A 115,343-nucleotide genomic window follows, 5' to 3' on the forward strand; every position below is an offset into this window, starting at 1 on the left:
CGAGCCGCCCGCGATCCACTCGTTGGAGGTCGAGGCCCAGTCCGCCCACCACTGGCCGTAGGGGGCGATCTCGGTGGGGTTGGCGTTGGTCAGCTGGGCCTCGGACTTGCCGTAGTCGTTGTAGGCCGGGACGAACATGATGTTGCGGTACCAGCCGCCGCCGTTGCCCGCGTGCACGCAGTGGCCGGCCGTCCACACCAGGTTGGACTTGCCCGGGTGGTTCGCGTCCTTGACCACCGTGCCCGAGCAGACGGCCGCGCCGTCCGGGGTGTCGAAGAAGATCTTGCCGACCGGCGCCGCGTTCTGGTGGTACGGCGTCTTCTCGGCCGCCGCCTCGACGGGGAGCGGGTCCGGGTCGGTGACGCCCGCGTCGGCCGCCGCGTCCTTCGTCGAGTACGTCTTGTTGGCCTCCTTGGCGGACTTCATCCGCTCCGGCTTCCAGAGGCCCTCGATGACCGGGTTGACGAAGTCCTTGGCCTCTCTGAGCCACTTGTCCTTGTCCCAGTTCTGCCAGCCGCCGTCCTTCCACTTGTCGACGTCGATGCCGTGCTCCTTGAGCTTGCCGGCGAGGTCGGCAGGGATCTCGATCTTGTCCTTGCCGCTGTCGGCAGCCTGGGACGTGGCGGCGTCCGGCTTGTCGCTCGCAGTGTCCGAGCCTTCGCAGGCGGTCGCGGTCAGCGCCAGAGCGGCGACGAGACCGGTGGCGGCGAGAGCGGTTCGACGCCGGCGACTCGTCGTCGCAGACGTACGTGTGGAACGCATGGTGCGGTAACCCCCGTTGGAGCGATCTGTGTATCAGCGATCTGTGTATCAAGGTGCGCGGGTGTCATGTGCGTGTCATGACCGGGGGTCTGTGCGAACCCCCGTCCCGCGACACCCCACTATGCCCGTCGAGTTGAGGGCGAACGGCGACGGGACGGTGAAGGTTTCCGTGAGCCCGTGAGCCCGTGAGCCCGGGGGTTCACGGGCTCGTGAGCCGGTGAGCTCGTGGGCTCGCCGAACCGCCCGTCCCGTCGCCGCCGTTCATCACTGACCGGCGAACTTCTCGCTGACCGAGTCGTACACGCCCTTGGCCACCTCACCCAGCCGCGGTCCGGCCAGCCAGCCCGCGGTCACCGGGCCGATCGAGGTGTTGGACACCAGCGCAGGCTTGCCGTCCGAACCGGTGGCGACCCAGCCGCCACCGGACGAACCGCCGGTCATGGTGCAGCCGATGCGGTACATCGTCGGATCGCTCGCGTTGAGCGACAGCCGCCCCGGCTTGTCCTCGCACTGGTACATCGTCTCGCCGTCGAACGGTGCCGCCGCCGGGTACCCGGTCGCCGTCATGCTCTGGATCTTCGTCGCCGCGGGGGCCTTGAAGTCCACCGGCAGCGCCGAACCGACCGTCTCCTCCAGGGACTTGCCGGTGCCGCCCTCCTCCGGCGTCACATGAATCACCGCGAAGTCGTACGAGGCGCCGTCGCCGCCCGTCGTACCGCCCTGCTCGATCCATTGGTCCGAGGTCTGCGCCCAGTCACCCCACCAGACACCGTACGGAGCGACCTCCTCCCGTGTCGCGTCCTTCAACTCGGCGGTCGCCAGGCCCTTGTCGTTGTACGACGGCACGAACGCGATGTTGCGGTACCAGCCGCCGCTCTTACCCGCGTGGACACAGTGGCCGGCCGTCCACACCATGTTGGACTTGCCGGGGTTGGCTGGGTCCTGCACGACCGTCGCCGAGCAGACCATCTGTCCTTCGGGGGAGTCGAAGAACACCTTGCCCGCCTCGGGAACGCTGTCGTGGTACGTAGGCGCCACAGCCTTCGCGTCCACCGGCGCCGGCTCCGGGTCGGTCACTCCCTGGTCACCGTCGAGGTCGCTGTCGTCGACCTCCTTCTCCGGATCCTCGGCCTCCCGCATCCGGTCCGGGTCCCACAGCCCCTCGATGATCGGGTTGATGTAATCCTCGGCCTCGTGCAGCCAGTCGTCCTTGCTCCAGTCCTTCCAGGCGCCGTCCTTCCACTTGTCGACATCGATCCCGTGCTCCTTGAGCCGGTCCTTGATGTCGTCCGGGATCGTGATCTTCCCGTCGCCCGACGTGGCGGACGAGGCCGCCGCACCGCCGGCCTCGGGGGCGCCCGACTCACAGGCGGTGGCGGTGAGCGCGAGCGCCGAGGCGAGGGCGACGGCGGCCAGCACGGGGGAGGTTCTGCGGCGCGCCCCCCTTCCCCGGTTGACGGTGGACAACGGCCGTATGGATCGCATGATCTGACTCCCCCTGAGGTGGAACGAACTCGGCGCTGTGGCCGTGACCCCCACATCGACACCCCGGCGGCTCTGGCCTGTCCGGTGCCGATCTCCTGTGCGCGCACGGCTTCCTGGAACGGCAACAAACACTATGCGCTCGCTGTGGGGGAGCGCCGACGGAACGGCAACGGTTTCGCTACGGGCTTGCTGGCCTGGTAATTCGCCCAGGGGCGGGCTGGTTTGACGCCCCTGTCGCCGCTTGACGTGTATGCCGTGCCTGGTGATGCACCGGCTGTCGGCGGTGCATCGGTGTCCGGGTATCGGCGGTGCGTCGGTAGCCGGGTGCCAGCGGTGTGTCTGTGGCGGGCCGTGAACTTGGCGCCGACGTCGGTGCCGTTGGCCGGTGGCAGGCCCCAGGCCCCAGGCGCTTGGAGCGGACGTGGGCTTCGTCGCCCGCCCACATCGTGTCCCTCGGCCTCGGCGGGCGCTCGGTGAGGAACGGTTCCGCTCGCCGGGTATCCGTCGTGCCGCCCACCAGCCGTTCCGGGTGAGGGCCCCGCCGCCGACTGTTCCTTCGTCGCAAGGATCTTGAGGCAACCCGTAACCGGGTGAACCCTCCGGGGTTGGTAGCGGTGGGGGGCCTGCTGTCCGAATGCGGTCCCCTGTGCTCGTGGTGTGACATCGCCCGCCCGTGGCACGGGACGACAGCGGGAGGACAGGGAGTCGTGGCCGAGTCTTCGCACGGCGGGTACGCGTCCGATGCGATCCTGCGGCGCCAGTCCGCACGCGAGCCGGCGGCGCGCACCTACCCGCGTGCCCTGCCGATCGTGCCCGTGCGGGCTCGCGGACTGACCATCGAGGGCGCGGACGGCCGCCGCTACCTGGACTGCCTCTCCGGCGGGGGCACCCTGGCCCTGGGACACAACCACCCGGTGGTACTGGAGGCGATCCGCAAGGTCCTCGACTCGGGCGCGCCCTTGCACGCCCTCGACCTCGCGACACCCGTCGAGGACGCCTTCGTCACCGAGCTCTTCCACACCCTGCCGCCCGGTCTCGCCGACCATGCGCGCGTTCGGTTCTGCGGACCGGCCGGGACGGACGCGGTGCAGGCCGCCTGCGACCTGGTGCGGGCGTCGACCGGAAGCACCGGGATCCTCGCCTTCACCGGCGCGTCCCACGGCATGACCAACGCGGCACTCGACACCCCGGGGGGCGTCGCTGACGTACGTGTCACCCGCCTGCCCTATCCACAGGATCACCGCTGCCCGTTCGGCACCGGCGGAGCGCACGGCGCCGAACTCGCCGCCCGCTGGAGTGAATCGCTGCTCGACGCCCCCCGGTCCGGCATCCCCGACCCCGCCGGGATGATCGTCGAACCCGTCCAGTCCGACGGCGGTGTGCTTCCTGCGCCGGACGCCTGGCTGCGACGCATGCGGCACATCACGGCGGCCCGCTCCATCCCCCTCATCGCCGACGAGGTCGAGACGGGCGTCGGCCGCACCGGCACCTTCTGGGCGGTGCAGCACAGCGGCATCACTCCCGACGTGATGGTCCTCTCCAAGGCCATCGGCGGCAGCCTGCCGTTGTCTGTCCTGGTCCACCGCGACGACCTGGACGCCGGGGAACCCGGCACCCACACCGACACCGACACCTTCCGCGGCAACCAACTCGCCATGGCCGCAGGCACCGCAACCCTCGCCCACGTCCGCGAGAACGCTCTCGCCGAGCGCGCGTCCCTGCTTGGGGCTCGGATGCTTGCCCAACTCGGCGAACTGCGACGGCAGTTCTCGTGCGTGGGGGATGTGCGGGGGCGGGGGTTGATGTTGGGCGTGGAGCTGGTGGATGCGTTGGGGGGAAGTAGGGGTGGGGGAGGGGATGGGAGCGGGGGTGCCGGGGTCGACGGTGCTTGGTGCGGGGGTGTCGATGTCGACGGTGCTTGGTGTGGGAGTGCCGAGGGTGGTCGTGCTTGGGGCAGGGGTGTCGAGGTTGGCCGGGCCGGGGCCGGGGGTGGTCACCGGGGCGGGGGCGTCGAGGTTGGCAGGCCCCCGTGCCGGGATCAGCACGTTGGTGGTGCCCGGTGCGGGGGTGCGGAGGGCATGGCTGGCGGACCTCTTCCTGCCGCTCCCGAACTCGCCGCTGCTGTCCAGCGCGAGTGCCTGCGCCGTGGCCTCATCGTCGAACTCTGTGGCCGCCACGCGAGCGTAGTCCGCCTCCTTCCGTCCCTGACGATCACCGACGAGCAGGTGGACGCGGTGCTCGACCGCCTTTTCGACGCGGTGGAGGCCGTGGCTTGCGGCCAGATACATCGGCCGTGCCATGCGGACCAGCGGGGCCACGCGGAAAAGCGGGGCCACGCGGAAAAGCCCGCTCATACACGCCATCGCCACGACGATCACGCGGCATGCGCCGGCTAGCCCGCGAAAGCGAGACCAGCCACGGCCGAACAACCCCTCGAACACCGGGACTTGGGCCAACCCCGACCCTCTGCTCCTCAACGACATAACACCTCCACTCGAACCACTCATCACCTGAGGGGCCACAGACGCGACCCACTCCCACACCGCCGCACAACATCTCGCCCCCGCATCGATTCAGCACTCCCTCACGAGGAACACAGCCTTGAACACCACGCCCGCACCCGACAGCCCGGTCCACACCCCCATGCGAGGCATCCCCACCACGGAGGCTCCCGGGCGGCCCCGGACCGGACGGACGGCCACCGCGGCACCCCGTCCGCAGGAATGGGTTCCGGAGCAGGGGCGGGGTGCCGAGGGAGGACGGCACTCGGCGGAGGGGCGAGGCTTGGGGGAGGTAACGGCCCCAAGTCGGGAAGGAAGTGCGGCAAGCCCAGATCAGGAACGGGTTCCCAGGCAGGGCAGTACCCCCGCGCCCAGGACCCGGCCGAACACCGCCTGGCTGCGCGGCACCTTCACCGACCTCCTGGACCATCCCGACCCGCACACCGCGGCCCAGTCAGCCGCCGTGGAGAACCTGCTGCGCTGCTGGGTACGCGAAGCCGACGTCCCCACTCCCGCCGACGACACCCTCCACATCCCCCTGCCCGCCAGCGGTACCGCTCTGCTCGCCCCCGTCCACTACTGGTCCCCGACGGGCTGCCATCGCTTCGGCCCGCCTCGCCTCGCCGGTGCCCCCGAACAGTCGCCGCCCGTCGACGCCGTCACGCTCGCGGCACTGTTCACCAGGGAGAGCTTGGAGGAGAGCCCCGCCACACCGGCCGACGGCACCGACCTCGTCGCGCGCGTAGCCGACTCCGTCCGCCGAATCGCCACCTTCATCAGCGAGCGCAGGAAGCATCCTTCCGACGAGCCAGACCTCTTCCTCGCCGCCGAACAGGCTCTGGTCCTCGGCCATCCCCTGCACCCGACACCGAAAGGCCGTGAGGGGCTCTCCGAGGTCGAAGCGCGGTTGTACTCACCCGAGTTGCGCGGTTCCTTCCCTCTCCACTGGATCGCTGTCGCTCCTTCCGTACTCGCCACCGACTCGGCCTGGACCGAGCGAGGACGCCCGATCCCCGCCGCACAGCTCACGGCGCGCCTCGCCGAGTCCGGACTTGGCCTGCCCTTCCCCGACGGTCATGCGCTGCTGCCGCTGCACCCCTGGCAGGCTCGAGAGGTTCGGCATCACCCCGCGGCGGCGGCCCTGTTCGACGCGGGATTGCTCCGGGACCTCGGAGCACATGGCTCTCCATGGCATCCCACCTCCTCTGTACGTACCGTTCACCGCTCCGGCGCCCCTGCCATGCTCAAGCTGTCCCTGGGCCTGCGCATCACCAACTCCCGCCGTGAAAATCTCCGTAAGGAACTCCATCGGGGCGTCGAGGTCCACCGCCTTCTGCGCAGCGGGCTCGCCGAACAGTGGCAGGCCGCTCATCCCGGTTTCGACATCGTCCGCGACCCGGCCTGGCTCGCCGTAGATGGGCCGGACGGCAGCCCCGTGCCGGGACTGGACGTGATGATCCGGCACAATCCGTTCCGCCCCACCGACGACGTCTCCTGCATCGCGGGGCTCGTCTCACCCCGGCCCTGTGTGCGGGAGAGCACCGATACCTGCACCGATACACGCACAGACACTGGCACCGACACCTGCATCGACGCCTGCACCGCCAAGGGACCTGCCGCAGGCGGCGGCAAAGCCGACCGGTCGGCGGTCATGGGGTCCCGTCTCGCCGATGTCGTCACGCGGCTCGCCGGCCGAACCGGGCGGCCGCTGGGGGCTGTCGCCGCGGAGTGGTTCCTGCGCTACCTGGAGCAGGTCGTCCGGCCGGTGTTGTGGTTCGACGCGGAGGCGGGCATCGCACTGGAGGCGCATCAGCAGAACACGCTGCTTCTCCTGGACGGTGAGGGCTGGCCCGTGGGCGGCCGCTATCGGGACAACCAGGGCTACTACTTCCGTGAGTCCCGGCGTGCGGAACTCGATGCCCGGCTGCCCGGTATCGGGAAGCACAGCGACACGTTCGTCTCGGACGAGGTCACCGACGAGCGCTTCGCGTACTACCTCGGGATCAACAACGTTCTCGGTCTCATCGGGGCGTTCGGCTCGCAGGGCCTGGCCGACGAACGGTTGCTGCTTGCGGCCTTCCGCCGCTTCCTCGGCGGCATCGCTTCGGGGCCCGCCCGGCTGCGCACTTCACTCCCCGCCCGTCTGCTCGACTCACCGGTCCTGCGCTGCAAAGCCAACCTCCTGACCCGACTGCACGGTCTCGATGAACTCGCCGGCCCGGTCGACACCCAGTCCGTCTACGTCACCATCGCCAACCCCCTGCATCTGTGATCACCGCCAAGCCGCCACACCTGCGATCACCGGCGTGTCCCAGCACATGCCGCCACCGCCATGTCCCTGCGCCTGGCATCGCTGCCCCTCCTTCACTCGTGATCACCGTCAACTCCCTTCATTCCTGAGGAACATGCCCCTATCCGTCTCCTGAGAGGAGCGTCGCCGTGCCTCACACCGACGCGAGCACCGACGCCGGAACCACTCCCACCACCGATGCCGGCATCTGTACCAACCCCGGCCCCAGCCGCAACCCCGGCCCTGGCCTCAGCCCCGACGCAGACCGTGGCCCGTGCCTGGGCACGGACAGCGAGGACACCCTCGAATTGCGCCTGCCCGACGAGTTCCTCGCACTCATCGCGAACGAAGCCTCCGACAGCAGTGGGGAACAAGGCGACGGCTCAGCTGAGGGACGCGCTGCCACAGCCACCCGGCCCGACGACGACCTCCTCGACCGTGTCGCCGACTGGGGGCCGGTGACCACGCCTGTGGGCATGTTCCACCTGGTTCCCGTACACGCCGAGCGAGATCTTCCGCTCGTCAGCAGCTGGATGAACGACCCCACCGTCGCGAAGTTCTGGGAGCTGTCCGGTCCCCGGAAGCTGACCGGAGACCACGTTCAGGCCCAACTCTCGGGAGACGGCCGCAGCATCCCTTGTCTCGGTGTGCTGGACGGCACGCCGATGAGCTACTGGGAGATCTATCGGGCCGACCTAGACCCGGTGGCCCGCCACTATCCAGCCCGGCCTCATGACACCGGTATCCACCTCCTCATCGGTTCAGTCGTGGACCGCGGGCGAGGTCTGGGCAGTACCCTGCTCAGGGCCGTCGCCGACCTCGCTCTGGACCAGCGGCCCGCCTGCGCTCGTGTCATCGCGGAACCCGACATCCGCAACACCCCCTCCGTCTCCGCTTTCCTCAGCGCCGGTTTCCGGTTCTCCGCCGAGGTCGACCTGCCCGGCAAGCGGGCCGCCCTCATGATCAGAGACCGGTCCCTGCGTGACGTGCTGTAACGCCACGTCTCGGCCCAGTCACTTTTGGTACACCGCTCGCGCCGTCCCGGTTCCCACTCGCGCCCCACCTTTTTCTGTCCTGCGCGACACACCGCGTCGTCGCTCGCGCAGGACCGAGGTGCCGCGAGCACGGTGTGGGTCGCCGAGCCGTACAGGCGTCGACCAATACAGCGGCGGCGTGACGGCGTACGCGGTCACGGGCGGCAGGCCCCGCGGCGCCCGAGCAAGGGGCCATCGCATACACCTGACTGATCCCGGCCGTAATTGACCGATCCGAGCCGTGGTCGGTTGCCGTCTCGCGCAATCGGACGAAATCCGTCTGCAAGCGACCCGCGATCGACCGATAACAGCACAGCCTCGGCCTCAAGCGAACCCATCCGATCTCCACTCCGACCGCCCACGGTCCCGATCCTGTCCCTCTCCTCCCCCTGGACCTCTCGGTTGTCAGTGGTGGGCCGTAGGGTTGTCGCGCTATGACAAAGCCCTCACTCCCCGAACTCCTGCATGCTGCCGTCACTGCCGTCGGCGGCACGGAGCGCCCCGGTCAGGTGACCATGGCCGAAGCCGTCGCGGAGGCAGTCGACGACGGCTCTCATCTGCTGGTCCAGGCCGGCACCGGCACCGGAAAGTCGCTCGGCTATCTCGTGCCTGCGCTGGCGCACGGGGAGAGAGTCGTCGTAGCCACCGCCACCTTGGCCCTGCAGCGCCAGCTGGTGGAGCGGGACCTGCCGCGCACGGTCGATGCCCTGCACCCCCTGCTCCGCCGCCGCCCGGAATTCGCGATGCTCAAGGGCAGATCGAACTATCTGTGTCTGCACCGGCTCCATGAAGGCGTTCCGCAGGACGAGGAGGAGGGGCTCTTCGACCAGTTCGAGGCGGCCGCGCCCACCAGCAAGCTGGGCCAGGACCTGATGCGCCTGCGTGACTGGTCGGACGAGACCGAGACCGGCGACCGCGACGACCTCACCCCCGGCGTCTCCGACCGGGCCTGGGCGCAGGTGTCCGTCTCGTCGCGCGAGTGCCTGGGAGCGACGAAATGTGCGTACGGCGCCGAGTGCTTCGCCGAGATGGCCCGTGAGCGCGCCAAGCTCGCCGAGGTCGTCGTCACCAACCACGCGTTGCTCGCCATCGACGCCATCGAGGGCGCCCCGGTCCTTCCGCAGCACGAGGTGCTGATCGTCGACGAGGCGCATGAGCTGGTCTCCCGGGTCACCGGGGTCGCCACCGGCGAGCTCACCCCGGGGCAGGTCAACCGTGCGGTGCGGCGCGCGGCGAAGCTCGTCAACGAGAAGGCCGCCGACCAGCTCCAGACTGCCGCCGAGGGCTTCGAGCGGCTCATGGAACTCGCCCTGCCGGGCCGTCTGGAGGAGATCCCCGAAGATCTCGGCTATGCCCTCATGGCACTGCGCGACGCCGCTCGCACCGTCATCTCCGCGATCGGCGCAACCCGCGACAAGTCCGTCCAGGACGAGGACGCCGTCCGCAAGCAGGCCCTGGCCTCCGTGGAGACCGTGCACGACGTGGCGGAGCGGATCACGAACGGCTCGGAGTACGACGTCGTCTGGTACGAGCGCCACGACCGCTTCGGTGCCTCCCTGCGTGTCGCTCCCATGAACGTGTCGGGCCTGCTCAGGGAGAAGCTCTTCGCGGACCGTTCCGTCGTTCTGACCTCGGCGACCCTGAAGCTCGGCGGTGACTTCAACGGCGTCGGAGCCTCCCTCGGACTGGCCCCCGAGGGCATCGAGGGAGACGACCTCCCGCAGTGGAAGGGCGTCGACGTCGGCTCGCCCTTCGACTATCCGAAGCAGGGCATCCTGTACGTCGCCAAGCATCTCTCGCGCCCCGCGCGCGACGGCGACCGCGCGGACATGCTCGACGAGCTGACGGAACTGATCCAGGCGGCAGGCGGCCGCACTCTGGGCCTCTTCTCCTCAATGCGGGGAGCCCAGCTCGCCGCCGAGGAATTGCGTTCGCGTATCCCCGAGTTCCCGATCCTCCTCCAGGGCGAGGAGACCCTCGGCGAACTGATCAAGAACTTCGCCGCCGACCCGAAGACCTGCCTCTTCGGCACCCTGTCGCTGTGGCAGGGCGTCGACGTCCCCGGTCCCAGCTGCCAGTTGGTCGTCATGGACAAGATCCCCTTCCCGCGCCCCGACGACCCGCTCATGAGTGCCCGGCAGAAGGCGGTGGAGGACGCCGGCGGCAACGGCTTCATGGCGGTCGCCGCCACACACGCCGCGCTGCTGATGGCACAGGGCGCCGGCCGCCTCGTCCGGGCATCCGGCGACCGCGGTGTGGTCGCGGTACTGGATCAGCGGCTCGCCACGGCGCGGTACGGCAGCTACCTCAAGGCGTCACTGCCCGACTTCTGGTACACGACGGACCGTAACCAGGTCCGGAAGTCGCTGGCCGCGATCGATGCGGTGGCGAAGCAGGCGGAGGCCGAGTGATCGGGAGGGTTGGTCTGGCGCGCCGCCGCGCCAGACCAACCCTCCCGATCCAGAACAACCCGCTGTCGGGGTCCTGTGCCGCACACGACCCCGGACAGCACAGGGCCCCGGAACCGGCGCAGGGGTCCCGGGGCCCGGTCAGTGGGCGGACCCCGATGTGGTCCGCCCGCCGCAGCCGTCACACGCGGCGTAGCACCGCCACCACCTTGCCGAGGATGGTCGCGTCGTCTCCGGGGATCGGCTCGTACGCGGCGTTGTGCGGGAGCAGCCAGACATGGCCGTCCTCGCGCTTGAAGCGCTTGACGGTGGCCTCGCCGTCGAGCATGGCGGCGACGATGTCGCCGTTCTCGGCGACCGGCTGGCGGCGGACCGTGACCCAGTCGCCGTCGCAGATCGCGGCCTCGATCATCGAGTCGCCGACGACCTTCAGGACGAACAGCTCACCGTCACCGACGAGCTGGCGAGGCAGAGGGAAGACGTCCTCGACGGACTCCTCCGCGAGGATCGGGCCACCGGCGGCGATGCGGCCGACGAGCGGGACGTACGACGCGGCGGGCTTGCCGGCGGTGTCCGTGGGCTGCACGGAGGCCGCCTGGTCGGAGCCGCGCACCTCGTACGCGCGCGGGCGGTGCGGATCGCGGCGCAGGAAGCCCTTGCGCTCCAGTGCCATGAGCTGGTGTGCGACGGAGGAGGTGCTGGAGAGGCCGACCGCCTGTCCGATCTCCCGCATGGACGGCGGGTAGCCGCGCCGCTGCACGGAGTCCCTGATGACCTCGATCACCCGGCGCTGCCTGTCGGTGAGTCCCGAGCTGTCGGCTCGGATGCCTGGAGGTCGGCCCGGTAGGGAGCGCTTGTGTCCCTCGGGATTCACGGCTTCGTTCATCGCATGCACCGGCTCGAGTCGGCCCTGGGAGCGGTCCTGGGCAGTGATGGTGGCACTGTCTGCGGTGGTGGTCACGTCGGCCCCTCTCGATGGTCTCCCTGCTGGACAACGGTAGTTGCTTTCGAAAGGTTGCGCCAAACACACGTTCGAGTGAAAAATCGCGGACTGCCTGACGCGATCATGTGTCTGGGTGTATGGCTGACGTGGCGTCCGACGGACAAAAGAGCCTATTGCTGTACTCTTCACCGCCGGATGGCGACCTCGCGGGTTGTCGCCCCAGTCTGCCATCCGACCCCCGGCTGACAGGGGCCAGGCCCTCATCTGCGCGGGAGCCCCACGCGCCCTCCGTGTGGCGCCCACGGTATCTCCGCATGCGTGGCAGCGGTACGCCCGTGCACGACCGCTCCGGGCGTGGCGGCGTGGTCGTGCGGCACATGCCAATACAGGCGCGACACGCGCGTACGGCGTGTTTAGGGTGACGATCCCTACATCTAGTGCTTGGATTGCTACAGCAGCCCAGAAGTTGTGGTCCCCCGGGTCTTCACGCCCTCTGCGATCGCCTATGCTTGGGGCTGCTTCGAGGGGCTCATGAGGCCCGGCGAGGCTATTGATGCTGCTGTGAGGAGGGTTGGGAGTTCATGCACTGCCCCTTCTGCAGGCACCCCGACAGCCGCGTCGTCGACAGTCGTACGACGGACGACGGCACGTCGATCCGCAGGCGCCGTCAGTGTCCGGACTGCTCCCGTCGTTTCACGACCGTGGAGACGTGTTCGCTGATGGTGGTCAAGCGGTCCGGAGTCACCGAGCCTTTCAGTCGTACCAAGGTCATCAACGGCGTGCGCAAGGCATGCCAGGGACGGCCTGTCACCGAGGACGCGCTCGCCCAGCTCGGCCAACGGGTCGAGGAGGCGGTGCGGGCCACCGGAAGCGCCGAGCTGACCACCCATGACGTGGGGCTGGCCATACTCGGCCCGTTGCAGGAGCTCGACCTGGTCGCCTATCTGCGATTCGCCTCCGTCTACCGGGCGTTCGACTCGCTCGAGGACTTCGAGGCCGCCATCGCGGAGCTCAGGCAACCGGCGGAACGCCCCGCCGCGGACGACGATGACCGCGAAAGTGCTGTTGCGGGGAGCCAGGAAGACGATCGCGGGTCGGGAGAGGCCGTACCGGTCCCCGAGCCCGCACGCGCCGCCGACTGATCGGCGGGCCGGAGCCGGGCGGAGACCCCGGGACCGGCCGGACGGCGGCGATCGAAGACCTGTTGCGGGCGATAGCGAGTGGGTGCCCGCAACACCAGACAGAACACCGTGCCACGGGAACATCGGGGCACTTCAGGGCGTTTTAGCCCGTACAGGGAGGCGGCATGACAGAGACGGCGAGCGGTCCGGCACGGAGTTCCCGCGCCAAGGGCACCAAGGCGACCAAGGGACTGCGTATCGAGCGCATCCACACCACCCCCGGCGTGCACCCGTACGACGAGGTCCAGTGGGAGCGTCGTGACGTCGTCATGACCAACTGGCGCGACGGCTCTGTGAACTTCGAGCAGCGCGGCGTCGAGTTCCCCGACTTCTGGTCGGTGAACGCGGTCAACATCGTCACCAGCAAGTACTTCCGCGGTGCCGTCGGCACCCCGCAGCGCGAGACCGGCCTCAAGCAGCTGATCGACCGCATCGTGAAGACGTACCGGAAGGCCGGCGAGGACTACAAGTACTTCGCCTCGCCCGCCGACGCCGAGATCTTCGAGCACGAGCTGGCGTACGCGCTCCTGCACCAGATCTTCAGCTTCAACAGCCCTGTGTGGTTCAACGTCGGTACGCCCCAGCCGCAGCAGGTGTCCGCGTGCTTCATCCTGGCCGTCGACGACTCCATGGAGTCGATCCTCGACTGGTACAAGGAAGAGGGCATGATCTTCAAGGGCGGCTCCGGCGCCGGCCTGAACCTCTCCCGGATCCGCTCCTCCAAGGAGCTGCTGTCCTCCGGCGGCAACGCCTCGGGGCCGGTCTCCTTCATGCGCGGTGCCGACGCCTCCGCAGGAACGATCAAGTCCGGTGGCGCCACGCGGCGTGCCGCGAAGATGGTCATCCTCGACGTCGACCACCCCGACATCGAGGACTTCATCGAGACCAAGGTGAAGGAAGAGGAGAAGATCCGCGCCCTGCGTGACGCGGGCTTCGACATGGACCTGGGCGGCGACGACATCACGTCCGTCCAGTACCAGAACGCCAACAACTCGGTCCGTGTGAACGACACGTTCATGAAGGCCGTCGAGACGGGCGGCAAGTTCGGCCTGACGTCCCGCATGACCGGCGAGGTCATCGAAGAGGTCGACGCCAAGACGCTCTTCCGCAAGATGGCCGAGGCGGCCTGGGCGTGTGCCGACCCGGGCATCCAGTACGACGACACCATCAACCACTGGCACACCTGCCCGGAGTCCGGCCGTATCAACGGCTCGAACCCCTGCAGCGAGTACATGCACCTGGACAACACGTCCTGCAACCTCGCCTCGCTGAACCTGATGAAGTTCCTCAAGGACGACGGCAAGGGCCACCAGTCCTTCGACGTCGAGCGCTTCGCGAAGGTCGTCGAGCTCGTCATCACCGCGATGGACATCTCCATCTGCTTCGCGGACTTCCCGACGCAGAAGATCGGTGAGAACACGCGCGCGTTCCGCCAGCTCGGCATCGGCTACGCCAACCTCGGCGCCCTGCTGATGGCGACCGGCCACGCCTACGACTCGGACGGCGGCCGCGCCCTCGCCGGTTCCATCACCTCCCTGATGACCGGCACGTCGTACAAGCGTTCCGCTGAACTCGCCGCGGTAGTCGGCCCGTACGACGGCTACGCCCGCAACGCGCAGCCGCACCTGCGGGTCATGAAGCAGCACGCCGACGAGAACACCAAGGCCGTCCGCATGGACGACCTGGACACGCCGATCTGGGCCGCCGCCACGGAGGCCTGGCAGGACGTGCTGCGTCTCGGTGAGAAGAACGGTTTCCGTAACTCCCAGGCGTCCGTCATCGCCCCGACCGGCACCATCGGTCTCGCGATGTCCTGCGACACCACCGGCCTTGAGCCCGACCTCGCCCTGGTCAAGTTCAAGAAGCTGGTCGGCGGCGGCTCGATGCAGATCGTCAACGGCACCGTCCCGCAGGCCCTGCGCCGCCTGGGCTACCAGGAGGAGCAGATCGAGGCGATCGTCGCCCACATCGCCGAGCACGGCAATGTCGTCGACGCCCCCGGCCTCAAGCACGAGCACTACGAGGTCTTCGACTGCGCCATGGGCGAGCGTTCCATCTCCGCGATGGGCCACGTCCGCATGATGGCCGCCATCCAGCCCTGGATCTCCGGCGCGCTCTCCAAGACGGTCAACATGCCGGAGTCGGCGACCGTCGAGGAGGTCGAGGAGATCTACTTCGAGGCCTGGAAGATGGGCGTCAAGGCGCTCGCCATCTACCGCGACAACTGCAAGGTCGGCCAGCCCCTCTCCGCCAAGACCAAGGAGAAGGAGAAGGCCGAGGTCACCGCCAAGGCCGAGGCGACCATCCGCGAGACGGTCGAGAAGGTCGTCGAGTACCGCCCGGTCCGCAAGCGCCTCCCCAAGGGCCGTCCCGGCATCACGACCTCCTTCACGGTCGGCGGCGCCGAGGGCTACATGACCGCCAACTCCTACCCGGACGACGGTCTCGGCGAGGTCTTCCTGAAGATGTCGAAGCAGGGCTCGACCCTCGCGGGCATGATGGACGCCTTCTCCATCGCGGTCTCCGTGGGCCTTCAGTACGGCGTGCCGCTGGAGACGTACGTCTCCAAGTTCACCAACATGCGCTTCGAGCCGGCCGGTATGACGGACGACCCGGACGTGCGGATGGCGCAGTCGATCGTCGACTACATCTTCCGCCGCCTGGCGCTCGACTTCCTGCCCTTCGAGACGCGCTCCGCGCTCGGCATCCACTCCGCCGAGGAGCGTCAGCGCCACCTGGAGACCGGTTCGTACGAGCAGTCCATCGACGATGACGAGGTCGACGTCGAGGGCCTGGCCCAGTCGGCGCCGCGCGCCCAGGAGCTGAAGGCCGTCGCCACCCCGAAGGCCGAGGTCGAGGCGGCCAAGCCCGCCCCGAAGCAGGCCCACACCAGCGCCGAGCTGGTGGAGATGCAGCTGGGCATCCAGGCCGACGCCCCGCTCTGCTTCTCCTGCGGTACGAAGATGCAGCGGGCCGGTTCCTGCTACATCTGCGAGGGCTGCGGCTCGACGAGCGGTTGCAGCTGAACGTGAGCGCCGTCGAGGCGTGAACTGACAGTGGGGAGCCGGCGGCATGCCGGCTCCCCACTGTGCTGTCAGGAGGAACGTCGGCGAGGGCCGTGAGCGGTCAGGGCTTGTGGACCTTGCCCATGGCCGCCGTGAACGTCGACGGGTCGCCCTCGAAGCCGTGCGTGCCCGGATGGAACTCCCACGTCCCGGAGCCGTCCCGCACGAACTCCGCGACCGTCGCCGCCGTGGCACCGAGGATCTCGCCGAAGTTCTCCTCGGCCAGGACGGTGTATCCCTCGCGGATCCGCAGCCCGGGGTTGACCACACCGACGAACGTCCGCTCCTCGGAACGCTGCTGGATGACGGCGCCGACGACCACGCGCGCGTAGCGGCTGTCGAGCCGGTCGAGCTCCAGCGTCATGACCTCGTCCCAGCCGAAGCCCTTGCCGTCCTTGCTGTCCCGATTGAGCGTGATGGTGCCGTCGGGGGAGCGGCTGTCGAAGTGCACCACATAGGCGGGATCACCATACGGATCCGCCTGCAGATAGGTCGCGGCCACGATGTCCAGATCGGTGGGCGCGCTGCCCACCGGGCTCGGGTCCCACTTCAGCGAGACCTCGACCTTGCGGATCCCCTTGTTGAGGGCGTTCACCAGGATTCCCCTTCCCCGTGTTCCACGGTCCGAACTGCCAAGCAGTCAGAGCCGGTTGTCCATCCTGCCACGCGCGCGTGGCGCTCGCGGGAGAGATCTCCGTCGGAGCGTGACCGGCGCCACGCTGGGTGGCCTTACGATGGCGCGGTGCTGGTCAAGTGGATTCGCTGCACCGTGGTGGACCGCCGCGGGTTCGAGCGGGGGCAGCGGAAATGGGCGGGGCTTCTGGGGGAGCCGGGGTTTCGGGGACAGGGCGGAGGCTGGAGCCGGGGACGGCCCGGAGTGGCGCACATCTTCTCTTTCTGGGAGAGCCGTTCCTTCTACGACTCCTTCATGGCCCGCTCCCACGACCGGCTGGCCTCCTCCCAGTCCGGCACGTTCAAGGACGCGCAGGTCAAGCTGTTCGACTACCGCTTCGACGTGAAGACCGGCTTCGAACCGCGCTTCACGGACACCGACCTGGTGCGGGTCGCCCACTGCCGTGTCCACGAGGAGCGTGCCGAGCACTTCACGCTGATGCAGGAGAAGGTCTGGAACCCCGCGATGGCGGGCTCACCCGGCATGATCCGCGGCCTGTTCGGCGAGGCCCCGGGCCACGAGTTCCTGGTGCTGTCGATGTGGCAGTCCGCCGCCGAACACGGCAAGTACCGCACGGAGCGCATCGAGCGGCTCGCCCTGCGGGCCCAGACAGAAGCGGACGTGGCCTCACTGACGGGCGACATCGTGGAGCTGGAACCGAGCTGGACCGTTTGAAATCCGGACTCGCTGGCCGTGGGGACGCCCCTCATCAGCTGCTTCCGACCCGTGATTCGTGTGTCTGGCGAGGCCCATGGTGCAGGAAATGTGTGACCTACGCCGTATGGAGGCCGTACGGGTGCTCGATGGGCCGTCACCCGATCTAGGGTTTTGGCATGGCACGACCACGGCGCATCGTCCTTGTCCGGCACGGCGAGTCAACGGGCAATGTTGATGACACCGTGTATGAACGCGAGCCCGACCACGCACTGGCGCTGACGGAGCGTGGCTGGCAGCAGGCGAAGGAGACCGGCAAACGGCTGCGCGAGATCTTCGGCCGCGAGCGGATCAGCGTGTACGTCTCCCCCTACCGCCGCACCCACGAGACCTTCCGCGCCTTCCACCTCGACCCTGAGCTGGTACGCGTGCGCGAGGAGCCCCGGCTGCGCGAGCAGGACTGGGGGAACTGGCAGGACCGCGACGATGTACGCCTGCAGAAGGCCTACCGCGACGCGTACGGCCACTTCTTCTACCGGTTCGCCCAGGGCGAGTCCGGAGCCGATGTGTACGACCGGGTCGGCGGCTTCCTGGAGAGCCTGTTCCGCAGCTTCGAGGCGCCCGACCACCCGCCGAACGTCCTGCTGGTGACCCACGGCCTCGCCATGCGCCTGTTCTGCATGCGCTGGTTCCACTGGTCCGTCGCGGAATTCGAGTCGCTGTCGAACCCCGGGAACGCGGAGATGCGGATGCTCGTTCTCGGGGACGACGGAAAGTACGCCCTGGACAGGCCTTTCGAGCAATGGCGTGACCCGGAGCCGTACGGGATCACCGGATAGAGTGGCAGAGCGATGACCGCTGACTCCTCACCCGACGGGCGCCTCGACCGCGCCCTGTCCAGCCTGCGCGGACTCGCGGTGGGGGACGCGCTGGGCTCACAGTTCTTCGTACCGGTGAACTACCCGCTGCTGAAGCGCCGCGAGCTGCCGTCCGAACCCTGGCAGTGGACGGACGACACCGAGATGGCCTGTTCCGTGGTGGCCGTCCTGGCCGCCCACCACCGGATCGACCAGGACGCACTGGCCCACTCCTTCGCCCACCACCACGACTTCGACCGCGGATACGGCCCTGCCGTCAACCGCTTGCTGCGCCTGGTCCGCGAGGGCGGCGACTGGCGTGAGCTCGCCGCCGCGCTCTTCAACGGGCAGGGGTCCTGGGGCAACGGCGCCGCGATGCGGATCGCGCCTCTGGGGGCCTGGTACGCGGACGACCCGGAGCAGGCGATCCACCAGGCAGAGATCTCGGCCTACCCGACGCACCAGCACCGCGAGGCCGTGGTGGGTGCCATGGCGGTTGCCGCTGCCGCCTCGCTGGCCGCCGCCCCCGGCGGTCCGCCCAGTCCCGAGGCGCTCCTCGACGGCGTCATCGCCCTCGTCCCGAAGAGTGCGGTCGGAGCCGGCCTGCGCCGTGCCCGGGACATGCTCGACTACGCCGACGCGAGCACCGTCGCCGCCGTACTGGGCTGTGGACGGCGTACTACGGCCCACGACACGGTCCCCTTCGCCCTCTGGTCCGCCGCCCGGTCCCTAGGGGACTACGAAGAGGCGTTCTGGTCGACGGCCCAGGTAGGCGGCGACGTGGACACCACCTGCGCCATCGTGGGCGGAGTGATCTCCTCCGGGAAGGCCGGGACGCCGCCCGCCGAGTGGGTGGAACGGACCGAGGCCTTTCCGGAGTGGCTTACGTTCTCCGCCTGAGAACTCCCCTCTGCACCGCCCGCCGGAAACTCTCTGTGCATGTCGGGAACTCTGCGTGACCGTGTGCTCGTTGTCGTGACATTCGCCGTGTGACTCATGAGGGCACATACGCAGATGGCGACGCAGGCAGATGGCGTACGCGGGGCGCAGGGAGTGGCAGGGGGTGGTCATGCGGTTCATGTCGATGCTGGTGGTCCTGCTGGCCGCGGCGGCCACTGCGGCCGTAGCGGCCGGAGTGCGGATGGCCGGGCCGTCGTCCTCGCCGTCGGCCCCCAGGACAAGGTCCGGCCATCCGCGGCCCAGCACAGGGCCGTGTGCCTCAGCCGATGCCGGGGCCCGCCGTGCCCGCGAGCGCCTCCAGGTCGCTCTTGCGGACCCGGATGACGAACCAGGCGGTTGCCAGGGCGAGTACGGCCATCGAGGCCGCGGCGACGAAGCCCGTCGAGATGCCCTGAGTGAGCACCTCGTGCCCCCACGGCGCGGGCAGCTCATGGGTCTTGGCGAACTCCGCCTTCTGCTCCGGCGTGGCGTCGGCCATGAACTGCGGCAGCTGCTTCTCCGCCTCGTCCTTGCTGGCCGAGCCGAACACCGTCGTCAGAATGGACAGACCGAGCGACCCACCCACCTGCTGCGTGGCGTTGAGCAGCCCGGATGCCGCACCCGCCTCGTGCTGGGCGACTCCGGAGACGGCGGTGATCGTCAGCGTGACGAAGTTCAGGCCCATGCCGAAGCCGAAGACCAGCATCGGACCGAGCACGCCGCCGGCGTACGAGCTGTCGGAACTGATGAGGGTCTGCCAGAACAGCCCGATCACCGAGAGGGCCGAGCCGATGATCATGAACGGCTTGGGGCCGAACACGGGCAGGAACCGTTGGGACAGGCCTGCGCCGAGGGCGATGACGACCGTCACCGGAAGGAAGGCGAGGCCTGCCTCGATCGGCGTGTACCCGAGCACGTTCTGCACGAAGAGCACGATGTAGAAGAACATGCCGAACATCGCCGCGGCCAGGCTCAGCATGATCACGTACGTGCCCGAGCGGTTGCGGTCGGCGAACATCCGCAGCGGAGTGATCGGCTCCTTCGCCCGGGTCTCGATGAACGCGAAGGCCAGCAGGAGGACGACCGCGGCTCCGAAGGACCCGATGGCCAGACTGTCCCGCCAGCCCTCGTCGGCCGCGCGGATGAAGCCGTAGACGAGGGATGCCATGCCCGCCGTCGAGGTCAGCGCGCCGGCGATGTCGAAGCGGCCGGTGTGTCGTTCGGACTCGCTGATGTACAACGGGGTCAGGACGGCGATCAAAATACCGATCGGCACATTGACGAACAGCACCCAGCGCCAGTCGAGCCACTCGGTGAGCATGCCGCCCGCGAGCAGCCCGATCGCGCCACCGCCCGCGGAGACCGCGGCGAAGACTCCGAAGGCCCGGTTCCGTTCCGGGCCTTCGGGGAACGTGGTGGTGATGAGGGCGAGCGAGGTGGGCGACGCGATCGCGCCTCCCACGCCCTGCAGAACGCGCGCGGCCAGCAACTGCCAGGGCTCCTGAGCGAGTCCGCCGAGCAGCGAGGCGAAGGTGAAGAGCAGGATGCCGGCGGTGAAGACCCGCCGCCGGCCAAGGATGTCCCCGGCCCGGCCGCCCAGGAGCAGCAGCCCGCCGAAAGTCAGGGTGTACGCGCTGACGACCCAGGTGAGGTCGGTGGTGCTGAATTTGAGAGCGTCTTGAATGTGCGGGAGCGCGATGTTCACAATCGTCGCGTCGAGTACCACCATGAGTTGGCAGGCCGCGATGACGGTGAGCGCGATGCCGGGGTGTCCCTCCCGGCGGGCCGCACCTGGCTTCTGATCCTTGATCAATTGAGAGGTTGTCACTATGGGTCCCCCATAAGTGCGTTAGTGAACGCTCGCGTTCACTGTCGCGTCAACCGTAGTGAGTCCCGCATAGTGAACGCAAGCGTTCACTTAAGTTCGTTGTGTGTGGCGTATCCCCCCTTCGTCGCCGCGCACTGTCCCTCTGTCCCCGGAATCCCCGCTTCCCTTGCTCGTTGGAGAGACTCAGATGGTTACCTCGCGCTGGACGGCCGCCCCCGCTCAGGCGGCCTCCTACCGTCGGCGCGGCGCCGTGCTCGAACGCGCGATCCTCGACGCCGCGCTGGAACAACTGAGCACGGTCGGCTGGAACGGCCTCACGATGGAGGGTGTCGCCGCTGGTGCCCAGACCGGCAAGGCCGCGGTCTATCGCCGTTGGCCGTCCAAGGAGGATCTCGTCGCGGACGCCTTGCAGTCCGGACTGCCGACCATCGAGACGGCACCCGATCTGGGCAGCGTGCGCGAGGATCTCCTGGAGCTGTGCCGGCAGGCGCGCGAGGCGATGTTCTCGCGCCCCGGGTTCGCGCTCCGGGCAGTGATTCACGAATGCGATCCCCTGCAGGCGGAGCGCTTCCATAGCGTGATCTTCGACGGTGTCGTCGAGCCGATGATCAGGTTGCTCCGTGAGGTCATCACCCGTGGGATCGAGCGGAAGGAGGTGCGCGCCGACGCAGCGAACGGCTATGTCTTCGACGCCATCCCGGCGATGATGATGTACCGGTCCAAGATGCGCGGGAGCGAATGGGGGGATCGGGATCTCGAGGAGATGATCGACCAGTTGATGGTTCCGCTGCTGCGGACGGGCACCTGCTGAACCCGGGGCATGCCGGTCGGGATGCGGCTCGGTGAACCAGGGTGTCGCCGGGTGATCCAGGCGGCGTAGGCTAAGGGCGCCATGCCGTACGAACCACCCACCCACACCGTCGAGCGCTCACTGCGCGCCACGACCGGGGCGAAGATCATTGCCGGTGTCGACGAGGTGGGGCGCGGCGCCTGGGCCGGCCCCGTCACCGTCTGCGCGGCCGTCACCGGACTGCGTCGACCCCCCGAAGGCCTCACCGACTCCAAGCTGCTCACCGTCAAACGGCGTGTGGTGCTGGACGAGGAACTCCGGAAGTGGGTGACGTCGTACGCCCTGGGGCATGCCTCTCCGGAGGAGATCGACGAGCTGGGCATGACGGCTGCCCTGCGGCTGGCGGCGGTCCGCGCCCTGGAGACCCTGCCGGTGCGTCCCGACGCAGTGATCCTCGACGGTAAACACGACTATCTCGGGGTTCCCTGGAAGGTCCGTACGGTGATCAAGGGTGACCAGTCGTGCATCGCGGTCGCGGCGGCTTCGGTGATCGCCAAGGTTCACCGCGACAAAATGATGGCCGAACTGGGTATCGACCATGCAGACTTCGGTTTTGCGGACAATGCCGGGTATCCGTCGCCCGTGCACAAGGCCGCGCTGGAGGGGCGGGGACCCACCCCGTACCACCGGATGTCGTGGGCGTATCTTGATGCGCTGCCCCAGTGGCGGCACCTCAAGAAGGTCCGCGCCTGGGCGGACGGACGCGTACCGGAGATCGAGGGCCAGCTCGGATTCGATTTCTGACCGTTCCGCTCGCACTCATGTGCCACCCGCCGACGCGAGCCGCACCAACGTTTGATAAAAGTCAGCCATGCCTCTCATTCCCGAGGAGCCTCAGATTCACGAGAGTGCCCAGGGTCCCCGCGCCACTTCGGCCAGTGGCCGTACCGCGCCGACCCCCCGTCCCGTACCCGGCCCCCGGCCTGCGGCGCATCCGCGTCCCGGTCGTCCCGGCCCCGTCCGGCCCACGCCTCCGGTGCAGCGCGCGCCGCATGACGTGGCCCCCAAGCCAGGACCGTCGGGTCCGGCCGCCCACACCGCCGCCGCTCCGGCTCCGGCATCCCCGCAGATCCAGCTGATCCCGGCCTCCGCCGAAGGCGCGCTCGACGCCGCCGAGGAAGCCGTGGACCTGCTGCTGGAGTCGGGACGTGCCCCCGGCGAGGTGCTGGTGATCACCACCGGAGAACAGCACCCGTGGGCCGCCCACGAACTGTCCTTCGGCGAAGCCTCCTACTGGGCTCAGCACGACGCCGGTGACGACGTCTTCTACACCGACGCCGCCGCCGTGAGCCGTGCCGCCGCACGACCCGTGGTCGTCGTCGCGGTCAACGGCGGCCCGGCTTCCGCTGCCGCCACCGCGCTGCCCCTGGCCCACGGCCGGGCCGGTGCCCTGCTGATCGTCTGCGGTGACCCGCAGCAGATCAACTCGGTGCTGGGCACGGGCGTCTGAGCCCGTTCCGGCACGTCCGGGGGGACGCGGGGGTGACGAAGGTGCCGCTGTGGCGGCACCTGCACGGTGGGGGGTTTGCCGTGTGCGGACGACCGGGGGTCGACCCGTACGCGCCTGCCCTCACCTCGGCGCGCTCCACCACGGTGGGGAGGTCCGCCGCGGGCGCGCCGCCGGTCCGGACGGTGAGGGCCGCGCGATGAGCGGGCCTTGAGCCCTCTCGTCCGCGCCCGTCTCACCCCGTACCCCTGTGCCGCACGAAGCGGTCGTGCCGTGGGTCGGAGAGATCCGCGCGCCCTCTGGGCCGGACCGCTGCGCCGGTTCGGGTGCGGAGTGCTGGCCCGGCATTTGAATCGGATGGATTTCAGCCGGGCTCTGCCCCGAAGGATTCGTCAGCGGGCCGCCGCGCGCCGCAGGACCTCCGAGGCGGCACCGCCGGTCCGCGGCAGCGGGGGCGGTGCCTCCGACAGGCCGAAGGGCTCCGGCGACGAGTCGGTGTTGGGGCGACGCCCGCCCCGGCCCTCGCCGAGCACCTGCCAGCCGTCACGTGTCAGCGTGATGTACGCGCCGCAGCGCAGCCCGTGCAGCGTGCAGGCGTCCCGCAGGCCCCACATCCACGCGCCGTCCTCCTCCGTCCAGCGCGCGTCGCCGTCACGGCAGTAGAGCAGCACGGCGGTGCGCACCGGGGTACGGCGGCGCAGGTCGTGCGGGATGACCCGGCGCAGCTGGGAGAGCAACGCATTGCGGAACATCCAGCCGTCGGCCGGGGCCGGGCGGCGGCTGAACGACGCGCTCGCGCGCACCCGTTCGTCCGGATCGAGCACGGCCACAATCGCGGCCCCCGGCTTCGGGCGGTGCCGGGAGTGCAGTCCGCTGACGACCTCACGGGGGTTGCGCAGCAGGGGGATTCCGGCTGCGGCCCACTCGGCGGGTTCCAGCATGCGGGTCAGCGGGTTGGTGGATGCGGCGGACAGGTCGGCAGAAGTCGACGTGGATGCCGCGGAGGACGGAGCGAATCCGAAGGTCACGGTCCTCCCTTCGGCTACGCGCCCACACTGCGGGCGGGGTCGGATTCGGGGGAGCGCGCACCGCAGCAGAGCCCTACCGGACCACGGAGAAGCCGTGCGGGGAGCGGAGCTCAATTCTTCCTGTCGAACTTGGTTGCGGCAACGAGCAATTGGGGCCACCGACCGATATCTGATGGTGTGTGGTTTATATCCTTACCCGTTGAAGCACCTTGTGACGCCTGGGGCGTCCACGCATGTCAGGGAGGGACGCGCGACCGAAGTGCGGGGCGTACCGAGGCGGCGGAATGGTGCCCGAGGCGGTGCCCCGGCACCACGACTCGCTGTCACTAACCCTGTACGGCCAGCACCAGCGGCAACACCCCCTGGGCACCGGCTCGTCGGAGCATCCGGGCTGTCACCGCGAGGGTCCATCCCGTCTCGGTGAAGTCGTCCACGAGCAGGACGGGGCCCCCGGCCTCGGCCAGAGCGGAGGAGAGGGCGGGCGGCACGACGAGGGCTCCGTCGAGTGCCTTGAGGCGCTGGGCGCTGTTGCTCCGGGAGAGCGGAGGCGCCTCGCCCGTGTACTCCACCGAGCCCAGCAGTGGCAGCCGGCCGACCTGAGCGATGTGCGCACCGAGGGACTCGATCAGCCGGGGCCGGGTGCGCGAGGGGACGGTGACGACACCGACGGGCCGCGCCTGGGCGTCCGCCGTCCCAGCGGCCCAGCCGCCAGGGCCCCTGGCCCAGTCGGCCAGTACGCCGACGACAGCCTTGGCCACGTCGTCCGGCACCGGACCGTCCGGGGCGTGGGGGGCGAACATCGGCCGCAGCCGGTTTCCCCAGCCGATGTCGGACAGGCGACCCAACGCCCGGCCCGGCGCGGCCTGTTCACCGGCCGGAATACGGCCCTTCAGCTCGACTCCGATCGCCGGCAGCCCGGTCGGCCACATACGGCGTGGTTCCACCTCGACGCCCGCCCGGCCCAGGTCGACGCGTGCGGCATCCACGGCCGCCGTAGACGTGTCCGCGGCGAAACGCGCGCCCGCACAGTTGTCGCAGCGGCCGCAGGGCTTGGCGCCCTCGTCGTCCAACTGGCGCTGCAGGAACTCCATCCGGCAGCCCGTCGTCGACGCGTACTCGCGCATCGCCTGCTGCTCGGCCTTGCGCTGCCGGGCCACCCAGTCGTACCGCCCGGCGTCGTACGTCCATGGTTCACCGGTCGCGATCCAGCCGCCCTTCACCCGCCGGACCGCCCCGTCCACGTCGAGCACCTTGAGCATGGTCTCCAGCCGGGAGCGGCGCAGTTCCACCAGCGGTTCCAGCGCGGGCAGCGACACGGGCCGGTCGGCGCGCGCGAGGACGTCGAGCGTGCGGCGTACGAGTTCCTCCGGGGGAAAGGCGAGCGAGGCGAAGTACTCCCAGATCGCCTCGTCCTCCTTGCCCGGCAGAAGGAGCACCTCTGCGTGCTCGACGCCGCGCCCGGCACGTCCCACCTGCTGGTAGTAGGCGATCGGGGAGGAGGGCGAGCCCAGGTGCACCACGAATCCGAGGTCGGGCTTGTCGAACCCCATGCCCAGGGCCGAAGTGGCGACCAGCGCCTTGACCCGGTTGGCCAGCAGGTCGTCCTCGGCCTGCTGGCGGTCGGCGTTCTCCGTCTTGCCCGTGTACGAGGCGACGGTGTGGCCCCGCTGGCGGAGGAAGGCCGTCACCTCCTCGGCAGCGGCGACGGTCAGCGTGTAGATGATGCCGGAGCCCGGCAATCGGTCGAGGTGGTCGGCCAGCCAGGCCATCCGGTGTGCGGCGTCCGGCAGCGGCAGCACGGCCAGGCTCAGGCTCTCCCGGTCCAACGGGCCGCGCAGGACCAGGGCGTCCGAGGTGCCGCCGGTACCCAGCTGCTCGGCCACGTCGGCGGTCACGCGCGCGTTGGCGGTGGCGGTCGTCGCGAGCACCGGGACCCGCGGCGGGAGGTCGGCGAGCATGGTGCGCAGCCGTCGGTAGTCCGGGCGGAAGTCATGGCCCCAGTCGGAGATGCAGTGGGCCTCGTCCACCACGAGGAGCCCGGTCGCGGCGGCCAGCTTGGGCAGCACCTGGTCGCGGAAGTCCGGGTTGTTGAGCCGCTCGGGGCTGACCAGCAGGACGTCGACCTCGCCGGCCGCGATCTCGGCCTGCACCGTGTCCCACTCCTCCGTGTTGGAGGAGTTGATGGTCCGGGCGTGGATGCCGGCCCGGGCCGCCGCGTCCACCTGGTTACGCATCAGCGCGAGCAGCGGAGAGACGATCACGGTGGGTCCGCTGCCTCGGGCACGTAGTAGCGAGGTCGCCACGAAGTACACCGCGGACTTGCCCCAGCCGGTGCGCTGGACGACAAGGGCCCGCCGTCTGTCGGCCACCAGCGCCTCGATCGCCCGCCACTGGTCCTCGCGCAGCCGGGCAGTGCCCGTGGCGTCCCCGACGAGACGGGCGAGGACGGCGTCGGCGTCCGCCCGGAGATCCGCGTTGCTCGTGTGCTCCATGCGTCCATACAACAGGACGGCACTGACAATCCGGGCCCGGCGGGCTCGGGACGGGTGCGGCGGGCCGGGGCAGGGGGCCTGGGGTGGCAGGCCCGGGACAGGGGTGGCGCGAGGGGGTGCGGCGGTTCCGGCAGCTGGTGCGAGCGGGTGCCGCGCCCTGGATTGACGTGTACCCGGCCGGAGTTATCCACAGGGGCAAGCGGAACTTCGCGATCCGCGAGATCGTCTGCGCATGACGAACCACAGCGAAACGACTGGATCTCCCGAAAACGGTGAAACTGCGGGAATCGACCCCCGGGAATGCCGCGGCGCGCAGGGTGCTGAGGCGGGACGGCCGGACAACCTCGACTGCACCGCGTACGACGGTCACAGTGAGCACCAGGTGACCCTGCGCACCCCGGCCGAACTGGCCGACGCCCTGCCGTATCTGCTCGGCTACCGCCCCGAGGACAGCATCGTCCTGGTCGCCCTCCACGACAGGGACGGGCGCGGCCGGTTCGGGGGCCGGGCCCGGCTCGGCATTCCTGCGAGCTGCGACGACTGGCCTGCCGTGGCACGGCAGTTGGCCCACGGACTGGTCACGGGCAGCGAGCGCAGAGGAGTTCGCCCCGAGCGGATGGTCGCCTACCTGTGCCAGGAGCCCGGGAAGGCCGAGTCGGGCAGGCAGGTCATGGAACGCCTCCGACCGCTGGCCCAGAAGCTGCGCGTCGAGTGCGGTCTCCTCGACGTACCGGTGATCGAGGCGCTGTGCATCTCGGACGGCCGCTTCTGGTCGTATTGCTGCGGAAGCAAGGAGTGCTGCCCGCCCGAGGGCGCGTCGATGGGCCTGCCCGGCACCTCCGTGCTGGCGGCCGCCGCCACCTACGCCGGTCTCCAGGTGCGCGGCACCCTGCGGGAGTTGCGGGGCAGGCTGCTGCCCTGGGAGAACGCCTCGGCCCTGGCTCAGGAGATCGCCCTGGACACGGGCAGCATGGCGATCGTCCCGAGGATCCTCGATGAGGCGAGCCGCGCCGGCGTGGCCGAGGAGACGCTGGAGCTGGCGCGGCAGATCATGCGGCGCTTCGCCCAGGCGCCGTCCGTGTCCGGCACACTCACCGCCGATCTCCGCGACGACCAGTTGCTCGACCACGACGAAGCCGCGGCCCTCATCCTCGGTCTGCAGGACCGCACGACCCGTGATCGCGCCGCCGAGTGGATGGAAGGCGACGAGGCGGGTCCCGCCCTACGGCTCTGGCGGGCCCTGGCGCGGCGCTGCGTCGGGCCGTACGGGGAGCACGCCGCAGCGCCTCTCACCCTCGTCGGCTGGGTGGCCTGGTCCACCGGCGACGAACTGGAGGCCAGGGAGGCCCTGGCCATGGCACTGGGTGCGGATCCCGGCTACCTCTTCGCGCGCCTGTTGCACCAGGCCTGCAACGAGGGTCTGGACCCGGAGTCGATCCGCCGCTGTCTGCGTGCCGAACGCGTCGACAGGGCACAGCCCGAGCCGGTCGGCACCGCCGAAGGGGCGCCACAGAGCGACGAGCCCGTGCCCTGCCCCGCACCGGCCACGGGGAGCCGGCGCCAAGCGCGATCAGTTGGATCCGGTGCCGGTGGTGCGAGGGCGGAGGGGCACGGGACGAGTGGCTCGCGGCCGCGGACATCGGCAGCGGGGAACAGGCGTCCCGGCGCCACCGCGCGTGCGAGCCGTACCCGCAAGGGGGCTGCACGTAGCCGGGCGGGCGAGGCCGAGGGGGATGCGTGACGAGCGGTTGGTTCGGTGCCGTTCTCCACGCGCCGCAGAGGCGGTGTCCAAGGTCCCTCGGCTGTCCGGGCCCTGCCCGCCATTCGGTCGGCTCGGCCCGTCACGGGCGTGACCCCGAGGAGCCCTGCTCCGTTCACCTGAGTGGCGGAACGCCTGGACGGGGCGCGCCGCCGCATCGCCCCATCGTTCAGGACCCCGCTACGCAGACGCCGAACACGCCCGAGGCGCACCGAGCGCAGAGGAAGCCACCCATGTATCAGCCGACTCCGCCCTCCTCCTCCGCCGACGACACCCGCTCCGCGGCAAGCGGGCCCGCACCGCGTGCCGGCCTGCCGGAGAGCCCGAGCGAAAGCGTTGCGTTCCTCGGCAGGGGGCGGCGTCCGTCCGCACTGTCGGAGGAGAGCGCACGGTCCGAAGGGGTGCCGACAGGGCAAGCAGTTCGCCCCGGCTCGGCACCGGACCAGGGTTCGCCCCTGGCGCGGGTGGTGGATCCGGCCGGTCGCCCCGGGGCGTTGGACTCCGGTCCGGCCTCGCCCGGAGCGGTAGGTCCGGCCGGCCGTCGTGGGGCGTTGGACTCCGGTCTGCCTTCGCCCGAAGCGGTGGGTCCGGCTGGTCGTCCTGGTGGCGTGCCGGGCTCCGGTACGCCGCTTGAGCAGGTGGTGGATGTACCTGTCCGTACCGGTTCGGCTCCGGGCTCAGGAGTGTGGGCGCCGGATTCAGGCGGTCGTTCAGGCTCGGCCCTGGGATCAGGAACGACCTCCATGCAGGCCCCGGACTCAGCTGGACGCTCGGGCATGACCCCGGACTCCGGAGCAGCTTCCACGTGGGCCCCGGATCCGACCGCCCGCTCCGGGCGGTCACCGGAGCAGGCCCCCCGCTCGGCCCGGCCGACAGGACAAACCCGCCGCTCGGGCCCGCCGACAGGCGAGGGACTCTCGCCGCCGTTTCCCACGGGCCCTGCCCCGGCGACGTCCCGGCCCGCGGCTCAGGCAGGCCGCTCTTCGGTATCCCCGTCTCATGGTGCCCCGCCACCCCCGTCTCCCCGCGCCTCCGAACTGCCGCCCTCCCACACGGCCCTGATCTGCGTCGCCCTTCCGGGCCTCGCCATCTCCACGGAGCAGGGGCAGTTGACCGGCCAGGGGCTGGAGGGGTTCTACCGAGCCGGCCGGCGGGTGTTGTCCCGCTGCCAGGTCCGGGTGGCCGGTCGTGAACCGCTCGGGGTACAGGCACGCATGATGGCGGCCGACAGCGCCCGCTTCGTGGGAACCCTCCGCACCTCCGCACACACGGGTCCGGACCCGGACGTCGTGGTCGAGCGGATCCGTCATGCGGACGGTACCGAGCGGATCACGCTGCACAGCGCGGCCCTGCGCCCGCTGAGACTGCCGGTCGAGGTGGCCCTGGGCACCGACCTGGCCGACCTGGGCGCGATCGCGGGCGGTGCCCCAGGACCCGAACTCACCGCGAGCGTCCATGACTCGGGGCTGCGCTGGTCCTCCGCCGTCGGCAAGTCGTCGGTCACTGCCGATCCGCCGCCCACCGACGCGCTGGCCTCGGCCGGTCTGCTGCGCTGGGAGTTCGCCCTGCCGCCAGGAGGCAGCGCGAGCCTGGAGCTGCGGATCCGCCCGGACGGCGCGGGGCCCGTCCGGGGCGTGGGCCGGGCGGCAACGAGCCCTTTCGCTCCCGCACGGGCGGCGGGCGACGATCCGAGGGTCGAGAAGCTGCTGCGGGCGAGCATCGACGACCTTCAGGCCCTGCTGCTGCGCGACCCCGCGCACCCGACCGACACACACCTGGCCGCCGGTGCCCCCTGGCGGTGCGGCCTGGCCCCGGCCGAGGCGCTCGTCGCGGCCCGGATGACCCTGCCTCTCGGCACCCGGCTCGCCGCAGGCACCCTGCGCACCCTGGCCCGCACCCAACTCCCCGGCCCGGGACCGCAGTCCGGCATGATTCCCGGTCCCAGACGCGACGCGGGCCCACACCTCCCGCCGAGTTGCACGGGTACGGAAGCCACTTTGCTCTTCCCGGTGCTGCTCGCGGAAGCCCGTCGCTGGGGACTTCCCGATCCGGAGACGCAGGAACTGCTGCCGGTGGCCGAGCGCTGTCTGACCTGGCTGCGGACGGCCGTGGGCGATGCCGCCTATCTCTGCGACCCGCAGCCCGGTGGCCCGGTCCGGAGCGAGACCCAGGCCCATGCCCATCGCGCCGCGCTGCTCGGCGCCGATCTGCTCGACACGTGCGGCAGACCGGGCGGGGCCGGGCTGCGGCATTGGGCGCAGGAGACCCGGACCGCGTTTCGGGAGGACTTCTGGATCGACGATCCGGGCGGCGGCCGGCCCGCCGCTGCCCGCGCTCCCGACGGCCGTCCCGTCCCGCACCTGGGAGCGGCCGCCGTCCACCTCCTCGACACGGGTCTGCTGGGCGGCGGCGAGCGGGCCTGCGGGCTGCTCGACAAAGTGCAGACCGAACAGCTCGCCCGGCTGCTGGGCGGCCCCGCCATGGACTCGGGCTGGGGTCTGCGCGGGCTGGGTGCGAAGGAGACCGGCTACAACCCGTTCGGTCACCGTGGGGGAGCCGTGCGCACCCAGGAAACGGCGATCGCCGTAGCCGGCCTGGCCGCCGCCGGCTATGAGAAGGAGGCGGCTTCGCTGCTGCGCGGCGCGCTGGCGGCGGCCGAGGCCTTCGGCCACCGCCTGCCCGAGATGTACGCGGGGGAGCAGCGCACGGACGGGAGCGCTCCCCTCCCGCATCCGGCAGCGTGCAGACCCGCCGCCACAGCTGCGGCGGCGGGCGTGCTGTTGCTGACCACGCTCGCGGGAATCCGCCCCGACGCCCCGGCCGGCACCGTCACCCTGCGCCCCGTGCGCAGCGCACCCCTCGGCGAGATCGTCCTGACTGGATTACGGGTCGCGGGCGCCCCGTTCTCCGTACGGGTCGGGCGGCTGGGCCTCGCCATGGCCGAGGAGGCGGCCGACGGGCTGCAACTGGGAGTGTGACCTCGCATGACGAGCCACCGCACGACGGCGGGAGCAGACCGTGGGACCCGTACCGGACCGAAGTGGATCAGCCATCGATGCGGCCGACGAAGGGAGTGTTTATCGTCAGGCAGACGACTATGATCGCCGCATGCCCTACGACCCGTCAGCCTTTCCGCCCTTCGCCGTCACCGTGGACCTGGTCGTGCTGACCGTGCGCCGCCATGCCCTGTGCGCGCTGGCGGTGCGCAGGGGCGAACCGCCGTTTCAGGGACGCTGGGCGCTCCCCGGCGGTTTCGTGAGGGCCGACGAGGACCTGTCCCAGGCCGCAGCCCGCGAACTGGCCGAGGAGACCGGGCTGCGTGCCCATGAACCGGCCGTCCCTGCCCAGGACAACGGCGCCCACCTGGAGCAGCTCGCGACGTACGGCGACCCCAAGCGAGACCCCCGGATGCGGGTGGTCAGCGTCGCGCATCTCGCGCTCGCCCCCGACCTGCCCGCACCCCGGGCGGGCGGCGACGCCAGCAACGCGCGCTGGGCGCCGGTCGAGGAGCTGTTGCAGCAGGGCGGCTACGGCCGCGACGGCGAACCCGTGGCACCTCTCGCCTTCGACCACGCCCAGATCCTGGCCGACGGAGTGGAGCGGGCCCGGTCCAAGATCGAGTACTCGTCGCTGGCCACGGCGTTCTGCCCCACCGAGTTCACCGTCGGTGAGCTGCGCCGTGTCTACGAAGCCGTGTGGGGTGTCGCGCTGGACCCGCGCAACTTCCACCGCAAGGTGACGGGTACGCCGGGCTTCCTCGTCCCCACCGGCGGTACGACCACTCGCCAGGGCGGGCGCCCGGCCCAGCTCTTCCGGGCCGGCGGCGCGACACTCCTCAACCCGCCGATGCTGCGCCCCGAAGTGTGACGATCACTCAACGTCCCTTGCCGCGACAAGAGATGTGGCAGCGGGCCTGGGCCAGGGCGGACCCGGCGGGGAGCAGTCCGCGAACAGTGGTGCGGTCGAAGTCGACTGCCTTCTGCGGAGCGGGCCTTGCGGTTCCGGAAAAAATGGACATAGCGCGCTATCTTGCTTTGGGTGATCCAGGCCTTCGGACTGACCAGCAACTCCCGCAAGGAGCATCCGCCCGCCGTCGACGACGTCTCCTTCGAGGCACGCGCAGGCCGTGTCACCGCGCTGCTCGGGGCGCCGGGAGCGGGCAAGACGACGGCGCTCAGACTCATGCTCGAACTCCAACAGGGCCGTGGAGTCACCTACTTCAGAGGCCGCCCGCTCCATCGGATCGCCCATCCGTCGCGCGAGGTCGGCGTGCTCCTCGGCGATGTGCCGGGACACCCGGCCCGTACCGTCCGCGGCCATCTGCGCATGCTGTGCGCCGCCGCGGGTGTTCCGGTGCGGCGCGCCGACGAAGTGCTCGAGGTCGTCGGCCTCGTCAGCCTCCGCGACGAACGCCTCGGCACGCTCTCGCGCGGCATGGACCGGCGGCTCGGCCTGGCCTGCGCCCTGCTGTCCGACCCGCACACGCTCCTCCTCGACGACCCGGCCGACGGACTCTCCCCCCGCGAGGGCCGCTGGCTGTACGGCATGCTGCGTGCCCACGCGGGGCAGGGCGGCACGGTCCTGATCACCACGGCCGACCCCAAGGAGGCCGCCCGAACCGCCGACCGGGTCGTCACGCTGGAGCAGGGCAGACTCGTCGCCGACCAAGAGGCCGCCGACTTCTCCCGTACCCGGCTACGCCCCCGCGTCGCCGTCCGCACCCCGCACGCCACCCGCCTCGCGGCCCTGCTCACCAAGGAGGCCCGCACAGCGCACCGCTCCGTCGAGGTCGTACGAGAGGGCGGCAACCGCCTCTCCGTGTACGGCAGCACCTGCGCCGACGTCGGCGAGACCGCCTTCCGGCACGGCATTCTCGTACACCAACTCGCGGACGAGATCGGGGACATGGGACCCGGTACGGGAGCGGACGCGCCGGACGAGCCCGGTGCCGTCGACGGGCCGCTCGGGCCGAGTGCGGTCCAGGCGCCGGATGCCGCCCCGCAGGAACCAGCCGCGGCAGGCGCGTCCCGGGCCCTGGACGTCGTATCGCGGAACTCGGATGACGAGCCGGGGCGGAACACCGTCCAGGACGATCGCCCCGGGGCGCATGCGGCCGGGGAGCCGGGACCTTCCCTGACCAGAGACGGTCACGTCGGTGTCATCGCGGAGACGGCCGGCGAGCCAAGTCTGCGCGAGGCGCAGGACGAAATGCCCGCCGCCGGTTCGGGCGACACCGAACGGGTGTCCGAGTCCGCCGTCCGCCGTCATGACGCCCCGATCGCCGAGGACCTCACCACGCGGCTTCCCGCTCGAAGCCGGGGCCCCGCCGGGGTCGCCACGCTCGACGCCCTCGTCGAGCTCCCGCCTCCCATCTCCGTCCGCCCCGCTCCCAGCCCGCTCCGTCCGCTGCGGTACGAGCTGCGCCGCGCCGCCGGGGTCGGTACGGGGTTCCTGACCGGGGCCGTCGTACTCGTCGCCTCCGCCCTGACCGCCGTACTGCTCGCCCGCGTGGGTCACACCCCGCAGCACCGGCTGCTCGCCGCCTGGCCGCAGGAGCTGCCGCTGCCACCCGCGGCGCTCGGTGCGGGACTGCTCGGGGCGCTGGCCTTCGGTGAGGAGTTCCGCCACCCCGCCCTGGCGGCGGACCGCGGAACAGTGCCCCGCCGGCTCGGGCTGCTCGCGGCCAAACTCGTCGTCTCCGGAGCCACCGCGCTGCTGCTGGCGTTCCTCACGGTGGGCTGCGACGCCGAGGCGCTCTATCTCCTCTACGGACGGGAGCTCGCGCAAGTTCCCAACGACTGGCTCCCGATGAGTGCGAGTTGGATCGCGCTCGTCGTCGGGTGCGCGTGGGCGGGAGTGCTGGCCGCCGGTGTCTTCCGGTCCACCACGGCCGGGCTGGCGGCGGTGGTCGCCGTACCCGTGCTCGTCGTACCCCTCGTACAAAAGGTCTTGGAGGGACCGGCTGTGCGGACGGCGGCCGGTTTTCAGCTGCGGCTGCGCGAGGTGTTCCTGCTGCAGTGGCCCTTCGGTGGAGAGCGCTATCTGTCCGGTGCGGTGCGCATGATCGCTCAACCCGTGGGTGGCGCGCTGACGTTGTCGTTGATGGCCCTGCTCTGCGCGTATCTGCTCACGACCCTGCGAAGCAGGGTCCGATGACGACCGTCCGCGCCCTTACGGTCTCTCTCTGTGCGCAACTCCCTCCGGAAAGCCCATTTCTTTCCGATAAGGCGTCAATTGCGACGGGGTGAGCGATCACCCTTTCGTGTGCTTTTCACCAAAGACCTCAAGGGAGTTGGAGACAGCGCCGACAAAGGATCCGTGAGTACCCTTGCGCACACCATGATGACCGCCGCCCGCTCCGCAGACTCCGGCCTCGCCGGCCCGGGCGAACTCGACCGCTACCCCTACGCGGAGGCGCCCGTCGCCGACCGTGTCGGGGCCCCCGCCTGGGACGCCGCGGACCCCGAGCTGGGCCGCGTGGGCCGGCGCACCGCCGGCAGCCGTGGACGCGGACTGCACGGCCAACTCGTCCAGCAGCTGGGACAGATGATCGTCTCGGGCGACCTGGGTGCCGACCGCCCGCTGGTTCCCGAGGAGATCGGCCAGCGTTTCGAGGTCTCCCGCACCGTCGTCCGTGAGTCGCTCCGGGTCCTGGAGGCCAAGGGTCTGGTCAGCGCCCGGCCGAACGTCGGCACGCGCGTTCGTCCCGTCAGCGACTGGAACCTTCTCGACCCGGACATCATCGAGTGGCGGGCCTTCGGGCCGCAGCGCGACGACCAGCGCCGCGAGCTGAACGAGCTGCGCTGGACGATCGAACCGCTCGCCGCGCGACTGGCCGCCGGGCATGGGCGCGACGAGGTCCAGCAGCGGCTCGCCGACATGGTCGAGATCATGGGGCATGCCATGGGACAGGGCGACGCGCTCACCTTCTCCCGCGCGGACGCCGAGTTCCACTCGCTGCTCATCCAGGTCGCCGGCAACCGCATGCTGGAGCACCTCTCGGGGATCGTGTCGGCAGCCCTCCAGGTGTCCGGAGGTCCCGTCACGGGATGTGACCGGCCGAACGAGGCCTCGCTGGTGCAGCACGGACGGATCGTCGACGCCCTCGCCGCCGGTGACGGGACGGCCGCCGAGGCGGCCATGCGGCAACTGCTCACCGTCCACCCGGAGGTGGAGCGCGTGGTGCCGGCGCCGCGCGAACACTGACCACGCACCGCGGGCGGCACGGCCGGAGGGTGCCTTCCCCTCCTGGGCATCGTCCGGTCGACGCGCCGTCCCCCGTCGGACCCCGCAGGGTCGTTCGCAATCCTGCGGGGTCCGAGGTGCGACCAGGGTGACTCGTCCCTCCCCGCGCCCGCTGCTGACCTCCTCTGTCCGCGTCTGACCGTTTTTGAACGCTTACGGGGTGTGACTCGGGCCACGCAGATTGGGCGTAACGCTCGTGGAAACAACGCGATGACCTAAGAGGTGACAGCCGCGGAGGGAATACGGACGCCATGAAAGGCGCTGTGCATCTTCCCGGCCCCCGCCCGCACCGCCGGCCCATCCACACGGCCGGTGGTCGGTTCCTGTCCATCCCGGACGGGGCCGGAAGCCGTTTTCCAACGTTCCGAGAGGTTGTTCGTGTCGGCCAGCACATCCCGTACGCTCCCGCCGGAGATCGCCGAGTCCGTCTCTGTCATGGCTCTTATTGAGCGGGGAAAGGCTGAGGGGCAGATCGCCGGCGACGATGTGCGTCGGGCCTTCGAAGCTGACCAGATTCCGGCCACTCAGTGGAAGAACGTACTGCGCAGCCTCAACCAGATCCTCGAGGAAGAGGGTGTGACGCTGATGGTCAGTGCCGCGGAGCCCAAGCGCACCCGAAAGAGCGTCGCAGCGAAGAGTCCGGCCAAGCGCACCGCCACCAAGACGGTCGCTGCGAAGACGGTGACCACCAAGAAGGCCACCGCAACCGCCACCCCGGCGGCACCCGCCGCCGAGCCTTCCGTCGAGGACGAGGCGCCCGTGAAGAAGGCCGCCGCCAAGAAGACGACGACCGCCAAGAAGGCGGTCGCGAAGAAGACCGTCGCCAAGAAGACGGCGACCAAGAAGACCGCCGGCAAGGATGACGCCGAGGTCGTCGAGGACGAGGTTCTCGAGGACATCAAGCCCGGTGAAGAGGAAGAGGAGGGCGGCGAGAGCAAGGGCTTCGTCCTCTCCGACGACGACGAGGACGACGCGCCGGCCCAGCAGGTCGCCGTCGCCGGTGCCACCGCCGACCCCGTCAAGGACTACCTCAAGCAGATCGGCAAGGTCCCGCTGCTCAACGCCGAGCAGGAGGTCGAGCTCGCCAAGCGCATCGAGGCAGGTCTGTTCGCCGAGGACAAGCTGTCCAACGCCGACAAGCTCGCCCCCAAGCTCAAGCGCGAGCTGGAGATCATCGCCGAGGACGGCCGCCGCGCGAAGAACCACCTCCTGGAGGCCAACCTCCGTCTGGTGGTCTCCCTGGCCAAGCGCTACACCGGCCGCGGCATGCTCTTCCTGGACCTCATCCAGGAGGGCAACCTCGGTCTGATCCGCGCGGTCGAGAAGTTCGACTACACCAAGGGCTACAAGTTCTCCACGTACGCCACCTGGTGGATCCGTCAGGCGATCACCCGCGCCATGGCCGACCAGGCCCGCACCATCCGTATCCCGGTGCACATGGTCGAGGTCATCAACAAGCTCGCGCGCGTGCAGCGCCAGATGCTCCAGGACCTGGGCCGTGAGCCCACCCCGGAGGAGCTGGCCAAGGAACTCGACATGACCCCCGAGAAGGTCATCGAGGTCCAGAAGTACGGCCGCGAGCCCATCTCCCTGCACACCCCGCTGGGCGAGGACGGCGACAGCGAGTTCGGTGACCTCATCGAGGACTCCGAGGCCGTCGTCCCCGCGGACGCGGTCAGCTTCACACTCCTCCAGGAGCAGCTGCACTCCGTCCTGGACACCCTGTCCGAGCGCGAGGCGGGCGTCGTCTCGATGCGCTTCGGTCTCACCGACGGTCAGCCGAAGACCCTCGACGAGATCGGCAAGGTGTACGGCGTCACGCGTGAGCGCATCCGCCAGATCGAGTCCAAGACCATGTCGAAGCTGCGCCACCCGTCACGTTCCCAGGTGCTGCGCGACTACCTCGACTAGGTCGCGGCCGTACGGCGTCGAAGGCCCGGTTCCCCACGCGGGGAGCCGGGTCTTCGTGCTGCGCGGGTGCGGGCCGCGCCGCCGTGGATCACTCTGGGTCTCCCATGGCCACCCCAGAGTGAGGAGCGTGCATGCGTCGTCCCTTTGTCCGGCCGCTGACCGGGTCGCTGGTGCTGGCGGCCGCGGCGGGAGCCATACCGTTGGTGTCCGCCGCCCCTGTGGCCGCCGACAGCGTCGTCGTCGGCGGCTTCCCCGTCGACATCTCCGAGGCCCCCTGGACCGTCGCGCTGTCCAGCCGTGACCGGTTCGGGGGTACCCGCGCGGGGCAGTTCTGCGGAGGCGTGGCTGTCGGCCCGACCACCGTGCTCACCGCGGCCCACTGTCTCGACGAGAACGTCCTGGGAGCCCCGCCGGACCGGTTGCGCGACTTCAAGGTCATCACGGGCCGTACGGACCTGCTCTCGGACCAGGGGCGGGAGATCCGTGTCCGGGACACCTGGGTGAACCCGGACTACGACAGCGAGACCAACGCCGGGGACTTCGCGCTACTCCGGCTGCACGAGCCCTTGCAGAGCAGTTCGGTCGCCACCATGGCGGCCGCCGGGGACGCCGCCTACGCGGCGGGGACGGCCGCCATGGTCTACGGGTGGGGTGACGTCACGGGCGGCGGCGACTACGCGCCCAGCCTGCGCGCGGCGCGTGTGCATGTGCTGGCCGACTCGCTCTGCGAGCAGGCCTCCCCGGGTGCCAATGGCGGCTATCGCGCCGACAGCATGCTGTGCGCCGGAGAGGAGCGGGGGGGCCGCGACGCCTGTCAGGGGGACAGCGGGGGGCCGCTGGTCGCCCAGGGGAAGCTCGTCGGGCTGGTGTCCTGGGGGAACGGTTGTGCGCTTCCGGGCTACCCCGGCGTGTACACGCGCGTGTCGGACGTCTTGCAGAAGCTCGGGTGGACCGCCCGGAGAGGAGGGTACTCGCAGGCCCCCTGAGGGGCGCTGAGGGCGCTTGCCGGCCCTGTGGGGCGGGGGAGAGGGTGGCCTGTCGGCCACGAATGCGGGCGGCCGCCCCTGTTTCCAGGGGCGGCCGCCCGTGTGCCGGCCTGTGCCGGAGCTGGCTCGTCGTGGACGCGAGGTGTCAGCGCTCTTCTTCGGTGGCGGTCGCAGGAGCGGTCGTCAGCCGCTCCGTCTCGTCCTGTATCTCAGCGGCGATCTTCTTGAGTTCCGGCTCGAACTTGCGGCCATGGTGGGCGCAGAAGAGCAGTTCACCGCCGCTGAGCAGGACGACGCGCAGGTATGCCTGGGCGCCGCAGCGGTCGCAGCGATCGGCGGCCGTCAGCGGGCTCGCGGGGGTCAGAACAGTAGTCACGTCGCCTCTTCTCTAGCTCGACGAGCTGTCGTACCAGGGTCAACATCCAACCAGCCCCAAAACGTTCCCGCTCAGGGCTTTCCCTCGAAAAAATCTTTCGAGTCCGGCTGTCTGCTGCCGGTTGGCGGCGAATGTGCCGTATTGCGTGTCTATGTGTCTTACGGGTTCGCTCTTGCTGTCAATGTCCGTCCTCCCGGCTGGGTTGCCGGTTGTTCATGAGGACGTGCCCGGAGCCTAAATGGTTCATGCCTCGAAGGGAACGTGATATGTACTTCACTCCAACGAGGGATCGAACGTGTATGCGACTCTGGACTATCGTGAGTTCCGGACGAGGGTGGCGTTACAACGGCTCTACCAGGCCTCGGTACCCTCATGGCGGCGACCGAAGCCGCGCCCTTACCCACAAGGGCCACATCTGAAATTCAGCGAGGAGCGAACCGCGTGACCGCCGAGACGTCCGTGCCGTCCACAGCGCTGCTGGCAGGAGCAGACCGGGACGGTTCCAACTACACCGCGCGGCACCTGCTCGTCCTCGAGGGGCTCGAGGCCGTGCGGAAGCGCCCGGGCATGTACATCGGGTCGACCGACAGCCGCGGTCTGATGCACTGCCTGTGGGAGATCATCGACAACTCCGTGGACGAGGCCCTCGGGGGCTACTGCGACCACATCGAGGTCATCCTCCACGACGACGGCTCGGTGGAGGTCCGGGACAACGGCCGGGGCATCCCGGTCGACGTCGAGCCCAAGACGGGCCTGTCCGGCGTCGAGGTCGTCATGACCAAGCTGCACGCCGGAGGCAAGTTCGGCGGCGGCTCGTACGCGGCCTCCGGCGGTCTGCACGGCGTGGGTGCCTCCGTGGTGAACGCCCTGTCAGCGCGGCTCGACGTCGAGGTGGACCGCGCCGGGAACACCCACGCGATCAGCTTCCGACGCGGCGTCCCCGGTGCCTTCGCCGCGGCAGGGCCCGACGCCAAGTTCGAGACGGGCGGCCTGCGCAAGACCAAGCGCATTCCCAAGACCCGTACCGGCACGCGCGTGCGCTACTGGGCCGACCGGCAGATCTTCCTCAAGGACGCCAAGCTCTCCCTGGACAACCTCCACCAGCGCGCCCGCCAGACCGCTTTCCTGGTACCCGGCCTGACCATCGTCGTCCGCGACGAGTTCGGCCTCGGCGAGGGCGGCAGCAAGGGCGAGGAGTCCTTCCGCTTCGACGGCGGCATCAGTGAGTTCTGCGAGTACCTGGCGAGCGACAAGCCGGTCTGCGACGTCCTCCGCTTCTCCGGACAGGGCACCTTCAGGGAGACGGTGCCGGTCCTGGACGCGCACGGCCAGATGACGCCCACCCAGGTCACCCGCGAGCTCGACGTCGACGTCGCCCTGCGCTGGGGTACGGGCTACGACACGACTCTGAAGTCGTTCGTGAACATCATCGCCACCCCCAAGGGCGGCACCCACGTCGCGGGCTTCGAGACGGCCGTCACCAGCACGATGAACGAAGTGCTGCGCGCCAAGAAGCTGCTGCGCGTCGCCGAGGACGACATCGTCAAGGACGACGCCCTGGAAGGCCTCACTGCGGTGGTGACCGTGCGCCTCGCCGAGCCGCAGTTCGAGGGGCAGACCAAGGAGGTCCTCGGCACCTCGGCGGCCCGTCGCATCGTGAACACCGTGATCTCCAAGGAGCTCAAGGCGTTCCTGACCTCGACCAAGAGGGACGCCGCCGCCCAGGCGCGCGTCGTCATGGAGAAGGCGGTCGCCGCCGCACGCACGCGTATCGCGGCCCGCCAGCACAAGGACGCACAGCGCCGGAAGACGGCCTTGGAGTCCTCGTCGCTGCCCGCCAAGCTCGCCGACTGCCGCAGCGACGACGTCGACCGCAGCGAGCTCTTCATCGTCGAGGGAGACTCCGCGCTCGGTACCGCGAAGCTCGCCCGGAACTCCGAGTTCCAGGCGCTGCTGCCGATCCGGGGCAAGATCCTCAACGTCCAGAAGTCGTCCGTGACCGACATGCTCAAGAACGCCGAGTGCGGCGCGATCATCCAGGTCATAGGAGCGGGGTCGGGCCGGACCTTCGACATCGACGCGGCCCGCTACGGCAAGATCATCATGATGACCGACGCCGATGTGGACGGCTCCCACATCCGGACCCTGCTGCTCACGCTGTTCCAGCGCTACATGCGGCCGATGATCGAGGCGGGCCGGGTGTACGCGGCTGTACCGCCGCTGCACCGCATCGAGCTGATCCAGCCCAAGAAGGGGCAGGACAAGTACGTCTACACGTACTCGGACCGCGAGCTGCGCGACAAGCTCATGGAGTTCCAGAGCAAGGGCATCCGCTACAAGGACTCCATCCAGCGGTACAAGGGCCTCGGTGAGATGGACGCCGACCAGCTGGCCGAGACGACCATGGACCCGCGTCACCGCACCCTGCGCCGGATCAGCCTCACCGACCTGGAGGCGGCGGAGCAGGTGTTCGACCTGCTGATGGGCAATGACGTGGCACCGCGCAAGGAGTTCATCTCCAGCTCGGCGGCGACGTTGGACCGGTCGCGCATCGACGCGTAGGCGCTGCGCTGGGCTTGGGCCGGGAGCTTCGTCCGGGTCCGCAGGGTGGGGTCGGGGAGCCAGGGCCGTGTCTGCCGGGTGGAGTCGCGGGGTTTGGGCGGGGTCTGCCGGGTGGGTTGCGCCGGCTGATCTGGGCTTGCCCGGTGGGTTGCGCGGCGTGATCTGGGCCTGGATTTGGGTCTGCCCTGTGAGGGCCGCCTGGATCCGGGGAGCGCCTGGCTCGTGGGTCGGGTCAGGTCGGGCCCGGGGAGCTGCGTCCGCGGATCCGGCCGGGCCTGAGTGCCGCTTCGGTGGATCCCGGTCGGCCTCGGCGTGCGGGTCTGGCGGATCCGGTCGGCTTGGATGGGGGGTTCGGAAAGTGAAGGGCCCGCCCGAGCCGGGGTGGGTCCGGGGCGCGCTGCCCCGGGGACAGGCAATGCTCGTCCGGTGGTCTTGTCAGGCTCGGTGCGGCTGGCGCGGCTGGCGCGGCTGGTGCGGGTGGTGCGGGTGGGCGGCGTCGGCTCAGACTGGGCTGATCCTGCTCCGGACAGATCGTCGCTCGGGCGGTGGCGCCCATCTCGGCCGAGTCGTCTCTCCACCCGTGGGTGGACATCGGGGTGTACGCGGATCCACCCAGGATCCACCCCCACTCCGATCTCCTGACCTGCGAATTTCCGTAGCTTCGAAGGCGTCGGCAGTGCTCGCTGTCGGCACCGTCCTTCTTCGCTCACGGAGGCTCCGATGTCCGGGCTGCTCGATGCGTTTCTGATCGTGGCCGTGGTCGTCCTGGTGATCGCGCGCCAGTTCCGCGCGCAGCGGATGGATACGGGACGGCGCTGGTGGGTGCTGCCCGCGGTCCTCGCCGTTGTCGCGGTGCGTGAGCCCGGCCTCGTCGACGCCCATCACCACACGGCATCGGTGCTCCTGCTCACCGCCGAGCTGCTCGTCGGTCTGGCCACCGGAGCCGCCTGGGCCTGGACCAGCCGAATATGGGTGGAGCCGGACGGAGCCGTGTGGAGCAAGAGCACCAAGGCGAGCGGGACCGTCTGGTTCATCGGCATCGGTCTGCGCGTCGCCCTCTATGCCCTCGGTGCCGCGCTGGGCGTCCACCAGGATTCGTCCGCTCTGCTTCTCGCGCTGGCGGCCACACTGCTCGTTCGCTCGGGGCTGCTCGCCTGGCGTACCCAGGCGCAGCACACGGCTCCCGTGCGGAGCGCGGCGTACGGTGACCGCGTGCCGCGGCCCGCGTGGAAGGAGCGTGTGTGACGGAGAACGGCTGGACACGCTGGCCTTCCCGGGAGGCGCTCGGGCACGAGGGGCTGTCACAGCCCCGGCGTCTGATCGCCTGGGCCGTACGGCTGATGGTGCTCGGCATGCTGTTGTGGGGCGCTTTCACGACTGGATCGGCCAGCGGCTGGAAGGCGGTCGCCGGTGTGGGTGGTGCCCTGCTTGCCGGGCTGCTCGCCTGGGCGTTCTACCGCGCTACACTCCGCCACTTGCTGTTGCCCGCACTGGCCACCCTTGTGATGCTGCAAGGCCTGGCGATCCTGGGGCAGATATCGGGCTTTCGGGTACCCGCGTTGGCGATGTGGTGCGGTTGCGGGATCGCGGCGCTGGAGCGACTGCCCATGGCCGCCGCTCTTCCTGCCGCGAGCGTGGCGTTCGGCTCCTACGGAGTCGTCAGCGACGACGCCGTGCTCACGACAGCGGTCACCGGACTCGGCCTGGCCCTGGCCGGCTACACGCTGCGCCTCGACGCCGAGGCCCGTGGCAACGCCCAGCGCCTGCTGGCCCAGGAGCGAGCAGCGCGGGCGGCCGAGGCGGAGTCGGCGGCGCTCGCGGAGCGGGCCCGCATCGCACGGGAGATCCATGACGTACTGGCCCACAGTCTCTCGGCCCAGCTGGTGCACCTGGAGGCGGCCCGGCTGCTGGTCGAACGGGGCGCCGACCGGGAGCAGATCCTCGAACGGGTCGTGGCGGCACGGGGAATGGCCCGTGACGGGCTCGCCGAGACCAGGCAGGCACTCTCGGCGCTGCGCGGCGAGCTGACTCCGCTGGAGGACTTCCTGGCCCAGCTGGTGGGGGAGGCCCCGGGTGCAGAGGTCACCATTACGGGTGAGCGAACGTACCTGTCCGCCGAGGCGTCGCAGGCCGTGCGCAGGGTGGCCCAGGAGGCCCTGACCAATGTCCGCAAGCACGCCCCGGGGGCCGAGGTGCGGCTCCGGCTGGAATACGGCGAGCATCAAGTGACCCTGGCCGTAAGGGATTCGGGGGGTTCGCCGGGCGAACTGACCGGTGCTGGGGGCGGGTACGGTCTGCTGGGCATGCGGGAGCGTGCCGAACTGCTCGGCGGTTCGCTGGAGGCCGGGCCGGACGAGGAGGGGTTCGTGGTGACGCTGAAGGTGCCCGTATGACGGAGGAGGTCTGGGGCAGAGCCGCGCGGGTGGTGGTCGCGGACGACCAGACCGTCGTCCGGGAGGGCATCGTGATGCTGCTCGGGCTGCTGCCCGGAGTCGAGGTCGTCGGCGCCGCCGGGGACGGCCACGAGGCCGTGCGGCTGGTCGCCGAACTCGCCCCGGACGTGGTGCTGATGGACCTGCGCATGCCTCGCTGCGACGGCGTGGAGGCGACCCGGCGGATCAGGACCGAACATCCCGGTACCCAGGTCGTGGTGCTCACGACGTTCGCGGACGACGAGTCGCTGTTCCCGGCGCTGCGGGCCGGTGCCCGCGGCTATCTGACCAAGGACGCGGGAGGTGACGAGATCGTACGGGCGGTGCACAGTGTGCTGTCCGGGGACGCCGGGCTGTCGCCGAGCATCCAGCGGCGGCTGTTGGAGCGGCTGTCGGAGCCCGAGCCGCGGCAGGCCGGGCCATCCGAGGCGCCGGACGGGCTCACCGGGCGGGAGACCGAGGTGCTGGTGCTGATCGCCGAAGGGCTCAGCAATCAGGAGATCGCCCGCAGACTGCATGTCTCCACCGCGACCGTGAAGACCCATATCAACAATCTGTTCGCCAAGACGGGGCTCAAGGACCGTGCGCAGGCGGTGCGTTACGCGTATACGAAGGGACTTGTGCGGCCTCCGGCGGGTTGAGTCACCTGATGGGGTGAAGCGAGAGGAGAAGAAGAGTCGGGGATCTTCCCGTTCTGTCCATCCTTGGGCATGCAGTCAAGCAACGGTCGTCCCCGCGGAGACGGGGGTGGTCCCGAAAGTGCGACCGATCACCGCGAAGGTCATGCTCCGGAGTTCACCGAGGCATCCGGAGGTGTGAGGTACGACGACCCCTGGTACGACGCGCTCGCCTCCGGCTGGGGTGAGTCGGGCGGTGCCGGTGGTGCCGTGCCGATTCCGGAGCCCGCCGCTCGGCCCGGACGGACGGAGCGGGAGGACGCGGCCGCCGATGTGTACCTCCAGGTGCAGCGCAGTGCGGCGTTCCAGGAGGTGCGCAGCCGGTACCGGAGGTTCGTCGTGCCGGCGTGCGTCGCGTTCTTCGGCTGGTACGTGGGGTACGTCGTGACCGCGACGACCGCGCCCGGGCTGATGGCGCAGCCGGTGGCGGGCGCGGTGAACGTGGCGATGCTCGCGGGGCTGGGGCAGTTCCTCACGACGTTCCTGCTGACCTGGGCGTACGCCCGGCATGCGCGACTGCGACGGGACCGGGCGGCGTTGGAGCTGCGCTGGGACACTCAGGAACTGACGCGGGGAATCCGGGGCGGTGCTTCGTGACGGGCGACCACCAGACGCTGGCGTTGCTGCTGTTCAGCGCGTTCGTCGCGGTCACGTTGGGGATCACCACGTGGGTGAGCCGCAACCGGCATGGTTCGGCGGAGGAGTTCTACGCCGGCGGGCGGCTGTTCTCTCCGATGGAGAATGGTTTTGCCATCGCGGGCGACTACATGTCGGCGGCATCGTTCCTCGGGATCTCCGGACTCATCGCGCTCTTCGGCTACGACGGGATGCTCTACTCGGTGGGCTTCCTGGTGGCGTGGCTGGTGGTGCTGTTCCTCGTCGCCGAACTGGTGCGCAACTGCGGGCGGTTCACGCTGGCGGACGTGGTGGCGGCGCGGATGAACGAGCGGCCGGTACGGATCGCGGCGGGTACCTCCTCGGTCACGGTGTCCGTGCTGTATCTGGTGGCACAGATGGTGGGCGCGGGGAGCCTGGTCGCCCTGCTGCTCGGCGGTACCGGTGAGGCGGCGCAGACCTGGACGGTCATCGGGGTCGGCGCGCTCATGGTGATCTATGTGTCGTTGGGAGGGATGCGGGCCACCACGTGGATTCAGATCGTGAAGGCGGTCATGCTCCTCGGCGGCACGATCGCGCTGACCGTGCTCGTCCTGGTCCGGTTCCACGGCGACTTCGACCAACTGCTCCTCACCGCCGCCGAGCGCAGCGGGCACGGGGAGAAGTTCCTGGCGCCCGGGCTGAAGTACGGTGGGGACTGGACCGCGCGTTTCGACTTCATCAGCCTGGGACTCGCGCTGGTCCTGGGCACGGCGGGGCTGCCGCACATTCTCTCGCGCTTCTACACCGTGCCCACCGCGCGGGCCGCGCGGCGTTCGGTGGTCTGGTCGATCGGGCTCATCGGCGGGTTCTATCTGATGACGATCGTCCTCGGGTTCGGGGCGGCCGCGATCGTCGGGCCGGATGCGGTCCGCGGATCCAACGCGGCCGGCAACACCGCCGTCCCGCTGCTCGCCCTCGACCTGGGCGGAGGCGCGGACTCCACAGGCGGAACGGTTCTGTTCGCGATCGTCGCCGCCATCGCCTTCGCCACGATCCTCGCGGTGGTCGCCGGGATCACGCTCGCCTCCTCCGCGTCGGTGGCCCATGACCTGTACGCGTCCCTGCGGCGTCGGCGGTCGAAGCCGCGCAGCGAGGTCGCCGTGGCGCGGGTCGCCGCCGTGGGTATCGGTGTGGTGGCGATCGCGCTGGGGCTGCTGGCCCGGGACCTCAATGTCGCGTTTCTGGTGGGCCTGGCCTTCGCGGTCGCCGCGTCCGCCAATCTGCCGGTGCTGCTCTACTCGCTGTTCTGGCGCGGCTTCACCACCCGAGGTGCGGTGTGGTCGGTGTACGGCGGGCTGATCCCGGCCGTGGTGCTGGTGCTGCTGTCGCCCGTGGTGTCGGGCAGCCCGGCTTCCCTGTTCCCGGGGGTGGACTTCCAGTTCTTCCCGCTGCAGAACCCCGGTCTCGTCTCGATCCCGCTGGGCTTCGTCGCGGGCTGGCTCGGGACGGTCACCTCGGCGGAGGTCGCAGACGAGGCCAAGCACGCGGAGACCGAGGTGCGGTCGCTGACGGGGGCGGGGGCGGCCTGAGCGCTCCGCCGGAAGCACGGCGAGGGGTTGTCGGTCGGGTTGCGGCGCCACCGGATCCGCTTGGGTGCGTTGACCTCACCGTCGTACGGCGTCGCCGTCGTCGTACGACGGAAAACCTTGGTTCGGCGGCTACGGCGCCACCCACGCGTACCGGTGCTCCGGGCGGCCTGTGTCGCCGTACTTGAGGGAGAGGCGGAGGCGGTCGGCCTGTTCGAGGTGGCGGAGGTAGCGCTGGGCGGTGGAGCGGCTCAGGCCGGTTTCGGCGGCGACCTCGTGAGGACACGTCCAGAAGCTGGTCAATGCATTCGTCAAGACGCTCAAGTGGATGTCCACGCACAGTGCGCACCAGATCGCCGAGAAGATGCCCGCCGACTACTCGCAGGGCAACACGATCGTCTACGCCTCGGCCATCAAGAGCACCCTGCCGATGTTCACGGACGACGGCGTGATGCCCGAGGACGGCCCGGAGACCGTCGAGGAGGTGCTCAAGGCGTTCAATCCGACCATCCAGAACGCCGAAGTCGACCTGAGCAAGACCTACACGACCGAGTTCGTGGAGAAGGTCACGGGCTGACATCACCGTGCCGACACCCCCGGCGCTGACATTCGCGGCGCCGCCATCCGTATAGAGGGAGGGCACGGTTCCCTTCCCCCGCCCCCACGGGCCGTGCCCTCAGGCGCGGGTCGCCCACACGTAACGGTGTTCAGGGCGGCCCGCGTCGCCGTACTTGAGGGTGAGGCGAGCCCTGCCCGTACGCTCCAGGAGCTTCAGATAGCGCTGGGCGGTCTGCCGGCTCACCCCCGTCCGCTCGGCGATCTCCTGGGCCGACAGCGGGCCTTCGGCGCTCATCAGGGACTGCCGTACGAGCTCCGCGGTGGTGGGGGAGTGCCCCTTGGGCAGGTCCGGCTCCGACGGAGCGGACAGGGCGCCGAAGATGCGGTCCACCTCGGACTGTTCGGCCTCCCCGCCACCGTCGAGCGTGCGGCGCAGTTCCGCGTACGCCTCCAGTTTGGCGCGCAGGCCGGCGAAGGCGAACGGCTTGACCAGGTACTGCAGCGCTCCGTGCCGCATCGCCGCCTGCACGGTCGTGATGTCCCGGGCCGCGGTCACCATGATCACGTCGGTCTGGTGGCCGCGCCGGCGCATCTCCTGGACGACCGACAGGCCTGTCTCGTCCGGCAGATAGTGGTCCATGAGGACCAGGTCGAGCCGGGGCAACAGCTCCACCTGGCGCAGCGCCTCGGCCGCGCTGTGCGCCTCGCCGGCCACATGGAAGCCCGGCACCTTCTCGACATAGGCGGCGTTGACCCGCGCGACCCGGGTGTCGTCGTCCACGACCAGGACCTCGATCATCGCGACTCCTCCTCGACGGCGTTCCCGGTGGCGTCCTCGGCGGCGGAGGGGGCGGTGAGCGCGGGCTCCAGATCAGGGCCCGCCAACGCCTCGGGGAGCACGACGGTGAACTCGGCGCCCCCGCCGGCCGCCTCGGTCACGGTCGCGCTGCCGCCCTGCCGTTCGGCCAGCCTGCGCACCAGGGAGAGCCCGATGCCGCGCTTGCCGTGCGCAGGCGGCTTCTTCGTGGACCAGCCCTCGGTGAAGACCAGTTCCCGGTGTTCCGCAGGGATCCCGGGCCCTGTGTCGCGCACCCTCAGGACGGCGGTACGACCCTCGGCGCGCAACTCGACCTCCACGCGCGCGTGCGGTTTGCCGGCCACGGCGTCCAGCGCGTTGTCCACCAGGTTGCCCACGACCGTGACGATGCCGCGTGGGTCGATCAGCCGGTCCGGCAGCCGGGTCCGGTCCGAGATCCACAGCGCGACCGCGCGCTCCGCCGCCACGGTCGCCTTGCCGACCAGCAGCGCGGCGAGCAGCGGGTCCTCGATCTTCTCGGTGACCTGCTCCGCGGTGGCGCGATGGTCACCGACCACCTCGCCGACGAACTCGACGGCGTCGTCGTACATCTCCAGTTCGAGGAACCCGAGGAGGGTGTGCATGCGGTTGGCGTGCTCGTGGTCCTGGGCACGCAGGGCGTCGATCAGTCCGCGCGTGGAGTCCAGTTCCCGGCCCAGCTGCTCCAGCTCGGTGCGGTCGCGCAGGGTGGCGACGGCGCCGCCGTCGTCGGTGGGCATGCGGTTGGCGATCAGGACGCGCTGGCCGCGGACGGTGAGCAGATCGGTGCCGGTCACCCGGCCGGCCAGCACGTCGGCGGTACGGCCCGCGCCGAGCGCCTCGTCGGGGGAGCGGCCGATGGCCTCGTCGCCGATGCCGAGGAGGCGCTGTGCCTCGTCGTTGAGGAGGCGGACACGGCCGGCGCGGTCCAGGGCGACGACGCCCTCCCTGATGCCGTGCAGCATGGCCTCGCGCTCCGCGAGCAGCGCCGAGATGTCGGAGAAGGCCAGGTCGCGGGTCTGCTTCTGGACTCGTCGGGAGATGATCCAGGCGGCCAGCGCGCCGACGGCCAGGGCGCCACCCGCATAGGCGAGCAGCCCCGGGATCGCGTGGATCAGCCGGGCCCGGACACTGTCGTACGCGATGCCGACCGAGACCGCGCCGATGATCGTGCCGTCGCTGGCGCGCAGCGGCACCTTGCCGCGGGCCGAGCGGCCCAGGGTGCCCTCGTCGATCTCCATGACCTCCTCGCCGGCCAGCGCCCGCGCGGGGTCCGTGGAGACCATCCCGCCGATCTCCTTCGGGTCGGTATGGGACCAGCGCACGCCCTTCGTGTTCATGATCACGACGTACTCGGCCTTGGTGGCCTTCCGGATCCGCTCGGCCTCCCGCTGCACCGGCCCGTCGACCGAGTAGGGCGTGTTCTGGAGGTCCTCGGCGATCTGCGGCTGCTGCGCGGTCGTCTGCGCGATCGCGAGGGCGCGGCGCATCGCCTGGTCGTCCAGCTGGTTGCTGAGGGGCGCCAGGAACAGGCCGGTCGCGAGCACCGTGACTCCCGCGGCGATCGCGAGTTGCATCAGCAGCACCTGCGAGAACACCCGCCTGGGCAGGCCGAGGCGGAGGCGTCGTGCGGGGGCAGTGCGGCTCATACCCATGACGGTACGCGGACGTGTGCCAGGCGCCGAAGGGGCGTGGCGTGGATCTCTTGATCCTGGATCTGTTGATCAATGCATGTGGTCGGCGAGCAGGATCGATCAACGGTGGAGACGCTTGTCGACCCGGTCAACCATTGAGCTCACGAGTCGACCGGACCCCGGTCAGCCCGCGAGCGCCGCAGGCCGCGCCAGCTCACGCACCGCCACCACGTCCATCCGCGCGGGCGAACCCAGCACCGACACCCCGCAGCTCTCCGCGCGGGGCGGCAGGGACGCGCCCTGGGCCACGACGACCCGCCAGCGGCGCCCGTCGACATGCGCGACGGTCACCTCCCAGCGCGGTGCCGAGCCCTCCGTGCGTACGACGCTCAGCGTGCCCGCCGCGTACTCGCCGGCCGCCCTGCGCACCGCCAGCTCCGCCGCCTGACCGGGCCGTTCCCAGGCGGAGCTGCCGCGGCAGCCGTCCACCACGATCCGCCCGTCCCGCACGCTCCGCAGGATCTCCTTGACGGCGGGGGCCCCGACCCGGCCGTACGCGTAGCCGTACGGCAGCACGAGCAGGGTCGGCGAGAAGCGATGTCCACCCAGATGGGTGACCTCCCAGATCCCCTCGGCCCCGGACGTGGCGAGTTCGGCTGCCAGAGGGCGGCCCAGGAGGGCGCAGCAGCGGTCGCGCTTGCCGTTGGTGCAGACGAGCGCCAGCGGGTCGCCCGTGTGGGGCCGCCCGTCGAGTGCCGAGTCGAAACTGCGGTGGTCGCCCGTGCCGAGCGCGGCGAAGTCGAGGTCGAGCAGTCTGCTCGGGTCGCAGATCGTGGCACTGTGCAGCCACGCGTTCCCGGGAGCGGTGTGGGACACGTACACCTGGCGTACGGCCTGTGTGCCGCAGTCGGCGTGCCGTCCGGGGCGGCGGATGAGCGCGATGCGTACGCCCGTGCCCTTCGCCGCCCGTTCCAGGGCCCGCCCCAGTGTGGGGTCCAGGTGGCTCGAAGTGAGCGCATGAGCGCCCCACGGGCCGGGCTGCTCCAGGAGCAGCCAGGTCTTCGCGGTGGCAGCGGTCCCCGAAATGGGCTCGTCGAGATCCCGGGAGACGGATGAACACGTACTCACAGAGGTGAGCCTAACCTGACTTGGCTCGAGGCGACTTCCGGCCTTGCTCGTGTCCTTCTATGGCAGAGGTTGAGGGGGTTTCGAGCCGACGTACAGACCGCTCGGTCGCATCCTCAGCGGCCGTTCCCCGTACTCCTCCAGGGTGTGGGCGATCCAGCCCGCCGTGCGGGCCACGGCGAAGATCGTCTCGCCGGCCGTGGAGGGCATCCCGCAGGAGGCGGTGAGCACGGCGAGGGCCAGGTCGACGTTGGCGTGCAGCGGGGTGTGGCGGGCGGTGGTGGCCACCACGTCGCGTGCCGCGGCGAGCGCGGGAGCGGCGTCCGGGATCTCGTCCAGGAGGCCGAACAGGGCACGCGCGCGTGGGTCCTCGCCCGGGTAGAGCCGGTGGCCGAGCCCGGGGATGCGGCGCCCGGCCCGCAGTTCGTCGGCGATCACGGGGGCCGCGTCACCGTGCTCGAGCACGTCGTGCAGCAGCCGGTGGGCGAGCCCGCTGGCCGCTCCGTGCAGCGGGCCCTCCAGCACGCCCAGGCCCGCGGAGACGGCCGCGTAGGCGTGCGCGCGGGCCGAGGCGGCGACCCGCACGGCGAGGGTGGAGGCGGCCAGGTCGTGGTCGACGAGCAGGCCCAGGGCCGTGTCCAGGACGCGCAGGGACGCCTCGTCGGGCTTGCGGCCGCTCAGCCGCGCCCACAGACGCCGGGCCAGCGAGCCCTCGTCGCGGTGGTCCTTGCGCACCGGCGGCAGGGCGGCGACGAGGGTGGGGATGAGGATGCGCGCGGTGCCCAGTACGGCGCTCTCGGACAGGTCGAAGCGCAGCGGGTCCGCGGTCGCGGCGGCGATCGCCGCGACCCGCAACCGGTCGGTGGGCGAGGTGTGTTCGGGCAGGGCGTCGACGGCGCGGCGGGCGACGGCGACGGAGGTGTCGGGGGCGGTGAACGTCGTACCGGCCCGCATCTGCCCGGTCCACAGCCACTCGGCGATCTCTTCGTAGGAGTGGCGCGCGGCGAGCTCGGTCGCGTCGACGCCCCGGAAGTAGTACCGGTCGGTGTCGATGAGCGTGATGCGGGTCCGTACGGACAGCTCGCCCCCGGAGCCCGGACTTCCGCTGCTCTCCCGTCTGTTGCGGCGGGCGAGCGCCTCCACCTCCTTGGCGTCGAAGGTGCTGCCCCGGCCGCCGGGCACACGGCGGCTGCCGAGCTGACCACGGCTCACGTAGGCGTACACGGTCTCGGGCTTCACGCCCAGAAGTTCGGCGGCCTCCTTGGTGCTCAGCCGCCGGTCCTCGTGGTGGGGGACGGGTTCGTGATCGCGCATGAGGTCACCGTATCCGCGTTGAGTGGGCATTGATTCAATCAATATTGACAGAGATTGAGTCAAGAGTGGACAGTCGAATCAAGTTCAGGGAGGAAACATGTCCGTCAACAGGGCCGCAGCCACCCTCGTCGATGTACCCCGAGGGCTCGCGGGCGTCGTCGTCACCGACACCGAGATCGGTGACGTCCGGGGGATCGAGGGCTTCTATCACTACCGCCAGTACTCGGCCGTCGAACTCGCGCAGACCCGCGGCTTCGAGGACGTCTGGCATCTCCTGGTCCACGGTGAACTGCCGGACGCAGCGCGCGCGGCCGCCTTCGCCGCCGAGACCGCCGCCCTGCGCCGGCTGCCCGACGAGGTGCGGGCGGCGCTGCCCGCCGTTGCGGCGGCGAGCGCGATCTCCGGACCGCTCGCCGGGATGCGCACGGCACTGTCGCTGCTCGGCGCGGCCAAGGGCTTCCGGCCGGTGTACGACATCGGCGCGGACGAGCGGTGCCGGGACGCGATCGCTGCGGCCGCCGCCGTACCGACTCTCCTCACCGCGCTGTACCGGCTGGGGCAGGGTCTTGAGCCGGTCGAGCCGCGCGAGGATCTCACCCACGCGGCCAACTACCTCTACATGTTGACGGGTTCGGAGCCGGATCCACGTCAGGCCCGGGCGGTCGAGCAGTACTTGATCTCAACCATTGATCACGGATTCAATGCATCAACCTTTACGGCGCGTGTCATCACCTCGACGGGTGCGGACGTCGCGGCGTGCCTCGTCGGTGCTGTCGGGGCGCTGTCAGGGCCGCTGCACGGCGGTGCGCCCAGCCGTGCGCTGGACACCCTGGATGCGATCGGCGCGCCTGACCGCATCGACCCCTGGATCCGTGAACGGGTTCTCGCCGGCGAGCGGATCATGGGGTTCGGGCATGCGATCTACCGGACCGAGGACCCGCGTTCCCGGATGCTGCGCGAGGTGGCCCAGGGCTTCGGCGGCCCGCGCGTCGAGTTCGCCGTCGAGGTCGAACGTCAAGTCGAGGCGATCCTGGCCGAGTTGAAGCCCGGCCGTGAACTCCACACCAACGTCGAGTTCTACGCGGGAGTGGTCATGGAGCTCTGCGGTCTGCCCCGCGAGATGTTCACACCGACGTTCGCGACGGGGCGGGTGGTGGGGTGGAGCGCCAACATCCTGGAGCAGGCGGAGGACTCGAAGATCATTCGGCCGGTGGCGCGGTATGTGGGGCCGGGGGCGCCGGTGGCGGTGCCCCCGGCGAACTGAACCGTCTCGTTGTGCTTTGGGAGGAGAGGACCTGACATGATGCACGGTCCCGTCAAGCCTGTTATGGAATTTTCACTCACTTGCCGGGGGATACCACGCGCATCATGTGCACCGGAGTCGATATCTTGAACCGGCCCTCTCCCGGGCGCTCCGGCGAACACCCCTGCGCGGAGAGCGCACTCTGACGCACCCCCGACGAATTACCGCGGCTCAGAGGGCACAGTCATCCCTCTGAGTCACAAGGCGGTACACCTCCGTGAAGATCGTGCGACGTGTCGGGGTCCCTCCTCGGGAGCGTGGCAGTACCACAGGGCAAACCTGCCCCGACATCTTCGAGCTCAGCAACGGCGACTTCGCCGTCATCGGGCGCGAGGCGACCGCGGAAATCGACCCCGAGCTCCCGTCGGACGCGGCACGAGCGGACTACGAGCGGATCGTCGTCATCACGCGCGAGACGCTCGTCCGCGCCAAGCGCGACATCCCCGATGTCTGACGTTTCCCTCAGCGGTGGCTGCTCCTGGGCGGTCACCGCATCCTTCGAGGTCCGGTGTCGCAGAACCGGACCCCGAGGTCATGCCGGCTCATCGGGTGGTTCGCCCACGACCCACCACTCGTCCGTGTCGGCGTCGGTCAGATCCTGGATCAGATCGTCCATCATCCGGCCAAGAATGAACTCCTCCGATGTCTCGGGCAGGCTCTTGCGATGATGGCGGGTCGCCTCCCAGTACTCGCGGAACACCTTGTTCTGGCACATCACCCGCAGATGTCCGTACAGCTCCGCCTGGGACAGGGCGCCGATCCGGTAGAAGTGCAGGTTGTTGACGTAGAGCGCGTTGGCGAAGAGGAACTGTCGCTGTTTGTCGATGGGGATCTCGGACTCGTACGTGTCCAGCACCTCGGCCAGGGCGGGATCGGCCATGGCTTTGCAGAGCAGATCGAAGGAGAGCCGGTGCTGTTCGGCCAGAGCGGCCCTCTTGCGGCGTCGTGAGCCCGGCGTGCCGACGGCGGATGTGAACCGCGCCTTCACGGCCGACATCATCCTCCGTATACCTGCACTCTGTGTGGCCATGTCAACCCCCGGATCAGGCGGCCGTTCCGCCGGTCGTCGGGTTGCGGGTCGACTGATGGGGACCGGCGAGCGGTGGGCGGCGCTTGCCGTCTCCCAGGGTGCCGAGCGGCTCTGATCGGCGGGGGAGGCGGAGAGGAGGCGCACGGAAGGAAGTGAGGGTCGCACGCACCGGCGCCTTGCCCAACGTCTGCCCCGCAAATGCTGCTAACAATCGTTCACTTCGCGGTGATTCTTCCGGCTCGTATCCTGGTCCGGCATTCAAACCTCGTACGTGCGCCGGAGCCGCGATCCGGTGCGCGCACCAGCGCGAAAGAGGTCGTACGTTGAGTCAGCCGAGCCCCGGCCATCGGCAGATCCCGGTCGTCGTCCTCGCCGGATTCCTCGGTTCCGGCAAGACCACCCTCCTCAATCACCTCCTCCACCGCAGCGGAGGCAGCCGTATCGGGGCGATCGTCAACGACTTCGGTGCCATCGAGATCGACGCGATGGCCGTCGCGGGTGCCCTCGGAGACTCCACCGTCTCGCTCGGCAACGGCTGTCTGTGCTGTGCGGTCGACGCCAGTGAGCTCGACGTGTACCTGGAGCGGCTCGCCGCGCCTTCCACCGGCATCGACGTCATCGTCATCGAGGCCAGCGGGCTCGCCGAGCCGCAGGAACTGGTGCGGATGGTGCTGGCCAGCGAGCACCCCGGGATCGTCTACGGCGGACTCGTCGAGGTCGTCGACGCCGCCGAGTTCGACGACACGCGCGCCAAGCATCCCGAGGTCGACCGGCATCTCGCCCTGGCCGACCTCGTTGTCGTCAACAAAGTCGACCGGGCCGCCGGCGGTGACCGCGTCCTCGACCTCGTCCGCTCGCTCGTCGACCGTGCCGCCGTCGTGTCCGCCGCCTACGGCCGGATCGACCCCGAGTTCCTCTTCGACTGCCGGCCCAGTGAGGAGCGCATCGGTCAACTCTCCTTCGACGACCTGCACGAACACGGCGAGGACGAGCACGGCGGCCACGGCGGCTACGGCGGCCACACGGACCATCTCCATGCCGCGTACGAGAGCCTCTCCTTCACCTCCGAAGTGCCGCTCGACCCGCGCCGGCTGATGGAGTTCCTGGACAGCCGGCCCGAGGGGCTGTACCGGATCAAGGGGTACGTCGACTTCGGGCGGCACGACGCCCGGAACCGGTACGCCGTCCATGCCGTGGGACGTTTCCTGCGCTTCTACCCCGAGCCGTGGCCCGCGGACGCCGAACGGCTCACGCAACTGGTCCTCATCGGCTCCGGCATCGACACCAAGGCGCTCGGCAAGGAGCTGGAGGTGTGCAGGGCGGATGCCACGCACACCGTCCACGAGCACGCCATGTGGGGCGTCCTGCGCTACGTCCGGGGCTCGGAGGACGAACCCGCCGAGCCCCTCGACAAGATCTAGACGACAGGATCTGGACGACGAGATCTGGACGACGAGATCTAGACCGGCCCCGCCACCACCGACACCGTCTTCGGCAGCGACACCCCCGAACCGTCACGGCGCGGGTCGATCTCCGGCAGCTCCGCCGGCGTGCCGTTCTTCTGCGCCGCAAGGGCCGGTACCGGGCCCGCCCAGGCCAGCGACAGGCAGTCCTCGCCCTTCAGGAACCGCTGGCAGCGGACGCCACCGGTGGCGCGGCCCTTGCGCGGGTACTGGTCGAACGGGGTCAGCTTGGCCGTCGTCTGGACGGAGTCGTCGAGCGTGCCGCGCGAGCCCGCCACCGTGAAGACCACCGCATCCGCCGCCGGGTCCACCGCGGTGAAGGAGATGACCTTCGCGCCGTCCGTGAGCTTGATGCCCGCCATACCGCCCGCGGGACGGCCCTGCGGACGGACCTGCGAGGCCTGGTAGCGCAGCAGTTGCGCGTCGTCCGTGATGAAGACGAGGTCCTCCTCACCGGTGCGCAGCTCGACCGCGCCGACGATCCGGTCGCCGTCCTTGAGCGTGATGACCTCCAGCTCCTCCTTGTTGGACGGGTAGTCGGGCACCACACGCTTGACGACACCCTGTTCCGTGCCGAGCGCCAGGCCCGGCGAGGACTCGTCGAGGGTGATCAGGCAGACCAGCGTCTCGCCGTCCTCCAGGGAGACGAACTCCGACACGGGCGCCCCTCCTGCGAGGTTGGGCGCCGAGACCGTGTCGGGGAGCTGCGGCAGGTCGATGACGTTGATCCGCAGCAGCCGGCCCGCCGACGTGACCGCGCCGATCTCACCGCGCGCGGTCGCCGGGACCGCCGAGACGATCACGTCGTGCTTGACGCGCTTGCCGTCCGCGTCCTGCGGGAACGGCTCGCCGTTCGCCGTACGCGCCAGCAGCCCCGTCGAGGACAGCAGCACCCGGCACGGGTCGTCCGCCACCTGCAGCGGAACGGCGGCCGTCGGGGCGACCGCGCCCGCCTCCAGCAGGACCGTACGCCGGTCGGTGCCGAACTTCTTGGCCACCGCGGCCAGTTCGGTGGAGACCAGCTTGCGCAGCTCGGTGTCCGAGTCGAGGATCCGGGTCAGCTCCTCGATCTCCGCGTTGAGCCGGTCCTTCTCGGACTCCAGCTCGATGCGGTCGTACTTGGTGAGACGGCGCAGCGGCGTGTCGAGGATGTACTGCGTCTGGATCTCGCTCAGCGAGAAGCGCTCCATGAGGCGCTGCTTGGCCTCGGCGGAGTTGTCGCTGGAGCGGATGAGGCGGATGACCTCGTCGATGTCGACGAGCGCCGTGAGCAGACCCTCCACCAGGTGCAGCCGGTCGCGGCGCTTGCCGCGGCGGAACTCGCTGCGGCGGCGCACGACCTCGAAGCGGTGGTCGAGATAGACCTCCAGGAGCTCCTTGAGGCCGAGCGTCAGCGGCTGGCCGTCCACCAGCGCGACGTTGTTGATGCCGAAGGACTCCTCCATCGGCGTCAGCTTGTAGAGCTGCTCCAGGACCGCCTCGGGCACGAAGCCGTTCTTGATCTCGATGACCAGGCGCAGGCCGTGCGCCCGGTCGGTGAGGTCCTTGACGTCGGCGATGCCCTGGATCTTCTTCGAGCCGACCAGGTCCTTGATCTTGGCGATGACCTTCTCCGGGCCGACCGTGAACGGCAGCTCGGTGATCACCAGGCCCTTGCGGCGGGCCGTCACGGTCTCCACCGACACCGTGGCGCGGATCTTGAAGGTGCCGCGGCCCGTCTCGTACGCGTCCCGGATGCCGGCCAGGCCCACGATCCGTCCGCCCGTGGGCAGGTCGGGGCCCGGGACGTACTTCATCAGGGTGTCCAGATCCGCGTTCGGGTGGCGGATCAGATGGCGGGCGGCCGCGATGACCTCGGAGAGGTTGTGCGGCGGCATGTTGGTGGCCATGCCGACCGCGATGCCCGACGCGCCGTTGACCAGCAGGTTCGGGAACGCGGCGGGCAGTGCCACCGGCTCCTGCTCCTGGCCGTCGTAGTTGGGCGCGAAGTCGACCGTGTCCTCGTCGATCGACTCGGTCATCAGGCTCGTCGCCTCGGCCTGCCGGCACTCGGTGTACCGCATGGCGGCCGGCGGGTCGTCGTTGCCGAGCGAGCCGAAGTTGCCGTGGCCGTCGACCAGCGGCACGCGCATGGAGAAGGGCTGGGCCATGCGCACCAGGGCGTCGTAGATGGACGCGTCGCCGTGCGGGTGCAGCTTGCCCATGACCTCGCCGACGACGCGGGCGCACTTCACATAGCCGCGGTCGGGGCGCAGGCCCATCTCGTTCATCTGGTAGACGATGCGGCGGTGCACGGGCTTGAGGCCGTCGCGGGCGTCCGGCAGCGCACGGGAGTAGATGACCGAGTACGCGTACTCGAGGAAGGAGCCCTGCATCTCGTCGACGACGTCGATGTCGAGGATCTTCTCCTCGTACGAGTCGTCGGGCGGCGGGGTCTTCGTGCTTCGGCGGGCCATCGCTGCCGGCTCCTCTTTTCTGGTCGCTCGCCTTCGGGTCGCGCCCCTTCGGCTCACTCTTGCTGAAGCGTGAACGAGATCTGACGCGGACCATTGTGGACCGCGGCACTGACAACGCGGACGACGACCCGACGTCAGCCGTCCCGCCGGGGGTTCACCCGTACGGCACGCGGCCCCCGCCCGCAGGCTACGGGATCTCGCTGTCGGCGTACGACCACCGGGAACTTCACCAGGCCTTCGCGCGCTTGCATACAGTGGCAGGACCGGCAGAAAAACGCGGTTCCGATCAACCGCACCGCGATCGAAGGGACGTACATGCCCATGGGTCACACGGCCACAGACCAGGCAGGCACCGGGGGCCTGACAGCAACGGAGCACCGCCTGGCCAACGGGCTGCGCGTGGTGCTCTCCGAGGACCACCTGACCCCGGTCGCGGCGGTGTGCCTCTGGTACGACGTCGGCTCGCGCCATGAGGTCAAGGGCCGTACCGGACTCGCCCACCTCTTCGAGCACCTGATGTTCCAGGGCTCCGGACAGGTCAAGGGCAACGGCCACTTCGAACTCGTCCAGGGCGCGGGCGGCTCGCTCAACGGCACCACCAGCTTCGAGCGCACCAACTACTTCGAGACCATGCCGGCCCACCAGCTGGAGCTCGCCCTCTGGCTGGAGGCCGACCGCATGGGCTCGCTGCTGGCCGCCCTCGACGACGAGTCGATGGAGAACCAGCGGGACGTCGTCAAGAACGAACGCCGCCAGCGCTACGACAACGTCCCCTACGGCACCGCGTTCGAGAAGCTGACCGCACTCGCCTACCCGGAGGGCCACCCCTACCACCACACCCCGATCGGCTCGATGGCCGACCTGGACGCGGCGACCCTGGAGGACGCGCGCGCGTTCTTCCGGACGTACTACGCGCCGAACAACGCGGTCCTGTCGGTCGTCGGCGACATCGACCCCGAGCAGACGCTCGCCTGGGTCGAGAAGTACTTCGGCTCCATCGCCTCCCACGACGGCAAGCCCGCCCCGCGCGACGGCTCGTTGCCCGACGTCATCGGCGAGCAGCTGCGCGAGGTCGTCGAGGAGGAGGTCCCCGCGCGCGCGTTGATGGCCGCCTACCGGCTTCCGCACGACGGCACGCGCGCGTGCGACGCGGTCGACCTGGCGCTCACCGTCCTCGGCGGCGGCGAGTCCTCCCGCCTCTACAACCGGCTGGTACGCCGGGACCGTACGGCCGTCGCGGCGGGCTTCGGTCTGCTGCGGCTGGCCGGGGCGCCCTCCCTGGGCTGGCTGGACGTGAAGACGTCCGGTGACGTCGAGGTGCCGGTCATCGAGGCCGCGATCGACGAGGAGCTCGCCCGGTTCGCAGCGGAGGGCCCCACGGCCGAGGAAATGGAGCGCGCCCAGGCCCAGTTGGAGCGCGAGTGGCTGGACCGGCTCGGTACCGTCGCGGGCCGCGCCGACGAACTGTGCCGCTACGCCGTCCTGTTCGGCGACCCGCAGCTCGCCCTCACCGCCGTCAACCGCGTCCTGGAGGTCACCGCCGAGGAGGTCCAGGAGGTCGCCAAGGCCCGCCTGCGCCCCGACAACCGCGCGGTGCTCGTCTACGAACCCGTCGCGGGAGACAGCGCCGAGGACGCGGATCCCCCGGAGGACCCCGAGGCCGAAGCCACCGTCGAAGCCGGCGACAAGAACGAGGAGACGGCCAAGTGACCGAGCTCGCCACGATGGAATTCCACCCCCAGCCGCAGGCCGGCGAGGCCAAGCCCTGGGCCTTCCCGGCCCCCGAGCGCGGCACCCTCGACAACGGCCTGACCGTTCTGCGCTGCCACCGCCCCGGCCAGCAGGTCGTCGCGGTCGAGGTCCTCCTGTACGCGCCCCTGGACGCCGAACCGGCCGGCCTGGACGGCGTCGCCACGATCATGGCGCGCGCCTTCTCCGAGGGCACCGACAAGCACACCGCCGAGGAGTTCGCCGCCGAGCTGGAACGGGCCGGCGCCACCCTCGACGCGCACGCCGACCACCCGGGCGTTCGCCTGAGCCTGGAGGTCCCTGCGTCCCGCCTGCCCAAGGCGCTCGGTCTGCTGGCCGACGCCCTCAGGGCGCCCGCGTTCGCGGACAGCGAGGTCGAGCGTCTTGTCACCAACCGCCTCGACGAGATCCCGCACGAGCTGGCCAACCCCTCGCGCCGGGCCGCCAAGGAGCTCTCCAGGACCCTGTTCCCGGCGGACCTGCGCATCTCCCGCCCGCGCCAGGGCACCGAGGACACCGTCCGCAACATCGACTCCGCGGCCGTACGCGCCTTCTACGAGAAGCACGTCCGCCCCGCCACCGGCACCGTCGTGGTCGTCGGCGACCTCACCGGCATCGACCTCGACGAGCTGCTCGGCGACACCCTCGGCTCCTGGACCGGCTCCCCGGCCCAGCAGCGCCCGGTGGCACCGATCACCGCCGACGACACCGGCCGCGTCGTCATCGTGGACCGCCCCGGCGCCGTCCAGACGCAGCTGCTGATCGGCCGGATCGGCGCCGACCGGCACGACCGCGTGTGGCCCGCGCAGGTGCTCGGCACGTACTGCCTCGGCGGCACCCTCACCTCCCGTCTGGACCGCGTCCTGCGCGAGGAGAAGGGCTACACCTACGGCGTCCGGGCGTTCGGCCAGGTCCTGCGCTCCACCCCCGAGGGCACCGGCGTCGCGATGCTCGCCATCAGCGGCTCCGTCGACACCCCGAACACCGGCCCCGCCCTGGACGACCTGTGGACGGTCCTGCGCACCCTCGCCGCGGAGGGGCTCACCGACGACGAGCGTGATGTCGCCGTGCAGAACCTCGTCGGCGTCGCCCCTCTGAAGTACGAGACGGCGGCGGCCGTCGCGAGCACGCTGGCCGACCAGGTCGAGCAGCACCTGCCCGACGACTACCAGGCCACGCTGTACCGGCAGCTCGCCGCGACCGGCACCGTGGAGGCCACCGCGGCGGCCGTCAACGCCTTCCCGGTGGACCGTCTGGTGACGATCCTGGTCGGCGACGCGGCGGCCATCAAGGAGCCCGTCGAGGCCCTCGGCATCGGTGAAGTGACCGTGGTGTCGGCCGAGTAGGGCACGCGCGCGTGGAGGGGCCCTGGTGACTGAAGCGTCACCAGGGCCCCTTAATGTCCGGTTAATGTCTGAATTGAAGGCTGGTTGCCTGTTTGCCCTGTGGGATGCGCTACAAACTGCCTCATCCGTTTGGGGATTGAAAGCGGCCCCGCTTAGCGTCGTCCGGGCTGTCCGTCAGGCACTGCGCCGCATCCGCGGCACCGGACAGTCATCGCCGAGTCCCCGTACGGCGCGAGCCAGGGGAGCCGGGGACCCATCCGTAGTCCCTGGGGTGAATCGGACGCCCGCGCGTGCCGCGAGGGGGTCCGTAGGAGACCTTCCTGCTCCGAACCCGTCAGCTAACCCGGTAGGCGAGAGGGAAGGAAAGGACCAGCCACTACATGGCGTTCACGCGCGCCACCGGGAAGCACCGTGCCCCGAGCCGGATGAAGCGCACCACCGCCCGTGCGGCGGGGGTCGCGGCCCTCACCACCACCGGCGTCATCGGCACCCTCGCCGCCCCGGCCCTCGCCGCGGAGCCCGCGGCCGAGCAGACCGGACTCATCCCGGTCGTCACCATGGGCGACGCGGTCGCCGCCCAGATCGACGCCCAGGCCGAGGCCCAGCAGCAGGCGGCCGTCGAGGCCGCCCAGCAGAAGGCCGAGGAGGAGGCGCGCAAGAAGGCCGCCGCCAAGGCCAAGAAGGAGCGCGAGGCCAAGGAGCGCGCCGCCCGCGCCGCCGCCGAGCGCAAGCGCCTCAACTCCTACGTCGCCCCGATCTCGGGCTCGTACATCTCCACCGGCTACAAGGCCGGCGGCGCTGTCTGGTCCTCCGGCAGCCACACCGGCGTCGACTTCCACGCGGCCAGCGGCACCTCCGTCCGCGCGGTCGGCTCCGGCACCGTCGTCGAGGCGGGCTGGGGCGGCTCGTACGGCAACAACATCGTGATCAAGATGAACGACGGCACGTACACCCAGTACGGCCACCTGTCGTCCATCGGCGTCTCGGTCGGCCAGACCGTCACCCCGGGCCAGCAGATCGGCCTGTCGGGCGCGACCGGCAACGTCACCGGCGCGCACCTGCACTTCGAGTGCCGGACGACCGCCGAGTACGGCTCGGACATCGACCCCGTCGCCTACCTGCGCTCGCATGGCGTGAACGTCTGACGACGGACCGCAAGATCTCCTGAAACCCCGGCTCATCGAGCCGGGGTTTCGCCGTTTTGGTCGCCCTGCTGTCCAAAAAATATCCATGGATTCCGGTCCGCCATCGGAAATTCGCGCTCTTTGCAATAGAGTCACTGAACACACGTCAATCGTCGACGTTTCACGGGGATTAAAGCGGAGGTCGGTCATGCGTATTCCGGCGCACTCGGTATGCACCGCGATCAGGGACGACATCGTCGCCGGTGTCTACGAGCGCGGCAGCCGCCTCACCGAGGAACTCCTCGCCCGCCGCTACGGCGTCTCCCGTGTCCCCGTCCGGGAGGCCCTGCGCACCCTGGAGGCCGAGGGCTTCGTGGTGACGCGGCGGCACGCGGGCGCGTGCGTGGCCGAACCGACCGAGCAGGAGGCCGCCGACCTGCTGGAGATGCGGATGCTCCTGGAGCCCCTCGGTGCCTCCCGGGCCGCCCAGCGGCGCACGGAGGCCCATCTAAAGGTCCTGCGCGGGCTCGTCAGACTGGGCCAGGAGCGGGCCAGGAGGGGCAACAGCGAGGATCTGCGCTCCCTGGGCAGCTGGTTCCACGAGACGCTGGCCCAGGCCTCCGGCAGCCCCGCGCTGGCCTCCATGCTGACCCAGCTGCGCCACAAGATTGCCTGGATGTACGCGGTGGACGCGCCCGCCAACCCCGTCGAGTCCTGGGCGGAGCACGGCGCGATCGTGGACGCGGTGGCGCGCGGCGACGGCGAACGCGCGCGTGCCGTCACGGCTCTCCACACGGAGCGTTCCACCATCGCGCACCGGCTCCGATTCGCCGGCGCCGGAGATCGGCCGGAGCGTGTGAGGAACTCGCAACATCCCGTAAACATGCCGAGCCTGCGGCATTAACACGGGAGCCGTATACAAAGAGAGAGTAATTCGCAGGGCATTATTTCTGCTGCCCGCGGACGGGAAAAGGAAAGGGCCCGCCCGATAAACTCGGACGAGCCCTTCAGTGGTGCCGTGATCCATCCGGATCCGGTAAATCAGACGGTCTCGGGAAGCTCCTCGAGACCCTCGGAGACCAGCTTCGCCAGTCGGTCGAGGGCGGCGTCCGCGCCCTCGGCGTCGGAGGCGAGGACGATCTCCTCGCCACCCTGGGCGCCCAGGCCCAGAACCGCCAGCATGGAGGCCGCGTTGACGGGGTTGCCGTCGGCCTTGGCGATCGTCACGGGGATACCGGAGGCCGTGGTGGCCCGGACGAAGATGGAAGCGGGGCGGGCGTGAAGACCCTCGGCCCAGCCGACGTTGACGCGGCGCTCAGCCATGTGATGCTGCCCTTCGGTGTTCAGGGTTGTCTAGACCAGTTTCCCACACGTGAAGTGTCTCCGGAGCGGTCCCTTGGTCCCGTCCGGGGTGAGTCGTCGGACCGCGGCCTCGGTCCGACTTCCGTCCTCTTGAGATGGTCGTGCGTTCTCCACAGACTGCCTCGCGCCGTTGTCGTACGCGAGCCGTAATCTGGGGCCCATGCAGACCTCGCCGGACCGGCACGAGTACCCCGCACACTGGGAAGCCGACGTGGTGCTGCGCGACGGCGGCACCGCGCGCATCCGCCCCATCACCGTTGATGACGCCGAGCGCCTGGTCAGCTTCTACGAGCAGGTGTCGGACGAGTCGAAGTACTACCGCTTCTTCGCGCCCTACCCTCGCCTGTCCGCCAAGGACGTCCACCGCTTCACGCACCACGACTTTGTGGACCGGGTGGGACTCGCCGCCACGGTCGGAGGCGAGTTCATCGCCACCGTACGCTACGACCGCATCGGCACCGACGGGATGCCCGCGTCCGCACCCGCCGACGAGGCCGAGGTCGCCTTCCTCGTCCAGGACGCCCACCAGGGCCGGGGCGTCGCCTCCGCCCTCCTCGAACACATCGGCGCCGTCGCCCGCGAGCGCGGCATCCGCCGCTTCGCCGCCGAGGTGCTGCCCGCCAACAACAAGATGATCAAGGTGTTCACGGACGCCGGATACACCCAGAAGCGCAGCTTCGAGGACGGCGTCGTACGCCTGGAGTTCGACCTCGAACCCACCGACCGTTCCCTCGCCGTGCAGTACGCGCGCGAGCAGCGCGCCGAGGCGCGGTCCGTGCAGCGGCTGCTCACCCCCGGCTCGGTCGCCGTGATCGGCGTCGGCCGCACCCCTGGCGGTGTGGGCCGCAGCATCCTCGGCAACATCCGGGACGCGGGCTTCACGGGCCGCCTGTACGCCGTGAACAGGGCCTTCCCGGACAAGGAGCTCGACGGTGTCCCCGCCTACCGCTCGGTACGGGACGTCGAAGGGCCCGTCGACCTGGCCGTCGTCACCGTCCCCGCCGAACACGTCCCCCAGGTCGTCACCGAGTGCGGCGAGCACGGCGTGCAGGGACTCGTCGTGATCTCCGCCGGGTACGCCGAGAGCGGCCCCGAAGGACGCGAGCGCCAGCGCGAACTCGTACGGCACGCGCGCGCGTACGGCATGCGGATCATCGGGCCCAACGCCTTCGGGATCATCAACACCAACCCCGGCGTACGGCTCAACGCCTCCCTGGCCAACGAGACGCCCCGCCCCGGCCGCATCGGCCTGTTCGCCCAGTCCGGCGCCATCGGCATCGCCCTGTTGTCCCGGCTGCACCGGCGCGGCGGCGGCGTCACCGGCACCACGGGCGTCTCCACCTTCGTCTCCTCCGGCAACCGCGCGGACGTCTCCGGCAACGACGTCCTGCAGTACTGGTACGACGACCCGGACACCGACGTCGTACTGATGTACCTGGAGTCGATCGGCAACCCGCGCAAGTTCACCCGCCTCGCCCGCCGCACCGCGGCCGCCAAGCCACTGGTGGTGGTCCAGAGCGCCGGCTCCGCACCCCAGGGGCATGCCGTACGGGCCACGCGGCTGCCGCACTCGACGGTCTCCGCGCTGCTCGGGCAGGCCGGCGTGATCCGCGTGAACACCATCACCGAGCTGGTCGACACAGGTCTGCTGCTCGCCCGCCAGCCCCTCCCGGGCGGCCCGCGGGTGGCGATCCTCGGGAACTCCGAGTCCCTGGGCCTGCTGACGTACGACGCGTGCCTCTCCGAAGGACTCCGGCCGCTGACCCCGCTGGACCTGACGACGGCAGCCACGCCCGCGGACTTCCACACGGCCCTCTCGCGCGCGTTGGCCGACGACACCTGCGACGCGGTCGTCGTGACCGCGATCCCCACCGTCGGAGAGGGCTCCGCGGGGGACGCCGCGCTCGCCGAGGCGCTCAGGTCGGCGGCCGAGCAGGTGCCGGGCAAGCCGGTGCTGGTGGTCCATGTCGAGCTGGGCGGCCTCGCCGAGGCACTGTCCGCCGCGACCAGCACCGCACCCCAGGCCGCGATCCCGAGCGCCTCGCACCCCTTCCGCGCCCTGGACCGCCTCGCCGCCAAGCCGGCCGAGGAGACATCCCGCAACTGCTCCCGCCTCATCCCCGCCTACCCCGCCGCCGAACGTGCCGTCCGCGCCCTCGGCGAAGCCGTGAAGTACGCCCAGTGGCGCCGCGACGCCGCCGAGCCCGGCAAGATACCCGAGTCCATCGACGCGGCCATCGACGAGAAGGGCGCCGCCGAACTGATCGACGGCCTCCTCGCGCGCGGCCAGGGCCTCACCCTCGGCGCCGAGGAGACCTGCGAGCTCCTCGCCAAGTACGGCGTCCAGGTCCACCGCTCCCTGCCCGCACCCACCCCCGACGAAGCCGCCCGGGCCGCAGGCACCCTCGGCTACCCCGTCGCCCTCAAGGCCACCGCGCCGCACCTCAGGCACCGCGCCGACCTGGGCGGCGTACGGCTCGATCTCGCCGACGAGGAACAACTGCGACGGGCCTACGCCGAGTTGGCGGAGCTGTTCGGGACGCCCGAGGAGCTGCGCCCGGTCGTGCAGCGGATGGCGCCACGCGGCGTGGACACCGTCGTACGGGCCGTCATCGACCCCGCGGCCGGTGCCGTGCTCTCCTTCGGGCTCGCCGGGGCCGCCTCACAGCTGCTCGAGGACGTCGCCCACCGGCTGATTCCGGTCACCGACCGCGAGGCGACCTCGCTGGTCCGGTCGATCCGGACGGCACCGCTCCTCTTTGGCTGGAGAGGTTCGGCGCCGGTCGACACCGCCGCGCTCGAAGAGCTGCTCCTGAGGGTGTCCCGCCTCGTCGACGACCATCCCGAGGTCGTCGCGGTGACCCTGGAACCGGTCGTCGTCGCCCCGCACGGCCTGAGCGTCCTCGGCGCTTCCGTACGCCTCGCGCCCCCGCCCGCCCGCGACGACCTCGGCCCGCGGACGCTGCCCGCGTACTGAGAACACCTCTGAGCGGTGCCTCGCAGTCAGTGGTCCCCCGTAGGATGGGGCTCATGGCCAAGACCAGTACGACGACCCAGGGGCTGCGGGCGGCGATCGAACGCAGCGGCTACTACCCGGCACTCGTGGCCGAGGCGGTGGAGGCCGCTGTGGGCGGCGACTCCATCCGGTCGTACCTGGTCCACCAGGAGACGACGTTCGACCAGAACGAGGTGCGGCGGCACGTGACCGTACTCGTCCTCACCGGCAACCGTTTCATCGTCAGCCACACCGACGAACAGGCCGCGGACAGCACCTCCCCGACGCCGTACGCCACGACGTCCACGGAGTCCGTGAAGCTCGGCCGGATCTCGTCGGTCGTGCTCAGCCGGGTGGTCGCCAATCCGGAGCAGTACCAGCCGGGCACCCTGCCCCGTGAGGTCGTCCTGACCATCGGCTGGGGCGCCGTCTCCCGTATCGACCTGGAGCCGGCCGCCTGCGGTGACCCCAACTGCGAGGCCGACCACGGCTACACGGGCAACTCGACCGCCGACGACCTCAGCCTGCGCGTCAGCGAGGCCGGCGACGGCCCGGAGACGGTCCGCCAGGCCCTCGCCTTCGCCCAGGCCCTCTCCGAGGCGACCGCGGACGTCACCCGCTGATGTCCCAGCCCACCACCTGGGACCCTCACCCCGAACCCCTGGCCGTCGACTCCGCGCCGCTGCCCGAATACGGCAGCGGCTCGCTCGCCGATCTCCTGCCGACGCTGGCCGCCGGCATGGACGTACCCGGCATGACCGCCACGATCACCGAGCTGACCCCCGCCGACCGGAACTGCGTGTTCCTGATCGACGGGCTCGGCTGGGAGCAGCTCAAGGCCCACCCGGGCGAGGCGCCCTTCCTGGCCTCCCTGCTGGCGAGCTCGCGCGGCGGCACCGGCCGCCCGCTGACCACCGGCTACCCGGCGACCACCGCGACCTCCCTCGCCTCCGTCGGCACCGGGCTGCCGCCGGGCGCGCACGGACTGCCCGGCTACACCGTGCGCAACCCCGACACCGGCGAGCTGATGAACCAGCTGCGCTGGCAGCCGTGGACGCAGCCGCACGTGTGGCAGCCGTACCCCACCGTCTTCCGACTCGCCCATGACGCGGGTGTGCACGCGGCGCAGGTGTCGTCGCCGACCTTCGAGAACACCCCGCTGACGAAGGTCGCGCTGAGCGGGGGCAGGTTCCTGGGCCGGCTGTCGGGCGAGGACCGCATGGACCTGGCCGCCGAGCAGCTGGCCGCCGGCGACCGTTCGCTGGTCTACACGTACTACGCCGAGCTCGACGGCGCCGGGCACCGCTTCGGCGTCGACTCCGACACCTGGCGCGGCCAGCTGATGCACGTGGACCGCCTGGTGCAACGCCTCGCGGAGCAACTGCCGCCGCGCAGCGCGCTCTACGTCACCGCCGACCACGGCATGATCGACGTCCCCTTCGACGAGCAGCACCGCATCGACTTCGACGAGGACTGGGAGCTGCGGGCAGGGGTGGCCCTGCTGGGCGGCGAGGGCCGGGCGCGGCACGTCTACGCGGTGCCGGGCGCCGAGAACGACGTACTGACCTGCTGGCGCGAGGTGCTCGGTGAGCAGTTCTGGGTGGCCTCGCGGGACGAGGCGATCGCGGCCGGCTGGTTCGGGCCGAGGGTCGACGAGCGGGTGTACGCGCGGCTCGGCGACGTCGTCGCGGCCGCGCGGGACGACGTCCTCATCATCGCGTCCGAGCGGGAACCGAAGGAGTCGGCGATGGTTGGCAACCACGGTTCGATGACCCCTGCGGAGCAGCTGGTTCCGCTGCTCGAAGTACGCTCCTGAAGTCCTGCCCGCCCGTGGATCCTCTCCGACCCCCGTTGCCGAAAGGTGCTCAACTCTCCATGCCCGAGCTGGTGTTCTTCTCCGGAACCATGGACTGCGGGAAGTCGACCCTGGCTCTCCAGATCGAGCACAACCGCTCCGCGCGGGGCTTGCAGGGCATGATCTTCACCCGCGACGACCGCGCCGGCGAGGGCAAGCTGTCCTCCCGCCTCGGCCTGGTCACGGACGCCGTGGAGGTCGAGGACGGCCAGGACCTCTACGCCTACCTGGTCGAGCACCTCTCCCAGGGCGGCCGTGCGGACTACGTCATCGCCGACGAGGCCCAGTTCCTCGCGCCGGAACAGATCGACCAGCTGGCTCGCGTGGTGGACGACCTGGGCCTGGACGTCTACGCCTTCGGCATCACGACGGACTTCCGCAGCAAGCTCTTCCCCGGCTCCCAGCGCCTGGTCGAACTGGCCGACAGAGTAGAGGTGTTGCAGGTCGAGGCCCTCTGCTGGTGCGGCGCCCGAGCGACCCACAACGCCCGCACGATAGGGGGCGAGATGGTGGTCGAGGGCGCACAGGTCGTGGTCGGCGACGTCAACCAGGCGGAGGCGATCGGCTACGAGGTCCTGTGCCGCCGCCACCACCGCCGCCGGATGACAGCGGCAACGGCCCGAGCGGCGACCTTGTCACCGGACGTGCTGCCGGTGCCGTAGGTCCGAGCTGCCTCCGCCGTCAGTTCGGCCCCTGCACCACCGAGAACCTCGCCCCCTCCGGGTCCGACACCGTCGCCACACGGCCGTGGGGCGTGTCGTGGGACGGTTTGAGGATGTGGCCGCCCAGGGATGCGACGTGGGTGAGGGTCTTGTCGGTGTCGGAGACCTGGAAGTAGGTCGTCCAGTGGGGGCCGCGGTCGCGGGGGAGGGCGGTGCCGACGCCGTGGATGCCGGCCACCGGGTGGCCTGCGAGGTGGAGGGTCACGTAGTCGAAGTCCTCGGAGAGGGCGGGTTCTTCCTCGTAGCCGAAGACCGTTTCGTAGAACTTGGAGACGCCGGCCGACTCGAAGGTCAGCAGTTCGTGCCAGGCGGGGGTGCCTGGGATGCCCGAGATGCCGGTGCCCCGGTGGGCGCCTGCCTGCCAGATGCCGAAGACGGCGCCGGACGGGTCCGAGCCGATGGCCAGGCGGCCCGCCTCGTCCGCGTCGAGGGGCCCCACTCCGATCGTGCCCCCGCACAGGCGGACCGTCTCCGCGGTCAGGTCGACGTCGTCCGAGGCGAGGTAGGGCGTCCAGGCAACGGGGAGATGGCGGTCGGGGGGCAGTTGGCCGATGCCGGCCACCTCCTGGCCGTCGAGCAGGGCGCGTACGTACGGGCCCAGCTGCTGCGGGCCGGGTTGGAATTCCCAACCGAACAGCTCGCCGTAGAAGTCCTGAGTCGTGGTCAGTCCGTGCACCATCAGGCTCACCCAGCAGGGCGTGCCGGGCGTGTTCCGAGTGTGCGTCTTGCCGGTCATCGTCACTCTCTCCTCGACCCCTCGCGGCGGCCGTGTCGCCACCGCGCTCCGGAACCCCGTGCCGATGCTCGCACCACCCGTGGTGCGGCGCGCTCCGGGCGCGCCGCGACTCCGTGGCCCATGTCCGCAGAATGCCCGGTGTGCGGGTTCCCGTCCGTTTCTGCGCGATTGCCGACGGGTGTCGATCGGCTGTACAGCATGTGCCCGATCCCGTACGCCTCGTGATCGGAGCTGTCCGGCGGAGCAGAGTAGCCGGACACGGGCGATGCGGCCACCCCGTGCGCAAGGATGGTGGCCATGAACCCCATCATCTCCGCATCCGAACTCGCGAGCGAACTTGCGGGTGGCAACCCGCCTGTACTGCTCGATGTCCGCTGGCAGTTGAGCGTGGCCAAGGCGGCCGGTGAGCCGCCTTTCGACGGCCGGGCCGAGTACGCGGCAGGGCACATCCCCGGCGCGGTCTTCATCGACCTGGACAGGGAACTTGCCTCCGCCGCCGGTTCGCGTGGCCGGCATCCTCTCCCCGACGTCGCGGAGTTCGGCGCGGTGATGCGGCGGGCGGGTGTGTCGTCCTCGCGACCGGTCGTCGTGTACGACGGGGGGCAGGGGTGGGCGGCCGCCCGCGCGTGGTGGTTGCTGCGCTGGACAGGTCACCCGGACGTGCGGGTCCTCGACGGCGGGTTGCCGGCGTGGGAGGGGGTGCTGCAGTCGTCCGTGCCCGGGCCCGCGCTCGCCGAGGGCGACTTCGAACCGGCGCCGGGGGCGGTGGGATTGCTCGACGCGGACTCGGCGGCTGCGCTGGCCCGGTCGGGGGTGCTGTTCGACGCGCGGGCGGGGGAGCGGTATCGGGGGGAGGTCGAGCCGATCGATCGGGTCGGGGGTCACATTCCGGGGGCCGTGTCCGCGCCCACGAACGAGAACGTGGGGGACGACGGGCGGTTCCTGCCCGCGGAGGAGTTGGGCGCGCGGTTCAAGGCGCTCGGAGTGACCGACGATTCCGAGGTCGGTGTGTACTGCGGGTCGGGTGTCTCGGGTGCGCACGAAGTGCTGGCGCTGGCGGTGGCGGGGATTCCGGCGGCTCTGTACGTCGGTTCGTGGTCGGAGTGGTCCTCGGATCCGTCTCGACCGGTGGCCGTGGGGCCGGATCCGCAGTAGCCCTGGGCGGGGCTGGGCTGGGGTGGGTCACGCGACCCGGCGCTGCCGGGGTGCCTCCCCCAGAGGGGGGACCCCCAGCGCCCATTCGTGCCGCCCCAGGCGGCACGAATGCCCGCAGGCTACGTGAGTGGGTTTGTTGGGCCAGCTGACGTTCCACCTGCGCCCGGCCCCAAACCAGAGGGCCCGCCGCCGGTAATCCGGCGCGGGCCCTCACCCACCGTACGGCCCTCTTCGTGGCCGTGCGGTCGGTTACTCCTGCTTCTTTCGGCGTGTGCCGAAGACGATCTCGTCCCAGCTCGGGACCGCTGCTCGGCGGCCCGGGCGGACGCCGTCCGCTTCGGCCTGGCGGTCGGTGGAGCCGATGAGGCGGTCGCGGTGGCTGCCGACGGAGCGGGGCATGAGGACGTCCGCGTAGGCGGAGCCGGCCGAGGCCGCCGGGGCGGGGGGTTCCTCCTCGACCGGTTCGGCGACCGGCTCCTCCGCCGGCGGCGCGGGTTCCGAGGGGCGCTCCGGGACGACGAGGTCGCCCCGGAAGCTCGGGACCGCCTCCAGCAGGCTGGTCAGCGAGTCGCGCTCGGCCGTGGCCTCCTCGGCCGACTCCGGTGCCGGCGCGGGCAGGCTCGGCCGCTCGCGGTCGAGGGAACGGTCCAGCGGACGGTCGCGCGGCAGCCGCGCGATCCGCGGGACGAACGGAAAGCTGGGCTCCGGCGCGGCGAGGTCGTCGGACTCGCCGATCAGCGAGCGCGCCTCCTCGTCGACGGCCTGGACGAGCCGCCGGGGCGGGTCGTACGTCCAGCTCGCGGAGTGCGGTTCGCCCGCGACGAGGTAGACCAGCAGGACTTCCCAGGTGCCGTCGTCGCGGCGCCACGAGTCCCACTGGACAGTGTCCTTCTCGGCGCCGCGCAGCAGCAGTCGCTCCTGGACGGCCTCGCCGAGCTGGGGACCCGCGTTCTCACCGGGCCGGCGGACGGGTGTCTTGCGGGCCCGCTCGGCCATGAACGCGCGCTCGGCGAGGACGGGGCCCTCGAAGCGGCGGACACGGTCGACGGGGATGCCGGCCATCTGCGCGACCTCTTCGGCCGACGCACCGGCGCGTATACGTGCCTGAATGTCGCGGGGGCGGAGATGACTCTCCACCTCGATCTCGATCTGGCCGAGGCGGGGACGGTCGCCGCGTACGGCGGCGCGCAGACGCTCGTCAATCGGAAGCGTGTACTCCGTGCTGTCCGCAGCCTTCAGCACCAGCCGTGTGCCGTCATTCGAGACGGCCACGACACGCAGTTCGGGCATGGGGACCTCCCGGGTGGTGCCTGCCGACGTCACGTGCGTCGCTGCTTCCGCTAGTCGAGTGTGGCCTGCCCGGGTGCAGCCTGCCACAACCTTGCCGAGTTGCCCGGCGTGTCGGGCCGGGGCCCTGGATCGCCGTTATGGCACGGTTATCTATTCGCAACGCTAAGTGACCAACTCCGTCACCCTGTGCAACTAGCCCCCTCCAGGGGGCCCTTGAGGTCATGGACGCCCAGGCGGGAGACCGGACCCAGGGCTCGCAACAGTACTCCATTTGGGCCACGTGCGTGGATTGGCGCGCCGCCCAACTTCTCGCAAGAGATGAGACTTGGCCGTCCCTCGCGCGGATTTGCGGATCTTGAACGTGGCGTACTTCACGGAATCACCAGAAACGGAACGATTGGTTTCGTTCGTACGTCCTTTTCTCGTGCAGTTGGTTGATCAAGCGCGGGAAAGGAAGGTAAGGCCCCGGAATGCGTGAAAGGCCCGATGTCAGGGAAAAGCGGATCGATCTGAACGTCCCTCAGGTGGCGGGCGCCGCACTGGCCGCGGTGGTGGCGGCCAAACTCGCCTCATACTTCGGGGTGTACGGCACGATCCTGGGCGCCGGTCTCGTCAGCGTGATCGCCACCTGCGGGGGCTCCGTCTTCCAGCACCTCTTCAGACGCACCGGGGAGCAGCTCAGGGAAGCGACGGTCACCTCCAAGACCCCTGCGCGGCAGCCGCCCCCGGCCCCGGGGGAGTTCACCGAGGGCACGGTCCATCGCGCCAAGGTCAGGAGCTGGAAACGCCCGGTGCTCGCCGCGGCTCTCGTCTTCGGGGTCACCATGGGCGGCATCACGGCGTACGAACTGGTCTCCGGCAGCAGCTTCAGCGGCGGTGACGGCACCACGGTCGGCAGCGCCGTCACCGGTCACGACTCCTCGCCGCCCTCGAACTCCGGCGACGACACCCCCACTTCGACCAGCTCGCCCATCCCGTCCACCCCGGCCGACGGCACCGACGGCACCACACCGTCGGACAGCGCCTCTTCGGACAGCGGTACGACGTCCAGCGCGACGCCGACTCCCAGTGCCTCGGACGACAGCGGCGACAGCGGCGACAGCGGTGGGACGCCGTCCGCCACGCCCGGCGAGTCGTCCGGCGCTACGAGCCCAACACCCTCCGCAAGTAGTCGTTCTGGAACAGACGCTCAGGATCGAGCCGATCCCGCAACGCCGTGAACTCGCCGAAGCGCGGGTAGACCCCGGCGAGGTACTCGGCGTCGCGCGTGTGCACCTTGCCCCAGTGCGGCCGCCCCTCGTGCGCGGTGAAGATGCGCTCGGCGGCGGTGAAGTACGCCTGGTACGGCGTGCCCTTGACCATGTGGACGGCGATGTACGCGCTGTCCCGGCCCGACGCGGTGGACAGTGTGATGTCGTCGGCCGGCGCCGTGCGCACCTCGACCGGGAAGCTGACCCTGAGGCCGGAGCGCTCGATCACGGCCTTCAACTCGCGCAGCGTCTCGGTGACGGCCTCGCGCGGGACGGCGTACTCCATCTCCACGAAGCGCACCCGGCGCGGTGATGTGAAGACCTTGTAGGGGATGTCGGTGTAGGTCCGCGCGGACAGGGCCTTGCTGGAGATCCGGGCGATGGCCGGGATGGTCGCGGGCGCCGCGCGGCCGACCCACTGGGCGACCTGGAAGACCCCGTTGGAGAGGAACTCGTCCTCGATCCAGCCCTGGAGCTGCGGCACCGGCTTCTCCGGGCCAGCGCTGCGGTTGTTGCGCTTGGTGTTGGTGCTGCCGGTGTGCGGGAACCAGTAGAACTCGAAGTGCTCGTTCTCGGCCCAGAGTTCGTCGAAGTCGGCGAGGACCTTGTCGAGGGGCATCGGCTCCTCGCGCGCGGTGAGCAGGAAGACCGGCTCCACGGCGAAGGTGATCGCGGTGACGATGCCGAGCGCGCCGAGGCCTGTCCGAGCGGCCGCGAAGACCTCGGGGTTCTCCTTCTCGGAGCAGCTGAGCACCGAGCCGTCGGCCGTGACCAGCTCCAGGCCCCTGATCTGGGCGGCGATGGAGCCCGACTCGCGGCCGGTGCCGTGGGTGCCCGTGCTGGTGGCGCCGGAGACGGTCTGCTCCATGATGTCGCCCATGTTCGCGAGCGACAGGCCCTCCCGCGCGAGCGCCATATTGAGTCTCTTGAGCGGGGTACCGGCCTCGACCGTGACCGTCATGGCATCACGATCAATGTTGCGGATACCGGTCAACAGTTGAGGGCGGATCAATACGCCGTCGGTGGCGGCAATGGACGTGAAGGAGTGCCCGGTCCCGACGGCCTTCACCCTCAGACCGTCCTCGGCCGCCTTCCGCACGGCGTCCGCGAGCTCCTCCACCGAGGCGGGAGTGACCTCCCGCGCGGGACGAGCGGAGACGTTTCCACCCCAGTTACGCCACGTGCCGTTCTTCCCGCTCGCTGTGCTGCCCAACGGTGCCTCCCCGACGCGGTGCCGGCCGCTTGAGCCGGCGGTACCCCAGGAAACCGACCGCGACCGCGACGGCCCCGGACACCGCCGGGACCCCGTACCCGGCGCGCGCCCCGGCCGCGTCGATGACCCACCCGGCCACGGAGGAGCCGAGCGCGACCCCGACCGCGAGCCCGGTACTGATCCAGGTCATCCCCTCGGTCAGCTGCGCGCGTGGTACGTGCTGCTCGATCAGGGACATCGTGGTGATCATCGTGGGAGCGATGGCCAGGCCCGCTACGAACAGCGCCACGGCCAGAAACGGCAAGTTTCCGACCAGTAGGAGGGGGATCATACTCACGGCCATCGCGCATATGCCCAGCAGCCAGCGAGGTTCGGGCGCCCCCTTGAAGTGCAGCAGCCCGAAGACCAGGCCGGCCGCACAGGAACCCGCCGCGTACAGGGCGAGCACGACGCTCGCGGCGCCCTTGTGGCCCTGCTCGTCCGCGAAGGCCACGGTGACCACGTCGACGGCCCCGAAGATGGCGCCGGTCGCCACGAAGGTGGCCACCAGGACCTGCAGCCCGGGGGAGCGCAGGGCGCTGCCGCCGTCGCCGTGCTTCTCGCGCGGGTGCGGGGCGGGCTCGGTGGCGCGCTGGGCGGTCAGCCAGAAGACACCGACCGCCAGGAAGCATGCGGCGAGCAGCGGCCCGGCCTCCGGGAACCAGGCCGTGGACAGGCCGATGGAGATGATCGGTCCGAAGATGAAGCAGATCTCGTCGACCACCGACTCGAACGAGTAGGCCGTGTGCAGCTGCGGCGTCCCCCGGTACAGCTCCGCCCACCGCGAGCGGATCATCGCGCCGATGCTCGGCACACACCCGATGCCGGCGCTGAACACGTACAGCGTCCAGTCCGGCCAGCCGTAGTGCGCCGCGAACAGCAGCCCGGCGGCCGAGAGAAGCGCGATCAGCGTCGCCGGGCGCAGTACCCGCCGCTGCCCGTACTGGTCGACCAGACGCGAGACCTGCGGACCCGCCACCGCGGCGGCCAGCGCGATGGTGGCCGACAGCGCGCCCGCCAGTCCGTACCGTCCGGTCAGCTGCGACACCATGGTCACCACGCCGATGCCCATCATCGACAGCGGCATCCGGCCGAGGAACCCCGCGGCGGAGAAGCCCTTGCTGCCGGGGGCGGCGAACAGGGCGAGATAGGGGCTCGGCACGGGGGTGGCTCCGGTCAGGAAAGGGTGGCTCGGCCGGTAAGGCGCGAATGCGGCGGATACAGCTTACGGAGTTAGGTGACCCTAATGCACCTGGCGGAGCGGTTTCGGAACTCCGTCCGTCACCCCGCCGTTTCCCGGCTGTCAGTACCGGATGACAGGATCGACCCATGCCAGACGCGCGCGATGCCACCCCCTACGACGCCCTGCTCCTGCTCTCGTTCGGCGGCCCGGAGGGCCCGGACGACGTCGTCCCGTTCCTGGAGAACGTGACGCGGGGGCGAGGCATCCCCAAGGAACGCCTGAAGGAGGTCGGCAGCCACTACTTCCTCTTCGGCGGGGTCAGCCCCATCAACGACCAGAACCGCGCCCTGCTGGACGCCCTGCGCAAGGACTTCGCCGACCACGGCCTGGACCTGCCGATCTACTGGGGCAACCGCAACTGGGCGCCGTATCTGACGGACACCCTGCGCGAGATGGTCGCCGACGGCCGGCGCCGCATCCTGGTCCTCGCCACGAGCGCGTACGCCTCGTACTCGGGCTGCCGCCAGTACCGCGAGAACCTCGCGGACTCGCTGGCCGCCCTGGAGGCCGAGGGCATCGAGCTCCCGAAGGTCGACAAGCTGCGGCACTACTTCAACCACGAGGGCTTCGTGGAGCCCATGATCGAGGGTGTGCTGCGATCCCTCGCCGACCTCCCCGAGGACGTCCGGGACGGCGCGCACATCGCGTTCTCGACCCACTCGATCCCGAACGCGTCGGCGGACACCTCCGGGCCGGTCGAGGACCACGGCGACGGCGGCGCGTACGTTGACCAGCACCTGGAGGTCTCGCGGCTGATCGCCGAGGCCGTCCGTGAGCGCACCGGCGTCGACCACCCCTGGCAGCTCGTCTACCAGTCGCGTTCCGGTGCCCCGCACATCCCGTGGCTGGAGCCGGACATCTGCGACCACCTGGAGGAGCGCCACGAGTCGGGCGTCCCCGCGGTCGTGATCGCCCCCATCGGCTTCGTCTCCGACCACATGGAGGTCCTCTACGACCTCGACACCGAGGCCAAGGCCAAGGCGGAGGAGCTGGGCCTGCCGATGCGCCGCTCGGCCACGGTGGGCGCCGACCCGCGCTTCGCCGCGGCGATCCGTGACCTGGTCCTGGAGCGCGCCTCGGTCGAGCACGGCCAGGAGGTCACCCCGTGCGCGCTGGGCGCCCTGGGCGCGAGCCACAACCTCTGCCCGGTCGGCTGCTGCCCGGCCCGCGCCCCCCGCCCGGCCGCCGCAGGCGTCGACAGCCCCTACGCGTGAGGAGCCCCGTGACCGACCCCCTGCACACCGAACTGCTGCGGCTCGCCCAGGAGGCCGCCCGCAAGGCCGGCGACCTGCTCCGGGACGGCCGCCCGGCCGACCTCGCGGTCGCCGCCACCAAGTCGAGCCCCATCGACGTCGTCACCGAGATGGACATCGCGGCGGAGAAGCTGATTACCGACCTGATCTCCGCCCACCGCCCCGACGACGGCTTCCTCGGCGAGGAGGGCGCCTCCAGCGAGGGCACGAGCGGCATCCGCTGGGTGATCGACCCGCTCGACGGCACGGTCAACTACCTGTACGGACTGCCCACTTGGGCCGTCTCCATCGCGGCCGAGCAGGACGGCGAGCGGGTGGTCGGCGTGGTCGCGGCCCCCATGCGGGGCGAGACGTACCACGCGGTGCGCGGCCAGGGTGCCTGGGCCACGGGCGCGTGGGAGGGCGAACGGAGGCTCGCCTGCCGCCCCGCGCCGCCGTTGGACCAGGCCCTGGTCTCCACGGGCTTCAACTACGTCCTGGAGGTCCGCAGCCACCAGGCCGAGGTGGTCCGCCGGCTGATCCCCGTCCTACGGGACATCCGGCGCGGCGGCTCAGCAGCCGTGGACCTGTGCGACGTGGCGGCAGGCCGCCTGGACGGCTACTACGAACGCGGCCTGAACCCCTGGGACCTGGCGGCGGGCGACCTGATCGCCCGGGAGGCGGGCGCCCTGACCGGTGGACGCCCCGGAGAACGCCCGAACGGCGATCTGGCCATCGCCGCCACCCCCGGCGTCTTCGAGGTCCTCCAGCGCCTCCTGGAGGACCTGGGCGCCTGGCACGACTGACACCGGTCCGAGCGACGGCAGTGACCGAGGCAGCGACCGTCGGCAGAACGGGCGAACCCCCGGCGCTGGATTCGCCGGGGGTTCGCTTTTCGTGCGCAGACGCTAGGCGCCGACCTCCACACCGTGCTCGGCGGCGAGGCGGCGCAGGTCGTCGAGCTCGGCCTGTTCCACCTCGACGAGGAAGTCGTCGCCCTCGTCGCGAGCCCGCGTCAGGTCGGACTCGGTCGTCCTTATGCGCTGCAGAAGTCCTGCGGTGAATGCGTCCATGCTGCGCCCCCTCGTCCTGGGTCGTGGGTCGGTGGCACGGGGGTGTGCCGATCGAAAGGGGCGATCACGCCTGAAGCAGATGCCCAGCGCTGCCCTGCTTGGCGGCGACGGCGCCGGACACCCACGCCCACTCTGCGGAAAGCGGATTGCGGTGTACCGCATGGTGCTGCGGCACATGCAGAGCGTGATCGCGGGGTGTAAAGCCGTCCTCCCCTCGCTCCCTCTTACGGAAACCTCAACCCGCCGAGAAAATCTGGCATTCCCGCGCTTCACACCTGTGCTTCACCCGGGCTCACACCTGCCCTTCAGACGGCGCCCACCCGCCTTACAGCCGACTTATGGCCGAAAAGGGCAGGATGGAGGTCAACACACTCACCGAAGCCCTGCCCGCGCGGGCCCAGAAGCGCTACGCGGGTGGACACAGGAAGGACAAGCGACGTGCGCGTACTCGTCGTCGAGGACGAGCAGCTGCTCGCCGATGCGGTGGCCACCGGACTGCGCCGGGAGGCCATGGCCGTCGACGTCGTGTACGACGGTGCGGCCGCCCTCGAGCGCATCGGCGTCAACGACTACGACGTGGTCGTCCTCGACCGCGACCTCCCCCTGGTGCACGGCGACGACGTCTGCCGCAAGATCGTCGAGCTCGGCATGCCCACCCGCGTGCTGATGCTCACCGCGTCCGGCGACGTCAGCGACCGGGTCGAGGGCCTGGAGATCGGCGCCGACGACTATCTGCCCAAACCCTTCGCGTTCAGCGAGCTCACGGCACGCGTGCGTGCCCTCGGCCGCCGCACCAGCGTGCCGCTGCCGCCCGTCCTGGAGCGCGCCGGCATCAAGCTCGACCCCAACCGCCGCGAGGTCTTCCGCGACGGCAAGGAAGTCCAGCTCGCGCCCAAGGAGTTCGCCGTCCTGGAGGTGCTGATGCGCTCCGAGGGTGCCGTCGTCTCCGCGGAGCAGCTTCTGGAGAAGGCCTGGGACGAGAACACCGACCCGTTCACCAACGTCGTCCGGGTCACCGTCATGACCCTGCGCCGCAAGCTGGGCGAACCGCCGGTCATCGTCACCGTCCCCGGCTCCGGTTACCGGATCTGATCCGCCGTGGCCGCCGCTCCCGCGCCTCCCCAGGCGCCCCCGAAGCCCACCTGGGACCCCCGGAGGGTCGAGCCGCCGTTCCCCTGGCTGCGTCCGACCATCCGGATACGGCTGACGCTGCTGTACGGCGGCATGTTCCTGATCGCCGGCATCCTGCTGCTGTCGATCATCTATCTGCTGGCGGCGCAGGCACTGAACGTGGGCAGTGAGCTGCCCTTCAAGATCACCGAAGGCAAGGTCACCAGCCAGGTCTGCGACCTGCCCACCCAGGCCACGCCGGACGTGTTCAACAACGCGATGAACAGCTGCGTCAACGAGCAGCGCCAGCACGCCCTCGACAACCTCCTCAGCCGCTCCCTCCTCGCCCTCCTCGGTCTCGCGATCATCGCCTTCGCCTTCGGCTACGCCATGGCCGGCCGGGTCCTGTCACCGCTCGGCCGGATCACCCGGACCGCCCGCGCGGTGGCCGGCTCGGACCTGTCACGGCGGATCGAGCTGGACGGACCGGACGACGAGCTGAAGGAGCTGGCCGACACCTTCGACGACATGCTGGAGCGCCTCCAGCGGGCCTTCACGGCCCAGCAGCGGTTCGTCGGCAACGCCTCGCACGAGCTGAGGACACCTCTCGCCATCAACCGCACGCTCCTGGAAGTGCACCTCTCCGACCCGGGCGCGCCCATGGAACTCCAGCAGCTCGGCAAGACACTGCTGGCCACCAACGAGCGCAGCGAGCAGCTCGTGGAGGGCCTGCTGCTGCTCGCCCGCAGCGACAACCAGATCGTCGAACGCAAGCCCGTCGACCTCGCAGAGGTCGCCGAGCAGGCCGTCGACCAGGTGCGCGCCGAGGCCGAGGCCAAGGGCGTCGAGATCCGGGGCGAGCGGCAGTCCGCGGTCGTCCAGGGCAACGGCGTCCTGCTGGAGCGGATCGCGCTGAACCTCGTCCAGAACGCCGTGCGGTACAACGTGACGGAAGAAGGCTGGGTCGAGGTCACCACCGAAATCCAGCACGGCCAGGCGCTCCTGGTCGTGTCGAACACCGGCCCGGTCGTGCCGGCGTACGAGATCGACAATCTCTTCGAGCCGTTCAAGCGGCTCAGGGGCGCCGATCGCACCGGCAGCGACAAGGGCGTCGGGCTCGGGCTGTCCATCGTCCGCTCGGTGGCCCGGGCGCACGGCGGGCACATCTACGCACAGCCGAGAGAGGGAGGAGGGCTCGTGATGCGGGTCACCCTCCCGATCTGAGATCATGTCGCCGACACAGCGGGGATGTTCGCTTTGCGCGGAATTTTCTGGGCACTCGTCGAGCTGCCCCGTGTGTGATCGATCACAACGGCGAATTTCCGGCCATCTACTGTCCGTGATCAAGGAGGCAGTCGGAAAGCCGGGAAAGTCCGGGTTTTCGAGGGGCTTGATCACGGGAAGTACACGGTGAGACGCCTTTGAAGTGCGGCATTCGGACCGTGTACGGTCCCCATCGCCATCCCAGCCGATCACTCATGAGGAGTCCGGTTGGGTGTCGATTGAGTAACAGACCTTGATGTGAGGCAAAATCTCCGCCTCGGGTCGGGCACAAGTCCGGCCTCTCACGCGTTACGTGCGCTGGAGACACCGCAGACACCCAGAGGGGGAGAGCGACATGGCAACGGATTACGACACCCCACGCAAGACCGACGACGACGTCGACTCGGACAGCCTTGAAGAGCTGAAGGCCAGGCGGAACGACAAGTCGACCTCCGCTGTGGACGTCGACGAGTTCGAGGCCGCCGAAGGCCTGGAGCTGCCCGGCGCGGACCTCTCGAACGAGGAGTTGGCCGTCCGGGTGCTGCCCAAGCAGCAGGACGAGTTCACCTGCATGAGCTGCTTCCTGGTGCACCACCGCAGCCAGCTGGCCCGGGAGAAGAACGGCCAGCCGATCTGCCGCGACTGCGACTGAGGACGGGTCGGCCGTGACTGGCTCGACCCCTCCCTGGAAGCGCCGCTCCCCCCTCCCGGGAGCGGACCAAGGGCCGTCCGACGGCCCTCACGGCGCGCGTGACGACGAGCGGGGCTCATCCGGTACAGCACCATCGGGTACGGGATCGGCCTCGCTCGAACCCGCGGGCGGCCGGGGTGACCTCCCGGCTCCCGTGGAGCACCCCGCACCCGTCGCCAGGCGGCGGGCCGCGGTGATCCGGGACAAGGTCGGAGAAGGCGTCCGCAGAGGCGGCAGCCGCGCCAGGGCAGGCCTGGCGTACCTCGCCGACCGGATCATCGACAACGCGCCCAGGATCCCCGTACGGGACCTCCAGACGCTCCGCAGGCAGTTCCCGGGCCTCGGACCCGAGGAACTCGCCGACAAGCTCGTGGCGGGCGCCGCGAACGCCACCTCGACCGTCGGGGCCGGCGTCGGCGCGGCCGCGATGCTGCCCGTACCGCCGGCGATGCCGACGGAGCTGGCCGCGGAGATCACCGGGGTCGCCGCGGTCGAGCTGAAGCTGATCGCCGAGCTCCACGAGATCTACGGCGTGCGGCCGCCGGGCACTCTCAAGGACCGCAGCACCGCGTATCTCAACTCCTGGTCGGGCGAGCGCGGCATCGACGTGACCAAGCCGTCGACGATCAACTCCGCCCTCAGCGGCCCGATGAAGAACCAGCTGCGCCAGCAGATCATGAAGCGCATGGTCCGGAACCTGCCGAACCTGATGCCGTTCATGGTCGGTGCGGCCGTGGGCGCGGTCATGAACCGCAGAGACACCAAGAAGCTCGCCGAGCGCATCCGCACCGACCTGCGGAAGATCCAGGTGTCCTGGGACGACCTCGACGGGCTCACGCCGCTGGAGACCCCGTCGCAGCCCCTGCAGATCGGGGACATCGCGAAGGAACTCGGGCACGGACACGGCAAAGACCACGGAACCCCGTAAGAGCTCCGTACCCGGTAAGGGTTCCGTGAGATTCCCGCCCCCGCGCAGGCCGCGGGGTGAAACCCCGCGCGAACGTTCTAGGCGGCGTCCCGCGCCTGCTTGATCGCCGCCGCCAGCCGCTCCGGCTCCCGCGTCGACAGATACAGGTACGGCGTCGGGTCCGCGGGGTCGGTGACCTCCACGCGCAGCGCCGTCGGGATGTAGGCGCGCAGCAGCAGGAAGGCGCGGGTGTCGGCCTTGTACGTGCGCCAGGCGCGCGCCTCCTCCGCGTCCAGTACCTCGGCGTCCCCCAACGCCGTGACCGGGATCTTCGCCTCCCCGGCGATCAGCGAGTCGCCCACCACGCGGATGCGCAGCGAGCCGTACGAGCTGGCCGCGACGGCCGCGACGGCCGTGCCGCCGGCCAGGCCGCCGAGCAGCGGCAGCGTGCCGAACGGCAGCAGGATCAGGGCGAAGGAGAGCCCGACCAGGCACGAGATGAGCCACCACGAGCGGGGGGCGGTGAGGCGTTCTTCGTAGGGGGTGGCGGAGAGCTGCATGAAGCCAAGCTTGGCACGGTGTTAGTAACCGGCCGACGCGCGGGTAAGGTCTGCGGCTGTGAGTGGTAGTTCCGCAGCTCTTCAGCCTCCCGCCGACGCCGTGCAGCCGGTACGTCATCCCGACGCGCCCGCACCCGGCGAGCTGCTCGGCGCGCACTACGGCCAGTGCTTCGGCTGCGGCGGCGAGCAGGCCCACGGGCTGCACCTGGCGGCCCGGGCCGGCGAAGGGGTCTCGGTCACCGCCGAGTTCACCGTGCGCCCCGCCCACCAGGGCGCCCCGGGCCTCGCGCACGGCGGCGTCCTCGCGACCGCCCTCGACGAGACGCTCGGCTCGCTGAACTGGCTGCTGCGCACGATCGCGGTGACCGGACGCCTGGAGACCGACTTCGTGCGCCCCGTCCCCGTGGGCACGGTGCTGTACCTGGAGGCCGAGGTCACGGCGGTCGCCGGGCGGAAGATCTACTCGACCGCCACCGGACGGATCGGCGGCCCCGAAGGGCCCGTCGCGGTCCGTGCCGAGGCGCTCTTCATCGAGGTGAAGGTCGACCACTTCATCGACAACGGCCGCCCGGAGGAGATCCGGGCCGCCATGGACGACCCGGACCAGGTCCGGCGTGCCCGTGCCTTCGAGGTGAACCCGTGAGCCGTGAACCCCTGAACGTGCTGATCCGGCGCGTCGACCCCGACGTACCGCTTCCGTCGTACGCGCACCCCGGTGACGCGGGGGCCGATCTGCGCACCACCGAGAGCCGTGAACTGAAGCCGGGCGAGCGAGCCGTGCTGCCCACGGGGGTGTCTGTGGCGCTTCCGGAGGGGTACGCGGCCTTCGTGCACCCCCGGTCCGGTCTGGCCGCGCGCTGCGGTGTCGCTCTGGTGAATGCCCCAGGGACGGTTGATGCCGGGTACCGTGGGGAGATCAAGGTGATCGTGGTGAATCTCGACCCGTATGAGCCGGTGCGGTTCGAGCGCTTCGACCGGATCGCCCAACTGGTCGTCCAGCGGGTCGAGCGGGTGAGCTTCCGGGAAGTCGCGGAGCTGCCCGACTCGGTGCGGGCCGAAGGGGGCTTCGGGTCCACCGGAGGCCATGCCTCGGTGGCCGGTACGAACAGCACAAGCGGTCAGGCCGCCGACGGCGGCCGGGCGGGTGGGAATCGATACGCTTCGGTCGTATCCGACCGGGAAGGACAGTGACGTGTTCGGACGTCGCAAGAAGAAGGATGCCGCCGAGGGCGCGGCCGGCGAGGCCGAGCAGGTCGTCGACAGTGTCGACACTGAGGCGGACGAAGACGGCACGCGCGAGCGTGTGAGGCTCGAGCCCGAGCCGCGGCCCGACGGGCCCTGGGACGACTCCGAGGTCCGCGAGCCCGGCGAGGGCCGCGTGGACCTGGGTGGCCTCTTCGTGCCCGGTGTCGACGGCATGGAGCTGCGGGTCGAGGTCGCGGGTGACGCGATCGTCGCGGCGACCGTCGTGCTGCGCGACAGCGCCGTCCAGCTCCAGGCCTTCGCCGCGCCCAAGCGCGAGGGCATCTGGGGCGAGGTGCGCGAGGAGATCGCCGGCGGCATCACCCAGCAGGGCGGCATCGTCGACGAGGTCGAGGGTCCGCTGGGCTGGGAGCTGCGTGCCCAGGTGCCGGTGCAGCTGCCGGACGGCACGGGCGGTTTCCAGGTCGTGCGGTTCGTCGGTGTGGACGGTCCGCGCTGGTTCCTGCGCGGTGTGATCTCGGGCCAGGGCGCGGTGCAGCCGCAGGCCGCCGGTCTGCTGGAGCAGATCTTCCGCGACACGGTCGTGGTCCGCGGCGAGGGCCCGATGGCGCCCCGCGACCCGATCGTCCTGAAGCTGCCGAACGACGCGCAGATGGTGCCCGAGGGCATCCAGCAGCAGGATCAGGAAGGCTCCCGCTTCTCCGGCGGCATGGGCCAGCTGCAGCGCGGCCCGGAGATCACCGAGGTCCGGTAGCAGCCAGAGCGTTCAAGGGCCGCACCCCCGTCACGGGGGTGCGGCCCTTTGCCGTCCGCCTTCTGCCGTCCACCCTTCGCCGTCCACGAACCTCGTGCGCGGACTCTTGACGACGCATTGGTCTGTACCTACCGTCTCGGCCCAACGCGTCTGTTCATAAAGGCGCTTCACGTTCACATACGAGAACGGAAGGCCCCCCACGCATGCGCAGAACCGCTCTCTTCGCGGCCGTGGCCGCCCTCGTCGCCGGTGCCCTCGCCTGGCCCGCCGACGCCGCCCCTGCCACCTTCACTCACCCCGGAGTCACCGTCTCCAAGGGGCAGTTGGACTTCACCCGCACCAAGGTCAACGCCGGCGCCCAGCCCTGGAAGGGCGCCTTCGACCAGATGCTGGCGAGCAAGTACGCCGATCTGAACCGCACCCCCAAGCCCCGCGCGGTCGTCGAGTGCGGCTCGTACTCGAACCCCAACTACGGCTGCACCGACGAACGCGAGGACGCCATAGCGGCGTACACCCAGGCGCTCGCCTGGTACATCACCCGCGACGAGCGCTACGCCAAGAAGTCGATCCAGCTGATGGACGCCTGGTCGGCCGTCATCACGGACCACACCAACAGCAACGCACCCCTGCAGACCGGCTGGGCGGGCTCCTCCTGGCCGAAGGCCGCCGAGATCATCAAGCACACGTACACCGGCGGCTGGGCGGGCTCCGGGCGCTTCGCGACCATGCTCCGCAACGTCTACCTCCCCGAGATCATCAACGGCTCCAACTCCAACGGCAATTGGGAGCTGTCGATGATGGAGGCCGCCGTCGGCATCTCCGTCTTCCTGGAGGACAAGACGTCGTACGACAAGGCCATGGCGAAGTTCCGGACCCGCACCGCCGCCTACGTGTACCTCGCCTCCGACGGCGAGCTGCCGAAGACCGTGCCCAGCCAGAACCTCGACACCCGGGACAAGGTCGTCAGGTACTGGCAGGGGCAGTCCACCTTCGTCACCGGGCTCACCCAGGAGACCTGCCGGGACCTCACGCACACCGGGTACGGCATCTCGGCGATCTCGCACGTCGCCGAGACCAGCCGGATCCAGGGGCAGGACCTCTACGGCACCGATGTGGGGGAGCGGCTGCGGCAGGCGCTCGGGTTCCAGGCCAAGTACGAGCTCGGCACGGCCGTGCCGAGCTGGCTGTGCGGCGGCGCCCTGCACCTGGGGCTCGGGCCGGTGACCGAGGTCGGGTACAACGCCCTGCACAACCGGCTCGGCATCGCCATGAGCAACACCCGGACGCTGACCGAGCGGAACCGTCCGGCGGCCGGCAACAACCTGTTCGTGGCCTGGGAGACCCTCACCCACGGGGACAACCTGAGCTGAAAACGTTGATCGACCGGGCGTCCGGTGGGGATACTGGCGCCCGGTCTTCACGGGGGAACGGGGGAGGGGCTCATGAGCCAGGTGGTCACCGAGACCATGGTGCGGGTGGAGAACGTCCACAAGTCCTTCGGGCGGGGCGCCGGAGTCGTCCACGCCCTGCGCGGGGTCTCCTTCGAGGTGCCGCGCGGTGAACTCGTCGCGCTCAAGGGGCGGTCGGGGTCGGGGAAGACCACGCTCCTCAACATCGTCGGCGGGCTCGACACCCCCGACGAGGGGCTGATCGAGGTCGGCGGGCGGGATCTCGCCGGGCTCGACGAGGAGGGGCTGCTGGCCCTGCGCCGCGATCACATCGGATTCGTCTTCCAGTCCTTCGGGCTCATCCCGATCCTCACCGCCGCCGAGAACGTCGGGGTGCCGATGCGGCTGCGCCGGGAGGACCCACGCGCGCGTGAGGAGCGCGTCGAGCTGCTGCTGTCCCTGGTGGGCCTCGCCGACCACGCCGGACAGCGGCCCACCGAGCTCTCCGGCGGCCAGCAGCAGCGGGTCGCCATCGCCCGCGCCCTCGCCAACAACCCCTCGCTCCTGATCGCCGACGAGCCGACCGGCCAGCTCGACGCGGAGACCGGGCACGGCGTGATGGAGCTGCTGCGGGCCGTCGTACGCAGCGAGAACGTCACCGCGCTGGTCGCCACGCACGACGCGACCCTGCTGGACCTGGCCGACCGGGTCCTGGAGCTGAGCGACGGGGAGATCGTCGAGGTCTGAGCCGCCTCACGGGTGCCGTCAGGGTTGCGTCAAATACCGCCCCTGCGGCCGCCCCCGGACCCATTTGTCGGAATTGCTGGTCGTAAGGTCGACGCTGCGCAGGCAGCAGAGGCCGGAAGACAATGGGAACCATGGGACGCGGCAAGCTTCGGATCTATCTCGGTGCGGCACCGGGCGTCGGCAAGACGTACGCGATGCTCTCCGAGGCACACCGGCGTGTCGAACGGGGGACCGACTGTGTGGTGGCCTTCGTGGAGTGCCACGGCCGGACGCGCACCGAGGTGATGCTGCACGGCCTGGAGCAGATCCCGCGCCGGGAGCTGGCGTACCGGGGAAGCACCTTCGAGGAGATGGACGTCGACGCCGTGCTGCGCCGCGCCCCCGCCGTCGCCCTGGTGGACGAACTCGCCCACACCAACATCCCCGGCTCCCGCAACGCCAAGCGCTGGCAGGACGTCGAGGAACTCCTGGCGGCCGGGATCGACGTCATATCGACCGTCAACATCCAGCATCTGGAGTCGCTGGGCGACGTCGTCGAGTCGATCACCGGGGTGCGACAGCGCGAGACCGTGCCCGACGAGGTCGTCAGACGGGCCGACCAGATCGAGCTGGTCGACATGTCGCCGCAGGCGCTGCGGCGGCGGATGGCGCACGGCAACATCTACCAGCCCGACAAGGTCGACGCGGCCCTCTCGAACTACTTCCGGCCCGGAAACCTCACCGCCCTGCGCGAGCTGGCGCTGCTGTGGGTGGCCGACCGGGTCGACGAGTATCTGAAGCAGTACCGCAACGAGCACCAGGTCTCGAAGATCTGGGGCTCGCGGGAGCGGATCGTGGTCGGGCTGACCGGCGGCCCGGAGGGACGGACGCTCATCCGCCGGGCCGCGCGGCTCGCGGAGAAGGGCGCGGGCGGTGAGGTGCTGGCCGTGTACATAGCCCGCAGCGACGGGCTGACCGCCGCCTCGCCCAAGGAACTCGCCGTCCAGCGCACCCTCGTCGAGGACCTCGGCGGCACCTTCCACCACGTCGTCGGCGACGACATACCCGCGGCGCTGCTCGCCTTCGCGCGCGGAGTCAACGCCACCCAGATCGTCCTCGGGTCCTCCCGCCGCAAGACCTGGCAGTACGTCTTCGGCCCCGGCGTGGGCACCACGGTCGCCCGGGACTCCGGGCCCGACCTCGACGTCCACATCGTCACCCACGACGAGGTCGCCAAGGGACGCGGACTGCCCGTCGCACGCGGCGCACGCCTCGGACGGGCCCGGATCATCTGGGGCTGGGCGGTCGGGGTGATCGGCCCGGCGATCATGGCCGTGCTGCTCAGCGCCGTCCATCTCGGCCTCGCCAACGACATGCTGCTGTTCCTGACCGTGACCGTGGCGGCCGCCCTGGTCGGCGGACTGCTGCCCGCGCTGGCCTCGGCCGCGGTCGGCTCCCTGCTGCTGAACTACTTCTACACACCACCCCTGCACCACTGGACGATCGCCGACCCCAAGAACATCGTCGCCATCGTGATCTTCGTCGGGGTCGGGATCTCGGTGGCCTCGGTGGTCGACCTCGCCGCCCGCCGCACCCACCAGGCCGCCCGGCTGCGGGCCGAGTCGGAGATCCTCTCCTTCCTCGCGGGCAACGTGCTGCGCGGCGAGACCAGCCTGGAGGAGCTGCTGGAGCGGGTCCGGGAGACCTTCGGGATGGAATCGGCGGCGCTGCTGGAGCGGCGCAGCGACGTCGAACCCTGGACGTGCGCGGGCCGGGCCGGCTTCGGGCGCCCGGTGGAGCGGCCGGAGGAAGCGGACGTGGACGTGCCCGTCGGCGACCACATGGCGCTCGCCCTGATCGGCCGGGTGCTGCCCGCCGAGGACCGCCGGGTGCTGGCCGCCTTCGCCGCCCAGGCCGCGGTCGCCCTGGACCGGCGGCGCCTCCAGGAGGAGGCCGACCAGGCGCGCGCCCTGGCCGAGGGCAACCGGATCCGGACCGCGCTGCTCGCCGCCGTCAGCCATGACCTGCGGACCCCGCTGGCCGGCATCAAGGCGTCGGTGTCCTCGCTGCGCTCCGATGACGTGGCGTGGTCCGAGGAGGACCAGGCCGAGCTCCTCGAAGGCATCGAGGAGGGCGCCGACCGGCTGGACCACCTCGTGGGCAACCTCCTCGACATGTCCCGGCTCCAGACCGGCACCGTCACGCCCCTGATCCGCGAGATCGACCTCGACGAGGTGGTGCCGATGGCGCTCGGCGGGGTGCCGGAGGACAGCGTCGAGCTGGACATCCCCGAGACGCTGCCCATGGTCGCCGTGGACGCGGGGCTCCTGGAGCGGTCCATGGCCAACCTGATCGAGAACGCCGTCAAGTACAGCCCGCCCGGCAAGGCCGTCCTGGTGTCCGCCAGCGCCATCGCCGACCGCGTCGAGGTCCGGATCGTCGACCGCGGCCCCGGCGTCCCCGACGAGGCCAAGGAACGCATCTTCGCGCCCTTCCAGCGGTACGGCGACGCCCCGCGCGGCGCCGGGGTCGGGCTCGGGCTCGCGGTCGCCCGGGGCTTCGCCGAGGCGATGGGCGGCACGCTGAACGCCGAGGACACGCCGGGCGGCGGCCTCACCATGGTCCTCACACTCCGGGCCGCGGACGCGCGTCCGGAACTCTTCTCGGAACACCTCGCAGAAGCAGAAGCAGAACCGGAAAGGCAGGTCACATGACCCGGGTGCTCGTGATCGAAGACGAGCCGCAGATCGTGCGCGCCCTCGTGATCAACCTCAAGGCCCGCAAGTACGAGGTCGACGCCGCCCATGACGGCGCCACCGCCCTCCGCCTCGCCGCGGCCCGCCACCCTGACGTGGTCGTCCTCGACCTCGGCCTGCCCGACATGGACGGCGTCGAGGTGATCCGGGGCCTGCGCGGCTGGACCCGGGTGCCGATCCTGGTGCTCTCCGCCCGGCACTCCTCCGACGAGAAGGTCGAGGCCCTCGACGCGGGCGCCGACGACTACGTCACCAAGCCCTTCGGCATGGACGAGCTGCTCGCCCGGCTGCGGGCGGCGGTCCGGCGGGCCGAGCCGGTCGGTCCCGGCGAGGACGACGTGACCACGGTGGAGACTGAGGAGTTCACCGTCGACCTCGCCGCGAAGAAGGTGAACCGGGCCGGCAAGGACGTACGCCTGACCCCCACGGAGTGGCATCTGCTGGAGGTGCTGGTGCGCAACACCGGCCGTCTGGTGAGCCAGAAGCAGCTGCTGCAGGAGGTGTGGGGCCCGTCGTACGGGACCGAGACCAACTACCTGCGGGTGTACATGGCACAGCTGCGCCGGAAGCTGGAGGCGGATCCGTCGCACCCGAAGCACTTCATCACGGAACCGGGGATGGGGTATCGATTCGAGGGCTAGTACCGCGGGTACGAAGGTGTCAGTGCTCCCCGGTACGCTTCACATATGAGTGCTGTTCCGCGTTCCGAAAAGCCGGTGGGCCGGTTCCGGCGCATGCTCGACCGGCTTTCCTCGTCCCAGGAGGACCTGGAGTCAAAGGAGCTGCGGGAGGACGCCGAGACCGCAGGCTGCATCAAGATCGGTGACTGCCATGACCGACAGGTCGTGACCGTTACTGGTACCTTGCGCACGGTCACGCTGCGCCCCCGGGCCGGTGTCCCGGCACTGGAGGCCGAGCTGTTCGACGGCTCCGCCGCACTGGACGTGGTGTGGCTCGGCAGGCGCTCCATCGTGGGGATCGAGCCTGGGCGCAAGCTGATCGCATCGGGCCGGATCTCGATGAGCCGGGGCCGCCGGGTGCTGTTCAACCCGAAATACGAACTGAGACCCCTCGGTAGGGAGTAGCCGGTGACGTCGCTCGACAAGCCGACCGAAGACACTGAGCAGCATGATTCGCGGGCGGTGACCGAGGCCGCGCTGTTCGAGGCCTTCGGGGGCCTGCGGGGCATGGTCGAAACGGTGCTGCCCGGCCTCCTCTTCGTCACGATCTACACGATCAACAAGGACCTCCACATGTCCGCGATCGCCGCGCTCGCGGTGTCGCTGCTGCTGGTCGTGGTCCGCCTCGTGATGAGGGACACCGTCAAGCACGCCTTCAGCGGTGTCTTCGGCGTCGCCTTCGGTGTCGTCTTCGCGATGATGACCGGCAACGCGAAGGACTTCTATCTGCCGGGCATGCTCTACACGCTGGGCCTCGGCCTCGCGTACATCATCACGACCCTGTGCGGAGTCCCGCTGATCGGCCTCATCCTCGGCCCGGTCTTCAAGGAGAACCTCTCCTGGCGCACCCGCAACCCGGGCCGCAAGAAGGCGTACGCCAAGGCCAGTTACGCGTGGGGCGCGATCCTGCTCGCCAAGTGCGCGATCCTCTTCCCGCTGTACTGGTGGGCCGACACCACCCAGTTCGGCTGGGTCCTGATCGCCCTGAAGATCCCGCCCTTCCTGCTGGCGGTCTGGCTGACGTGGGTCTTCCTCGCGAAGGCTCCGGCGCCCATCGACGTGTTCGCCGAGATGGAGGCCGCCGAGAAGGCGGAGGAGGAGCGCAAGGCCGCGGCTCGCTCGGCCGAGTAGCCGGTACGACGACGGAGGGCGCCCCGATCACTCGGGGCGCCCTCCGTCGTCGTACCGCCGGAGAACCTCAGCTCGACGCGTCCTCGCGGCGCACCGACAGCAGGTCCTCCAGTTGCTCCTCGCGGGCCGGAGCCGCCACGAAGAGGAGTTCGTCGCCGGCCTCCAGGGAGTCGTCCTGGGTCGGGGTCAGGACTCGGTTGCCGCGGATGATGGTCACCAGGGAGGTGTCCTGGGGCCACTCCACGTCGCCGACCTGGGTGCCGGCCAGGGCCGACTCCTCCGGGAGGGTGAGCTCGACCAGGTTCGCGTCGCCGTGGCTGAAGCGCAGCAGGCGGACCAGGTCGCCCACCGAGACAGCTTCTTCGACCAGGGCCGACATCAGGCGCGGGGTCGAGACGGCGACGTCCACGCCCCAGGACTCGTTGAACAGCCACTCGTTCTTGGGGTTGTTCACCCGGGCGACGACACGCGGGACGCCGTACTCCGTCTTGGCGAGGAGGGAGACGACCAGGTTCACCTTGTCGTCGCCCGTCGCGGCGATCACGACGTTGCAGCGCTGGAGTGCCGCCTCGTCCAGGGAGGTGATCTCGCAGGCGTCGGCCAGCAGCCACTCCGCCTGGGGGACCCGCTCGACCGAGATGGCGGTCGGGGCCTTGTCGACGAGAAGGACCTCGTGGCCGTTCTCCAGCAGTTCGCCCGCGATCGAGCGGCCGACCGCGCCGGCACCGGCAATGGCGACCCTCATCAGTGACCGCCCTCCTCTTCGGGACCCTTGGCGAAGGACGCCTCGACCTTGTCGACCTCGTCGGTGCGCATCATCACGTGCACCAGGTCGCCCTCCTGCAGCACCGTCTGCGAGCTGGGCAGGATCGCCTCGCCGAGGCGGGTCAGGAACGCCACGCGGACGCCCGTCTCCTCCTGGAGGCGGCTGACCCGCTGGCCCACCCAGGCGGCGGAGGTGTGCACCTCGGCCAGCTGGACGCCGCCGGTGGGGTCGCGCCACAGCGGCTCGGCGCCGGACGGCAGCAGACGGCGCAGCATCTGGTCGGCGGTCCAGCGGACCGTGGCGACCGTCGGGATGCCCAGGCGCTGGTAGACCTCGGCGCGCCGGGGGTCGTAGATACGGGCCGCGACGTTCTCGATGCCGAACATCTCGCGGGCGACACGCGCCGCGATGATGTTGGAGTTGTCACCGCTGGAGACGGCGGCGAAGGCGCCGGCCTCCTCGATGCCCGCCTCGCGCAGGGTGTCCTGGTCGAAGCCGACCCCGGTGACGCGCCGGCCTCCGAACCCGGAGCCCAGTCGTCGGAAGGCGGTGGGGTCCTGGTCGATCACGGCGACCGTGTGCCCCTGTTGCTCCAGGGTTTGAGCGAGAGCGGAACCCACTCGCCCGCAACCCATGATGACGATGTGCACGACCGTCCTTCCGATGTCCGATGCAAGAGTCGTGTGTCAAGAGTCGTTGACTTGGCCTTAACAGGGTCTCAGACCGTCGCCCAAGCTACACATGCGCGTCCGTCGTGGGCACCCCTGTGCGAGCCCGGACGATCAGCGGCGGCTGATGCCGCGGACGCCGGCGAGGGTCAGCACCCCGAGGCCGAGAAGTGCGGCGGCGGCGCCGATCAGCTCTGCGGTGGTGTGCATGGGGCCTCCGGGGAACGCTGACGGGCGGGGCTTGTCACATAGACATGAGAGCCGGCGCGCACGGCGAATCCGCTGCCGGGCCCCTCCCCGATTTCACTCGGGGAGCGGAACCCTTACGATCCTCTGTTGTGTCCAAACTGACCGACGTGCCCAAACGGATCCTGATCGGGCGCGCGCTGCGTAGTGACCGGCTCGGGGAAACGCTCCTGCCGAAGCGCATCGCCCTCCCCGTCTTCGCATCCGACCCGCTGTCCTCCGTGGCGTACGCACCGGGAGAGGTGCTGCTGGTCCTGTCCATCGCGGGCGTGTCGGCCTACCACTTCAGTCCCTGGATCGCCGTCGCGGTCGTCGTACTGATGTTCACGGTGGTCGCCTCCTACCGGCAGAACGTCCACGCCTATCCGAGCGGCGGCGGCGACTACGAGGTCGCCAACACCAACCTCGGCCCCAAGGCCGGCCTCACCGTGGCCAGCGCCCTCCTCGTCGACTACGTCCTCACCGTCGCCGTCTCGATCTCCTCCGGCATCGAGAACCTCGGCTCCGCGATCCCCTTCGTCATCGAGCACAAGGTGCTCTGCGCGGTCGGGGTGATCGTGCTGCTCACGCTGATGAACCTGCGCGGCGTGAAGGAGTCCGGCTCGCTGTTCGCGATCCCGACGTACGTCTTCGTCGCCGGTGTCTTCATCATGATCGCGTGGGGCGCGTTCCGCGGGCTGGTCCTCGACGACACCATGCGCGCGCCGACCGCCGGCTACGAGATCAAGGCGGAGCACCAGGGCCTGGCCGGCTTCGCCCTCGTGTTCCTGCTGCTGCGGGCCTTCTCCTCCGGCTGTGCCGCGCTCACCGGTGTCGAGGCGATCTCCAACGGCGTCCCGGCCTTCCGCAAGCCCAAGTCCAAGAACGCGGCGACCACCCTGGCGATGATGGGCCTGCTGGCCGTCACCATGTTCTGCGGCATCATCGCGCTGGCCATGGTCACCAAGGTCCGGATGGCCGAGAACCCGGCGGTCGACCTGCTGAAGGACGGTGCCGCGCTCGGCTCGGACTACGTCCAGAACCCGGTGATCTCGCAGGTCGCCGAGGCCGTCTTCGGCAAGGGCAGCTTCCTGTTCATCGTGCTGGCCGCGGCGACGGCGCTGGTGCTGTTCCTGGCGGCGAACACGGCGTACAACGGCTTCCCGCTGCTGGGGTCGATCCTCGCCCAGGACCGCTATCTGCCGAGGCAGCTGCACACGCGCGGTGACCGCCTCGCGTTCTCGAACGGCATCGTGCTGCTGGCGGGCGCGGCGGGACTGCTGGTCTGGATCTACGGCGCCGACTCGACGCGTCTCATCCAGCTCTACATCGTCGGCGTGTTCGTGTCGTTCACGCTCAGCCAGACGGGCATGGTCCGGCACTGGAACCGTCACCTCGCCACCGAGAAGGACCCGGCCAAGCGCCGTCACATGGTCCGCTCCCGCGCGATCAACACCTTCGGCGCCTTCTTCACCGGGCTCGTCCTGGTCGTCGTCCTGGTCACCAAGTTCACGCACGGCGCCTGGGTCGCCCTCCTCGGCATGGTGATCTTCTACGCGACGATGTCGGCGATCCGTAAGCACTACGACCGGGTGGCGGAGGAGATCGCGGCCCCCGAAGGCCCGAGCGACGACAGCGTGCGGCCGTCCAGGGTGCATTCGGTGGTGCTGATCTCGAAGATCCACCGTCCGACGCTGCGGGCGCTGGCGTACGCCAAGCTGATGCGCTCGGACACCCTGGAGGCGCTGAGCGTCAACGTCGACCCGGCGGAGACCAAGGCGCTGCGCGAGGAGTGGGAACGGCGGGGGATCGACGTACCGCTGAAGGTGCTCGACTCGCCGTACCGGGAGATCACCCGGCCGGTCATCGAGTACGTGAAGAGCCTGCGCAAGGAGTCGCCGCGGGACGCGGTGTCGGTGATCATCCCCGAGTACGTGGTCGGTCACTGGTACGAGCATCTGCTGCACAACCAGAGCGCGCTCCGGCTGAAGGGCCGGCTGCTGTTCACGCCGGGGGTCATGGTGACCTCGGTGCCCTACCAGCTGCAGTCGTCCGAGGCGGCCAAGAACCGGGCCCGCAAGCGGCAGGAATGGAACGCGCCGGGTGCGGTGCGGCGTGGTCCGGCCGAGGAGCGGGCGAAGGAGACGTCGACACCGACGTAGACTGGTGGGCTGTCGTCCGGCCTTCGCCGGTCGGCGGTTCCTCCCTCTTGACCGTTCCTTTTCCCCTTGACGTTGTGGAGTCACCCCGCCATGCAGGCAGAACCGAAGAAATCGCTGGTGGGGTTGGAGTTCGAGGTCGAGGTCGGACCCGTCGCCCACGGCGGTCACTGCATCGCCCGTACGTCCGACGGGCAGGTGCTGTTCGTGCGGCACGCGCTGCCCGGTGAACGGGTCGTCGCGCGGGTGACGGAGGGCGAGGAAGGGGCGCGGTTCCTGCGGGCCGACGCGGTGTCCGTGCTGTCGGCGTCCAAGGACCGGGTCGACGCGCCCTGTCCGTTCGCCGGACCCGGCCGCTGCGGCGGCTGCGACTGGCAGCACGCCAAGCCGGGCGCCCAGCGGCGTATGAAGGGCGAGGTCGTCGCCGAGCAGCTGAAGCGGCTCGCGGGGCTCACGCCCGAGGAGGCCGGCTGGGACGGCACGGTCATGCCGGCCGAGGGCGACAAGCTGCCGGCGGGACAGGTGCCCGCCTGGCGCACCCGGGTGCAGTACGCGGTCGACGCCGACGGCAACGCCGGTCTGCGCCGCCACCGCTCCCACGAGGTCGAGCCGATCGACCACTGCATGATCGCGGCGCCGGGCGTGAGCGAGCTGGGCATCGAGGAGCGGGACTGGTCGGGGATGGCGTCGGTGGAGGCCATCGCCGCGACCGGCTCCCAGGACCGGATGGTCATCCTGGAGCCCCGGCCGGGCGCCCGGCTCCCTCTCGTCGAGCTCGACAAGCCCGTGTCCGTCATGCGGGTCGACGAGAAGGACGGCGGCGTCCACCGGGTCCACGGGCGCGCGTTCGTCCGGGAGCGGGCTGACGGCCGTACCCATCGTGTCGGCAGCGGTGGCTTCTGGCAGGTCCACCCGATGGCCGCGGACACGCTGGTGAAGGCCGTCATGCAGGGGCTCCTGCCGCGCAAGGGCGAGATGGCCCTGGACCTGTACTGCGGCGTGGGGCTCTTCGCGGGCGCGCTCGCCGACCGGCTCGGCGACAAGGGCGCGGTCCTCGGCATCGAGTCCGGCAAGCGGGCGGTCGAGGACGCGCGGCACAACCTCGCCGGGTTCGAGCGGGTACGCATCGAGCAGGGCAAGGTGGAGACGGTGCTTCCGCGCACCGGGATCACCGAGGTCGACCTCATCGTCCTGGACCCGCCCCGGGCGGGAGCGGGGCGGAAGACGGTTGAGCATCTGGCGGGGCTGGGGGCGCGGCGGATCGCGTACGTGGCCTGTGATCCTGCGGCGTTGGCCCGGGATCTGGGGTACTTCCGGGAAGGGGGGTACCGGGTGCGGATGCTGAGGGTGTTCGATCTGTTTCCGATGACTCATCACGTGGAGTGCGTGGCGATTCTGGAGCCCGTTGGAAAGGGCTCTTGACCTGCGGTTTTCTGACTTCTTTCGCCGGATCCCCTGTTTTGCGGTGTAGGAACGGGTGAAGGCGGACGATGCCGCGTGACCTGGGTATTCGTTTTAGGGGGAGGGGTGCGCGGGGGTACCTGAGACGAAGCGCTCGTTACCGGCCATGAGCAGCTCGAAAGCGTCGCGAGGCGTCGGAGTCCGGATCTCGGTCATGGCCGCCGTCTACGAGCGGCACCGGCCGTCACACCACCTGAACCCGCCGGAACCCACCAGGCCGGGCCACACCGACGGCCTTGTCGCCCCCCTCAGGCGCCCGGCGAGGGCAGCCTCCGTACGGAACCGTAGTGCGCGACGGTGCCGCCCCGCCCCGTACGGCCACCGGTCCCGGGCGGCCCTCCGTTCGTCGTCCGCATCCGCGCAACGAGCCAGGCGCCGCCCGCGTTGTCGACCGAACGAGAGCGGACCGCCCGGGATCACTCGCCGTCCCACGGTCACTGTGCGGCGGTGGGCGGTCAGGCCGCGTCCGGCTGCGGGCTGTCGCTTCATCCCGGCGAGGCGCCGAAGGTTCCGGCCTCCGCCTCGGCTTCGCTCAGCTGTACGGTGCCGCGGTGCGAGACCTCCACCTTGTAGAAGCCCTTGCCGACAGGCACGTCCCCGACCGACACCTCGAACGTGCACATGCCGTCGCTCTCCAGCGTCGACTCGCCGAGCTGCCCCGTGACGACCACCGTGCCCGCCCCGTCGTAGACCGTGACCGCGGTGCCCTCGAAGATGTCGTCATAGCCGTCGCCGCCCTGGCATCCACCCAGGCCGTCGTCGATGACACCGTCAGCGAGTTCGAAGGTCCCTCGTGGTACCGATCCCGAAACCTGCCGTGAGCTGGGCATAGGGCTGACCGTTGCGGAGGTGGGCGAGGGTGAGCAGGGCCTGTCGGCCCGCGCTCAGGCGCCGCCATCGGGTGCCGAGAGCGCGTCGTTGTTCCCTCAGGCATGCGAAGCCTCTGGTGGAGACGGTTCTCTTGGTCCTCGCGGAGATCGGCGGAAAGACCACGGCCCCGGTGAACGGCGACGACCCCTCCTGGCGGGTTTCCACGCCCACACGACCATCCTGAGTGCCACGGTCACCGCGGGCATCCCCGTGGACGCGCGTCGATCTTCCCCCTGGCGCACCCGAGGTCCTGGGCACGCTGGGCCCCGACGGGTCGGTGGTGGCCACCGCCACCCCCGACCAACTGGCCGCGGAACCGTGGGTCGTGGGTGCCTCGGCTCCGGGCCCGCTCAAAGACTCCGGCGCGCCCGAGGACACCGCCGCCGCGCGGGCCTCGACCGGTCAGTCCTGGGGCCACCGCGGGGACTACGCCCCTCCCCGTAGCCACGGCCGTCCACGGAATCCTGTACGTGGGGACCAAGGCCTCGATGGGGATCTCCAACGGCTCCGAGATCACCGGAATCCCGTACACCTGCACCATCGGCCGGCATGACTCCCGCGTGAAGATCTGAGGACGCGAGGTGACGGCAGGCCCCATGGGAGCGAGCGCCAGGCGCGAGCAACCGGGCCGGAAACGCGAAACCGCTTGAGGCCGCCCGCTTGCCGCTGCCGCCTCACGACGCCGCCGGCGAGGCGCTCGGGGCAGGGGTATGCGGCATCGGCACGACGTTCTCCGAGCACACGACCACGAAGGGGACCCCGACCGCCGGCGGCCAGGGCGCGGAGCGGCCCTGCCCGGAGTTCCTCTCGTCCTCGTCCGCTCGGCTGAGCGAAGGCCGTCGCCCAGACACATCCGACATGTCCTTCCGTGCTTCGGATCCTGACGCGCCTTCCACCAACCGGCCACAAGGCCATCACGAATATTTGATGAATGTCATCGCATAATCGATCTCGGCTGAGGCCCCTCCCCAACCTCAAGCCCATTGCCGGGAGCGGCCGACCCATGTCGGGCCACAGGCGACACCCCCCAAGAGCAAGGTGAGTGACCACTCGATGGACCGGAAGACACTGCAGGCGATCAACGCGATCGAGTCCCTGAAAGGCCGTTACTTCAGAGGCTTGGACACGAAGGACTGGGACACGGTCGACTCGACCCTCGCCAAGGAGGCGGTGGTCGACACGACCGCGCTGGGCGGTGACCGGGTGATCGGCGCGGCGAACTACGTCGCCCTGCTCAAGCAGGACTCCGAGAACACCACCGTCCATCACGGACACACACCGGAGATCCAGCTCTCCTCACCGTCCCGGGCCACCGGGACGTGGGCCGTACAGGCGCTGGTGATCGGGTCGGACGGCAAGCGTGAACTGTGTGTCGGCCACGACCACGACAGCTATGTCCTGCGCGACGGACAGTGGTTGATCGCGGCCACCAGGTCGACCCGTCTGCACGAGGACAAGGCATGACCGCGCCGGGTGACGGCCCCCGCAACCGGGGCAAGCACGCGCTCACGCCCACGCGGCGAAAGTTCCTGATCGGCACCGGCGTGGCGGCTGCCCTGGGTGTGGCGTACGCGCTGCCCTCGGACATCACCTCCGGTGCCGCGGCCGCGCAGGACGGCCTGGACCCCGACACGGAGCTCGCCGCCGTTCAGGAGGTGAAGCAGCTCAAGGCGCGCTATTTCCGGTCGATCGACACCAAGAACTGGGATCTGCTCAGGGAGCAGTTGGCCGACGATGTCGTGGTCGACACCACTGGCTCGATGGGGCCGAAGATAACCGGCGCGGACAAGTTCATCCGGTTCCTCAAGATGACGATCGGGCCCGCCACGACCGCCCATCACGGGCACATGCCCGAGATCGAGGTGACCTCCCCGACGACGGCGAAGGGCGTCTGGGCGATGCAGGACCTGCTGCTCTTCCTGGACACGGTGAAGGTCAACGGATACGGGCACTACCACGAGACGTATTCGCTGGTGGACGGACGGTGGGTCATCAGCACCAGCAAACTGACCCGGGTCTACATGGACCCGCTCCTGAGTCTGGGCCTGCTCGGTCTGCCGGGCGAGGTACGGCTGTGACGCGCGGTGCGGCCTCGCTTCGAGTCGCGAGGCCGCACCTGCGCTCAGGCGGAGGCGCTGATCGCCGTAGCCGTCCGGACGAGCCGACGGCCGATGTCATCGATCTGTTCCTGGGGGCGCGCGACAAGGGGATGCACGGCGAGCAGCAGCGCCACACGTCCCCGGTGGTCGAACACCGGCGCGGCGACGGCGGCCACCGGTTGTTCCCGACGGGCGGAGATGTCGGGGAAACCGAGCGCGGTGAACTCCACCAGCAACTGGTCGAGCACCCCGCGGATGCTCGGGGGGAGCGCGATCGCGCCGCTGTCGAGCGTGTCGACCAGGCTGGCGGCACGCGCCACCGCGGGCGAGACGTAGTCCACGTCGAATCCGCGGTCGCGGGTCTGGGCGAGGATCTCCTCCAGGCGAGCGGCGATCGCCGGATCCGCGGAGGCGGCCCGCCCGATCCAGGCACGCCGTTCCTCATCGGTGTCCCAGGCCGCGAACCCCACCCCGAAGGGCGGCGCATACGGGATTCGGTCGCCCGGCCAGGGGCTCTCCCCTCCTTCGAACGCCGTGACCGCGAGGGAGTCGCCCACCTTCTCGCTCACCGAGGCGGCGTACCCGAACTCGGCGGCCAGCTCGACTGCAGCGGCCCGCGCGGCGGGCAGGAACGGCCGCGTGCCCACCGCCTCGGCCACCGGCGCCAGACCGGGGCCGAGCCGGAAGGTCTTGCCGGCCGGATCGCGGGTCACCCAACCGCGGTCGCAGAGGGTCTTCAGGATCGAATGCGTCGTGGCCTGGGTCAGGTCGAGGTCGCGAGCGATGTCGGTGTAACGGAGGCCGTCGCCGCCGCGTCTGGCCAACAACTCGATGATGTCGACCACGCGTGAGGTCGGCGCGGAGTTCGCCCCCCGCATCCCGGCTCCCTTCCCGACCGTCCTCGGGTCGATTCTGCAAAGTTCAAAGAACCTATATCGACTATTCGATGAGTGCAAGGCATGTCGCGTTCCCAGGAACGTGACGACGGCGAATCGGCCACAGGGCCGAACAGCCCCGAAATCGGTCGGCCTTTCGGCGACGGCACGATGCGAGTGCTGTCGCCGCACCAGAACATGGGACGCACATGACCACTGATGTTCCCGGCATTCCCGCGCAGGCGCAGGCGCAGTCGCAGGCGCACACGGTGAACGGGGAAGCCCTGCGAAACCGGCTGGCGGCCCTGGCGCCGGCCGCCCAGCACTCCGCGCTGCGGGACCTGCTCAAAGCCCGGATCGCCGAAGTGGCGGACCATGACGGGGACGGCCATATCGACGTCCGGGCACCCTGGCGGCGGCTGGGTGTGTACCGCGACGTGGGGCAACGGCTGATCGCCGCGCTGGCCGAGGCGACCGGACTGCGGTTGCTCCCCACCACGCTGTTCGACTACCCGACCCCGGAGGCGCTCGCCGAACACCTGCGCGGCGAACTGCTCGGCACCGGGCGGGTACGAGAGGGCGCCGGGCCCGCCGCGGCCGCCGGCACGCTCGGTGCGACGTCCGGCGCCGGGCTCGCGGGCGCCGCGGACGATCCGGTGGTCGTCGTCGGCCTCGGCTGCCGACTGCCCGGCGGTGTGGAGTCGCCGGAGGCCCTGTGGCGGTTGGTCGCGGAGGGCAAGGACGTCATCGGCGGCCTGCCGGGCGACCGCGGCTGGGACCTCGAGGGTCTGTACGACCCGGACCCGGCGCAGCACGGCACCGCGTACACCCGGTACGGCGGGTTCCTGGACGGCGTCGGCGACTTCGATCCCGGGTTCTTCGGTATCGGGCCGCGCGAGGCGCTGGCACTGGATCCCCAGCAGCGGCTGATGCTGGAGATCTCCTGGGAGGCGATGGAGCGGGCCGGGATCGACCCCCACGAGCTGCGCGGCAGCAACACCGGTGTGTTCACCGGTGTCTCCCTCCAGGACTACGGGCCTGCCTGGCACGAGGCGCCGCAGGAGGCACAGGGGCAGATGCTCACCGGCAACGCTCTGGGCGTCGGCGCCGGCCGCATCGCCTACACCTACGGGTTCGAGGGACCGGCCCTCACCATCGACACACAGTGCTCCTCCTCTCTGGTGGCCCTGCACGTGGCGGCGCAGTCGCTGCGCACCGGCGAGTGCGACCTGGCGCTGGCCGGCGGTGTCACCGTGATGTCGACGCCGGGCATGCTGCTGGAGTTCAGCCGTAAGCGCGGTCTGGCCCCGGACGGCCGCTGCAAGGCGTTCTCCGCCGACGCGGACGGCACCGGCTGGGCGGAGGGCGCCGGCATCGTCCTGCTCGAACGGCTCTCGGACGCCCGCCGGGCCGGCCGCCGGGTGCTGGCGGTGCTGCGGGCCAGCGGCATCAACCAGGACGGCGCGAGCAACGGCCTGACCGCGCCCAACGGCCCGTCCCAGCAGCGCCTGATCCAGCGGACCCTGGTCTCGGCCGGGCTGGGTCCGGCGGACGTGGACGCGGTGGAGGCACACGGCACCGGCACCGCGCTGGGCGACCCGATCGAGGCGGGCGCGCTGATCGCCACGTACGGCCGGGACCGGCCCGAGGGCCGACCGCTGTACCTGGGGTCGCTGAAGTCGAACATCGGGCACACCCAGGCGGCGGCGGGAGTGGCCGGGGTGATCAAGATGGTCATGGCGATGCACCACGAGCTGCTCCCGCGCACCCTGCACGTGAAGGAACGGTCACCGCACGTCGACTGGTCCGCCGGCGACGTGGAACTGCTCCAGGACCCGGTGCCGTGGCCGCGGGCCCGCCGCCCGCGCCGGGCGGCCGTGTCCGCGTTCGGGGTGAGCGGCACCAACGCGCACGTCATCATCGAGGAGCCTCCGGCGCCCCCGGTGACGGCCGTCGCGACACCGCTGCCGGTGGTGGTGTCGGCGCGGACCGACGCGGCGCTGCGCGAGCAGGCCGGCAGGCTCGGCGCGCACCTGACCGACCACCCGGACACAGGTCTGCTGGACGTCGGGGCGACGCTGGCGGGCCGGGCCCGCTTCGAACACCGTGCCGTCGTCCTCGCGACCGACGTCGAAGAGGCGGCAGCGGCCCTGCGGGCCACCGCCGAGGGAGCAGCCGTACCGAATGTGACGAGTGGCAGCGTGTCGCCGCGGTTCGTGGACGGGCGGCTCGCGGCGCTGTTCACCGGGCAGGGCGGCCAGCGGCCGGAGATGGGGCGGCTCCTGTTCGCCGCCCACCCGGTGTTCGCCCGGACCCTGGACGAGGTGTGCGCCCGGATGGACGGCCACCTCGAACGCCCGCTGGGACAGGTCATGTTCGCTCCCGAGGGCTCGGCCGAGGCCGCTCTGCTGAACGAGACCGCGTACACCCAGCCCGCGCTGTTCGCGTACGAGACCGCGCTGTTCCGCCTCGTCGAGTCCTGGGGCGTGGTCCCGGACCTGCTGCTCGGCCACTCCGTCGGTGAGCTGACGGCCGCGTACGTGGCGGGGGTCTGGTCCCTGGACGACGCGTGCAGGCTGGTCGCCGCGCGCGGGCGGCTGATGCAGTCCTGCCGGGCGGGCGGCGCGATGGCCGCCGTACAGGCCACCGAGGACGAGGTCCTGGCAACTCTGGCCGCGTGGGACGGAAGAGTGGTCGTGGCGACGGTCAACGGCCCGGCCGCCACCGTCGTCGCGGGCGACGCGGACGCCGTCGAAGAGGTCGCGGCGCTGTGGCGGGAGCGTGGCCGCAGGACCAAGCGCCTGACGGTCAGCCACGCCTTCCACTCCCCGCACATGGACGAGATGCTCGACGCCTTCCGAGAGGTCGCCGCGCAGGTCACCTACCGGCCCGCGATGCTGCCCGTCATCTCCAACGTCACCGGCCAGGCCGCCACCGACGAACAGCTCTGCTCGCCGGACTACTGGGTGCGGCACGTACGTGAGGCGGTCCGGTTCGCGGACGGCGTCCGCCGCCTGCACGATCTGGGCGCGACGGCCTTCCTGGAACTCGGCCCCGACGCGGTGCTGACCGCCATGGGAGCCGGCTGTCTGCCCGACGACGCCGTCACGGTCTTCGCGGCGACGGCGCGGGCCGGACGCCCCGAGGACGTGGCCCTGGCGACGGCCCTGGCCGAACTGCACGTACGCGGTGTCGACGTCGAGTGGCCCGCGTTCTACGAGGGCCGGGGCGCGCACCATGTCGACCTGCCCACGTACGCCTTCCAACGCAGGCGCTACTGGCTGGAGCCGGCCACCCGTACGGCGGCGCTCGCGCCGGAGCCCTCGGATCCGGCCGGCTGGCGGTACCGCGTTCAATGGCGGCCGTTCATGCCCGCGCCCACCGCGGCGCCGCCGTCACTGTCGGGGGTGTGGCTGCTGCTCACCCCGACGGGCGAAGCGGAGAGGGAGCTGGTCGAGCGCGTGGCGTGGACGGTCGACCGTCTCGGCGGCCGGGCGGTGACGGTACCGGTCGGGCGCAAGGACGCGGACCGCCGGCGGATGGCGGAGCTCCTGGAGAAGCAGATCGCCGACGCGGGGCATGAGCTGGGCGGCGTCCTGTCGCTGCTCGCCCTGGAGCCCACCGCGCACACCGATCACCCCGCGGTCACCGAAGGTCTCGCCGCGACCTGCGCGCTCGTCCAGGCACTGGCCGACCTGGAACTGGAGTCCCCCCTGTGGTGCGTCACGCGGTCCGCGGTCGCCACAGCCGACGACGATCCGGTAGCCGCCCCCGACCAGGCCATGGTGTGGGGGCTCGGCCGGACCCTCGCTCTGGAACGGCCGCGCGGCTGGGGCGGCCTGATCGACCTGCCCGCGGGGCCGGACGACGACGAAACGCTGCTGTGGTTCGGCGTCGCCCTCGCCTCGTCGGAGGGCGAGGATCAACTGGCCGTGCGCAGCCACGGGTTGTTCGCTCCTCGCCTGACGCGAGCCGAGGACACCGGTGCCGAAGACGCCGGCGAGTGGCGCCCGCGGGGCACCGTGCTGATCACCGGCGGCACGGGCGCGCTCGGCGCACGGACCGCCCGATGGCTGGCGGCGCACGGCGCACGGCGTCTGGTGCTGGTCAACCGCCGGGGGCTTCAGGCGCCGGGAGCGGCGCAGCTGGTCGGCGAGCTGTCCGGGCACGGCGTGCACATCTCGGTCGAGGCGTGCGACATGGCCGACCGGGACCAGGTCGTACGGCTGCTGGAGTCGATACCGCCCGGCGAGCTGACGGCCGTGGTGCACGCGGCCGGAGTCGGCGGTCGCTTCGTCCCGCTGACGGACATGGACCTCGCGGAGTTCGCCGACGGCGTGGCGGCGAAGGCCGCGGGGGCCGCCCATCTGCACGAGGCACTCGGCGACACCGAACTGGACGCGTTCGTCGTCTTCTCGTCCGTCTCCGCCACCTGGGGGAGCTCCGGACAGACCGCCTACGCCGCGGGCAACGCCTTCCTCGACGGCCTCGTCTGCCACCGCCGGGCAAGGGGCCTGGCCGCCACCTCGGTGGCCTGGGGCCCCTGGGGCGAGGCAGGCATGGGCGCCGAGGCGGAGATGCGGCAGTTCCTCGCCCGGCGCGGCCTGCCGCCCATGGATCCCGTCGAGGCCACCGAGGAGCTGGGGCGGGCGGTCGCCTCGGGGGCGACCATGCTGACCGTCGCCGATGTCGACTGGGACCGCTTCCTGCCGCCGTTCACGGCGACGCGGGCGAGCCGGTTCTTCGAGGAGATCACGCCGTCGCCCGCGTCTTCCGCGACGGGTGCGCCGGGCCGGTCGGACACGGAGGCACCACAGGCAGTCCGGATCACGGACCCCCTGCTCCTCGTGCGGACGGAGGCCGCCGCGCTCCTCGGCCACGCCTCACCGGACGAGATCGACCCGTCCCGCCGCTTCCTGGAACTCGGATTCGACTCGCTCACCTCGGTGCAGCTGCGGCAGCGGCTGATGACCGCCAGCGGGCTGCCGCTCGCCACCCCCGTGGTCTTCGAACACCCCACACCCGAACAACTCGCCCGCCATATAGAGGAGTTGGCGACAGTGCAGCACCAGGACACCGCCGCGTCCCCGTTGGACGACAACGGGCTGGGGGTGCGTGGCCTCTACCGGCGCGCCTGTGAGATCGGCAAGTTCTTCGAGGGGATCCGAGTCCTCCAGGCCGCCGCCAAACTGCGGCCCGTGTTCACCGAGGCGGCGGAGTTCGGCCGCACGTGCGAACTCGTGCGCCTAGCCTCCGGCCCCGAACAGCCCGCGCTCGTCTGTCTGCCGTCGATGGTGGCCCCCTCGGGCCCCCACAACTTCGGCCGCCTCGCGCTGCACCTGCACGGACGGCACGACGTGTACGCACTGCCGCTGCCGGGCTTCGGCGACGGGGACCCGCTGCCCGCGACGAGCGATCTCATCGTGGAGATGCACGCCGAGGCCGTGGTCCGCGAGCTGGGCGACACTCCGTACGCCCTGGCCGGCTACTCCTCCGGCGGCTGGCTGGCGCTCGCCGTCGCGGCCCGGCTCGAAGCCGACGGGCACTCTCCACGGGCGGTCGTTCTGCTCGACACCTGGTTCCCCAAGGACGACCTGTCCGCGGAGCAGGTCGAGGAGCAGCTCACGGGCGTCGCCGTCAACGACCACGCCTTCGCCCTGATGACGGAGGCCCAGGTGACCGCGCAGGGCGCCTATCTGGAACTGTTCGACGGCTGGCAGCCCCAGCCCGTGGCGGCGCCGGTCCTGCTGGCGCGGGCCGGCGAGCGGATGCCCCAACGGGAGCACGCCGAGGGCGCGGTACCGCCTCAGTGGGACGCTGCCTGGGATTTCGAGCACGACACGCTCGATGCCCTCGGCAACCACCAGACGATGATGAACGAGCACGCGGCCACCAACGCGGGAGCGCTCAGCGACTGGCTGCGCCGCCTGTGACCCACTGCGGTCCGGTGTGCGGTCCGGCTGTGGGAGTCGACGGGCCCGGGAGGCCCGTCGGCTGTACCACGGCCTCCCGCTCTCCCCACACACCTCTCGATGTCAGGAACTCCCGTGCGCGACTCGACCGCGGCCGTTGAGGCGGAGGATCAGGAATCCCCCGGTGCTCCGCCCCGCTTCCGCCTCATCTTCGCCGCTCTGATGGCCGCGATGCTGCTCGCGTCCCTCGACCAGACGATCGTCAGTACGGCCCTGCCGACCATCGTGGGCGAGTTGCACGGCGTGCGGCACATGTCGTGGGTGACCACCGCGTACATCCTGGCGGCCACCATCGCGATGCCGGTCTACGGCCGTCTCGGTGACCTCATCGGCCGCAAGGCACTGTTCCTCGGCGCTATCGGCGCGTTTCTCCTCGGCTCCGTGATCGCGGGGGCGGCTCAGGGCATGACCGCGCTGATCATCGGCAGGGGCGTGCAGGGGCTGGGCGGAGGCGGGTTGATGATCACCTCGCAGGCGATCGTCGCCGACCTCGTACCACCTCGCGAGCGTGCGAGGTACATGGCGCCGATCGGGGCGGTGTTCGGCCTCTCCTCCGTCGCCGGGCCGCTGCTCGGCGGCTGGTTCACCGACGGCATCGGCTGGCGCTGGGCCTTCTGGATCAACCTGCCGGTCGGTGTCCTGGCCCTCGCCGTCGGTGTGTTCGCCCTGCGTCTGCCGCGCAGGGCCGGCCGGGTCACCTTCGACTTGTGCGGCTTCCTGCTCATGGCGGCCGCGGTGACCTGCACGGTGCTGGTCGCGGACTGGGGCGGCACGGACTACGCCTGGTCCGACCCGCTCGTTCTCGGCCTGGCCGCCGGTGGTGTGCTGGCCTGGGCGTTCTTCTTGCTCTCCCAGCGCCGGACCGCGGGGTCCCGGCGCCGCAGGCCGGAGCCGGTCATCCCGCTGTGGCTGTTCCGCAGCCGGATCTTCGTCATCGCCACGCTGATCAGCCTGCTCGTCGTCGGTGTCGGCTTGTTCGCGATCGTCGGCTACCTGCCGACGTATCTGCAGATGGTCTACGGCGTGAGCGCCACCGAGTCCGGGCTGCTGCTCCTGCCGATGATCGTCGGCATGTTCCTCTCCGCGGGCCCGTCCGGACGGGCGATGAGCGCGACGGGGCGCTACAAGAATTTCCCGATCGCGGGCACGGTCCTCGTGGGTGTCGCCGCTCTGCATCTGTCGACCCTGGACGTCCGGACCTCGCTGGTGCTCGTCTGTTTCTATGTGTTCGGGCTGGGCGCCGGCCTCGGCCTGGTGATGCAGCCGCTGGTCCTGGCCGTGCAGAACGACTTCCCGTACACGGACGTGGGCACCGCGACCTCCGCCCACAGCTTCTTCCGCGAGATCGGTGCCACTCTCGGCATCGCGGCCGTCGGCGCGATGTTCACCCACCGCCTCACGGAACGGCTCGGTGCTGCCGCCGAGGGGGCGGTCGGCGACACCCAGTCCCTCACCCCGGCCCTCGTCCGCGCGCTGCCCGAGAAGGTCCGGGACACCGTGGTCCTCGCCTATCAGGACGCCCTGACACCGGTGTTCCGCTACCTGGTCCCGGTGTTCGCGCTCAGCCTCGTACTCGCCTTCCTCCTCCCGGAGAGGAAGCTCGCGACGGAGAACCAAGCCGAATCCGGCGGAACGCCCGGCCGGCACCGGTCCGGCCGACCGGAGGCGACCCCGACCCGGCGCTGAGCTCCTCGCTCGACCCACTTCGGCAAGCCGTTCATCGGCAGGCAAACGGCTCCCGACCTCACAGGCCGGCTTCCTCCAGCAGTCCGGCGTACGCGCGGTGGAGGCCGGCCACGGACGCCTCGTCCGCGAGGTCGTAGTCCTCGCCCTCTCTCGCGTCGCCGCTGACGAGCCGGCTCATCGTGACCTCGGTCCGGTCGACGGACACGGGACGGTCGCTCCCCGGTCACCCCCGACGACATCCAGCACGCCCCGCGCCTCGTCCAGGGCAGGCGAATCACCAGCGCATACGGGGCCTGACGCGGGCGAGGTGAGCATCGCCTTGAGGATGCGTTGCAGCGCAACGCGGTCCTGGGGGTGACCCTCGCCAACCTGCGGTCGTGCTCCGCCGCGAGGGCCGCAAGTGCCCGATCGCGTGCTTGCGGCCCTCGTCGGTCAGTACGAGCCGGTGACGCCGCAGGTCCGCCTCGTCGATCTCGTGGCGGATGAGGCAACCTGGCTCGGTCGCTGTCGCTCGCGACGGCTGGGAACCGTCGTCCCGGCGCCCCGACGAACGTGTTGGCGGTGCCGGTCGAGGACACCGCACCCCGGCACGCCGCCCTGCGACGCCACACCATGCTCGACTCGTTCTCGACCAATAGCACAATCCGTCCCACTCGGAGTGACAGCGATGACGCCGACGTTTGAACCCGCACGCGAAACAGAGCCCCTGCACATCGCGAAGAAGTACATCTCCTGCTACAACGCCCAGAACTACGACGAGTTGACCACGATCCTGCACCCGAGGTCGTTCCGGTTCTCCCACCACAATCGCGGCGTCTACGCCGAGTCCGCGGCCGAGTTCGTGGACCTGCTGCGCCGCATGGGCGCCGAGGTCTTCCCGGACCGCCGTTTCACCGCGATCCGCAGCGCGCACGTCTTCGACGATGTCGTCCTGCTGGACACCAGGTGGAGCGGCCGGCCGATTGTCACCGTCCCCGGCCGGTTCGAGGCGGGCACGGAGCTGATCATGTACATCAAGTCGTTGATCGTGGTCAATGACGGTGTCATCAGCGAGATCCGCGACCACAACTGACATTCAGCCACCTCGCCAACCGTTCCCCGCGGCTAGCCGCGGGAGTCCTTGCCGACGGTCTCGGCGGCCTTGATCGATTGGAAGTCGGTGACGGTCGCGCCCGCTCCGGCGGACACATCCGTGACCAGCTCCGCAATCGCGGCTGCCGGGAGATGGGCCGATCGCCCCTGAAGTGTTCATTGCTGTCCCGCCGGATCAAGCGGCTTCTGGCAGGACGTAGCCGTGGGCGACGTCGCGGCGTTCGGCGGGACGGGCTGTGCGGCAGATCAGTCTCCGGGGCATTCTGCTGCTCTTGCATGGAACGTGGTCTCGGCCGTGCTGGCGAACCTGTTCATGCACTACGCGTTCGACCTCTGGCTCACCCGGACCTGTCCGGGCATCCAGTCCGAACGCTATGAAGAAGTCGGGCTGCGACTGCACCCCGACAAGACCCGGATTGTGTACTGCAAGGACGGGAAACGGCGCGGCTCCTCCGAGCACACGTCGTTCACCTTCCTCGGATACACCTTCCGAGCCCGCTCGGCGTAGAACAGGAACGGAGTGGTCTTCACCGACTTCCTGCCCGCGATCAGCAAGGACGCCCTGAAGAAGATCAGCCGTGAAGTCCGCTCATGGCGGCTCCACATGCGGATGCACCTCACCTTCTTCGAACTCGCGCGACGGATCGACCCCAGTGTGCGCGGCTGGATGCAGTACTTCGCGGAGTTCTACCGCTCCGAACTGCATCGTCTGGGCATGGACTCCGACGTTCTAGTGATCAAGATGGCAAGAGCCGTGTAACGGGAGACCGTTACGCACGGTTCTGTGGGAGCCCGGGGGCGACATTCCCCCGGGCGACCCGACCACTCAGGCCCAAGCCCAGATGGAGACGGCTGTTCATGTCGACCTCGAACCGGCCGTAAGGCGAAAGCGCGAGCGCCTGAACTGCGCCGCACGCCGCCTCGACCGCTTTCAAAGCACTCCCGGATGTCGCCCTGGCGGTCGCACTGGGAGGGGACTGCCTAGCCTGCGGGCAGGCATCGGTCGGGGGCCGCGCCCGCCTGGCGTATCGCCGTGGCGGAATGGCTCTGCGGTTCTGAGCGTGCGCCGGCTCCAGGGCCGGAAAGGGACCCCAGCCGTTCGCACGGCTGGGGTCGCGATCACCGTCTGATCAGGCGGGTCAGCGCTGCAGCGTGAGCAGGCCCGGCCGGTACGGCAGATCTATGTAGGAGGTGCCCGGCGGGACGTCGGGGGACAGGCCCTGGTAGAGGAACTGCAGGTTGCAGGGGTCGATGGTCATGGTCTGGTCGGGGTTGTTGCGGACGAGGTCGCCGTGGCTGATGTCGTTGGTCCAGGTGGCGCCGCTGTTGGCCTTGCCGGCGAAGGGGTTGGACTCGGTGGCGGCCTGCGGGGTCCACGGGCCGTTCAGGCTGGTGGCGGTGAAGGAGCGGAAGAAGCGCTGCTCGCTCGCCCCGCGGGCCTCGACGATCATGAGGTACTGGTTCTGGCCCTGGACCTTGTAGACCTCCGGCGCCTCGAACAGGTTCTTGACCGTGTCGGTCATGACCGTCGTGTATGACGAGCCGAAGCTGCCGGGGAAGTTGCCGATCGGCATGGTCGACTTGTAGATCTTGCCGTTGTCACCGGCGAAGAACATGTGCATGTTCTGGCCGTCGGCGATCATGGTCGGGTCGATCGCGCTGCCGTCGGAGAGGCTGCCGGTGAACAGCGGCTGCGCCGCGGACCAGCCGTTGGGGTTGGTGGGGTCGCTGGAGGTGCGGTAGACGAAGGGCCACTGGGTGCCCCACCCGTTCGAGGTCAGCACCCAGATGTTCTTGGGCGCGAAGTAGAACAGCTTGGGAGCCACCGCGCCCTGGCTCATGGCGGTCTGGCCGGCCGAGGCCATGTCCGACCAGTTCGTGAAGGGGCTGAAGCCCATCGAGTGCCAGTTGCCGTCGGCGTAGGTCGCGTAGACCAGGTGCTTGCCGTTGTAGGTCGTGGTGGTGAAGTCCTTCAGCGCGCGCCACCCGTTGGCCGGCTGCGCCAGCGGACCGGTCGAGCTCCACCGGTACGTCGACGGAAGAGGGCACGAGTTGGACGAGCCGGACAGGCCGGTCCACTTCTGGTTGTTGCTGCCGGTGCAGTTCCAGAGCTGCACCGCTGTGCCGTTGGCCGTGGCGTTGCCCGACACGTCCAGGCACAGTCCGGACTCCACGGCGACGATCGTGCCGTCGGGGTTCGCCCGCCACTGCTGGTTCGTACCGCCGTTGCAGGACCAGATCACCGGGCGGGTGCCGGCCGTGGTGGCGTGGCCCGGGACGTCCAGGCACTTGTTGCCGTACACGGTGAGCTGGTTGCTGTCCGTCAGCGTCCACTGCTGGTTGGTGCCGCCGTGGCAGTCCCAGATCTGCACGTTCGTGCCGTCCGTCTGGGCGGCGCCCGACACATCGAGACATCGGTCGGAGGCAACGCCTCGCACGGCGCTGGTGGTTGCCGCCTGAGCCGGGCCGGCGATGAGCATCGCGCCCAAGAAGGCCAGGGCCCCGACCGTGGCGGCGAGCACCACGGGCAGAGGTTTGCGGCGGGAAGTGCGTCTGAGCATGGGGAACCTCGTCATCCTTGAGCGAGCGGTTCGGGCGGCCTCGTCGGAAGCTGTGCGATTACCGACGCGATGCGGCTCAAGCGGCGCGTTCGGTATATCGGACACAGGTCGGAGTATCGATCAAGCTGAGATGATGAGAGAGTCGACGATCGGCGTCAATAGTTCTCACACGGTTCGCACACCGGAACATTCGCTGGGCTTGTGCCGAGAGAAGCCCCGAAAAGATTTTCCGGCGCGAGGCAACCCTTTGCGGGGGCTGTGGCAACTAGGGGGCGGATCTGGTCAGTTCCGGTGGCCGGGATCCGGATTTCCTCCGATGAACAGCGTGCAAGGAGAGCCTCCCTCCATGAACACCCCCACGAACGGCGGGCGCCGCGGGCGTCACCGCCGCCGCTGGACCGCTACCGGTCTGATGCTCGGCGTGCCCGCCGTCCTCGTGCCGTACCTCCTCTACGCACAGGAGGACTCGCAGGCCGCGACGGTCGACGGCACCGCCTACTACCGGCTGGTCTCGGTGCGCAGCGGCAAGGTGCTGGACGTCAACGGCTTCTCCACCGCCGATGGCACGCGTATCCAGCAGTGGACCGATCAGAACACCGCCAACCAGCAGTGGCGGCTGAAGTCCATCGGGGACGGCTACTACGAGCTGGTGAACCGCAACAGCGGCAAGGTGCTGGGTATAGCGGACAATTCCACCGCTCAGAGGGCTGTTGCCGAGCAGCAGACCGACAGCTCCGCCACCTCCCAGGAGTGGCGGATCGACGAGGTGAGCGGCGCCGACGCCGTCACCTTCACCTCCCGCAGGAGCGGCCAGGTCCTGGACGTTTCCGGGGGGTCCACGGACCAGGGCGCGGCCGTCATCCAGTATCCGGGCACGGGCGGCACCAACCAGCAGTGGAAGCTGGTGAAGGTGGCCGAGACCCAGGCGTCCGGGTCGGACGGGGAGCAGACGACGGCCGGGTCCGGGCCGTATGTCTGGAAGAACACCCAGGTGGTGGGCGGCGGTTACGTCACCGGGCTGGTGTTCAACCAGAAGGAGAAGGGCCTGCTGTACGCGCGCACCGACATGGGTGGCGCCTACCGCTGGGACACCGGGGCCGAGCAGTGGATCCCGCTGACCGACTGGCTCGGCGAGAAGGACTGGAACCTGCTGGGCATCGACTCGCTGGCCACCGACCCCGTCGACCCCAAGCGGCTCTACCTCGGGACGGGCACCTACACCAACGAGTGGGCGGGCAACGGCGCGATCCTGCGCTCCACCGACCAGGGCCGCACCTTCCAGCGCACCGATCTGCCGTTCAAGCTGGGCGCCAACGAACCCGGCCGCGGCACGGGCGAACGGCTCGTGGTCAACCCCGCGGACAACAGCACCCTGCTGCTGGGCACCCGCAAGAACGGCCTGTGGCGCAGCACCGACCACGGCGCGACCTGGAAGCAGGTCTCCTCGTTCCCCGTCAAGGACGGGGCGGGCAGCGGCGCGGGCATCTCCTTCGTGACGTACGGCAAGGCCGGCAGCAACACGGTCTACGTCGGCGTCAACGACAAGGGCACCTCCCTGTACCGCTCCACCGACGGCGGCAGCAGCTGGCAGGCCGTTGCCGGGCAGCCCACCGGCCAGATGCCGCACCACGGTGTGGTCTCCGGTGACGGCTCGCTGTACCTGTCCTACAGCAACAGCATCGGCCCCATGGACGCGACGGCGGGCTCGGTGTGGAAGTACACCCCGAACTCCGGGGCGTGGAAGAACATCTCCCCCTCCAGCGGCAGTTACGGGTTCTCCGGTCTGGCCGTCGACCCGCAGAAGCCCTCCACGGTGATGGTCACCACCCTCGACCGCTGGTGGCCCGAGGACGAGATCTACCGCACCACCGACGGCGGTACGACCTGGAAGGCGCTGGCGGAGAAGTCGGCGCGGGACGCCTCCGGCGCGCCGTACGTCGGCACCCACACCGGGCACTGGATGACCGCGCTGACCATCGACCCGTTCAACTCCGGGCATGTGCTGTACGGCACCGGCAACGGCATCTGGCGCAGCAAGGACGCGAACGCCTCCGACAGCGGAGGCACCAGCCACTGGGTCGCCGGAGCCCGCGGGCTGGAGGAGACCTCGCTGATGGACGCGATCGCCCCGCCCGGCGGCGCCACCGTCATCACCTCCATGGGCGACCAGGGCGGCTTCCGCCACGACTCCCTGACCGAGGTGCCCTCCGGGCGGCTGAAGAGCCCGCTGATGAACAACAGCACCGACATCGACTTCGCCCAGTCCAAGCCCTCGGTGATGGTCCGCGTCGGCACGGGCGACACGGGCGACGGCGGCTACTCCACCGACGGCGGCAGCACCTGGAACGCCTTCAAGGCGGAACCGGTCGCCGGCGCGAGCAGCGGCCGCATCGCGCTCGCCGCGGACGGCTCCACCATCGTGTGGACCGAGGTCGGCCAGGCCCCCTACCGCTCGACCGACATGGGAGCGAGCTGGTCGAAGGTCAGCGGGCTGGGCACCGACGCCGTGGTCGTCGCCGACCGTTCCTCGGCAGGCACCTTCTACTCCCTGTCCGGCGGGAAGCTCTTCGCCAGCACCGACGGCGGCGCGACCTTCACCGCCCGCGCCACGGGCCTGCCCTCCGGCAAGCTCACCGCCGTCCCCGGCGTCAGCGGCGACCTGTGGATCTCCGGCGGCGACAGGGGGCTGCTGCACTCCACTGACGGCGGCCGCACCTTCACCACCCTCAGCACGGTGAAGTCGGCCTCCGCCCTCGGCTTCGGCAAGGCCAAGCCGGGCACCAGCTACCAGGCCCTCTACCTGATCGGCACCGTCGACAACGTCACCGGAGTCTTCCGCTCCACCGACAAGGGCGCCACCTGGCTCCGCGTCAACGACGACGCCCACCAGTGGGGCGGCATCGGCAGCCTCGGCGTGATCACCGGCGACCCCGACACCTTCGGGCGCGTCTACATCGGCACCAACGGACGCGGCCTGCAGTACGGCGAGCCGTCGTCCTGACCCGGACACCCCCCACGGCGGGGCCGCAGGCGAAGCGCCTGCGGCCCCGTTTTCCGTGCGCGAAGGGCA

At 70.3% G+C, this 115,343-nt stretch carries 90 protein-coding genes, 4 pseudogenes and 1 riboswitch (1 of these 95 only partly in view); of the genes and pseudogenes, 64 read left to right on the forward strand and 30 right to left on the reverse strand.

Annotated features, from left to right (window positions below):
• On the reverse strand, nucleotides 1–762 hold the 5' portion of the coding sequence (locus PH203_RS05170; protein ID WP_289916754.1) for a hypothetical protein. The gene continues 441 nt to the left of window position 1, outside the view; the window shows 762 of its 1,203 coding nt (coding positions 1–762); the start codon lies at nucleotides 760–762; its stop codon lies beyond the left edge, outside the window.
• Nucleotides 763–1,026: 264 nt separating this feature from the next.
• Nucleotides 1,027–2,247 (reverse strand): hypothetical protein, encoded by a 1,221-nt coding sequence (locus PH203_RS05175; RefSeq protein ID WP_289916756.1) that lies wholly within the window; start codon nucleotides 2,245–2,247, stop codon nucleotides 1,027–1,029.
• A 707-nt stretch (nucleotides 2,248–2,954) separates the two neighbouring features.
• Here PH203_RS05175 and PH203_RS05180 point away from each other — a divergent pair.
• The 4 genes from PH203_RS05180 to PH203_RS05195 all read left to right on the forward strand — a co-directional run bounded on the left by PH203_RS05180 (nucleotide 2,955) and on the right by PH203_RS05195 (nucleotide 10,483).
• The gene (locus tag PH203_RS05180) at nucleotides 2,955–4,643 is read left to right on the forward strand and encodes an aminotransferase class III-fold pyridoxal phosphate-dependent enzyme (protein WP_289916758.1); all 1,689 of its coding nucleotides are present in this window, start codon (nucleotides 2,955–2,957) and stop codon (nucleotides 4,641–4,643) included.
• Between the two features lie 388 nt (nucleotides 4,644–5,031).
• Nucleotides 5,032–7,020: an IucA/IucC family protein gene (locus PH203_RS05185; RefSeq protein ID WP_289916759.1), complete on the forward strand. Its 1,989-nt coding sequence runs from the start codon at nucleotides 5,032–5,034 to the stop codon at nucleotides 7,018–7,020.
• Nucleotides 7,021–7,187: 167 nt separating this feature from the next.
• Nucleotides 7,188–8,033, forward strand: a complete 846-nt coding sequence (locus tag PH203_RS05190) for a GNAT family N-acetyltransferase (RefSeq protein ID WP_289916760.1) — start codon at nucleotides 7,188–7,190, stop codon at nucleotides 8,031–8,033.
• A 473-nt stretch (nucleotides 8,034–8,506) separates the two neighbouring features.
• Nucleotides 8,507–10,483, forward strand: coding sequence for an ATP-dependent DNA helicase (locus PH203_RS05195; RefSeq protein WP_289916761.1), 1,977 nt, complete (start codon nucleotides 8,507–8,509; stop codon nucleotides 10,481–10,483).
• 178 nt (nucleotides 10,484–10,661) lie between these two features.
• Here the strand turns inward: PH203_RS05195 and lexA are convergent, their stop codons facing one another.
• A complete protein-coding gene (gene lexA, locus PH203_RS05200; RefSeq protein ID WP_059198553.1) occupies nucleotides 10,662–11,441 on the reverse strand; it encodes a transcriptional repressor LexA in 780 nt (259 codons plus the stop codon).
• 563 nt (nucleotides 11,442–12,004) lie between these two features.
• Here lexA and nrdR point away from each other — a divergent pair.
• A complete protein-coding gene (nrdR, locus tag PH203_RS05205) occupies nucleotides 12,005–12,565 on the forward strand; it encodes a transcriptional regulator NrdR (protein WP_289916772.1) in 561 nt (186 codons plus the stop codon).
• A 164-nt stretch (nucleotides 12,566–12,729) separates the two neighbouring features.
• Nucleotides 12,730–15,630 (forward strand): vitamin B12-dependent ribonucleotide reductase, encoded by a 2,901-nt coding sequence (locus PH203_RS05210; protein ID WP_289916773.1) that lies wholly within the window; start codon nucleotides 12,730–12,732, stop codon nucleotides 15,628–15,630.
• Between the two features lie 100 nt (nucleotides 15,631–15,730).
• Here the strand turns inward: PH203_RS05210 and PH203_RS05215 are convergent, their stop codons facing one another.
• On the reverse strand, nucleotides 15,731–16,264 hold the full coding sequence (locus tag PH203_RS05215; RefSeq protein ID WP_289916775.1) for a TerD family protein: 534 nt from the start codon (nucleotides 16,262–16,264) through the stop codon (nucleotides 15,731–15,733).
• Nucleotides 16,265–16,411: 147 nt separating this feature from the next.
• Between PH203_RS05215 and PH203_RS05220 the strand changes: the two genes are divergently transcribed.
• The 3 genes from PH203_RS05220 (at nucleotide 16,412) to PH203_RS05230 (ending at nucleotide 18,753) form a co-directional block, all read left to right on the forward strand.
• Complete coding sequence (locus PH203_RS05220; RefSeq protein ID WP_289916777.1) at nucleotides 16,412–17,017, forward strand: YdbC family protein; 606 nt, start codon at nucleotides 16,412–16,414, stop codon at nucleotides 17,015–17,017.
• A 158-nt stretch (nucleotides 17,018–17,175) separates the two neighbouring features.
• Entirely contained in the window at nucleotides 17,176–17,835 is a 660-nt protein-coding gene (locus tag PH203_RS05225; RefSeq protein ID WP_289916778.1) for a histidine phosphatase family protein, read from the forward strand.
• A gap of 12 nt (nucleotides 17,836–17,847) precedes the next feature.
• The gene (locus tag PH203_RS05230; RefSeq protein WP_289916781.1) at nucleotides 17,848–18,753 is read left to right on the forward strand and encodes an ADP-ribosylglycohydrolase family protein; all 906 of its coding nucleotides are present in this window, start codon (nucleotides 17,848–17,850) and stop codon (nucleotides 18,751–18,753) included.
• Nucleotides 18,754–19,072: 319 nt separating this feature from the next.
• Here PH203_RS05230 and PH203_RS05235 read toward each other — a convergent pair whose 3' ends face one another.
• Nucleotides 19,073–20,620, reverse strand: a complete 1,548-nt coding sequence (locus PH203_RS05235; protein ID WP_289916784.1) for an MFS transporter — start codon at nucleotides 20,618–20,620, stop codon at nucleotides 19,073–19,075.
• Nucleotides 20,621–20,807: 187 nt separating this feature from the next.
• On the opposite strand from PH203_RS05235, the gene PH203_RS05240 reads away from it, so the two are divergent.
• The 3 genes from PH203_RS05240 (at nucleotide 20,808) to PH203_RS05250 (ending at nucleotide 22,920) form a co-directional block, all read left to right on the forward strand.
• Complete coding sequence (locus PH203_RS05240) at nucleotides 20,808–21,431, forward strand: TetR/AcrR family transcriptional regulator (protein WP_289916786.1); 624 nt, start codon at nucleotides 20,808–20,810, stop codon at nucleotides 21,429–21,431.
• A gap of 81 nt (nucleotides 21,432–21,512) precedes the next feature.
• Entirely contained in the window at nucleotides 21,513–22,214 is a 702-nt protein-coding gene (locus tag PH203_RS05245) for a ribonuclease HII (protein WP_289916791.1), read from the forward strand.
• Nucleotides 22,215–22,281: 67 nt separating this feature from the next.
• Nucleotides 22,282–22,920 carry a hypothetical protein gene (locus PH203_RS05250; RefSeq protein WP_289916793.1) on the forward strand — a complete coding sequence of 213 codons (639 nt, stop codon included), beginning with the start codon at nucleotides 22,282–22,284 and terminating at the stop codon, nucleotides 22,918–22,920.
• A gap of 389 nt (nucleotides 22,921–23,309) precedes the next feature.
• Here PH203_RS05250 and PH203_RS05255 read toward each other — a convergent pair whose 3' ends face one another.
• Together PH203_RS05255 and PH203_RS05260 are read right to left on the reverse strand one after the other, a co-directional pair.
• Nucleotides 23,310–23,945 carry a hypothetical protein gene (locus PH203_RS05255; RefSeq protein WP_289916795.1) on the reverse strand — a complete coding sequence of 212 codons (636 nt, stop codon included), beginning with the start codon at nucleotides 23,943–23,945 and terminating at the stop codon, nucleotides 23,310–23,312.
• A gap of 326 nt (nucleotides 23,946–24,271) precedes the next feature.
• Nucleotides 24,272–26,437 carry a RecQ family ATP-dependent DNA helicase gene (locus PH203_RS05260; RefSeq protein ID WP_289916797.1) on the reverse strand — a complete coding sequence of 722 codons (2,166 nt, stop codon included), beginning with the start codon at nucleotides 26,435–26,437 and terminating at the stop codon, nucleotides 24,272–24,274.
• 232 nt (nucleotides 26,438–26,669) lie between these two features.
• Here PH203_RS05260 and PH203_RS05265 point away from each other — a divergent pair, with 232 nt between their 5' ends.
• From PH203_RS05265 to PH203_RS05295, 7 genes are all read left to right on the forward strand, one after another.
• Nucleotides 26,670–28,178: a DUF4192 domain-containing protein gene (locus PH203_RS05265; RefSeq protein ID WP_289916798.1), complete on the forward strand. Its 1,509-nt coding sequence runs from the start codon at nucleotides 26,670–26,672 to the stop codon at nucleotides 28,176–28,178.
• 761 nt (nucleotides 28,179–28,939) lie between these two features.
• A complete protein-coding gene (locus PH203_RS05270; RefSeq protein WP_289916799.1) occupies nucleotides 28,940–31,174 on the forward strand; it encodes a glycogen debranching N-terminal domain-containing protein in 2,235 nt (744 codons plus the stop codon).
• 130 nt (nucleotides 31,175–31,304) lie between these two features.
• Nucleotides 31,305–32,063 (forward strand): NUDIX hydrolase, encoded by a 759-nt coding sequence (locus tag PH203_RS05275; protein ID WP_289916801.1) that lies wholly within the window; start codon nucleotides 31,305–31,307, stop codon nucleotides 32,061–32,063.
• Nucleotides 32,064–32,234: 171 nt separating this feature from the next.
• Nucleotides 32,235–34,352 (forward strand): ATP-binding cassette domain-containing protein, encoded by a 2,118-nt coding sequence (locus PH203_RS05280; RefSeq protein WP_289916802.1) that lies wholly within the window; start codon nucleotides 32,235–32,237, stop codon nucleotides 34,350–34,352.
• Between the two features lie 162 nt (nucleotides 34,353–34,514).
• Nucleotides 34,515–35,402 carry a FadR/GntR family transcriptional regulator gene (locus tag PH203_RS05285; RefSeq protein WP_289916804.1) on the forward strand — a complete coding sequence of 296 codons (888 nt, stop codon included), beginning with the start codon at nucleotides 34,515–34,517 and terminating at the stop codon, nucleotides 35,400–35,402.
• A 417-nt stretch (nucleotides 35,403–35,819) separates the two neighbouring features.
• Nucleotides 35,820–37,352, forward strand: coding sequence for an RNA polymerase sigma factor (locus tag PH203_RS05290; RefSeq protein ID WP_289916807.1), 1,533 nt, complete (start codon nucleotides 35,820–35,822; stop codon nucleotides 37,350–37,352).
• Nucleotides 37,353–37,483: 131 nt separating this feature from the next.
• Nucleotides 37,484–38,338, forward strand: coding sequence for a serine protease (locus tag PH203_RS05295; RefSeq protein WP_289916810.1), 855 nt, complete (start codon nucleotides 37,484–37,486; stop codon nucleotides 38,336–38,338).
• Nucleotides 38,339–38,483: 145 nt separating this feature from the next.
• Here PH203_RS05295 and PH203_RS05300 read toward each other — a convergent pair whose 3' ends face one another.
• Nucleotides 38,484–38,714 carry a hypothetical protein gene (locus tag PH203_RS05300; RefSeq protein WP_289916812.1) on the reverse strand — a complete coding sequence of 77 codons (231 nt, stop codon included), beginning with the start codon at nucleotides 38,712–38,714 and terminating at the stop codon, nucleotides 38,484–38,486.
• Between the two features lie 441 nt (nucleotides 38,715–39,155).
• Here PH203_RS05300 and PH203_RS05305 point away from each other — a divergent pair, with 441 nt between their 5' ends.
• The 6 genes from PH203_RS05305 to PH203_RS05330 all read left to right on the forward strand — a co-directional run bounded on the left by PH203_RS05305 (nucleotide 39,156) and on the right by PH203_RS05330 (nucleotide 46,571).
• Nucleotides 39,156–41,276: a DNA topoisomerase IV subunit B gene (locus PH203_RS05305; protein WP_289916815.1), complete on the forward strand. Its 2,121-nt coding sequence runs from the start codon at nucleotides 39,156–39,158 to the stop codon at nucleotides 41,274–41,276.
• A gap of 720 nt (nucleotides 41,277–41,996) precedes the next feature.
• A complete protein-coding gene (locus tag PH203_RS05310; protein ID WP_289916816.1) occupies nucleotides 41,997–42,521 on the forward strand; it encodes a CcdC protein domain-containing protein in 525 nt (174 codons plus the stop codon).
• Nucleotides 42,518–43,669 (forward strand): histidine kinase, encoded by a 1,152-nt coding sequence (locus tag PH203_RS05315; RefSeq protein WP_289916818.1) that lies wholly within the window; start codon nucleotides 42,518–42,520, stop codon nucleotides 43,667–43,669. Before PH203_RS05310 ends, PH203_RS05315 begins: the two co-directional genes overlap by 4 nt.
• Nucleotides 43,666–44,349: a response regulator transcription factor gene (locus tag PH203_RS05320; RefSeq protein WP_289916820.1), complete on the forward strand. Its 684-nt coding sequence runs from the start codon at nucleotides 43,666–43,668 to the stop codon at nucleotides 44,347–44,349. The genes PH203_RS05315 and PH203_RS05320 overlap by 4 nt, the downstream gene beginning before the upstream one ends.
• Before the next feature lie 69 nt (nucleotides 44,350–44,418).
• On the forward strand, nucleotides 44,419–44,982 hold the full coding sequence (locus PH203_RS05325; protein WP_289916822.1) for a DUF485 domain-containing protein: 564 nt from the start codon (nucleotides 44,419–44,421) through the stop codon (nucleotides 44,980–44,982).
• A complete protein-coding gene (locus PH203_RS05330; RefSeq protein WP_289916824.1) occupies nucleotides 44,979–46,571 on the forward strand; it encodes a cation acetate symporter in 1,593 nt (530 codons plus the stop codon). The genes PH203_RS05325 and PH203_RS05330 overlap by 4 nt, the downstream gene beginning before the upstream one ends.
• 129 nt (nucleotides 46,572–46,700) lie before the next feature.
• On the opposite strand, the pseudogene PH203_RS05335 reads toward PH203_RS05330, so the two are convergent.
• Nucleotides 46,701–46,847 (reverse strand): annotated as a pseudogene (locus tag PH203_RS05335) (helix-turn-helix domain-containing protein); the annotation flags it as partial.
• 7 nt (nucleotides 46,848–46,854) lie between these two features.
• Between PH203_RS05335 and PH203_RS05340 the strand changes: the two are divergent.
• Nucleotides 46,855–47,145, forward strand: a pseudogene (locus PH203_RS05340) (ABC transporter substrate-binding protein); the annotation flags it as partial.
• Nucleotides 47,146–47,244: 99 nt separating this feature from the next.
• Here PH203_RS05340 and PH203_RS05345 read toward each other — a convergent pair.
• The 4 genes from PH203_RS05345 to PH203_RS05360 all read right to left on the reverse strand — a co-directional run bounded on the left by PH203_RS05345 (nucleotide 47,245) and on the right by PH203_RS05360 (nucleotide 52,034).
• The gene (locus tag PH203_RS05345; protein ID WP_289916826.1) at nucleotides 47,245–47,925 is read right to left on the reverse strand and encodes a response regulator; all 681 of its coding nucleotides are present in this window, start codon (nucleotides 47,923–47,925) and stop codon (nucleotides 47,245–47,247) included.
• Nucleotides 47,922–49,610 carry a sensor histidine kinase gene (locus tag PH203_RS05350; protein ID WP_289916829.1) on the reverse strand — a complete coding sequence of 563 codons (1,689 nt, stop codon included), beginning with the start codon at nucleotides 49,608–49,610 and terminating at the stop codon, nucleotides 47,922–47,924. The genes PH203_RS05345 and PH203_RS05350 overlap by 4 nt, the downstream gene beginning before the upstream one ends.
• Before the next feature lie 168 nt (nucleotides 49,611–49,778).
• On the reverse strand, nucleotides 49,779–50,723 hold the full coding sequence (locus tag PH203_RS05355; protein WP_289916831.1) for a sucrase ferredoxin: 945 nt from the start codon (nucleotides 50,721–50,723) through the stop codon (nucleotides 49,779–49,781).
• A gap of 57 nt (nucleotides 50,724–50,780) precedes the next feature.
• On the reverse strand, nucleotides 50,781–52,034 hold the full coding sequence (locus PH203_RS05360; protein WP_289916833.1) for a citrate synthase: 1,254 nt from the start codon (nucleotides 52,032–52,034) through the stop codon (nucleotides 50,781–50,783).
• A 97-nt stretch (nucleotides 52,035–52,131) separates the two neighbouring features.
• Between PH203_RS05360 and PH203_RS05365 the strand changes: the two genes are divergently transcribed.
• Both PH203_RS05365 and PH203_RS05370 read left to right on the forward strand, forming a co-directional pair.
• The gene (locus tag PH203_RS05365; RefSeq protein ID WP_289916834.1) at nucleotides 52,132–53,298 is read left to right on the forward strand and encodes a citrate synthase/methylcitrate synthase; all 1,167 of its coding nucleotides are present in this window, start codon (nucleotides 52,132–52,134) and stop codon (nucleotides 53,296–53,298) included.
• A gap of 256 nt (nucleotides 53,299–53,554) precedes the next feature.
• Nucleotides 53,555–53,791, forward strand: coding sequence for a hypothetical protein (locus PH203_RS05370; RefSeq protein ID WP_289916836.1), 237 nt, complete (start codon nucleotides 53,555–53,557; stop codon nucleotides 53,789–53,791).
• Between the two features lie 78 nt (nucleotides 53,792–53,869).
• Here PH203_RS05370 and PH203_RS05375 read toward each other — a convergent pair whose 3' ends face one another.
• Entirely contained in the window at nucleotides 53,870–54,367 is a 498-nt protein-coding gene (locus PH203_RS05375; RefSeq protein ID WP_289916838.1) for a DUF6082 family protein, read from the reverse strand.
• 323 nt (nucleotides 54,368–54,690) lie between these two features.
• Between PH203_RS05375 and PH203_RS05380 the strand changes: the two genes are divergently transcribed.
• Complete coding sequence (locus PH203_RS05380) at nucleotides 54,691–55,788, forward strand: GTP-binding protein (protein WP_289916840.1); 1,098 nt, start codon at nucleotides 54,691–54,693, stop codon at nucleotides 55,786–55,788.
• Nucleotides 55,789–55,826: 38 nt separating this feature from the next.
• Here PH203_RS05380 and PH203_RS05385 read toward each other — a convergent pair whose 3' ends face one another.
• Nucleotides 55,827–58,286, reverse strand: coding sequence for a DNA topoisomerase IV subunit A (locus tag PH203_RS05385; RefSeq protein WP_289916842.1), 2,460 nt, complete (start codon nucleotides 58,284–58,286; stop codon nucleotides 55,827–55,829).
• Nucleotides 58,287–58,601: 315 nt separating this feature from the next.
• On the opposite strand from PH203_RS05385, the gene PH203_RS05390 reads away from it, so the two are divergent.
• The 4 genes from PH203_RS05390 to PH203_RS05405 all read left to right on the forward strand — a co-directional run bounded on the left by PH203_RS05390 (nucleotide 58,602) and on the right by PH203_RS05405 (nucleotide 63,409).
• The gene (locus PH203_RS05390) at nucleotides 58,602–59,996 is read left to right on the forward strand and encodes a pitrilysin family protein (protein WP_289916843.1); all 1,395 of its coding nucleotides are present in this window, start codon (nucleotides 58,602–58,604) and stop codon (nucleotides 59,994–59,996) included.
• Nucleotides 59,993–61,381 (forward strand): pitrilysin family protein, encoded by a 1,389-nt coding sequence (locus tag PH203_RS05395; RefSeq protein WP_289916846.1) that lies wholly within the window; start codon nucleotides 59,993–59,995, stop codon nucleotides 61,379–61,381. Before PH203_RS05390 ends, PH203_RS05395 begins: the two co-directional genes overlap by 4 nt.
• A 202-nt stretch (nucleotides 61,382–61,583) precedes the next feature.
• Nucleotides 61,584–61,749, forward strand: a riboswitch (cyclic di-AMP (ydaO/yuaA leader).
• Nucleotides 61,750–61,761: 12 nt separating this feature from the next.
• Nucleotides 61,762–62,526 carry a M23 family metallopeptidase gene (locus tag PH203_RS05400; RefSeq protein ID WP_289916848.1) on the forward strand — a complete coding sequence of 255 codons (765 nt, stop codon included), beginning with the start codon at nucleotides 61,762–61,764 and terminating at the stop codon, nucleotides 62,524–62,526.
• Nucleotides 62,527–62,713: 187 nt separating this feature from the next.
• Nucleotides 62,714–63,409: a GntR family transcriptional regulator gene (locus PH203_RS05405; protein ID WP_289916850.1), complete on the forward strand. Its 696-nt coding sequence runs from the start codon at nucleotides 62,714–62,716 to the stop codon at nucleotides 63,407–63,409.
• A gap of 137 nt (nucleotides 63,410–63,546) precedes the next feature.
• Here the strand turns inward: PH203_RS05405 and PH203_RS05410 are convergent, their stop codons facing one another.
• Nucleotides 63,547–63,828 carry an HPr family phosphocarrier protein gene (locus tag PH203_RS05410; protein ID WP_059198592.1) on the reverse strand — a complete coding sequence of 94 codons (282 nt, stop codon included), beginning with the start codon at nucleotides 63,826–63,828 and terminating at the stop codon, nucleotides 63,547–63,549.
• A 199-nt stretch (nucleotides 63,829–64,027) separates the two neighbouring features.
• Between PH203_RS05410 and PH203_RS05415 the strand changes: the two genes are divergently transcribed.
• Genes PH203_RS05415 through PH203_RS05430 form a run of 4 tightly spaced genes read left to right on the forward strand, consistent with a single transcriptional unit; the run spans nucleotide 64,028 to nucleotide 69,379 of the window.
• Entirely contained in the window at nucleotides 64,028–66,844 is a 2,817-nt protein-coding gene (locus PH203_RS05415; protein WP_289916854.1) for a bifunctional GNAT family N-acetyltransferase/acetate--CoA ligase family protein, read from the forward strand.
• A gap of 53 nt (nucleotides 66,845–66,897) precedes the next feature.
• On the forward strand, nucleotides 66,898–67,485 hold the full coding sequence (locus PH203_RS05420; RefSeq protein WP_289916857.1) for a DUF5998 family protein: 588 nt from the start codon (nucleotides 66,898–66,900) through the stop codon (nucleotides 67,483–67,485).
• Nucleotides 67,485–68,678, forward strand: a complete 1,194-nt coding sequence (locus PH203_RS05425) for a nucleotide pyrophosphatase/phosphodiesterase family protein (RefSeq protein ID WP_289916859.1) — start codon at nucleotides 67,485–67,487, stop codon at nucleotides 68,676–68,678. The genes PH203_RS05420 and PH203_RS05425 overlap by 1 nt, the downstream gene beginning before the upstream one ends.
• A 59-nt stretch (nucleotides 68,679–68,737) precedes the next feature.
• Nucleotides 68,738–69,379, forward strand: a complete 642-nt coding sequence (locus PH203_RS05430) for a thymidine kinase (RefSeq protein ID WP_289916861.1) — start codon at nucleotides 68,738–68,740, stop codon at nucleotides 69,377–69,379.
• 19 nt (nucleotides 69,380–69,398) lie between these two features.
• Here the strand turns inward: PH203_RS05430 and PH203_RS05435 are convergent, their stop codons facing one another.
• Nucleotides 69,399–70,175 (reverse strand): VOC family protein, encoded by a 777-nt coding sequence (locus PH203_RS05435; RefSeq protein WP_289916863.1) that lies wholly within the window; start codon nucleotides 70,173–70,175, stop codon nucleotides 69,399–69,401.
• A gap of 297 nt (nucleotides 70,176–70,472) precedes the next feature.
• Between PH203_RS05435 and PH203_RS05440 the strand changes: the two genes are divergently transcribed.
• The gene (locus PH203_RS05440; RefSeq protein WP_289916865.1) at nucleotides 70,473–71,330 is read left to right on the forward strand and encodes a sulfurtransferase; all 858 of its coding nucleotides are present in this window, start codon (nucleotides 70,473–70,475) and stop codon (nucleotides 71,328–71,330) included.
• 249 nt (nucleotides 71,331–71,579) lie between these two features.
• On the opposite strand, the gene sepH is transcribed toward PH203_RS05440, so the two are convergent.
• Nucleotides 71,580–72,620 (reverse strand): septation protein SepH, encoded by a 1,041-nt coding sequence (gene sepH / locus PH203_RS05445; protein WP_289916867.1) that lies wholly within the window; start codon nucleotides 72,618–72,620, stop codon nucleotides 71,580–71,582.
• Between the two features lie 470 nt (nucleotides 72,621–73,090).
• Between sepH and PH203_RS05450 the strand changes: the two genes are divergently transcribed.
• A complete protein-coding gene (locus tag PH203_RS05450) occupies nucleotides 73,091–73,840 on the forward strand; it encodes a hypothetical protein (RefSeq protein ID WP_289916869.1) in 750 nt (249 codons plus the stop codon).
• Here the strand turns inward: PH203_RS05450 and PH203_RS05455 are convergent.
• The gene (locus tag PH203_RS05455; protein WP_289916870.1) at nucleotides 73,764–75,083 is read right to left on the reverse strand and encodes a D-arabinono-1,4-lactone oxidase; all 1,320 of its coding nucleotides are present in this window, start codon (nucleotides 75,081–75,083) and stop codon (nucleotides 73,764–73,766) included. The two genes, PH203_RS05450 and PH203_RS05455, sit on opposite strands and share 77 nt — an antisense overlap.
• A complete protein-coding gene (locus PH203_RS05460) occupies nucleotides 75,043–76,284 on the reverse strand; it encodes an MFS transporter (RefSeq protein ID WP_289916872.1) in 1,242 nt (413 codons plus the stop codon). Before PH203_RS05460 ends, PH203_RS05455 begins: the two co-directional genes overlap by 41 nt.
• A gap of 167 nt (nucleotides 76,285–76,451) precedes the next feature.
• On the opposite strand from PH203_RS05460, the gene PH203_RS05465 reads away from it, so the two are divergent.
• Nucleotides 76,452–77,579 (forward strand): ferrochelatase, encoded by a 1,128-nt coding sequence (locus PH203_RS05465; protein WP_289916873.1) that lies wholly within the window; start codon nucleotides 76,452–76,454, stop codon nucleotides 77,577–77,579.
• Nucleotides 77,580–77,587: 8 nt separating this feature from the next.
• Nucleotides 77,588–78,403: an inositol monophosphatase family protein gene (locus PH203_RS05470; RefSeq protein ID WP_289916875.1), complete on the forward strand. Its 816-nt coding sequence runs from the start codon at nucleotides 77,588–77,590 to the stop codon at nucleotides 78,401–78,403.
• Nucleotides 78,404–78,505: 102 nt separating this feature from the next.
• Here the strand turns inward: PH203_RS05470 and PH203_RS05475 are convergent, their stop codons facing one another.
• A complete protein-coding gene (locus PH203_RS05475; protein ID WP_242764828.1) occupies nucleotides 78,506–78,670 on the reverse strand; it encodes a hypothetical protein in 165 nt (54 codons plus the stop codon).
• A gap of 438 nt (nucleotides 78,671–79,108) precedes the next feature.
• Between PH203_RS05475 and PH203_RS05480 the strand changes: the two genes are divergently transcribed.
• The 4 genes from PH203_RS05480 (at nucleotide 79,109) to PH203_RS05495 (ending at nucleotide 82,662) form a co-directional block, all read left to right on the forward strand.
• The gene (locus PH203_RS05480; RefSeq protein WP_007385219.1) at nucleotides 79,109–79,762 is read left to right on the forward strand and encodes a response regulator transcription factor; all 654 of its coding nucleotides are present in this window, start codon (nucleotides 79,109–79,111) and stop codon (nucleotides 79,760–79,762) included.
• 6 nt (nucleotides 79,763–79,768) lie between these two features.
• Nucleotides 79,769–81,004: a HAMP domain-containing sensor histidine kinase gene (locus PH203_RS05485; RefSeq protein WP_289916917.1), complete on the forward strand. Its 1,236-nt coding sequence runs from the start codon at nucleotides 79,769–79,771 to the stop codon at nucleotides 81,002–81,004.
• Between the two features lie 394 nt (nucleotides 81,005–81,398).
• On the forward strand, nucleotides 81,399–81,695 hold the full coding sequence (locus PH203_RS05490) for a DUF4193 domain-containing protein (protein WP_005481602.1): 297 nt from the start codon (nucleotides 81,399–81,401) through the stop codon (nucleotides 81,693–81,695).
• A gap of 13 nt (nucleotides 81,696–81,708) precedes the next feature.
• Complete coding sequence (locus PH203_RS05495) at nucleotides 81,709–82,662, forward strand: hypothetical protein (protein WP_289917005.1); 954 nt, start codon at nucleotides 81,709–81,711, stop codon at nucleotides 82,660–82,662.
• A gap of 77 nt (nucleotides 82,663–82,739) precedes the next feature.
• Here the strand turns inward: PH203_RS05495 and PH203_RS05500 are convergent, their stop codons facing one another.
• Nucleotides 82,740–83,201: a DUF3093 domain-containing protein gene (locus PH203_RS05500; RefSeq protein ID WP_289917006.1), complete on the reverse strand. Its 462-nt coding sequence runs from the start codon at nucleotides 83,199–83,201 to the stop codon at nucleotides 82,740–82,742.
• 58 nt (nucleotides 83,202–83,259) lie between these two features.
• On the opposite strand from PH203_RS05500, the gene PH203_RS05505 reads away from it, so the two are divergent.
• The 9 genes from PH203_RS05505 to PH203_RS05545 all read left to right on the forward strand — a co-directional run bounded on the left by PH203_RS05505 (nucleotide 83,260) and on the right by PH203_RS05545 (nucleotide 91,839).
• Nucleotides 83,260–83,844 (forward strand): PaaI family thioesterase, encoded by a 585-nt coding sequence (locus PH203_RS05505; RefSeq protein WP_289917008.1) that lies wholly within the window; start codon nucleotides 83,260–83,262, stop codon nucleotides 83,842–83,844.
• Nucleotides 83,841–84,392 (forward strand): dUTP diphosphatase, encoded by a 552-nt coding sequence (gene dut, locus PH203_RS05510; protein WP_289917010.1) that lies wholly within the window; start codon nucleotides 83,841–83,843, stop codon nucleotides 84,390–84,392. Before PH203_RS05505 ends, dut begins: the two co-directional genes overlap by 4 nt.
• A gap of 1 nt (nucleotide 84,393) precedes the next feature.
• Nucleotides 84,394–85,158 carry a DUF3710 domain-containing protein gene (locus PH203_RS05515; protein ID WP_289917012.1) on the forward strand — a complete coding sequence of 255 codons (765 nt, stop codon included), beginning with the start codon at nucleotides 84,394–84,396 and terminating at the stop codon, nucleotides 85,156–85,158.
• Nucleotides 85,159–85,361: 203 nt separating this feature from the next.
• Nucleotides 85,362–86,528, forward strand: a complete 1,167-nt coding sequence (locus PH203_RS05520; protein WP_289917013.1) for an alginate lyase family protein — start codon at nucleotides 85,362–85,364, stop codon at nucleotides 86,526–86,528.
• 72 nt (nucleotides 86,529–86,600) lie between these two features.
• Nucleotides 86,601–87,293: an ABC transporter ATP-binding protein gene (locus PH203_RS05525; RefSeq protein ID WP_289917014.1), complete on the forward strand. Its 693-nt coding sequence runs from the start codon at nucleotides 86,601–86,603 to the stop codon at nucleotides 87,291–87,293.
• A 131-nt stretch (nucleotides 87,294–87,424) separates the two neighbouring features.
• Nucleotides 87,425–89,986: a sensor histidine kinase KdpD gene (locus PH203_RS05530; RefSeq protein ID WP_289917015.1), complete on the forward strand. Its 2,562-nt coding sequence runs from the start codon at nucleotides 87,425–87,427 to the stop codon at nucleotides 89,984–89,986.
• On the forward strand, nucleotides 89,983–90,669 hold the full coding sequence (locus PH203_RS05535; protein ID WP_289917017.1) for a response regulator: 687 nt from the start codon (nucleotides 89,983–89,985) through the stop codon (nucleotides 90,667–90,669). The genes PH203_RS05530 and PH203_RS05535 overlap by 4 nt, the downstream gene beginning before the upstream one ends.
• A gap of 45 nt (nucleotides 90,670–90,714) precedes the next feature.
• The gene (locus PH203_RS05540) at nucleotides 90,715–91,113 is read left to right on the forward strand and encodes an OB-fold nucleic acid binding domain-containing protein (protein WP_289917020.1); all 399 of its coding nucleotides are present in this window, start codon (nucleotides 90,715–90,717) and stop codon (nucleotides 91,111–91,113) included.
• 3 nt (nucleotides 91,114–91,116) lie between these two features.
• On the forward strand, nucleotides 91,117–91,839 hold the full coding sequence (locus PH203_RS05545; protein ID WP_289917022.1) for a DUF3159 domain-containing protein: 723 nt from the start codon (nucleotides 91,117–91,119) through the stop codon (nucleotides 91,837–91,839).
• Between the two features lie 67 nt (nucleotides 91,840–91,906).
• Here PH203_RS05545 and PH203_RS05550 read toward each other — a convergent pair whose 3' ends face one another.
• The gene (locus PH203_RS05550; RefSeq protein WP_289917024.1) at nucleotides 91,907–92,584 is read right to left on the reverse strand and encodes a TrkA family potassium uptake protein; all 678 of its coding nucleotides are present in this window, start codon (nucleotides 92,582–92,584) and stop codon (nucleotides 91,907–91,909) included.
• Nucleotides 92,584–93,255 (reverse strand): TrkA family potassium uptake protein, encoded by a 672-nt coding sequence (locus PH203_RS05555; RefSeq protein ID WP_289917026.1) that lies wholly within the window; start codon nucleotides 93,253–93,255, stop codon nucleotides 92,584–92,586. Before PH203_RS05555 ends, PH203_RS05550 begins: the two co-directional genes overlap by 1 nt.
• Before the next feature lie 356 nt (nucleotides 93,256–93,611).
• Between PH203_RS05555 and PH203_RS05560 the strand changes: the two genes are divergently transcribed.
• Together PH203_RS05560 and PH203_RS05565 are read left to right on the forward strand one after the other, a co-directional pair.
• On the forward strand, nucleotides 93,612–95,660 hold the full coding sequence (locus tag PH203_RS05560) for an APC family permease (protein ID WP_289917029.1): 2,049 nt from the start codon (nucleotides 93,612–93,614) through the stop codon (nucleotides 95,658–95,660).
• Between the two features lie 90 nt (nucleotides 95,661–95,750).
• The gene (locus PH203_RS05565; protein WP_289917031.1) at nucleotides 95,751–97,079 is read left to right on the forward strand and encodes a class I SAM-dependent RNA methyltransferase; all 1,329 of its coding nucleotides are present in this window, start codon (nucleotides 95,751–95,753) and stop codon (nucleotides 97,077–97,079) included.
• A 99-nt stretch (nucleotides 97,080–97,178) separates the two neighbouring features.
• On the opposite strand, the pseudogene PH203_RS05570 reads toward PH203_RS05565, so the two are convergent.
• The 3 genes and pseudogenes from PH203_RS05570 to PH203_RS05580 all read right to left on the reverse strand — a co-directional run.
• Nucleotides 97,179–97,274 (reverse strand): annotated as a pseudogene (locus PH203_RS05570) (carbonic anhydrase); the annotation flags it as partial.
• 329 nt (nucleotides 97,275–97,603) lie between these two features.
• The gene (locus PH203_RS05575; RefSeq protein WP_289917034.1) at nucleotides 97,604–97,948 is read right to left on the reverse strand and encodes a hypothetical protein; all 345 of its coding nucleotides are present in this window, start codon (nucleotides 97,946–97,948) and stop codon (nucleotides 97,604–97,606) included.
• Nucleotides 97,917–98,096, reverse strand: a pseudogene (locus tag PH203_RS05580) (transposase family protein); the annotation flags it as partial. The pseudogene PH203_RS05580 and the gene PH203_RS05575, both read right to left, overlap by 32 nt.
• A gap of 945 nt (nucleotides 98,097–99,041) precedes the next feature.
• On the opposite strand from PH203_RS05580, the gene PH203_RS05585 reads away from it, so the two are divergent.
• The gene (locus PH203_RS05585; RefSeq protein ID WP_289917036.1) at nucleotides 99,042–99,452 is read left to right on the forward strand and encodes a nuclear transport factor 2 family protein; all 411 of its coding nucleotides are present in this window, start codon (nucleotides 99,042–99,044) and stop codon (nucleotides 99,450–99,452) included.
• Entirely contained in the window at nucleotides 99,449–100,066 is a 618-nt protein-coding gene (locus PH203_RS05590; protein ID WP_289917037.1) for a nuclear transport factor 2 family protein, read from the forward strand. Before PH203_RS05585 ends, PH203_RS05590 begins: the two co-directional genes overlap by 4 nt.
• A gap of 44 nt (nucleotides 100,067–100,110) precedes the next feature.
• Here the strand turns inward: PH203_RS05590 and PH203_RS05595 are convergent, their stop codons facing one another.
• Nucleotides 100,111–100,965, reverse strand: coding sequence for a helix-turn-helix domain-containing protein (locus PH203_RS05595; protein WP_289917039.1), 855 nt, complete (start codon nucleotides 100,963–100,965; stop codon nucleotides 100,111–100,113).
• A gap of 206 nt (nucleotides 100,966–101,171) precedes the next feature.
• Between PH203_RS05595 and PH203_RS05600 the strand changes: the two genes are divergently transcribed.
• Together PH203_RS05600 and PH203_RS05605 are read left to right on the forward strand one after the other, a co-directional pair.
• Nucleotides 101,172–106,895, forward strand: a complete 5,724-nt coding sequence (locus tag PH203_RS05600) for a type I polyketide synthase (RefSeq protein WP_289917040.1) — start codon at nucleotides 101,172–101,174, stop codon at nucleotides 106,893–106,895.
• Nucleotides 106,896–107,009: 114 nt separating this feature from the next.
• Entirely contained in the window at nucleotides 107,010–108,620 is a 1,611-nt protein-coding gene (locus PH203_RS05605; protein ID WP_289917043.1) for an MDR family MFS transporter, read from the forward strand.
• Between the two features lie 58 nt (nucleotides 108,621–108,678).
• Here PH203_RS05605 and PH203_RS05610 read toward each other — a convergent pair whose 3' ends face one another.
• The gene (locus PH203_RS05610; protein WP_289917045.1) at nucleotides 108,679–108,825 is read right to left on the reverse strand and encodes a hypothetical protein; all 147 of its coding nucleotides are present in this window, start codon (nucleotides 108,823–108,825) and stop codon (nucleotides 108,679–108,681) included.
• 462 nt (nucleotides 108,826–109,287) lie between these two features.
• Here PH203_RS05610 and PH203_RS05615 point away from each other — a divergent pair, with 462 nt between their 5' ends.
• The 3 genes from PH203_RS05615 (at nucleotide 109,288) to PH203_RS05625 (ending at nucleotide 110,472) form a co-directional block, all read left to right on the forward strand.
• A complete protein-coding gene (locus PH203_RS05615; protein WP_289917047.1) occupies nucleotides 109,288–109,692 on the forward strand; it encodes a hypothetical protein in 405 nt (134 codons plus the stop codon).
• Between the two features lie 222 nt (nucleotides 109,693–109,914).
• Complete coding sequence (locus tag PH203_RS05620) at nucleotides 109,915–110,220, forward strand: hypothetical protein (RefSeq protein ID WP_289917052.1); 306 nt, start codon at nucleotides 109,915–109,917, stop codon at nucleotides 110,218–110,220.
• A gap of 12 nt (nucleotides 110,221–110,232) precedes the next feature.
• Entirely contained in the window at nucleotides 110,233–110,472 is a 240-nt protein-coding gene (locus PH203_RS05625) for a group II intron maturase-specific domain-containing protein (RefSeq protein ID WP_289917054.1), read from the forward strand.
• Between the two features lie 379 nt (nucleotides 110,473–110,851).
• Here the strand turns inward: PH203_RS05625 and PH203_RS05630 are convergent, their stop codons facing one another.
• Nucleotides 110,852–112,273, reverse strand: coding sequence for a non-reducing end alpha-L-arabinofuranosidase family hydrolase (locus PH203_RS05630; protein ID WP_289917056.1), 1,422 nt, complete (start codon nucleotides 112,271–112,273; stop codon nucleotides 110,852–110,854).
• Nucleotides 112,274–112,619: 346 nt separating this feature from the next.
• Between PH203_RS05630 and PH203_RS05635 the strand changes: the two genes are divergently transcribed.
• The gene (locus PH203_RS05635) at nucleotides 112,620–115,274 is read left to right on the forward strand and encodes an RICIN domain-containing protein (RefSeq protein ID WP_289917059.1); all 2,655 of its coding nucleotides are present in this window, start codon (nucleotides 112,620–112,622) and stop codon (nucleotides 115,272–115,274) included.
• Nucleotides 115,275–115,343: the final 69 nt, after the last annotated feature.

It is taken from the genome of Streptomyces sp. S.PB5 (assembly GCF_030403745.1).
Taxonomy (GTDB): Bacteria; Actinomycetota; Actinomycetes; order Streptomycetales; family Streptomycetaceae; genus Streptomyces.

Coding starts and splice junctions, on each gene's coding strand:
- PH203_RS05430 (WP_289916861.1), top strand. CDS start 68,738: ATGCCCGAGCTGGTGTTCTTCTCCGGAACCATGGACTGCGGGAAGTCG.
- PH203_RS05450 (WP_289916869.1), top strand. CDS start 73,091: ATGCGTGAAAGGCCCGATGTCAGGGAAAAGCGGATCGATCTGAACGTC.
- PH203_RS05435 (WP_289916863.1), bottom strand. CDS start 70,175: ATGACCGGCAAGACGCACACTCGGAACACGCCCGGCACGCCCTGCTGG.
- PH203_RS05295 (WP_289916810.1), top strand. CDS start 37,484: ATGCGTCGTCCCTTTGTCCGGCCGCTGACCGGGTCGCTGGTGCTGGCG.
- PH203_RS05365 (WP_289916834.1), top strand. CDS start 52,132: ATGTCCGTCAACAGGGCCGCAGCCACCCTCGTCGATGTACCCCGAGGG.
- PH203_RS05320 (WP_289916820.1), top strand. CDS start 43,666: ATGACGGAGGAGGTCTGGGGCAGAGCCGCGCGGGTGGTGGTCGCGGAC.
- PH203_RS05390 (WP_289916843.1), top strand. CDS start 58,602: ATGCCCATGGGTCACACGGCCACAGACCAGGCAGGCACCGGGGGCCTG.
- PH203_RS05245 (WP_289916791.1), top strand. CDS start 21,513: ATGCCGTACGAACCACCCACCCACACCGTCGAGCGCTCACTGCGCGCC.
- PH203_RS05230 (WP_289916781.1), top strand. CDS start 17,848: ATGACCGCTGACTCCTCACCCGACGGGCGCCTCGACCGCGCCCTGTCC.
- PH203_RS05440 (WP_289916865.1), top strand. CDS start 70,473: ATGAACCCCATCATCTCCGCATCCGAACTCGCGAGCGAACTTGCGGGT.
- PH203_RS05520 (WP_289917013.1), top strand. CDS start 85,362: ATGCGCAGAACCGCTCTCTTCGCGGCCGTGGCCGCCCTCGTCGCCGGT.
- PH203_RS05325 (WP_289916822.1), top strand. CDS start 44,419: ATGCAGTCAAGCAACGGTCGTCCCCGCGGAGACGGGGGTGGTCCCGAA.
- PH203_RS05350 (WP_289916829.1), bottom strand. CDS start 49,610: ATGAGCCGCACTGCCCCCGCACGACGCCTCCGCCTCGGCCTGCCCAGG.
- PH203_RS05400 (WP_289916848.1), top strand. CDS start 61,762: ATGGCGTTCACGCGCGCCACCGGGAAGCACCGTGCCCCGAGCCGGATG.
- PH203_RS05270 (WP_289916799.1), top strand. CDS start 28,940: ATGCAGGCCCCGGACTCAGCTGGACGCTCGGGCATGACCCCGGACTCC.
- PH203_RS05600 (WP_289917040.1), top strand. CDS start 101,172: ATGACCACTGATGTTCCCGGCATTCCCGCGCAGGCGCAGGCGCAGTCG.
- PH203_RS05415 (WP_289916854.1), top strand. CDS start 64,028: ATGCAGACCTCGCCGGACCGGCACGAGTACCCCGCACACTGGGAAGCC.
- PH203_RS05425 (WP_289916859.1), top strand. CDS start 67,485: ATGTCCCAGCCCACCACCTGGGACCCTCACCCCGAACCCCTGGCCGTC.
- PH203_RS05475 (WP_242764828.1), bottom strand. CDS start 78,670: ATGGACGCATTCACCGCAGGACTTCTGCAGCGCATAAGGACGACCGAG.
- PH203_RS05310 (WP_289916816.1), top strand. CDS start 41,997: ATGTCCGGGCTGCTCGATGCGTTTCTGATCGTGGCCGTGGTCGTCCTG.
- PH203_RS05490 (WP_005481602.1), top strand. CDS start 81,399: ATGGCAACGGATTACGACACCCCACGCAAGACCGACGACGACGTCGAC.
- sepH (WP_289916867.1), bottom strand. CDS start 72,620: ATGCCCGAACTGCGTGTCGTGGCCGTCTCGAATGACGGCACACGGCTG.
- PH203_RS05535 (WP_289917017.1), top strand. CDS start 89,983: ATGACCCGGGTGCTCGTGATCGAAGACGAGCCGCAGATCGTGCGCGCC.
- PH203_RS05575 (WP_289917034.1), bottom strand. CDS start 97,948: ATGCCCAGCTCACGGCAGGTTTCGGGATCGGTACCACGAGGGACCTTC.
- PH203_RS05225 (WP_289916778.1), top strand. CDS start 17,176: ATGGCACGACCACGGCGCATCGTCCTTGTCCGGCACGGCGAGTCAACG.
- PH203_RS05210 (WP_289916773.1), top strand. CDS start 12,730: ATGACAGAGACGGCGAGCGGTCCGGCACGGAGTTCCCGCGCCAAGGGC.
- PH203_RS05250 (WP_289916793.1), top strand. CDS start 22,282: ATGCCTCTCATTCCCGAGGAGCCTCAGATTCACGAGAGTGCCCAGGGT.
- PH203_RS05275 (WP_289916801.1), top strand. CDS start 31,305: ATGCCCTACGACCCGTCAGCCTTTCCGCCCTTCGCCGTCACCGTGGAC.
- PH203_RS05260 (WP_289916797.1), bottom strand. CDS start 26,437: ATGGAGCACACGAGCAACGCGGATCTCCGGGCGGACGCCGACGCCGTC.
- PH203_RS05595 (WP_289917039.1), bottom strand. CDS start 100,965: ATGCGGGGGGCGAACTCCGCGCCGACCTCACGCGTGGTCGACATCATC.
- PH203_RS05265 (WP_289916798.1), top strand. CDS start 26,670: ATGACGAACCACAGCGAAACGACTGGATCTCCCGAAAACGGTGAAACT.
- PH203_RS05630 (WP_289917056.1), bottom strand. CDS start 112,273: ATGCTCAGACGCACTTCCCGCCGCAAACCTCTGCCCGTGGTGCTCGCC.
- PH203_RS05175 (WP_289916756.1), bottom strand. CDS start 2,247: ATGCGATCCATACGGCCGTTGTCCACCGTCAACCGGGGAAGGGGGGCG.
- PH203_RS05615 (WP_289917047.1), top strand. CDS start 109,288: ATGACGCCGACGTTTGAACCCGCACGCGAAACAGAGCCCCTGCACATC.
- PH203_RS05375 (WP_289916838.1), bottom strand. CDS start 54,367: ATGGCCACACAGAGTGCAGGTATACGGAGGATGATGTCGGCCGTGAAG.
- PH203_RS05410 (WP_059198592.1), bottom strand. CDS start 63,828: ATGGCTGAGCGCCGCGTCAACGTCGGCTGGGCCGAGGGTCTTCACGCC.
- nrdR (WP_289916772.1), top strand. CDS start 12,005: ATGCACTGCCCCTTCTGCAGGCACCCCGACAGCCGCGTCGTCGACAGT.
- PH203_RS05540 (WP_289917020.1), top strand. CDS start 90,715: ATGAGTGCTGTTCCGCGTTCCGAAAAGCCGGTGGGCCGGTTCCGGCGC.
- PH203_RS05590 (WP_289917037.1), top strand. CDS start 99,449: ATGACCGCGCCGGGTGACGGCCCCCGCAACCGGGGCAAGCACGCGCTC.
- PH203_RS05550 (WP_289917024.1), bottom strand. CDS start 92,584: ATGAGGGTCGCCATTGCCGGTGCCGGCGCGGTCGGCCGCTCGATCGCG.
- PH203_RS05585 (WP_289917036.1), top strand. CDS start 99,042: ATGGACCGGAAGACACTGCAGGCGATCAACGCGATCGAGTCCCTGAAA.
- PH203_RS05385 (WP_289916842.1), bottom strand. CDS start 58,286: ATGGCCCGCCGAAGCACGAAGACCCCGCCGCCCGACGACTCGTACGAG.
- PH203_RS05635 (WP_289917059.1), top strand. CDS start 112,620: ATGAACACCCCCACGAACGGCGGGCGCCGCGGGCGTCACCGCCGCCGC.
- PH203_RS05420 (WP_289916857.1), top strand. CDS start 66,898: ATGGCCAAGACCAGTACGACGACCCAGGGGCTGCGGGCGGCGATCGAA.
- PH203_RS05240 (WP_289916786.1), top strand. CDS start 20,808: ATGGTTACCTCGCGCTGGACGGCCGCCCCCGCTCAGGCGGCCTCCTAC.
- PH203_RS05405 (WP_289916850.1), top strand. CDS start 62,714: ATGCGTATTCCGGCGCACTCGGTATGCACCGCGATCAGGGACGACATC.
- PH203_RS05465 (WP_289916873.1), top strand. CDS start 76,452: ATGCCAGACGCGCGCGATGCCACCCCCTACGACGCCCTGCTCCTGCTC.
- PH203_RS05360 (WP_289916833.1), bottom strand. CDS start 52,034: ATGCGCGATCACGAACCCGTCCCCCACCACGAGGACCGGCGGCTGAGC.
- PH203_RS05525 (WP_289917014.1), top strand. CDS start 86,601: ATGAGCCAGGTGGTCACCGAGACCATGGTGCGGGTGGAGAACGTCCAC.
- PH203_RS05530 (WP_289917015.1), top strand. CDS start 87,425: ATGGGACGCGGCAAGCTTCGGATCTATCTCGGTGCGGCACCGGGCGTC.
- PH203_RS05500 (WP_289917006.1), bottom strand. CDS start 83,201: ATGCAGCTCTCCGCCACCCCCTACGAAGAACGCCTCACCGCCCCCCGC.
- PH203_RS05565 (WP_289917031.1), top strand. CDS start 95,751: ATGCAGGCAGAACCGAAGAAATCGCTGGTGGGGTTGGAGTTCGAGGTC.
- PH203_RS05195 (WP_289916761.1), top strand. CDS start 8,507: ATGACAAAGCCCTCACTCCCCGAACTCCTGCATGCTGCCGTCACTGCC.
- PH203_RS05345 (WP_289916826.1), bottom strand. CDS start 47,925: ATGATCGAGGTCCTGGTCGTGGACGACGACACCCGGGTCGCGCGGGTC.